Here is a 115,343-nt window from a genome sequence, read left to right on the forward strand (position 1 = left end):
TTATGGCTGGCGTGGCGGCGTTGAACAAAATGAGCAGGCTAGGTATGCCTGTTCGTCAGGCAGCTGGATAAACTGCTGAACAGCGCAGGGATACTTTGTTCCCTGTACTGAATTGATCAACAACGCCACTGCACGTCAATCAGGCGCAAGCAAAATATCGCGGCTTACCTTGAACAGGTTCTATCAGCAGGCTTCTCGCAGGATGAGAGCAAAAAGCAATCATTCACGCTCTTACCCTAGTTCTCACCAAAAGCGCTTACCATTAATGACAAACATCAAGTAGCGATTGTCTTTGATCTGTTGGTGAAGCAAATAGAGCAGGGTATAACTGCCGACGCACATAATCACAAATGAAACATGGGGGTTAGTTATACCCGCCGCCCGTAACAGGTAGGCGAAACCTAGTAACACCGAAAGATGGAAAAGATATATAGTGTAAGAGGAGTTAGAGATCTCCTTTAAACAGAGAGCTTGTTCAACAGACAACTCTCTAGAAAAGACCTGAAGCAACCCTAGAGTTACCGTCAATACCCAATAAAACCTCGCCACTTCCAAAGCGTATATAGCGTAGGAATTAACTGGAGTAAGCAGCTTCCATACAGCTAATAGAACGAGAAATATCAGCAGTGTAACCTTCCAGCAACCCAAATTAGCAATAAAGCTATCGCGTTTTAACCAGAAATAACCACCGAGCAAGTAAGAAGGAAAATAAATAATCAATTCATCGAGCACAAAAAAGCCCATCAGAGTAGGCTGACCTGCCAGCCTCCAGCCTGCATGTAGGAACAAAAATCCAACCAAACCGTACAGCGCCATCCCTATCCTCAAAGGGATACGGACAAGTTGAAACTTCACAAAAAAAACATAAAACATAGGTGCTAACAAGCTATATATAATTAAGTTTGCCAGGAACCAAAGGTGGACCAGCCAGCGGCCGGTTGAGAAGTAATCTGTACCTGGGAAATAAAACCGCTCCTTTATAAAGAAAAAGCTCAAATAGTTAATCACTCCACCAACAAGCAATAAAGGAACTCCTAAGCGTATTAGGCGGTCAACAATGAATGACTGAGTAGTATGCTTTTCCAGAATCATAAAAGAGAGAAAGCCAGAGAGAACATAAAACACATCCATACGAAAGCTGTGAATTAACTCTCTTAAGATCCAGTAAAATCCTGAGGCATCTGCGAATACCAAAAAAGGATTCGCTAAATCATCATCACGAAAGTAAGCTGCTGCATGAATGACTAATCCAAGCAACATCATCAGTGATCTCAGAGCATCCATATTATTGTATCTAACCTTAGTCATATCTAACTCTCCAAAAACCTTATGTTTAAACAGTCATTAATTACTTTTCGTAGAAGCCACTTACTAACATTGACCCGATTCGATCCGGATAATAGGTACTCCAAATTGAACACTGCTTTGCAAAGATGGAAGTGGGGGAATTGGCACTGATATGCAAAACACCCAATACAATTAAAGCTAGGTACGCCTTAAGGGCAATGACTAAGCCTATAACAACCATTCATTCTGTTATACAGAGAGTGTCTGATAATCATACACTCGCAACTGACATATTTCGGACATCTCATTAAACTGGAAAGCTAGAAATTAACAGAATACCTACAAGAATGACAAGGTCGTTTACCATTGTCTACACTTTTACCGTCACTCACAGTTCGGCCTGCCTATGACGTGCTCTAGGTACCATCAAGTCAGCTTGACTGACGCCCCCTACTCACACAACATCTCTCGTTGTATACGCCGGATGTTTATGCGCGGGGAAAACCGCGTGGCCGCGAGCTTTCAGTATCGCAGGCAATTGGTAAATCAGACTCAGCTCAAGCTGCCCTCAGTACTCGCCATTTATGTGTGCGCCGATGCGGTGATAAGTGACCATCACCAAGCGGTGTTACACATTAATAAACAGCTTGCCAGTCTGGTTGAGGGGCGTGGTCGGGAGTTTATCTATCACGGCGGCTTTGTCGCTTTTGTGGATGACGAGCAAACCTTTATTACCCGATTGGACTAAACCTGATCAGACAGAAGCTGTTGAGTAAGTTGAGTTCGACGAACTGTCCTGCTTGGCAAGAATGGGGAAAGACGGGGAGAAAAGATACTGAGCAACTAGCTAGGCCTTATCGACCCTTAATGCAGATGGCGACCGTGCGCCTTAAGATCAATTAAAGACAGACTCTCTCGAATAAAGAGAGCCTGTCTACAGCAGACTAGTTACAAGCCCTAACCTTGATAACAGGCGTAATCGGTAAACCCTCGCTCATCGCCACCGTACAGCGTCAAACGTGCATCTGGGTCGAACTCGGTCAGCGGCCAATCATTTTTCATTCGCTCCACCAAGTCGGGGTTGGTCACAAACGGCGTACCGAAGGCGGCGAAGTCGGCGTAGCCTTTGTCTAGCAGTGCGTTGGCGCTCTGCTTGGTCAGCTTGCCTGCCACCATAATCGGGTTAGCGTAAACCTCGCGCACTTGCTGGCGGAATGACTCTGGCACCTCTTCATGGCGAGAGATGTTCTCCGAGAAGTGCAGATAGGCCAGGTTAAAGCGCGACATCTTGGCAATCGCCTTAAGTGTTAGCTCGACAATCTCTGGGTCTGAGTCCTTAAAGCCTTCAATCACATGCGGCGACACGCGGATTGCCACTTTGTCGGCGCCAATCGCGTCCACCAGTGCTTCTACCACTTCCAGCATCAGGCGCATGCGGTTTTCCTGGCTGCCGCCGTATTGGTCGTCACGCTGGTTGCTGGCGATGCGCATAAACTGGTCGATCAGGTAGCCGTGGGCGGCGTGGATCTCAACGCCGTCGAAGCCTGCTTCCATCGCATTGTGGGCCGCTTGTACGAAATCACCAATGGTGGCTTGGATCTCTTCCACACTGAGCGCACGCGGGGTTTCGGTTTCGATCATCCCAAAGCCGCCCTCTGGTAAGGGGCCAAACACTTGGTCTGGGTCTTTCAGCGCCGAGGCCGATACTGGCTGCAGGCCAGTAATGCTTGAGTGGCTGCGACGCCCCACATGCCAGAGCTGGATAAAGGCCTTGCCGCCGCGCTGATGGATCGCCTCGGTGACCTGCTTCCAGCCCTCGATATGCTCGCGGGTATAGATCCCCTGAGTCATCGAGTAGCCGCGGGCTACCTGAGATATTGGCGCGCCTTCAGTCACAATCAGGCCGGCATCGGCGCGTTGTCCGTAATAGGTGGCCATCATCTGATTAGGCACATCGCCCGGCTGGTTGGTGCGCGAGCGGGTCATTGGGGCCATTGCGATACGATTGGCAGTGCTGAGCTCACCGAACTCAAAAGGTTTGAACAACATGGCTAACTCCTACTTAGTCTCAAAACAGGGGTAGTCGGTTAGTCCTTTTTCACCACCACCAAACAAGGTATTCGGGTCGTGTGCGGCCAGCGGGTGGCCGTTCTTGATGCGCTCGGGCAGATCGGGGTTGGCCACAAACGGGCGACCAAAACCAATCATATCCGCCAGGCCTTGGCTAATCGCCTGCTCGGCGCTTTCGGCGTTGTAGCGACCGGCGTAGATAAGCACGCCGTCAAAGGCCTCACGCAGCGCACGTTTGAACGACTCTGGGGTATCCGGCGCGTCGTCCCAATCCACCTCGGCGATGTGCAGATAAGCAATCTTATGCGTGCTCAGTAATGCCGCCGCGGCGGTGTAAGTCTCTTCAGGCTTGGCATCGACGGTACCATTCAAGGTGGTCAGCGGAGCTAGGCGCACGCCTACGCGCTCAGCGCCAATGGCATCGACCAAGGTGGCCACTACTTCGTCTAAGAAGCGCAGACGATTTTCCAGGCTACCGCCGTACTCATCGCTTCGGTTATTGGCTTCTGAGTCGATAAACTGATTCACCAGATAGCCGTTGGCGGCATGCAGTTCAATGCCATCAAAGCCCGCTTCCACGGCATTTAACGCCGCCTGATGATACTCGGCCAACACCTGCTTAATATCGTCGTGGGTCATCTCACGTGGCTCTACCACGTCAACAAAGCCCGGCTCGTCGCTGCCGTTATCGATAAACACTTTGACGTTCTCGGCCTTGAGCGCCGATGATGAAATAGGCTGCTCGCCGCCGATATTGTCGGGGTGGGTAACCCGGCCCACATGCCACAGTTGAGCGAAGATATGGCCGCCTTTGGCGTGCACTTGGTCGGTTACTTTTTTCCAGCCGGCGATCTGTGCTGGGCTGTAGATGCCCGGCGTCCAAGCGTAGCCTTGGCCCATGGGCGAGATTTGAGTGCCTTCGGCCACAATCAAACCGGCACTGGCGCGTTGACCGTAGTAAGTCGCCATCATCTCGTTGGCAAGGTTGCCCGGCTGACTAGCACGCGAGCGGGTCATTGGTGGCATCACGATGCGGTTAGACAATTGAAGATTGCCAAGTTGAATTGGCTGAAACAGGGAATTGGCCATAATCGGTCCTCCAAGAAAACTGCGGCAAGTCTAGCAGTGTTCGGAGCAACGATTTACTACAAAAATAGCAAAAGATATTTGCAAAAAACGGAACAATGCAGCTTATAAATCTAAGCGAGACTGAATATAGTCGATAAACGCACTGATACGCTTAGAAACGGTAGACGATTTATAGTACACCGCGTTGATGTTACGCCGCTCGGTATCGGCGATTTTCTCGCTCTCCAGCAGCGGCACTAGGCGCCCCGCTTCAATGTCCCGTTTGACCATAAAACCCGACAAACAAGCAATGCCATTACCGGCCAGCGCCAACTGGCGTACCGTTTCACCATTGCCCGACACCAGCGCACTGCTGCGCACCTCAAAGCCAGATAGCGGCCATTGATTGAGCACTTTGGGGCCGCTAAAGCCAATCAGGTCGTGGTCATCAAGCTCCCCGACTCGCTCGGGAAAGCCGCGCCGAGCCAAGTAATCCGGCGAGGCCACGATATACAGCAAGCTTTTGCCAAGCGGGCGAGCATGCAAGGTGGAGTCTACCAACTTGCCGATACGAATCGCCACATCGCAGCGCTTTTCCAAGAGATCGACAAAGCCCTCGTTGGAGCTCAGCTCCAGTTCGATATCCGGATAGGCCTGACGAAAGCCCTGCATCAAGGGCACTAGCTGATGCAGCACAAAGGGGCTGGCCGCATCCACCCGCAGTTTGCCTTTGGGCAGCAAGCCCCGCGAGGTGATATCTTCCTCGGCCTGCTGAATTTGCAGCAGACCGCCGCGAATAGAATCGACAAACTGCCGCCCTTCATCGGTCAGGGCAACCCGCCGGGTGGTGCGATTAAACAAGCTCAGCCCGAGCTGCTGCTCGAGCTTGGAAACAGCGCGGGATACCCGGGAGACCTGCACATCCAACACATCGGCAGCGGCAGAAAAGCCGCCACTGTCGACCACTGTGAGTAGAATTTCCAAATCATCAGAACGGGTTAGCATTACAGCGCCATCTTGTTAATTGCGAATAAGACAAATATACACGTCTATTAGTGCATTTTCTGAGATGTTTAGTCGGATTAGCTGATATGCTCGCGGTAGCGCTTCGGACTGGTGCCCGCTTTACGTTTGAATACTCTGGAAAAATACAGCGGGTCAGCAAAGCCCACTATCCTACCGACCTGACTTACCGAATAGTTGGTGGTCACCAGCAACTGCTTGGCCCGGCTGATCCGTTGGTCATCGCGCCACTGCGCAATGGTCATGCCCACTTCATCGCGAAACAGGTGCCCTAATCGCGAGGCTGATAAGCAAGTATGGGTGGCCAACTCCTCCACGGTGAAGTTCTTGTTGAGGTTTTGGGTCATGTAGTTCATCGCCTCGACGATGCGCGGTTCCAAGGGCTTGATCACCACATCGGGCTGAACCGACTTACAGCGGATCAGCAACTGCTCCAGCAGGTTAATCGCCAAATCATCCCGATAAGGCAGGTCCGACTTAGAGATGTATTCGATATCCACAAACAGCTTATCCAGCTGAGCCACGTTATCGGCGTCGAGCCCCTGCGTGAGATAGACCCCGTTGTACGAGCTTTGCCAGCTTAGCCAATCGTTCCAAAAGGCACGTGGGCGAAAATAGACCCAACGGTGAAACCAAGACGCACAATCGTGCTTACGGTGGTAATAGTGGGCGGCGCTGGGAGGGAACAGCAACAAGTCTCCCGCCTTAACATGGAAGGCTTGCTCGCCGCGAAAAACCGTGCCTTCCCCTTGGCTGGTCATATTGATGATGTAGCCCTTCATCCCGCTGGGGCGGTCAATGACAAAATCCAGCTCATCACCGTCGATGATAGGGGTTAAGCCTGCCACCAAGTGGGCATTGAAGTCGTAATCGGGCTTTAGGGGATCTTCGTTCTGCATCGTTATTTTTACGAGGTAATTACCTGAGTCAGCGAGGTATTCCCATTGGCACCAGTTTAAATTGCTGGCAAAAACTTACCTCGCCCTCTCTCACATTTCCAAGCTTATCGATAACTGGGCAGAGAATGCTTCGCGGAACAACGCCGACTTGGCACTGCGGCTCAAGCTCTCGCTAGGTAGCCCAATATGCTGATACTGGCACTGCACCTCGCCGTTTTTTGCCATAGTCGCCCCGTCGCCTTCAACCAGAGGAGACTCGCCAAACATCAGCCGATGGCGAATATGCATTCGCGTGGGCACCGTATTACGCGCCAAATACTCGATAACCAGGGCATCACCAGCAAAGTGATAGTTAATATTGATCGATAAGGTTTGGCTATGCTGCAGCTGGCACCACTGCTCTACTCGCCCCTCGCTATATCGAAAACGCCAGTCGATCTCGGCAACCGGGATAGCGCTACCGTTGTTGGTGATCACCAGCTCGCCAGTAATTGCCTTGGCACTTCCATTGACTAAGCTAAAGCCCGGCGACAAACCGGGGCTTAGCGAGAAGGTCCAGTCTTGGTATTGCATCGCCACCGTCTCAGGGGGACTTGTTAGTCGATTCACATCTACTCCAAGTGCTCCCAAGGGGAGCACTGTTTGCCTGCAGTTTAGAAGTAAACCGCGTTGTTGCGCAGCTCTTGTTTGAACTGGCGCAGCTGGGTTGCGCTGTCTATCACCACCATCTCCATGCCAAGAATCTCAGCGTAATCGCTTAGTGACTCTAGTGATACCGATTGGCTGTAGACCGAGTGATGAGCAGCACCCGCGTGGATCCAGGCCGCGGCCGCCACGCCCAGGTTTGGCTGCGGCTCCCACAGCGCGTGCGCCACGGGAAGATGAGGCAGCGCCTCCGGCGGGCTAACCGTATCCACTTGATTGACCACCATGCGATAGCGCGAGCCTAAGTCAATCACCGACACGTTCACAGCCGCGCCAGCCTGACCACTGAAGATCAAACGGGGAATATCACAGTTGCAGCCGATGGTGTGGCGGTGGATCTCGAGCCTCGGCTTGGCCGCCGCAATGCTCGGACAGACCTCGAGCATATGGGCGCCCAACACTTGATTGCGGGTGCCAAAGTGATAGGTGTAATCCTCCATAAACGAGGTTCCGCCCGCTTTACCCTGCCCCATCACCTTCATGATGCGCAGCATTGCGGCGGTCTTCCAATCCCCTTCGCCACCAAAGCCAAAGCCCTTTTCCATTAAGCGTTGGGTTGCCAAACCAGGCAGATTGCTCAGCCCGGTAAGATCCTCAAAGCTGTTGGTAAAAGCCTCGGCCCCCACCGACGTAAGAAAGCTCTCAATACCAGCTTCAAGGCGCGCTTCTCTCAGCAGGATGTTGCGCTGAGCGGGATCGCTAAGCATCTCTGGCGCCACCTGATAATGCGTCAGATATTCATCTATCAGTGCATCTATATCAGCATTGCTCACCGCATTTACCGCCTCGGTGAGCTCACCTAGGCTATAGCCATTCACCTCATAGCCGAACTGGATCTGCGCCGATACCTTATTACCTTCCGTCACCGCGACTTGGCGCATATTGTCGCCAAAGCGCGCCACCTTGAGTGTTCGTCCTGCAGCGACGCCTACGGCAGCTCGACACCATTGGTCCACCTCACGATGTACCCTCGCATCCTGCCAATGCCCCACCACCACCTTACGCTCAATGTTCATCCGCGAGCCGATAAAGCCAAACTCACGGCAGCCATGGGCGCTTTGATTGAGGTTCATAAAGTCCATATCGATGCTGTCCCATGGCAGGGCTGCATTGAACTGAGTATGCAGATGCAAGAAGGGCTTGTTCAGCTCGCCAAGGCCGGCAATCCACATCTTGGCAGGTGAGAAGGTGTGCATCCATAGCACTAAACCGACACAGGCTTTATCGTTGTTGGCAGCCCGGCACACCTCGAGGATCTCGGCGGCGGTGGTTACGGTGCCCTTGTCCACCAACGGTGTCGATAACTCGGTGGAGGCATTAAGCCCGACTACAATATGGGCGCTGTCTTTCGCCACTTGTTGTAACACTGCAGGTCCGTATAGGTGCTGGGAGCCGGTGACAAACCAGATTGTCTGCTGATTGAATATCTTCATGCTGCTTCCTTAATTCTTGTTCTGACCGTAATAGGCATTGGCGCCGTGCTTGCGCAGGTAGTGCTTGTCGAGTAGCGGCTGGCCGATGGTTGCCACATCGGGGCGCAGCTGCAACGTTTGCAGAGCCATGCCGGCCACCACTTCCATGACCACCGCATTGTGGACCGCCTGCTCGGGGTCACTTCCCCAGGAAAACGGCGCATGTTCACACACCAAGATCCCCGGGCGAGCCATTACGTCCTCGCGACCAATCGCTTCGACAATCACCCTGCCGGTGTTTAGCTCGTAATCCTTCGCGATCTCTTGCTCGTTCAAGGGACGGGTACAGGCGATCTCGCCGTAGAAGTAATCGGCATGGGTGGTGCCCAATGCTGGAATGGCGCGCCCGGCCTGTGCCCATGCGGTCGCCTGAGGGGAATGGGTATGCACCACGCCGCCGATTTGCGGATAGCGCCGATAGAGCTCTAAGTGAGTATCGGTGTCGGAAGAGGGTTTAAGATCGCCCTCTAGCACGTTGCCATGTAAATCCACCAGCACCATGTTGTCGGGGCTCAGTTCACTGTAGGCCACGCCACTGGGCTTAATCACCACCAGCCCCGATTCCCGGTCAATGCCCGAGACATTTCCCCAAGTAAAAGTCACCAGCTGATGACGCTGTAAGTCCATGTTGGCCTGCCACACTCGCTGACGCAGCGCTTGCATGCGCTCTGCCAGTTGCTCAACGCCGCTCTCAAAAGCCTGTTCACTCATTGCCCTTCTCCTTCGCCAGTTGATACTCGCTTAACTGCTCAACATGCTTGCCAAGCTCGCGGTATGAGCGATAGCGCTGTTGGTGCAAGGCCTTGCGAGATGGGTCTGGCAGGTAGGTATCGCGCACCGGACTTGCCATTAGCGCCTGCGCGCTGCGGGTGTCGGGGTGCACGCCGGCGGCAACTGCCGCGAAAATCGCCGCGCCCAAGGCGCAGCATTGCTCGGATTCCACCACCAGAATTTCTCGCCCAATCACATCAGCACATAGTTGCATGACGTAGGGTGATTTCTGGGCGATACCGCCGATGGCGATGACCCGCTCCACCGGCATGCCTTGCTGGGTAAAGCACTCAACAATGGCCTTGGCACCATGTGCTGTGGACTCCACCAAGGACGCAAACATCGCTGGGGCGTCACTGCCCAAGTTCAGCTCGCTGATGGCCCCTTTAAGGCGCTGGTTGGCATAGGGAGTGCGGCGACCATTGAGCCAGTCCACCGCCAGTGGCGTACTTTCGCTCACTGCTTGTTGCTGGGCGGCTGCGCTTAACATGGGTAACACCTGCTCGGATAATGCAGCAAGATGCGGGGCAGCGGCGGGATGTTGCTCGGCGAAGCGCTCAAGCGGCCACATCAGCACCCGTTTGAACCAAGCGTACAGATCGCCGAAGGCCGATTGACCCGCTTCCAAGGCTAACAACTCTGGCATAGCGCTGCCTGCCACTTGGCCACAGATCCCGTGAATGGTTCGGTCTGCAACGGTATCCTTATCCACCATCAGGATGTCGCAGGTGGAGGTGCCGATGACCTTCACCAAGTCGTTCGCCCCCGCCCCTGCGCCAACTGCGCCCATATGGCAGTCGAACTCGCCCACAGCGATCGCAATACCTTCTGACAGCCCAAGGGTTTGCGCCCACTCGCGACTAAGTCGCCCTGCTTGCTGATCTGCGGTAAAGACCTGCTGGAACATGCGCTCACGGATCCCATCCAAGGTAGGCGAGATTGCCGAGAGAAAATCTTGACTGGGCAGCCCTCCCCAGCTGTCGTGCCACATCGCCTTGTGGCCGGCTGCACAAACGCTGCGGCGCAGCCTGTCGGGGTGCTGGTTATCACTGAGGATGGCCGGGATCCAATCACATAACTCCACCCAGCTATGCGCCCGCGCCGCCACCTCGGAGTCTTGCTCTTGCACCCAAGCCGCCTTGGCCCAGAACCATTCCGACGAATACAGCCCGCCAATAAAGCGGGTGTAGTCGGTATAGTCCCCCGAATGGGCCAGTTGATTGATATGCTCGGCTTTGGCCACTGCGCTGTGGTCTTTCCACAACACAAACATCGCGTTGGGGTTGCTATCGAACTCCGGCAACAGCGCTAACACCCGCCCCTGCTCATCAACTGGAGCAGGGGTGGAGCCGGTCGTATCGACGCCAATACCTACCACTGCTTGCACAATCGACTGTGATTGCTCAGCCAAGGCTGCACGCACTGCCTTAGTCATTGCATCGATATAGTCTTGAGGGTGCTGACGAAACTGCGAACACTCTGGCAGGCAGTACCGGCCTTGCATCCACTGCGCATAGTGCGCCACCCCCGACGACAACTCTTCACCGGTCAATGCGTTAACCAGTAACGCCCGCACCGAGTCGGAACCGAAGTCCAATCCGATGACATATTGCGCAATATTGTTCACATCCATAAGCACTCCAGCTCACTTGCTATTTCGTCAAACTGTCTTTTGTTATAGCGATTAGCGAGGGGGAAACCCATTGAGCGATACGCTAAATTCATGGACAAATTCGTTGCCTGGAATTTTATGTGTCAGCTATAGCAAGTTTTGGAAAGTCAGCGATATAGCGGGCAGTTAGCGCCATTACTCGGTTTTATCAGGAACTTTTTAGAGGGTTTACTGGTGTTCTCAGAATTTTGAGATCCTAGTCATAGTCATCGCCGCTAAATACATGGACTTATTAGCTACATTTTTGACCTGTGATTTCGGTCACTAACAAGCCTGAAAAGTTCGACAACTATGAATACCGCACACACACCCTACAAGTGGATGGATAACAATGAAGCTACAAAAACTACTTTCAATAGCGGCATTAGCAGGGATGACGATGCTGAGCGCATCGGCTAACGCATTTTTTGGCTCGAAAGATGACAGCATCAAGCTGGGTTACTTGGTGAAGCAACCTGAAGAGCCATGGTTCCAGACCGAGTGGTCATTTGCCGAGAAGGCCGGCGAAGAGTATGGCTTTGAGGTGATCAAGATGGCAGTGCCAGACGGTGAGAAAACCCTTAACGCCATCGATACTCTAGCCGCCAGCGGCGCCAAAGGGTTCGTGATTTGCACGCCAGACCCCAAGCTTGGCCCGGCAATCATGGCCAAAGCCAAGAGCTACGATCTGAAAGTGGTCACCGTCGATGACCAGTTTCTCAATGCTAAAGGCGAACCGATGGTCGATGTGCCCTTGGTGATGATGGCTGCCAGCGAGATTGGCTACCGTCAGGGTAGCGAGTTATATAAAGAGATGACCGCCCGTGAATGGGATGCCGCTACCACCGGGGTGATGGCCATCACCGCCGATGAGTTAGACACCGCCCGTCGCCGGGTTGATGGCTCCATCAAAGCGCTGCAAGAGCTGGGCTTCCCACAAGAGCAAATCTATCGCGTCCCCACCAAGTCAAACGATATCCCCGGTGCCTTGGATGCAGCAAACTCCTTGCTGGTGCAGTACCCCAGCGTGACCCAATGGCTGGTCGTGGGCATGAACGACAACACGGTGCTGGGCGGTATTCGCGCCACCGAAGGTCAAGGCTTTGACGCGGCATCGGTTATCGGTATCGGCATCAACGGCGTAGATGCGGTGAATGAGCTAGCCAAATCCAGTGCCACCGGTTTTTATGGCTCGCTGCTACCTAGCCCAGATGTTCATGGCTTCAAGAGCATTGAATCGCTGTACAAATGGGTCAGCGAAGACGTCGAACCCGAGAAGTTTGTGGAAGTCACCGATGTGGTGCTGATTACCCGCGACAACTTCCGCGCAGAGCTCGAGAAGAAAGGTCTGTAAACCCAATGCGGTGGCCTCTGGTCACCGCATCTTCGGTATAGGAGAGGAGCATCATGGCAGGTTTTCCTAGCTATTTAGAGTTTCGAAACATCTCGAAGCATTTTCCTGGTGTTAAGGCCCTCAGCAACATCAGTTTTCGCGTTAACAAAGGCAGTATTCATGCGCTAATGGGGGAGAACGGTGCCGGTAAATCCACCCTATTGAAAACCCTAAGTGGCCTGCACAAACCCACCGAAGGTGAGCTCTGTATCGATGGCGAGCCACTAGCCTTTCATTCCGCCACCGACTCGCTCGAACAAGGCATTGCGATTATCTATCAAGAGCTGAACTTGGTCCCTGAGCTGAGCGTGGCAGAGAATATCTTCCTCGGTCAGTTACCCACTAAAAACGGCCGGGTCGACATCGACACCCTTAACCGCAATGCGCGTCAGCAGTTGCAACGTTTAGGCGAAGATTTCGACCCATCCCGCCCGCTCAAGGAGTTCTCCATTGGCCAGTGGCAGATGGTGGAGATAGCCAAGGCGCTCAGCCGTAACGCACAGATTATTGCCTTTGATGAGCCCACCAGCAGCCTCTCTCAGCGTGAGATCCAAAACCTGTTCAAGGTGATTCGCGAGCTGCGCGATGACGGCAAGATCATCTTGTACGTGTCCCATCGCATGGAGGAGATCTTCGATCTATGCGATGCCATCACCATCTTCAAAGACGGCTGCCATGTGCAAACCTTCGACGAGATGTCATCACTCAGCCATAGCCGCTTGGTCGAGCTGATGGTGGGACGGGAAATCAACGACATCTACAACTACCGCAGCCGTAGCTTGGGCGAAAGTGGCCTAAGGGTGGAACAGCTCGAAGGTAAAGGCCTCAGCCAGCCCATTTCTTTCGATATTCGTCAAGGCGAAGTGCTGGGCTTGTTCGGCTTGGTAGGCGCCGGAAGGACCGAGCTTACCCGACTGATTTTCGGTGCCGAGCGCGCCAAAAACGGCACCATCTCGGTGTCTGGCAAGCCGGTGAACATCAGCTCGCCCTGCGATGCCATTAATGCCGGGATTACCTTATGCCCAGAGGATCGCAAAGCCGATGGCATCGTGCCGATATTGTCGGTGGAAGAGAACATCAACATCAGTGCCCGCCCCAGACACCTCAACCTTCGCAGCCTGATCAACTTTGGCTGGGAGAAAACCAATGCTCAGGCGCAGCAGCAGTCGCTGAACATCAAAACAGCCTCGCTGCAGCAGGCGATTAACCAGCTCTCTGGCGGGAACCAGCAGAAGGTTATCTTGGGGCGTTGGTTGTCCACCGACATGCAAGTGATCTTGTTAGATGAGCCCACCCGCGGCATCGATGTCGGGGCTAAATCAGAGATCTACGAACTGATATTCGACCTGGCAGAGCGCGGGGTGACGGTGCTGGTTGTCTCCAGCGACCTACCAGAGGTGCTGGGTATCGCCGATCGCATCATGGTGATGAAAGATGGCGCGGTAACCGGCGAGCTTAAGCGAACAGAATTCAACGAACAAACAGCCCTGAGCCTGGCCATGCTAGGCAACGATCAAGCTGCGGCATAACGAGGACCCCTTATGTTAGTCACTAACCCTTCCAAAGTACTGGCGCCAAGCCAGAGCAAACACGCCATCAGCTTCTCCGGGATCTGGGAACGCTTTGGCATGCTTATCGTATTTGCAGTGCTGTTCTTGCTGTGCTGCTTGTTTGTCCCCTACTTCGCTACCTTTATCAACATGAAAGGGCTAGGGCTGGCGATCTCCATGAGCGGTATGGTCGCCTGTGCCATGCTATTTTGCCTGGCATGCGGCGATCTGGACCTGTCGGTGGCCTCAGTTATTGCCTGCTCCGGTGTAGTGACGGCCGTGGCAATCAACGCCACCAGCAGCGTAGTGCTGGGCATTGGCGCGGGCCTGCTCTCTGGGGTAGCTTTTGGCCTAATGAATGGCTTTGTCATCGCTAAGCTGCAAATCAATGCCTTAATCACCACTTTAGCGACTATGCAGATTGCGCGCGGCTTGGGCTACATCATCTCCGACGGTAAGGCGGTGGGCATCACCGAAGAGAGCTTTTTCGCATTGGGTAATTCATCGCTGCTTGGGATCCCAACCCCGGTGTGGCTGACCATCGCTACCTTCGCGGTGTTCTCCTTCCTCCTAAACCGCACCGTGTATGGCCGTAACACCCTCGCCATTGGTGGCAATGAGGAGGCGGCACGTTTAGCTGGGGTGAACGTGGTGCGCACCAAGCTCATCATCTTTACCGTATCGGGTTTTATCTCTGCACTAGCTGGAGTAATCTTGGCAGCGCGGATGACCAGTGGCCAACCGATGACCTCGGTGGGTTTTGAGCTGGTAGTGATTTCAGCCTGTGTGCTAGGCGGCGTATCGCTTAAAGGCGGTATCGGCAAGGTTTCCTACGTGGTTGCCGGGGTGTTGATCCTCGGCACCGTCGAGAACGCGATGAACCTGCTAAATATGTCGCCCTTTGCCCAGTACGTGGTGCGCGGTGCCATCTTGCTGGCAGCGGTAATCTTTGATCGCTACAAGCAGAAAGTCAGGGCATAGAAGTACTATTCTGTTGTGAGCAAAAGGCGGCTTCTAGCCGCCTTTTGCAGTTGCGATTGGCGGCAATTAGTTAGTTGTCGAACAATGCCTTCGGGATCTTCACAATCGCTTTGCGAATATTCTGTGGTTTGTCGACCGCGCACAGCGGGCGATGGGGTTGGTTGGGGAAGAACACCGCGAAATCACCCGCACCCAAGGTAACGAACTGCTCCGCGTCTACATCGCTATAGAACTTCACATCGTTTTCCAGATGCTGCAGCTCCAAGTCAGAAGGGTTGAGCTCGTTGGTGTAACCCAACTTCTCTTCGCCGCTTACCAGGATTTGTACATCGATGTATTGCTTGTGGATCTCAGCCTTGCGCACGGCGGTTGGCTCAGTGTCGGCGTGGGTGAGGATCAAGAACGCGTCTTGCTCCGACAACTCATATTTGCCATCGGCCTCGCTCTTGGCCAGTGCCCAGGCTTCGTTGATCAGTTTTTCCATGGTGGGCTGGATATACGCAACCAGTCCCAGTTTCTCTACGTTTCCAAATAGCATACCTATCCCTCTTAGTTTGAATGCACATAAATAAATAGATGTGACCCAGTAACGCACGCGCAAGCACAGGCAAGTAGCCCGCTGGCGATATGTCTCGGTATCGAAGAAAAGCGCTGTATGGTTATCTGGTTCGTCCTATCTACAGTAACGACTCTATCGGTGGTTTATCTTGCAGATGGGTAGCCAAACATAGCGGGGCCAGTATACGCCTGAACCAAGGATGATGCATCAAGCTTTTATAAGCTGTTGTTTATTATGTTTTTTTCAAATAATAAAAGTAAGGCCCCACTATCGCCAGATAGCTGGGGCCGTGTGTTGATTAAACCTTAAACTGATACACCAAGCTCTTCAGCGCCTCGGCTTTGCTGTCCAGCTCGCGCGCTGAGCTGGCGGCTTCGTAAGCTTTGGCATTGGCGCTTTTCGATACCTCAGATACCGACACCACGTGCTGACTGACCACCTGGCTGGCTTGGGATTGCTGCTCGGCGGCGGTGGCGATGCTGTCGATCATGCCGGCGACATCTTGGGCACCGCTGACAATCTCATCCAGGCTGCTGCCCGCTTGCTCGACCAAGGTCAGCCCCTCTTGCACGTGGGCGGTGCCCGACTCCATTTGATTCACCGCTTGGCGGGTTTCGGTTTGAATAAGCTCGATGGATTGGCCTATCTCTTGGGTCGCGCCGGTGGTGCGATCGGCCAGTGCGCGAACCTCGTCCGCAACCACTGCGAAGCCTCGGCCAGCTTCGCCTGCGCGGGCGGCTTCGATGGCGGCGTTAAGGGCCAATAGGTTGGTTTGCTCAGCGATATCGTTAATTACCCGGATAATGGTGCCGATCTGCTCGCTGCGTTTACCTAGCTCGCTAACACTTTCTGAAGAGGCCGATACCGCTTGGTTAATCGAGTTCATCCCATCGATGGTGTTGCGCACCACCTCACCGCCGCTTTGCGCTGTGACGCCTGCATGTTGGGCGCTGGAGGTAGCCTCGGCAGATTTATGGGCGACTTCCTGAATACTGGTGGCCATTTCGTCGATGGAGATAGAGATCTGACCAAACTGGTCGGCTTGTTGCTCCAGCTCCTTGGCCATGCTGTCATTGGCTTGGGAAATGGTCTTGGAGCTAAGTGCCACCTCGTCGGTGGTGCTGAGCACCTCACGCAGCGCATGGTTGGTTTTCTCAACCGCCTGATTGTAGCTCTCGGCCATGCGTCCCAGCTCATCTTGGGAGTTCACCTCGATGGTGGAGGTTAAATCGCCCTTAGCCATTGCCGACAGGCCTTTAGCCACCGCATTGACCGGAACAGTTATCGATTTAAGCACCATCCAAGAGATACCCAGGCCCAACAAAATAGCTATCACGGTGCCAAGGACCATGGCACGATTGCTGTTGGTCACCCCAGCCTCTGCAGTCGCTTGGCGCTGCACCATCAGTCCTTGCTCGATATCGATAAACTCGGCAATCTGCGCACGAAAGCTATCGAAATAGACCTTGCCGCGAGCCTCACCCACCAAGCTGGCCATATCGTTCATGGTTTTAGCATCACCTATCTCGGTGCGCAGCGCGATATTGGGCTCCACCACCTGTGATTGCCACTGGTTGATGGTCTGCTTGATCTCATCGAGCAATTGAACCTGTTGGGGGTTGTCAGACACGGTCTGTTTTTGCTGGGCCACCAGCGCTTCAAACCGCTCACTGCCCTGACGATAAGGGTCGAGAAAGGCGTCTTTGCCTGATAGCAGATAGCCACGCATCCCGGTTTCCATATCTACCGCGGCGGCCAGTATCTCTTGGGCTACGCCGATGACCTTGTAGGTGTGACTCACCCAGCCGCTGGCCTCACTCAGCGAGGCCATGTTTTCCCCTAGCGAGGTGATTTCGTAGTCAGAGATATTGCCGAAGGTCTCCACCGCTTTGAGGATTTCGATGCTGTTGTGGTAATACTCTTGGTTGCTTGAGTATCTGGACTCCAACAACGTTTGCTCACGCTGGATAAAGGTCGCTATCTGGCCACGGAAGGTATCGAAGAACACCTTGCCGCGCGCCTCGCCCACCATGTCGGCAATATCGTCCATGGTTTTGGCATCGCCAATCTCGCGGCGCAGCGCAATGGCAGGCTCGGTGACGTTGTTGACCCAATCGTTGATGGTTTTGTCGATCTCACCGAGGCGCTTAACCTGCGCAGGGTTATCGCTAACCGTTTGCTGTAGCTGGCGCACCTGTTGACCGAAACGCTGCCGACCACCATTGTAGGGCTCAAGGAACGCCTCTTTGCCTGCCAGCAGGTAGCCACGCATCCCGGTTTCCATATCCACCGCCGCGGCTTCGATTTGCAACGCTTGCTGAATGACCTTGTAGGTATGATCGACCATCTGATTGGATGCGACCTGACGGTTGGCACTGCTGATGGCAACGATGGACAGTACCAGTATCAGCAACAGGGGGATCCCTGTTCCCAAGCTCAATTTCAGTGCAATTGACAGTCTCGAAAACATACAACCTCCCTGTTGTATCTTGGCTGAAACCCTTACAACAGGGATTCGGCTCAGAATTTGATGTTTTGTTGATTACAAAACTAGTTATAGACCGATTTGATAATGAGAAGGAGGGAATTCACACATACTGTGAACATGCAAAGCATGTTTGCCTCGCATGGACGATTTAGTGTCAGATTTCTTTACAGGGAATGCTCTACACCCGAACAACCGACTGCTTATCCAGCCACGCGGGAACTTGCTTTTTCGGCCGCTTGGCTAAGGCCATCATCAGCTCAATCGAGGGAGTGACGTCGGGATAGGCTTGCTCGATCTGCTCTAGCATCGCTAGCCACACCTGTGCGGTCATCTGAGCATCGAACAAGGCGCGGTGATATTGGCCGTCGTGGTCGATGCCTAAGTAGTCCACCAAGGTGCCCAACTTGTGATTGGGGGCATCGGGTAGCAATCGACGTGCGGTTAGCAATGAGCATAACGCTGGCGAGTTGCAGCTTAGCCCAATACGCGCAAATTCACCGTTCAAGAACTTCATATCGAAGCTGGCGTTGTGTGCCAACAGCGGCGTATCGCCAATGAACTGGTAGAACTCTCCCATCACCTGCTCACAGGGCGCAGCACTACTGAGCATCTCATTGCTGATACCGGTGTAGCTCTCGATAAAGCTGTTTACCCGGCGGCCAGGATTCATCAAGGCCTGAAACTCGTCCACAACTTGGCCCCGTTGCAGTTTTACCGCCGCGATTTCGATGGCCCGGTCACCTTGGTCAGGCGACAGGCCAGTGGTTTCGAAGTCGAGAACAATCAGTGAATTTGCCGCAGTCATTACGCGCCTTTAGCTGGAGTTAATCGGCCGGCAATGCTATCACAAGCCGGAAGCAAAGCGCATTATCGTCACTTAGATGTACGAGCTCAGACCTTAAACTGATAGACCATTTCTTTGAGGGAAGCGGCCATATTGTCTAACTCTTTAGCAGCGCCTGCAGCCTGGTTAGCTTTGGCGTTGGCATTGCTGCACACGTGCGACACTTGCTCAATGTTTTGACTCACGACTTGGCTAGCTTGTGATTGTTCCTCCGCGGCAGTGGCAATGCTATCGATCATGCCCGCCACATCATGCGAGCCACTGACGATATCATTTAAGCTTCCCCCCGCTTGCTCAACCAGTACCAAGCCATTCTGGACATGGTCACTGCCGCAGGTCATTTGCTTCACCGCACAACGCGTCTGCTCTTGTATTTGCTCGATCGACAGGCTTATCTCTTGGGTTGCAGAGCTAGTACGATCGGCTAGCGCCCGCACTTCTTCCGCGACCACCGCAAAACCGCGTCCAGCCTCCCCCGCGCGCGCAGCTTCAATAGCGGCATTTAATGCCAGTAGGTTAGTCTGCTCAGCAATACCACTAATTACCTGTACAATATCGCCAATCTGCTCGCTGCGAGTAACTAACTCACTCACACTCTCTGATGATGCAGATACCGCCTGATTGATCTCGTTCATCCCCTCGATCGTGTCGCGCACAACACTCCCCCCGGTTTGCGCGGTTTCTCCGGCAGATTGGGCACTAGAGGTTGCTTCTGCTGATTTCAGCGCAACCTCTTGAATACTGGATGCCATCTGGTCGATGGATACGGAGATCTGACTGAATTGCTCGGTCTGCTGTTCTAACTCTTGCGCCATAGACTCATTCGCTTGGGATATGGACTTGGAGCCCTGCGCAACATTGTCGGTGGTGCGCAACACTTGGCGCATCGCTTGGTTGGTTTTGTTCACGGCTTGATTGTAACTGTCGGCCATTCGCCCCAACACATCACGTGATTTCACTTCAATGCTGGCGGTAAGATCTCCCTGCGCCATTGAGGCCAGTCCACTGGCAACAGCATTAACCGGCACGGTGATAGAGCGAAGTACCAAGTAAAAGGTGAGACAACCTAGCAAGATAGCCAACAACGAGCCCAATAGCATCGCGCGATTGCTGTTGGTTAGCTCTGCCTCGGCAACGGCTCTGCGCTGCTCCATCCGCACTTGCTCAGCAGCGATAAACTCACTACTTTGTTGGCGAAAGTGATCAAAATAGACTCGACCACGTGCCTCTCCCACCAGCCGCGCCATGTCATTCATCGATTTAGCATCGCCAATCTCAGAGCGCAGCAAAATGTTTGAGTCGACAACTTGCCGCTGCCATTGAACCAGTGATTGCTCCATTTCCTCTAAAAGCTGCAGCTGCTCGGGAGCATCAGCCATCACTTTCCGAAGGTATTCCAGCGATTCATCAAAGCTATCCTCCCCGTCGTAATAGGGCTCCAGAAAGTCACCATCGCCTGAGAGCATGTAGCCACGCATACCATTTTCCATGTTAAGCACCGCAACAAGTAGCGAGTCTGCCTCGGCAATCGACTGATAGGTATGCCAGACCTGCGCGCCTGCATCATTCAATGAATCAAGATTCTCGCTTAGCGCACCTATTTCGTAATCGGAGATGTCACCAAAGGCTATCACCGCCTCTAAGATCTGATTGCTGTTGTAATAGAACTCACTATTGGCCTGTTGACGCTGGCTCAGTGCTACTTTCTCGCGGCGTACAAACTCATCAAGTTTGCTGGTAATCGCATCGATAAACACTTTGCCATGAGCTTGTGCTATCACGTCAGCCACATCGTCCATAGTCTTCGCGTGATCAACGGCTCTGCGCAAGGTAATTGCTGGCTTGCTCTCCTCCTCCAACCAACGTTGGATAGCTCCCTCCATCTCGGCGAGACGCGCCAGTTGCTCGGGATCGTCACTGACCATCCCTGAAAGCGATTCTATTAAGTCAAAAAAAACTTCCAGGCCGTCGTTGTAGGGCTCCAGGAAACGCCTCTCCCCTGCCAGCAAATAGCCTCGCATGCCCGTTTCCATATTGATTGCTGCGGCTTCTAAACGCATAGCCTGCTCGACAACATGTTGGGCTTGTGCCACATGCTGGTTCGTGACCATTTGGTGATTGGCGCTATTGACCGATACCAACGACAATACCATCAGCAACAACAACGGTATTCCTGTACCTACAGCGAGCTTACTTGCAACCGATAACTTCTGAAACATCGCAATTTCCTCCATGAAATCTTCTACATCCGTTGCCGTTATTCGATAAACACCAGACAAGATGAACACTTTTTGCACACCCCTTATACAGGCTAGCTGCAACAGCTTGCATATTTAACAGTAAAGACTGTGATCAAGCTTGCTGTAGAGTCGCAACCCACCCATAAAACTGATAGGTAATTAACTTTAAATTCAGCTACTTAAATAACAATAAAATTGATATAAAAAGCTCAGAGGAACGACTGACATTGCCCTTGGTTATAACCAAATGGAACGATGGAGTACCTGAAATGAGAATGCGCTACCACCTTACACACACCGCGAAATCACTCAGCGGGTTTTACATGAAAGCAGGTGCGTTAACACTTGCTCAAATACTCACTGGTAGGATTAGTTAAACACACAAAATTAGTGTGTGTTTTTGTGAAGGCGGGTACAAGCTGGGCTGGACATTTCGTGTACTATTTTAGCAATAACTGTAGGCCTGTCTGACTAACGTAGTATCTGTGCTCAATGGCTTTTTCGGTACTGCTTGGAAGACGGGCGTTTGTCATTTGTTGTAAGCCATTAAACAGGCCGCGCATCGACTAAAACCGTCAAAGAATCGGTGTTTATGCGCATTCGCCAAGGAGAGTAGTACGCTATGCTAGAGACACATGCAAATACCGGATCCCCTGAACAGTCTTCCCAAAACGATAATCTCATTTCCTCTACCGACACCCCTAAGTACACTGGCACCGACACCGTAATCCACGGTAATGGCGCAGTTGCCCATGTGATGTCGCAGGTATGTGGCGGTGTAATTGGCTATCCCATCACCCCCTCCACCGAGATCTCCGAGCTCTACGAAGCCTTCCGCGCCCAAGGCGGCTGCAACGTGTGGGGCGAGCATCCGTTTTTCTTCGAGCCAGAGGGTGAACACTCGGCGCAAAGTGGTGCGCTTGGCGCGGTGTTAACCGGCGGCAAGTACATCTCCAATGCCTCCTCCAGCCAAGGGGTGCTGTACGGACTGGAATCGCACTACGTTACCGTGGGTAAGAAAGCCGCCGGCTTTGTGCTGCAAGTTGCCGCGCGCTCGGTTTCACGCCACTCTCTGAATGTGATGGCCGGGCACGACGATATCTACGCCCTGCTCTCAGCGGGCTACACCACCTTATTTGCCAGCAATGCCCAGCAAGCGGCCGACTTAGCCGCCATCTCTTACCGGGTCAGCGCGCTGTCGCTGATCCCAGTGGCCAACACCATGGATGGCTTTGCCACCAGCCATATTCAAAGCGAGGTGAAGCTACCCGAGCCTGCGTTGCTGCAAGAGTACTTGGGCGACCCGAGCTCGCGCATCCCCGCCCCCAGCGAAGCCCAGCGCATGCTCTACGGCGCCAAAGGTCGGGTATGGCAGCTGCAGCAGTTTATCGACAAGTACCGCGACCAGTTCTGGCCAGAGCAAGCCGCCAAGCTGGCGGCCTACCTCACCGAGCATGACGCGATTGAGCAAGACAGCCAAGCCGCGCTTATTGAGCCCACCTTGGCCTTTGTGCCTGAGCAGCTACATGCCCGCTGGCAGCGCGCCTGGAAGAACGCTTACGAGAAAGGCACGCGTCAGCTAGTGCCCGCGCTGGTCGACCCGCATAACCCGGGCCTAACCGGCGGGGTGCAAAACCAACCGGATTATCAAGCCGGTATCGTCGATCATCGCGCCCACTTCCAAAGCGATGTGCCGCGCTTTATCGAGCAAGCGATGGCTGAATATGGTGCCCTCACCGGCCGCCACTACAGCCCGGTAATGGACTATCGCTGCGACGATGCCGACTATGTGCTGATTGGCCTGGGCTCGGTCACCGACGACGCCGAAGCCGTGGCCGACTACCTGCGCGAGCAAGGCCAAAAGGTCGGGGTTATCTCCATCAAACAGCTACAGCCCTTCCCCGCCGCACAGCTGGTAGAAAAGCTGGCAGGCAAACGCGCCATCACGGTGCTGGAGCGCTGCGATGAAACCCGCCTGACCGCGCGAGTCTCCGGCGCACTGTTTAAGGCGCTGGAGAATAACAGCAACCCTCGCCACAAAGACATTCCAGCGCTGAGTGAGTTGCCGACTCTGAGCACCGGTGTATTCGGCCTGGGCGGACACGACCTGCAGCCGCGCCACCTGATTGCGGCCTTTAGCAACATGATGAGCGAGCAGGCCAAGCCGTTCTTCTATCTGGGCAGCCAGTTCTTTGATGAGCAAGCCCAAGGCCAGCTTAAACTGGTACAACAGCGCCTGCGTGAGGCCTACCCTGACACCGAGATGATGGCGCTGGAGACCGGCGACAACCCGAACCTACTGCCTGACGATGCCATGCGGGTGCGCTTCCACTCGGTGGGCGGCTACGGCACCATCGCCACCGGTAAGTTACTCACCGACATCCTCTCTGGCGCGCTGGGGCTGCACTCTAAATCCATGCCGAAATACGGCTCGGAGAAAAGCGGTGCACCGACCAACTTCTTTATCACCCTATCGCCCGAGCCAATCAAGCTGACCAACGCTGAGCTGTTGGATGTGGAAGTGGTGCTCTCTCCCGACCACAAGGTGTTTATGCACACCAACCCTCTGGCCGGGCTGCGCGACAACGGCACCTTTATCCTGCAAACCCACCACACCCCTGAGCAGGTATGGCAGGAGCTACCAGCCGCTGCGCGCGAGACCATCCGCAGCAAGAATATCGACTTCTTTATTGTTGATGCCTTCAAAGTAGCCAAGCAGCATGCTCCCTCACCGGATCTGGAGATCCGTATGATGGGTATCGCCTTTATTGGTGCGCTGTGTGGCCATGCCCGTCAGGTCACCCACGGCAGCGATGCCAGCCAGATGCTGGAGCGGATCAGCCAGCAGATTAACAAGAAGTTTGGCGCCAAAGGCGAGAAGGTGGTGGCCGGTAATATGGCGGTGATCCGCGACGGTATCGCCGCAACCATGAAGGTGGACTATCAGGCCTTTGCCGATGCTCCCACAGCGACCAACGGCTCTGTAACGCTAGCAGCCCAAGCCAAGAACAGCGCCAGCTGCGGCCTGTTCGACCAAGAGTACTTCGATAACATCGCCGGTCAGCGCTATGCCGATGGCTCTATTGGCGAAGCGCCAGTGCTACCGGGCGCGGGGATGTTTATGCCACCCGCCAGTGCGGTCACCAAAGACAAGGGCTTGTTCCGCCTCAATGTGCCCGCCTTCGACCCGGATAAATGTACCGGCTGTATGGAGTGCACCATCGCCTGTCCCGACGGCGCTATTCCCAACGCGGTCCACGAGCTACGCGATGTGCTGGGCTATGCCGCCCAGCAGTTGATTTTGCCGCCCGCGCAAAGCGAGCAGCTAAAAGCCCAGCTACCAAGCTTGGTAGACGCCGTACGCCACAGCTACCGCTCGGCAGCCAAAGACGAAGCCCTGCCGCTTAGCCAAGCGGTGCGTCGCGCCGGCGAGCAAACCAGCCTCGACCCACTGCTGCAGCAACAGCTGCCAACACTCAGTGGCATTGTCGATAGCCTGCCCATGGCCCGCACCAAGCCTTTCTTCGATGCCATGGAAGCGTCCATACCCGGTAGTGGCGGCTTGTTCTCGGTCAGTGTTGATCCGGCCAAGTGCAGCGGCTGTATGGAATGTGTCGATGTGTGCGGCCCCAATGCACTGAGCAAAGTGCGCCAAAGCAGCATCCTCAACGAGCAGATGAAGCAAAGCTTCCAGACGCTGAACAACCTCCCGGCCACCCCTGCCCGCTTTGTTGAGCCGGGGCTAAGTCAGCCGGCCGAGGCCAAGCGCCTGCTGCTAGATCGCGAGAACTACTACGCCATGAGCGCCGGGCACGGTGCCTGTCGCGGCTGTGGCGAGGTCACCGCCCTGCGCCTGGTCACCTCGGTCAATCGTGCCCTGCAACAGCAACGCTATCAGCACCACACCACGCAACTGGAGCAAACCTTAGAGCAGCTACAAAGCAAGCGTGAGCAATGCGCGGCTGATGCTAGCCGCCAGCAGCGCATCGATGACACCATCTCCCTGCTAGAGCAACGTCTATACCAGTTCGAGCATGGCCCCAGCGGCAATGGCCCGGCCAGCGCGCTGATTGCCAACGCCACCGGCTGTAGCAGCGTTTATGCCTCCACCTTCCCTTCAAACCCCTACCACGACCCATGGGTAAACAGCCTGTTCCAAGACACTCCGGCAGTGGCCAAGGGCCTGTTTGAAGGTGAAGCCGCCAACCAACTGGCGCAAATCAAGGCGCTTCGAGTGGCCAAGCTAGAGCTCGAAGACATGTACCAAAGCGAGGTGCACGACCGCCAGCTACGTTACCTGCAGTGGAACCAACTGTCGGAGCAAGAGCTAGCGCTGCTGCCAACGGTATTCAGTATTGGCGGCGATGGCGCCACCTACGATATCGGCTTTGGCGCGCTGTCGCGGCTGCTCACCACCTCTACCCCCATCAAGGTGGTGGTGCTGGATACCGGCAGCTACTCCAATACCGGCGGGCAGGCCTCCACCGCCAGCTTTACCGCGCAAGACTCTGATCTAAGCCGGGTCGGCGCAGCCCATAGCGGTAAGCAGGAGGCGCGTAAAGAGCTGGGCATTATCGCCAGCTTCCACCCGAAAGTGTTGGTGGTGCAAACCTCCACCGCCCTGCAGGGCCACTTTATGGGCAACCTGATGAACTACCTCAACTATCAGCAAGGCCCAGCGCTGTTCGATGTGTACACGCCGTGTATGGGCGAGCACGGTATCGCCGATGACGCCAGCACCCGCCACTCGCGCCTGGCAGTTGAGAGCCGGATGAATCCGGTGTTTGTCCACGACCCACGCCAAGGCAGCAGCCTGGCCGAACGACTGTCGCTGGACGGCAACCCCGAGCAAACCCAAGACTGGGCAAGCCACACCCTGAGCTACCTTGATGATGACGGGATGACCGAGCTGAAAACCGTGCCCTTTACCCCGGCCGATTTCGCGCTCTACGAAGGTCGCTTTAAAAAGCACTTCCGCCCCCTCAAGCAGGATGAGCAAGCTTGTGAGCTAGCCAGTTATCTCGCCCAAGATAGTGAGCAGCGCGGCAGCCAAACACCGTTTATCTGGGCGGTTAACAAGCAGCGCAAGCTCAGCCAATTAGCGGTATCGCCAAGCATTATCGCCCTGTGTGAAGAGCGCCTTCGCAACTGGCGGATGCTGCAATACCTCTCCGGCCAGTATCGCGCCCAGCTCGAGCAAGGCTTTAAAGCTGAAATCGCTCAGTGGCAGCAGCGCTACCAGCAAGCGGTTGATACCAACGAGCAAACCATCGAGTCGGTGGCCAATGGCCTGGCCGAGCTGGCTTTGACCAGTGGCTCGTCAGCGGCAATCCCCGTTACTCAGCTAGACGCCTCGCCAAGCGCGGCCCAGCCGGCCAGCGATGCGCCAGTAGTGGCGATTGCCGACGAACAGCAGGCCCAATGCACCGATTGCAAGACCTGCTATCAGCAGCTACCGCAGCTGTTTGAGAAGACCACCATTGTGGTCGATGGCGAGGCGAAAACCGTGAGCCGCGTGCTGCCTGCGGCCGAGAGCGTTGCGCTCAGCGATGAGCTGGCCTCTCAGCTCATCCGGGTGGCCGATGAGTGCGATGCTGAGATCATCAGCGTCAACCTGGTCCAAACTGCAGAGGAGAGCGCCTAATGACTATCGCTTTGTCGCCTGCTCAGCAGAGCCTGCTAGAACAGCAGATGGCGCAAAACCCACAGCGCTTCCAGCAGCTATTGCTCGATGAGAGCCAAGCACTTATTCGCAGCGCCATGAAACGCGGCCAGCTCAGTGGCGAGTTCACCCACAAGCTGTGGGAGCTGCTGCTCAAGGGAGATGCTCTGAGCACCGCCTTGCAGCGCTATATCTGGCGGATCCCGCTCAAGCAAAAGCGCCACTTTATCCAGGCGCTGGATAAGCACTTATCGGCGCGTTATCCGATGTTTAGCGGGCTGTCGCAAGGCTGGCCCGGCGCCAACAACATCCCACCCTACGTGCGCCCCGCCGCCGAGCGTAGCCGCGATTTCGACTTAGTCAGTCAAGGCTACTTGGGTTATATGGGGCTGGGCTACAGCCTGCGTGAGGTAGAGCTGTTTGTCTGGCTGGAGGTGCTGCGCGATCGCCAATGTGAAGACCGCCCCTGCGAGCTGGGGGTATCTCGCTGTGAGTCCGGCGATAAGCAAGACGCCGAGACCGAAGGCGGCTGCCCGGTGAAGATCCATATCCCGCAGGCGCTAAATCTGATGGGTGAAGGCCGCTTTAGCGAGGCCTTTGAGCTTATTCGCGATGCCAACCCGCTGCCCAATGTAACCGGCCGAGTGTGCCCGCAAGAGCTGCAATGCCAAGGCGTGTGCACCCATAACGAACGGCCGATTGAGATTGGCCAGTTGGAGTGGTTCCTGCCGCAACGCGAGCGTGAGCTGGCCAGTGCGAAAGGTGCAGCGGAGGCCTGCTGTGATGACTACCTCAATCCGTGGCAACGCGCCGACAACCCCCCGGTAGCAATTGTCGGCTCCGGCCCGTCGGGTCTGATTAACGCCTACCTGCTGGCCAAGGCCGGTTATCCGGTGACGGTGTTCGAGGCCTTCCATGTGCTCGGCGGGGTGCTGCGCTACGGCATCCCCGAGTTCCGCCTACCGAATCAACTGATTGATGATGTGGTGGAGAAGATCAAACAGCTCGGCGGACGCTTTGTCACCAACTACATCGTCGGCAAAACCGCCACCTTGCAAGACCTCAAGCAAGCGGGCTTTAGCCGCATCTTTGTCGGCACCGGCGCGGGGCTGCCGCGCTTTATGAATGTGCCCGGCGAGCATCTGCTCAACATTATGTCGGCCAACGAGTTCCTCACCCGCATCAACCTGATGCACGCCAACCTCGAGGAATTTGAAACGCCAATGCCCGAGATGCGCGATAAACAGGTAATGGTGATCGGTGGCGGCAATACCGCCATGGATGCCGCCCGTACCGCCCGCCGCTTGGGCGCCAACGTGACCATCGTTTATCGACGCACCGAGCAAGAGATGCCAGCGCGGGTCGAAGAGCTGCACCACGCCTTTGAAGAAGGCATTCAGCTCAAAGAGCTGCGCTCACCCTGTGAGTTCCATGGCGACAAACAGCATCTGCTCAGCAGCGCCACCTTAGAGGTGATGACCCTCGGAGAGCCGGATGCCTCGGGCCGCCGCCGCCCGCAAGCCAGTGGCGAGCAAGAGCTGATGAAGGTCGACTTCGCCATTATGGCGCTGGGTAACAGCTCCAACCCGATTGTGAAAGATGCCAACCCGGATCTAAACACCTCCAAGTGGGGCACGCTGGAGCTTAACCAAGGCTCCCAGCAGACCTCGGTGGCCGGCGTTTACAGTGGCGGCGACGCAGCGCGTGGCGGGGCTACCGCCATTAAAGCGGCCAGCGATGGTCAGGCGGCCGCCCATGAGATGATTGCCCTGCCCGCGTTTAACGCCAAGGAGTTGGCCGATCTGGTCACCCGCGCCAGCCACTACACCGAGCTGGGTCAAAGTAAACCCACCATCGTGGGCAGGCGTCAGCTCACCGAAGAGATCGTCGAGTTCACCATCAATGCCCCACTGATTGCCCAATCGGCCACGCCGGGACAGTTTGTGCGAGTACTGGCGAGTGAGAAAGGCGAGCTGATCCCGCTCACGCTAGCAGACTGGGACGCCAAGGTCGGGACCATTCAACTGGTGGTACAGGGCCTTGGCAGCAGCTCGAAAATCATCAACAAGCTGCAGCAAGGTGATGAGTTGGCAGCCGTCGCCGGCCCCTTGGGCCAAGCCAGTGCGGTGCATCCACAAGGCGATAAGCAGGTGGTGTTCTGCGCCGGTGGCGTTGGCCTGCCCGCCGCTCACCCCATCGTGCGTGCTCATCTGGCACTGGGTAACAAGGTCACCCTCATCAGCGGCTTCCGCGGCAAGGCCCAGCGTTTTTGGACCGAGCCGGGCGATAAAGTCGAGAACCTGCGCGAGGCCTTCCCCGGCCAGTTCAACGTTATCTACACCAGTAACGATGGCAGCTTTGGCACTAAAGGCTTTGTTACCACGCCGCTGGAAGAGATGCTCAAACAGCAAGCGAGTGGCAAAGGCGAGCCCATCGCCGAGGTGATCACCATCGGACCACCTCTAATGATGCGCGCGGTCAGCGATCTTACCAAGGACTACCAAGTGCCCTGTGTGGCCAGCCTTAACTCCATCATGGTGGATGCCACCGGCATGTGTGGTGCGTGTATGGTGCCAATCGTTGAGAACGGCAAGCTGGTGCGCAAACACGCCTGTATCGATGGGCCTGAGCTGGATAGCCACTTGATTGACTGGGATAAGTTCCTGCCGCGCTTTAACCAGTTCAAACCACAGGAGCGCGATAGCCAGATCAGCCATCGCTTTATTGAGGAGTAAACGGGGATAAGGAGCGGAAGTGGGAGAGCTCGGCTCTCCCGCTATAAAGCGTGTTAGTCTAAAGATCGACAACTGGAGCGAAGCAACATGCAACTCTCGCCAGCTTACTGGGACAAACTGCAACAGACACTCCAATCCGAGTTAGACCTTGATATCCCCAAACTCAGCGCTCAGCCAATTGCAGGTGGTGATATCCACACCGCCTTTCGGATATTCGGTGCCGATGAGCGCAGCTGGTTTATCAAGCTCAATCAAGATGACCATCTGGCGATGCTGCAAGCCGAGGTGGCGGGCCTACAAGCGCTCGACGCCGTTGCCGCGATCCGCGTTCCCAAGGTCGTTGGATGCGGCCGCTGTGAACGCTTAGCCTATTTGGTGATGGAGTATCTGTCGCTAAGCCATGCCGGCGATGAACAGCGCTTGGGCGAAGCGCTGGCTAACTTACATAAGGCGTCACTCAAGCACAGCGAGCTGCGCCGTAGTTTAGAGCTGGGCCGTGGTGTTGAGCTACGCTATGGCTTTGCGCAGGACAACTTTATCGGCCTCACAGCTCAAGCTAACCAACCTTCTAACAACTGGCAGCAATTTTGGCTGCAGCAGCGTCTGCTGCCACAGCTCGAGCTAGCCTACCGCAATGGCTTTGCCGATCCGCTGCGCGAGCACGCTAAACCCTTGATTCCCGCGGTTGAGCAGCTACTAGCTGAGCATCGTCCTGCCGGTGTGTTGTTGCATGGCGATCTGTGGAGTGGCAATAAAGGCTTTGTGGCAGTGGATGGCGACAAAGTGCCAGTGCTATTCGACCCGGCCTGCTATTACGGTGATCGGGAAACAGATTTGGCCATGACCGAGCTATTCGGCGGATTCTCGCCTGCCTTCTACCAAGGTTATCAAACGGTTTGGCCACTGGAGCCTGACTATCCACTGCGTAAACCCATCTATCAGCTCTATCATCTGCTTAATCACCTGAACCTGTTCGGTGGCGGATATCTGAATCAGGTTGTGAGTTGTATGGCGCAGATTAAGGCACAAAGCCCATCGCGATAGCGCCCACCGGACATTGGCTGCGACACTGCCCACAGCCATTACAGCGAGTGGTATCCAGCGTTGGCAGCTCGTCGCCTTCCACGCTGATGGCCGCCTGCGGGCAAGCGCTAACACAGCGCTGGCACTCGATACCGATGTAGTTATTGCAGATATTGGCGAAGTTCGGCGCAAGATTGATGTTTATCTCCACCGAGGGATGCAGGGCCTGACTGGGGCAAGCCTCAACGCAGTTGCCACACAGCGAACACTCGCCGTAATCGAGGTTAAGCTGAGCCCGCTGCTCACGTAGCTCAATAACCCGATTGGGACACACCGACTGGCATTCACCGCAACCATCACACAGCCGCTGAAACAATAGCTCGTCCACCGCACGCGGCGGCCTTGGGGCGCTGCGCGGTGTGGGTACGGGCGCCTCGCTGGCCGCTTTAACCGGTTTGCCGAGTTTGGAGAACAAGGCGCGGCGACTGGTGTTGATGGCTTCAGGCATCGCTGTAGATCCGGCGCTCAGCTATCTGCCACTGTTCGCTGGCACTTAACTGCTCTAACCAATGAGCAACATCAAAGGCCAACGCGGCATAGAAGGTATTTAGTGATTGGCTTTGCATCAGGGCCAGGTAATTAAATGCCCAAGGCAGAAAATGGGTTTCCATTAACTCCGATGCGGCCGAGGGGACATTGTTTTCTAATAAGTAAGCGTAGGCCAACAGCATTAAACCGAATTGATCTTCCGGCTCGCGCAGCCCGCTATCTAAGCTAAGCGCTTGCTCTTGTAAAAACTGCCGATACTCCAAGGTCGATGCGCCAAACACCACCCGCTCACGGTCTAAATATACCGAGCCCCACGGCGGCACTGGCATATCGCCAAGCCCTTCAAATAACAAGGAAAAGTCGTGTGTTAGCTGGGTTTCATCGTGAGCATAGAGGGCATCTAAGGTGGCGCGGCTCAGCACCTTATCATCGACCAAAGCCCCCACCATAAGCAGCAGCTGCGCCTTGCTGTGAGGCTTATAAAACAGGCTACCAATAATCTTGGCCGTATCGATAATCATTTACGATTCCGCCATTTGCCATTATCTGGAGAATATCTAAACCAGCCTAGCGCGTTGGCCCGCTAATTCTATGGGATGTTTCACACTTTGTTGCTTAGTTAATAATTTTAAAAAGCAGCTTGATGTTAATCAATTTGACTGGAGTTAAGCCCTGATGTCTTCCCAATAGCAACTAGCTTTAGATTACCTACGATTAATTTCGCAAGGCTCTTTATATGTCAAATAACACCGATAAAACGACTGGCGCAACACTGAGCCGTCGCAGCTTTATAAAATGCTCCTCCGCCGTTGGTGCAGCGGCCGCCATTGCCAGTGGCATTAGCCTGCCCTTTAAGAGCAAACCTGCCAACGCCGCCGAAGCTAGCACGCCAGCAGGACCTGAAAAGGTCGTCTGGAGCGCCTGTACGGTTAACTGCGGTTCGCGCTGCCCATTGCGCATGCACGTGCAGGACGGCGAGATCAAATACGTGGAAACCGACAACACCGGCAACGATGTATTTGGCGAGGATACCCAAGTACGCGCCTGCCTGCGTGGCCGCTCCATGCGTAAACGGGTCTACAATCCTGACCGCTTAAAGTATCCGATGAAGCGCACCGGCAAGCGCGGCGAGGGCAAATTCGAGCGGATCTCCTGGGAGCAAGCCTATGATGAGATCGCCGACACCATGAAGCGTCTGATTAAGGACTATGGCAACGACTCGATCTACCTCAACTACGGCACCGGCACCTTGGGCGGAACCGTCACCAAGTCGTGGCCACCGCACAATACCCTGATCGCCCGTTTGATGAGCCTATGTGGTGGCTACCTGAATCACTACGGCGACTACTCCACCGCACAGATCGCCAAGGGCCTGAGCTACACCTATGGCGGCTGGGCGCACAATAACTCCTTCTCCGACCTGGCCAACACCAAACTGAACATCCAGTTTGGCAACAACCCAGCGGAAACCCGTATGTCTGGCGGCGGACTGGTGCATCACTATGTGGCCAGTAAAAACCTCTCCAAGGCCAGAACCATTATTATCGACCCGCGCTACACCGACACCGCAGCCGGACGGGAAGACCAGTGGATCCCCATCCGCCCTTCCACCGATGCGGCGCTGGTTGCAGGCCTGGCCTATGTGATGATTACCGAAGACTTGGTCGACCAAGCGTTTCTCGATAAGTACTGCGTGGGCTATGACGAGAAGACCCTACCCGCCTCCGCCCCAGCCAACAGCGACTATAAGTCCTACATCCTGGGTAAGGGTGAAGACGGCATTGCCAAAACCCCAGAATGGGCTTCGAAGATCACCACCATCCCGGTGGATGTGATCGTGAAGTTAGCGCGGGAGATGGGCACCAACCGTCCCTGCGCCATCCACCAAGGCTGGGGGCTGCAGCGCACCGCCAATGGTGAAATGGCCTGTCGCGCGGTGGCCATGTTGGCCCTGCTCACCGGTTCGGTGGGCGTATCCGGCGGCTCCACCGGGGCGCGCGAGAGTGATATCAATATTCCCTTTGTGCGCTTCCCAACCGTGGACAACCCGGTGAGCACGTCTATCTCGATGTTCCTGTGGACCGATGCCATCTATCGCCATCAGGAGATGACCGACAAGACCGACGGCGTACGCGGGGCCGAGCGACTGAGCAACCCGATTAAGATGATCTGGAACTACGCTGGTAACTGCTTGATTAACCAGCACGCCGACATCAACCGCACCCACGACATCCTGCAAGATGACCAAGCCTGCGAGATGATTGTGGTGATCGATAACCATATGACCGCTTCGGCCAAGTATGCCGATATCATCCTGCCCGATCTCACCACCTCTGAACAGGATGATTGGGCAATGGATGGCAAGGCTTCCAACGCGCCCTACTTTATCTTCGCCCAGCAGGCCATCGAGCCGCAGTTTGAAGCGAAGGGGATCTATGAGGTCTGCAGCGAGCTGGCCAAACGCATGGGTGTGGAGGATGAGTTCACCGAAGGGCGCAGCCAGGCCGAATGGGTGGAGCATCTGTATGCCGAAACCCGCAAGCAAGACCCATCCTTGCCAAGCTTTGAGGAGATGAAGGAGCTGGGCATCTACAAGCGCCAGTATCAGCGCGACTTTATCGCCTATGAAGACTTCCGCAAGGACCCTGAGGCGAATCCGCTGAATACCCCAAGCGGCAAGATTGAGATCTACTCTGAAGCACTGGCCGAGATCGCCGCGACCTGGGAGCTTGATGATGACGAGGTGATCCACCCGCTGCCCATCTACGTGGATGTGTTCGAGGGCCACAACGACCCACTCACCGCCAAGTATCCACTGCAACTGACCGGCTTCCACTTTAAGTCGCGCTGCCACTCCACCTACGGCAACGTGGCAGAGCTTAAAGCGGCGGCCCGCCAAGAGCTGTGGATCAACCCCATCGATGCCGCCGAGCGCGGGATTAAACATGGCGATATGGTCAGCATCTTTAACGACCGCGGCGAGGTGCATATCACCGCGCAGGTCACGCCACGGATCCTACCGCGCGTAGTGGCGCTCGGCGAAGGTGCCTGGTATGCCCCGGACGGCCAGAAGGTTGACCACGGCGGCTCCATCAATGTGCTGACCACCCAGCGGCCGAGTCCTCTGGCCAAGGGCAACCCACAGCACACCAACCTGGTTCAGGTTAAAGCCATCAAGAAAGCGTAAGGTAGGTCGACATGAAACAATTAGGCTTTTACATAGATTCGAGTAAATGCACGGGTTGTAAGACTTGCCAGCTTGCTTGCAAAGACTATCGCGACCTCGATGTAAAACGCAGCTACCGGCGGATCTACGAGTACACCGGTGGCGGCTTTGTGCAGGATGGCGACACCTGGATCCAAAACGATGTGTTCGCCTACTACTTGTCCATCGCCTGCAACCATTGCACCCACCCCGCCTGCGTGCAGGCCTGCCCTTCCGGGGCCATGCATAAGCGCGATGACAATGGCTTGGTGCTGGTCGATGAAGACATCTGCATCGGTTGTCAGCATTGCGCCAACGCCTGCCCCTACGGCGCGCCGCAGTTTGATAAAACCCGCGGGATTATGACCAAGTGCGACGGCTGCATCCAGCGGCTATCCGAAGGAAAACAACCGATGTGCGTGGAATCTTGCCCGCTGCGGGCACTGGAGTTTGGCGATATGAGCGAGCTGCGTGAGAAATACGGCTTAACCGCCGATGTAGCACCGCTGCCACCGTCGAGCCAGACCCTGCCCAACATCGTTATCAAGCTGAACAAAAACTCCAAGCCCACCGGCGATACCACGGGCTTCTTAGTCAACCCGAAGGAGGTGTAGCATGATCTTTCACGAATGGTCTCTGATCTTCTTTACGGTGCTGGCGCAGACAGCGGTGGGCGGCTACCTGCTGGTCAGTGCCAACGCGCTGATAAGCCGCCACGATGAAGAGAAGATAAACAGCTACAAGATCCCGATGTTCGTGCTGTGGGCACTGATGGGCATTGGCTTTATGTTCTCGACCCTGCATCTTGGCTCGCCGCTGCGGGCCTTTAACGCCTTTAATCGCTTAGGGGCCGCCTGGCTCTCTAACGAGGTGTTCTTCGGTGCGGCCTTCTTTGCGGTGGGCGGTTTGCAGTGGCTGCTGTCGGTGTTAAACAAGGGCGGGCTGATGGCTCAGAAAGTCCTGACCATCGTGGCTATGCTGCTGGGTGCAATCTTTATGTACGCCATGATCAAGGTCTACATGATCAACACCGTACCCACTTGGTTTAACGTCTACACCCCGCTTAGCTTCCTGATGACCATGGTGGTGGCCGGGCTGCTGCTCTATCAGTGGATTAAGGTCTCTGCCGACGACGACAATGCCGCGCTGCATCGCTATATCGTGCTGATTGCCATCGTTGCAGTGGCCATCAGCGTGGTGGTCACTCTGGGCAAAGCCAACCTGATGGGCGAGATCCAAACCTCCATCACCAGCGCATCCGCCTTGGTGGATGGTTTGGCCAACTACCTGCTACTGCAAGTGGCGCTGTTGATGCTGGGGCTGTTCATCTGGGCGCAGCCACTGATTAGCGGCAAGGCGGTCAAGCCATTGAACTTAGCGCTGGCCTTGGTGCTGGTATTGACCTCGGAGCTGATAGGCCGCGGCCTGTTCTACAGCCTGCACATGACCTCGGGGCTGCCCAAGTTCTAGCGACGTTGCCTAACAGCTATTGCCTATAAACAGTTGCCTATAAACAAGTGCCGACCAAGCAAGACAAAGGCTTAACAGTTCACGCTGTTAAGCCTTTTCCCTATGCTCGCTAGAGCAACTAGTTATTCACCACTATAGGCACGACAATCTTTTGGATTGGCTTTGAAGAAATAGGCGCGCGAGCTTTTGCTGCCCTGACGGTAGGCGTCTTGCTCAGATTTTGCGGCCCTGACGGCGTCCATATCCATCGAGAGCATTACAAACAGCTCGCCCAGTTGGTCCAGCGGGCGCACCTTGTAGTCACTCTCTCGCTGGTAAAAGCGGTGGGTTACCGCTATCCAATAGCGCTGCGAGCGATCGCCCCAAAAGTTGCGATACATCTCTTTGGTATGTAAATCATAGTGATAATCGTGTTTGCCGCGACTCAGCGCTTGGTAGGGATAGAAATATTGTCTATCAAAGGTAAAGGGCTGCGGCTCTTTGGTAAAGCGCCCAGAGGCATCGGCCAGCGGCGTATCGGCCATCATGGCTTTTTCCGGCAGGTCATGGATATAGCGATAGAAACGCGCCGAGGTCTCGCCCACTACCTTGCGCCAGCTCTCGCGGATAACAGGGTCGTATTGCAGATGGGTTGCCAGCTCCGGCACATCGCTGATGCGAATACACACAAAGTAATCGCGGTAGGGAAACTCCTTGAACTCCAGCATTTGATTGCTGTTGAGGTCGATATGATCGAACGTGGGAATACTGGCACGGCTAGGTGCCGAAGCCAACAACGCAACTATCAAACAGCTACGCCAAATCAGGCTCGCCAGACTTGCATTCACAATCCCTTGCACTGCACTCTCCTGTTGATCGCTCAATGAGTAACATCAAGAGCTTTGATAGCTCCTTACCCTTTGTTAAAAAACCATAACATTCAGAGGCTTGTTAGTATACCCGAACAAGCTCAATATGCTTGTTCGGGTATCAAGTGCAGTGCTCGGAAACTATGTTCGAAAGCTATGCTCGAAAGCTAAGCTCGGAAACTACGATTGGCGGGTGCTTTTGGGCGTAGCTGTTTTAGTTCTCCCTTAGATTAGAGCGCGCGGATCGCCGCCTCTATCTTACGTGCCACCTTACGAAATCCCGCCGGATTAGGGTGGATCTCGTTGAGCCACTCATCGTCGGCCACCGTGCCATGGGTATCCACCACGGTTAGGTTGTCGTGACGACTCGCCACATGCTGCACACGCTTTTTAAACTCAGTGAGCAGATGTGTGATCACCGCCTTTTGCTCATCCTCATCGTCAAAGCCTTTGGCCTTCATATGCGGCCATACCCACGACTCCATCACCTCAACCGCCCGAAACAGCTTAAAGCCCACTGGCGATGGCGGACAGATATCGTAGGTGTGGGTAACAATCTGCGTTTCCGGGTTACGTGAGTATTGCGCGACCATCAGCGCCAGCAGCTCATAGGCCAGCTCGATTTGGGTTAACTTCAGCTCAATCCGATGGTGCTCCAAGCAGTCTTGCCAGTTCTCGCCCGAGCTACGCTCCTTGAGAATAAAGTCGAAGTCGAACTTACCGACGATGTCGTTGCCACCACCGGAGAACAGCAATACATCGAAGTGCTGACGCGACAGCCGTTTCATCAGGCTCAGCTTGGCCTCGCCAGAGACCATCGCCACCGCCTCATCGCCGTTAGACGAGGTATTAAACAGCAGAAAATCATCGTTCTCTGCCAGCACGTTAATCACATTTGAGCGGGTTCCCACCCCGCCCCACAGCCCGGGGTAGGCAAACCACGAATCCCCTTCTGCCAAAATAACCTTGTCAAAGTCGTTCTCTTCAAGCATCACATCAAACTTACGCACACTGTTTGTTGCAGGCATGGTGCCTCCTCCTATGAGTGAGTTGTTGGGTAAGTCAGTTCGTGTTTAAGGCTCTATCTGCCCAATGGAATACAGCACCAGTTCTGCCGGGTTTTCGCCCTCGCCCAAACTTTGGATATCTTCGCCTTCACGCCTTAGCTCATCGATAACGGCCAGCGCCTTATCCTGCTCAACCTCGATAATCATCGGCATCTCAGCAGCCGACACGCCAAAGCGCGTGACGATTAGCAGTTCTCTCACTTTGTCTTTATCTGAATGGGGCATGGCAATTCACCGAGCAGAGCTGGAGACCTAAGCATAGCCAAGATCAGGATTTCCCCCATCACAAGGCGCTGGGTGCTATACTCCGCGCACTTTAGCTATTCGTTCACCGGCCTACCTGCCCATCTGCGCGCGCCAGCACGGTAAAGAGAGAAAATATGAACCTTAAAAAAGAAGTCCAGGACATCAACAACAAACTGGAGCAATCACGCCGTAAACTGGCCGCTGCGATTCAACGTGGCGACGACCCGATTATCGACCAGTTCAACAAGCAAATCACCGCTCTGGAAAAGCAACTAGCCAGCGTTAAAGGCCAGCAAAAGAAAGTTAACAGCAAGAAGTCTGAAGCGATCCGCAACCTTGCCTTTAACCGCCCACTCACCAAGAAAGAGCAAGCCGATATGGGTAAGCTGAAAAAGTCAGTCCGAGGGTTAGTTGTGGTTCACCCAATGACGGCGCTGGGACGTGAAATGGGCGTTGATAAAGTGACTGGGTTTGCGCCTAAAGAGTTTTAAGTACTCTAGTGGAGTGTTGAACCTCCTACTTTTTACTCGTTAATACTCCCGTAGTGAGTACGGGAAGCCTTTACTGATTGCAAACACAGTAATAGTTGCTAGATTGACAGTATCTCCTTGTTACTGATGATGAGCATGCCCAAATCTCTGCTGGCGCTAATTGCAATCCTTACAGGCCTAACACTTGCGGCGGCAGCGCTGTTGCCGCCACATACACCTAGTGAAAAGTCAGCCTATAGCTTGGTGCAATCAACCCTTAAGGCGCCGCTGCCTGCGACCAGCTTACAGCTAACCAGCCAGACATTGGCGGATAGCCAGTTCGCTGTGCAGCTTGGGCTTTATCCCGACCTTCAACAAGCAACCACCACCGCCCAGCAACTCTCGCTGCCATCGGTGCCCAGCATCTTTGCCACTGAGCAAAACGCCCACCTTTGGTACACCCTGCTGCTCGGCCCTTATCCTGATATGGAGCAGGCGCAGAGTGCGCAATCGCAGTTGGCCACCAAGGGCATTGCAGCCACGAACTTGGTGGTTTGGCCTGCCGATGGCGCATCATCAAAGCAGTCTGCGTCATCCAAGTCGCAGGCATCCCCCAACACGCAGGAGCAAGGTAGCTGATGCCAGTTCATGTACCGCCGCCTCAACGCGGATATCGACAGTTAGTTAGGGTGGTCAAAGACAAAAGCGCGACCAGTCACTACCAGTTGGCTAACGCCTATGGCGAAGGCCCGCGTGTGGCGCACACCGATCTGCGCATGCGCACCCTCGAAGAGTTAGGACTGCCTTCGGTCAGCCCGCGTCGCCCAGCGCCGACAGTGAGTGGCGGCAACTTCTCTCGGCGTGACTCCACCATTATGTTCCATCAGTTAAACCCGCAAACCCGCGGCTATTTCAGTGGCGTGAGCCCGCTAGTGGTGAGTCGTAGCGACACCTCGCCGGGCACTAAAATGCGCACTGGCGTGGGCGTTGATAGCTTTAGTACCAAGATTGAAGCGAGCATCGGCTCATCAATGGGTATAACCACCTCCCACGGTGGCCCGAACAGCCAAGACAAAGATAAGCAAAACGGCTCCCAGCCTAATCATGCAACCGGGTTCTCCGCTTTTAACTGATGGGCTAACTTAAGATCATCACCTTCACCTGACAGGGGCTAAGCGTCACTCCAGGAATATTGGCCAGCGGCCCATTCTGCCCGGTTATCGACAGCATCTTGGTGGCGGGCATCACCGATTTGAACACCTTAAAGCTCCCCAGAATATGCATGCACGAGCCCATAATCAGGTTCGATACCAGTCCCAACAGCAGGCCCGCTTCATCGCCATTGCTAAGCACCACCGTGGTTAACAGGTTGTGGTCAGGCATCGCTTCGGTGTACTGGTTATACACCGTTGGCACCGCCATGCTGGTGGTGGCGATATTCGGGTAAGGCAGTGGCACCGTGGCCACGCCAACTAAGGTTTTACACACATCGGGAAAGGCCAGATTGATAGCGGTCATTTGCGTATTGGCAAACATGGCTCACCCCATATTGATGCGTTCGCCATCGATGCGAACGTCTTGCTCTGCGGTAATTACCTGCTGGCGGCCGGACAGGCGCAGCAGACCTTTTGCGGTCACCATCAACTGATTGACCTGCTTGACCATATGCTCGGCGCAGCTGACCAAGGTGCCACTTACCGATACCACCCCATGTTGACCAGTGAGCGAGAAGCGGTTTAGCGATACCAAATCCAGCTGCTTATCGGCGCTCAGCGTTAACTCGGGGGCATGCACGGCAATCGGCGTCGCGCTGCGTAGCTGCAGGGTTTGCGGGCTTTTTCGCTTGAGGATGTGCAGCACAAAGCAGCCGCTTTCATCGCCAAGATAGGCCACCCGATCGCCGAGCTGCGGCTCTACCAAGGCGCTGAGTGCCAGCTCGGCGTGAACATGCTGGTCGATAAGATAGTTAGCGCTGCCATCATCCGGCAGCGCAGTGATGACGCCAGTACAATAAGCGACAGGCTGCTGAGCACCGGATGACTGGCCCGGCGATATCGCAGATTCAGCAATTTGCTCTTGAGGGCACTCACGAGCGTGGTCATAGGCGATATAAGGCTTCATAGGACGACTCCTAACTGGCTGAGTTTCTCTTCAATTTGGCTAAGATCCGGGTCGGTATCCAACACCGCATCGCCACTGGTATTCGGCCAATCGCTGTTGTTGAGCGTCATCTGGTGGATGTTAGTGCGATTGAGCGTAACGCCTTTTAGCTGGCACTCGTTCAAGCTAGCGTGGGCAAAATTCACGTAACTGAGGTCACAGCCGTTGAGCTTGCACTGCTTAAGCGATGCCTGCTTAAACCAGCCTTCTTTGAGCATACATTCTGTGAAATCGACCTCATCAATCTGGGCTTGCTGAAAGTTACAGGCTTGCATCACCGCCTTGCCGAACTGGCTTTGTTTGATAGTGGCTTCGATAAACAAGGCCCGCTGCAGCTGAGCGCCTGTGAAATCGGCCTTCTCAATCTTACATTTGGAGAAGTTGGAGCCTTGCAATTGCGCACCTGCCAGCTTGGTGCCCACCAGCTTGCTCTCGGAGCAGGTGCAGTTTTGCAAGGGCATTGCGGATAGATCCAAGCCACTAAGGTCGGCCTCTAACAGCAATACCTGATTAAGCTGACATTGGCTTAACGTGGTTTTAGTGAGATTGGCCTTGAGCCAGGCAACATTACTAAACATGCAGCTATCGAACTGCGCGCCCTCGAAGCTCAGTTGATTTAGCGCGGTGGTCTTAAAGCTGCAGTTGGTCGCGCTGATCTTGTCGAACTTACAGTCGCTGAAGGTGGTTGCCTCAAGGCTTAAGCTATCAAAGCTCGCCCCGCTTAGATCGCTCTCAGCGAAGGTGGCACCATGGCACTCGCCGTGCCACTGGGTGTCTTCGGCCGTGCTTTGCAGCAGGTTGCTTTGGTTCCAGCGGAGTTTGTTGAACTGGGTCTTGGCAAACTGACAGCGAATAAACACACAGCGCTGCCATTGGCACTCGTCCAGCGTCATATTGCTGAAATCGCACTCGATAAAGGTCAGCCCTGCTATGGCGACCTGTCGCCAGCGCTGGCCACTAAAATTGGCGTTCATCACCGGCTTACCGGTGGCGGCATAGTCTTGTAGTTGCTCAGGATGCATGGTGTCCTGCCTGTTGGTGAGGAATGGCGTGCTTCGGTGGTGGAGTTTGGCTTAGCCCGGTTACCCGGCACTGGATAAAGCTGCCGTGATCGGTGTCGACCTCGCGCAGCTCGCAGTCACGCCAGTCCACCTGTTGGGCTTGAGTTTTGCGCAGGTTGGTTTGATGCAGCAGGCTGTCCCGCCAATCCAGCTCGGCCAGTTGGCTGTCGCCCATCAGGCTGCGATGGAAGGAGGAGCCACGTAGTGTCGATTGCCGCCACTGGCTGGCGCAAAAATCGCATTCGACAAACAGCGCGCCACTGGCCGGGCAATTCACCAAGGTTAGCTCGCGTAGGCCGCACTTCGACCAGCGAACCTCGCGAAGATCAACCTCGTCCCAGTGCCCACCTGGGCCAAACTGCACCAGCTCAGCGGTACTGCCTTGCCAGCGGCTCTGGCTACACTGCGCGCCGACTAGCACACAGCGCTTAAGTGATGCTTCCCGCCAATCACTAGCGCGGCAATCCGCTTCATACATCACCAGCGCCTCAACCTTGGCGCTGTGCCAGCACGACGCACCAAGGTCGCTTTGCACAAACTGGCTATCGCTCACCATTGCACTGTTGAACACCGCACCCTGCAAGCTGGCCCGAGTGGCATTCACCTTGGTCAGCGTGGCGTGGCTAAAATCCGGAGCACTAAGATTCGCCTCCAGCAGCTGAGTGTTATCCATCGTGGCATGCGTAAAGCTGCAGTCTCGCCCTGTGAGCAGTGAGAGGTTGGCGCTGTTTAGCATGGCGCCAGCAAAGTCAACGTTATCCACCTGACTGCCGGTTAACACCGCATCAGCCAGCTGACTGCCCGCAAAAGCGCAGCCACTGAGGTTCGCCCCCTCCAGCATCACGCCCCGACAATCTTGCCCGGAGAAATCCAGACCACTGAGATCGGCCCCCGCCAGATCTCGCCCGGCGATACTCTCCCCTTCAGCTAGCCATTGCTCGACAAGCTGGCGCAGCAATATAGCCTGCCGCTCGGGTAGAGGCAGGTAATCTTGAGTTAGCTGCGGGGTTAGTTGCCGCAGAGAAATATGCGACTGAGTTTGCAATTGCTCAGCCTGCGCCAAGGATTGCTGGTTTGTAGAAGGCGCAGGATTAGTAGCTTGCATCGCTCGTTTGATCAGCTCGTCATCGCTGATGCAGCTGGTAGCAGTTTGCGGGCTTGTCGTGCGTTTTAGCGGCTGCGCAGGCGCTTTAGCCAGCGCCTTTTTGCTCACTTCCGCCACCTTGGCCATCACCGGGCTTAAATCAAAATCGAACTCCTCGATAAGCTCAGGCGGGATCACCAAGTCATCATCAACATCCTTGCCAAGCTCTGCGTTGCCCAAGGCTGAGTGCTCAGTTTGCAACGCTTGGGTTTGCGCCTTGATGCGCTGCTGTTGTTGCTGTTTGGCCTTTGCCAATAGTTGGCGGCGGCGCGCTTGTTGTTCTGGACTTTTCTCTGGCAGCAGTGGCGCTTCATTTAGCAGGCTGTTAATCGCAGAGCTGGGATCGGCGCGCTCGGCCAGTTGCTGGGCGTAGTGGGCCATCGGCCGCGGGATATCATCGGCGCTTTCGCAGGCCAGTAGCAGCTGCTTGATATCCAGCCCGTCAACATCGCTGATGGGCACCACACCACGGTGGATGGCCACGCCAAACAGCTGGTCGGGGAACAGCCAGACGGTGTCAATATGATTGTCGACCTCAAAGTAGTGCAGCTCGCCCGCTATCTGCTGGCGCACCACGATGCGCACCCGCAGATTTGGCAATGTGCCGTTTATCTGGGCCAGCTCAGGGTGCAGACCGCTCAGCTGGTAGCGGGTGCCTGGCGCGATATAGCTGGCAAGGCGCTGATCCTCCGCTGCCGCTAAGAACAGCCTAAGATCGGCATCTTCAGGAAAGCCCGGATGGCGGGTTTTCAGCCAGCGCTCATCGTAGGTGCCTTGATACTGGCTGCGTTGCGGCCAGGTGATATCCAACTGCCCCAGCCCCGCCGGTGCTTTAGGCCGTTTGCCGAGCCCAAACTTTTCGCCCGGATAAAAGAAGTTCGCCAATGCAATAGCTTTATCGCCGCCCAGCGCATCTACGCGCTCCAACTGACTGCCCTTTCCGCCCGCACCAAGCGGGTTATTGGCCACGCTGGGGCCACCGTAGGCGCGCTGATAACTTAGCGGTATCTTGGTGAAGAGCTGAGGGGCACTCACCCGTTTTAGCCACCCTTGGCGCCGCCAACGATCGCCGACCACCTTGAGGATTTTATCCACCTCGCCAAAGCGCAGCCCTACTTCGCTCTCGCTAGTCGGTTTGCTTAATGGAGCATAGGCGCTTCCAGCCACCAGCACCTCGCCGCAAGGCTTAGCGAAGCCCATATCCAGCACTTGGCTTTTACCCAAGGCCTCATTAATAAGCGGCCACAGTTTGTTCTCCAGCAGCAGCTTGCGGCGCTCCCCAAGCGCAAAAAAGCTTAGCGCGCCAATCGCCATCTGCCATTGATCAGCGCCAGAGGGGCCAAAGCGATAAGGTCGGGTGATAAGCCCCAGGCTGCGGGGTTTGAGTAGTTGCATGCTCATAGGTTTATCTGCATTACCAGCATGTTGATTTGCGGGCCGGAGTCGATTTCTATCTCCACCGATGGCTTGGTCGGTTTAAGAGACACAGGTGCAGTCTTCATATCAATATGTACCGACGTGTCCGTCTCGCTGCGAATAGTGATACCTGCCGTCGTCGAAAACGACGCGTTCACGCCCAAGAAGGTAGAGCTGTCGATCTTCGCCCCCATAAAGGTGGACGAGCTGATATCAGCTGCCATCGACACTGATGAGGAGATGCTGCTGCCCATCCGAATATTGCTATCCACGGTGGCAGACAGCGCGGTCGAGGTAGAGTTTTTAGCGCCGATAAAAGTCTCGGTGTTGTTAAACGCGCCGATGGTGGTCGACACGTTATTGCTGGCACTAATATTGGTGGTCACGCTGTTGGATGCGCCGATATTGGTTGCCACCGAGTTACTGGCCGAGATCTTGGTTGCCACGTCGTTGCTGGTGCTGATATGGGTACTCACGCTATTGCTGGCACCAATGCTGGTATCGACGGTATTGCTCGATGAGATGCTGGTGTTGATGGTATTGGTGGCCGCCAGCTGGGTGGAGATGGTGTTCTTCATCCCCAGGTAGGTATCGATATGGTTAGTCATCCCCAAGAAGGTCGACAGATTGTTCACCGCCGCCAAGGTGGTCGAGATATCGGTGCGGGTGCCCATAAAGGTGTTCAGCCCCACGGTATTGCCAATCTGGGTCGAGATCGCCGCGCTATTGCCGATGGTGGTATTGATGTTGTCGCTGTTGCCGATGGTGGTACTGATGGCATCGCTGTTGCCAATATGGGTGCTGGTGTTGCTGGCGTTACCAAGGTGGGTGGATTTATTGACCGTGTCACCGCTCACCGCACTGTCGGAATAGACGATGGCGCTGCTGCCGCCAAAGCTCGGTGGCGAGGTGCCCTGCCCACTTAGTGAGATGCTGCGACCTTTGGCATGGTGCTCGCTGTAGCTGTCGCCCTCACTTAAGCTGTCGGCGATATCGATAATGCTCTGCTCTGGCACCTTACCATCGATAAAGCTGGGGTTGGCTAAGTCCACCGTGCCGTCGTACTCGCCCACCACCGAGCGACTGACCGATTTGCCTACCTTGGAATAGCTCTGAGAGGTGCCGGTATCGCTGTAGCCGTAACTGATTAGGGCATGGCTTTCGTTGTAGCTGCTACCCGCCGATACGCTGGCTCCGCTGACCCCGGCGGCGTCTTGGTTGCTGACTGAGATGCTATAGCCACCGCCACGGGAAAAGCTGGCGTTATCATAGCTGTGGCCGAGCATATCCGGCTGGTCATAGGCGCGCTCCACCACCGCCTTTTCTTGTTCGAAGTTAACCGCCGAGCTGTAGCCATAGCGCAGGCTGATGCCATCGCCATAACTACAGGAATAGCTGGAGCCCCAGCTGGTATTGGCAGTCCACGACTGGTTACGCCGATCCGGCGGCTGGACGGTCTTGGAGCCGTGAGACGCCACCACATTCAGCTCCGGCAGCTCGCTATCGTTCTGTGCCCGCGACACCATCACCATCGCCCCCACTTCCGGCGCCGAGGTGCTGCTGGAGCTCAAACGCACCCAAAACTGCTCGCTGCTATCGAGCGCGGTGGCAAACTGCACCAGACAGCCCTTCTCCTTTTCATCGCTGCCATCGAAGGTGTTTTGCGACTGCTCCACCTGATAGTTGTTCTTCTCGCGATAGCGCCAACCGCGCGGCACTGCGGTTTCAATCACCTTGGCGAGCACGCTACCTTGCTGGGTGCTGTCCATGGAGAACGGGGTGAGCAAGGTGCCGTTATTGCTGTCGGTTTCAACGTTCACCTCAGTGGCCTGTAGCTGGCCGCTGTATGGCTTATCGTCGCTAGCCTTGTGCTGAATGCTGGTCACCACAAAGGTCTTGCCGCTGAATTGCTGGCGCATCAGCCGTGAAACGTTGCTGCTGGCAGCGCTCGGCTGGCTGAGCTGGAAGGTATAACCGGGACTCAGCAGCGGCGAGGTGGCCGAGCCTGTGAGCGTTTCTTGGTCGGTGGCAATCTCCTGTTTGAGCTTTTTAAGCTGCCCCTCCGCCTCGCTGCGATTGGTGCCATAGGCATAGCGATGATGACGCAGGTACTGAGGGCTCTGTTGTTCTTCCGGGTCGCCGTTGTAGCTGGTAAAGCCCGCCACATCGTTCTCTTCCCACTGCGCCTGCTCGCGGGTCAATACCGCATCCACTGACTCGGTCACCAGCTTCACCTGATAACCCATATCGCACAGCAGGTCGTCTTGCTGCAGGCCAAGCTTCTCCGCGCTGGAGTAGCTGTAGCGCAAGGTCAGCGGCTGGCTGTTGCAATTGGGAATATCCACTTCCTGCAAGGCGGTGGGGCGATTGGAAAACACCAGCGTGAGGCCGCTGGCCTTGTGGATAAAGTAAAAATGCACCGCTGCGTGGCCAGCAACCCGCTGCAGGAAAGCCATATCGGTCTCGCCCGCTTGCAGCCAATCTTGCACCCGGCTTACCGTGAGGCTGCTATCGAAGCGAAACTCGAGGGTGAGCCGGCCTGATTGCGTCTCCCGCTGCAGCAGCTTGCTAAACAGCGCCTGCACGTCCATGCCGTGGTAGATATGGTAGCGATTGCGCAGGGTAAGAAAGTGTAGCGGCGAGCCCAGCACCATTTGATAACTGCCCGGCGCTTGCAAGGTCATACTGGTCACCACCCCTTGGAAGAAACGCGAGGGGGTCGACTCTTCCCAACTCGGCAGATCATCATCGGGGCTATGGGCGAAACGGTCGCTACTCCAAGGGCGAGATAGGCGCACACTGGCCCATAGACCAACCACATCGGCGGTATCAAAACTGGCCAGCTGCTCTACCTGGGTGCGATCCAGCTGCTCAACATCGTCGGCGCGCAACTCGAGGGTAAACTGAAACGGTTGGGAGATCCCCTCCTGCCCCTGCAACGAAGACAAGCGCAGGAAATCATCGGTCATGGCATTAAGCGCAGAGATCCCATCCACCCGCAGCTGCAAAGGCCGGGTAAGCCGCCGTTCACTGGCAATGGTAACGTCGGTTAACGCCATAGGAAGTCCTGTTCCACCCTATTCAATTACTCGCTCAAAGCGAGCCTGTACAGGGTTATAGCAGGTTGAATGCCAGTTTTAACCGATTGATTTATTAAGAAAAAATTGTAAAGCCACAGCGCGCGGGTAATTTTTCACCCAGTCGTTCGATTGCTAAGGCTTGAACGAACGGCAAGTGAAAGCCAAGTCGGGAGAAAGACCAATTATTCTCATATGGATGTCTCGATATTGTCTCATAGAAAAAACTACAAGCGAAGGCTTCGCCGAGGCAGATAAAAGTGCATTTTGTAGATGCTTCCATTCGTGTATGAATGTTTCAGACAGTGAAAACTCGTTTAACTCTGGCAGTTACACAGAATTATTTACAGGGTCGTAATCAGGATCAGTATCCATATCTCCGCCATGATTCAGGTGCTTCCTGAATACATCACTAGGGTTACCTAAAGCTTCAGCGACTCTGGGGAAGGCCATGTATACAAGCCGGCCCCCTCGTTCAGCCAGTTCATCTCGCATGGTCGTATGATCAGCTTCTCCATTTGGTAAAGCGCGAAACCCCGGATAGTGAGCGTCATTACTATCACCATGTCTATTTGCTTCCTCCTGTGCAGCTACCCCACTATCATAAGCACCAACATCCAGTAAGCCCCTCAGGTTGCGCTCAGCCTTCTGGCGGTCAATATTCTGTCCATTATTGAGCCTGTCTTCTTGGCGTTTTAAGCTGTTTAGCCTATGACCTTCTCCATGACCAACACCGCCAAAACGAACGGCGCTTATTGGGTTTTGTTGTTCAAATGCTTCTGCTGCTTGTAGAAACTTAAATTTCCTCTCCGCTCTCGGTCCTAGTCGCAATCCTCGCCGGCTAGGTAAAGCTCGCGTAGCAGCTTGAAGTCGACGTTCACATCGATTACGACCACTGTGCCCCGGCATTGCCCTTAACAAATTTGCAACCCCTTCTGCCGCCTCTCTCAGGGACTGCCCTTGACCTAAGCGACTATGCAATTCTGTCGAGATTGCTCGCCGTACCAAGCAATGGGCTAAAATATGGTCCCCTTGATCTCCACCACCGCCACTCTGAAAAAGGCCCTTCTGCCGACCATAATTTCTTCGACCTGTCATAATGTTTCCTTACTATTTTCTTGCAATAGTCTTTCTAAAAGAAAGTGTAGTACTCGACACCCGCTCAAATCCCTATTCCTTGTAAGAAGGATCCCGGCGACGCATTTGGGCACGTAGGTGCGGGTCGTGACCGATATCGGTAGCAACGCCCTGGCGTTTTTGCACACTGCCACCCATAACAATTTTCTTGACCGGCTCAGAACCTTGCCCGGTGGGCCCCATGTATCCAGCAACGCGGTTTTTGCGGCCGAAGAACGAGCGCAGCTTAGTTTGCAGGGCGCCCGCAAAGGTTTGACTCCAGTTACCTGCGTGGTGAAATTCCATGGTTTGCTGTTTAAAGTGTTGGTAGATGTCCGGCATCGTCTCGTTTAGCTTATGCTGCGTGCCACTGAAACAGGAGTTGGCACGCACCTCACTGTTCTCAGGAAGGCCCATGGTATGTAGCATCTGCCCTACCTTATTCGCAGAGGCCACTTCGTTAGTATTGCTGTAGATATTGGTGTCACCGTATTCTCCATGTCCTTGGGTGTAGACAATGGGCGCGCCGCGCTTTTTGTTGATGCTGCTAAAGTCGGTCATCGCGCTGTCAACCGAAGACCAGGTCTTCAACTGGTTTAACGCCGCCAATCGGTGTTGGTCTTTTTCGGTGCTCAGCGCTGTATTTACCTGGGTGGCGAAGGCCTCACGCTGTTTCTGGTCTTTGAAGACAGGCCGAATGGCTTTCATGCCTTGTTCGATGCCAAAGGCACTCATTCCGACCGTGTTAGCGAACAAGTTACCTACATCGTTGTGCGGTGACACGATATAGCGCTGCTGAAATTTCTCTACGGGTTTGAGCTTCGATTTGGCATCACGCATTTGCTTGAGAATCGAAGGCTCAGGAGCGGGGGGCTTCGGCTGAGCGGAAACACTTCGCAAATGTTGCTTAACATGGCTGTAGAGGCCGCCGCCCGACTTTCCTTGCTGGCCAGCGACTAGCTGACGTTTCCTTGTCTTTTCGTCCACAGTTGTCTCCTTACAATACGTTACAATTACCTATTCGAGACTGATTTCGGGCTCTAACGTCTGCGCCCCACAAAGCTTGGAATATGCGCCGCATTTATCTCATCTTCAGTAGCTCCTCGGCCACTCCATGCATCATGTCCGTTCAAGTGAGCATGAGAGCGCCCCCCCATAAGAAAGCGGCCATCCTGACTTCTTTGAATTCGTACCACTGCATTGCTGTGGGCGTTTCTAGTCTTGTCGAGGATCGTATTGTCGTTAGTGTGAATTCTTACAGTAAAGTGCTGCCCAGGGTGCTCACTATCAGGAACTTCGAAGTTTCTGCCAGTCCGGATTTGATGCCTTCCTCCTCCAAAGTTGGGATGCCATGTTTTCTGCTGAGAAGGATGCAAAAAGCTAAGTAAATGTGTGGCGCTTATGTCCCCCCGCTTTCGTCTCATTTGCTCTAAATCACTAGAAGTGAAACCCAACGGCTCTGATTCACGATTTCTCAGAGTTGCATTGTGAATAGTATCTGCCTGACTAATTGAATTCCTTCTGGCGCGTCCATTGTTTTTGACCTTCAGAAAGTCTAAAGCCGCCCGATGTTCGCCTGTCGGCATATCTTCTCCTTACCTACCAGTCCATTTAGATAACTTCGATTTCGATCGCACGAAACCACAAAAATAGTCTCTACTCATTACCCACTTCCAAGCCCATCACCTCAAAGATATTCAGCTGCCCGCCCTGCTGCAGAAACAGCTGCTGATAGAGATCGGGCGCGCTCATCTCACCCCAGCTGCAGGCGGTGTAGACCAAGTACGGCACTGGGCTGTGGGGATCGTCTTCCATCAAAAACTCGGCGGCGCGGCGCAGTAGCACAAAGGCATCGGCGCGGTCACGTAGCTCGCCATTACTAGGGCCTCCTCCCCCGCCGCCCGCTGACGATGGCGGCGCTTCACCGTCGGGCTGGTCATCGCTTGGCGCATCACTACTGTCGTTTTTACCAGCCAGAGCAACGCCACGGCGTTGCAGCTCGCTGCAGATCATCTCGTTGACGTTATTGACCAACTTGCGCAGGTCGTTGAGGCTGGGGCTATCTTGCTCGCAGGTGTTATCAAACCACTGCTGCAGGGCATCGATGGCGCGCTTGGCATCATCGAGGTCTTGGTGAAGGGCTTGTAGCCACGCGGGCGCAGTTGCCGCTAAACGCTGCTTGAACAGCCGTGGGGTTGGGCCGTCCCATTCGCCGCTGAACTTGTTTTGCGACTGCAGCAGCTGATAGCGCAGCGCGTTTTCCCACTCATCCCAGCAGTACTCCTCGCCATCGAGCAGGGTGTCGGTGATTTTTACCAGTCGCAGCTGTAGGGTGAGCTTCTCATTGATCCAGTTGATGGGGTTGGTGCGATACTCCAGATCGCCATCTTCCATCTGCGGGTGCATGCTGTCCCAGTACTTCTCACATAGCTGCAGAATCAACATCATCGCCGGCGCGATACCGGCATAGCCATGCAGGTGAATGTTCGACTCCAGCAGCCATACCCCTAACTGCAGGTCCTTACATTTTTCACTCAGGGCATCGAGGGCAATCTTCTGCACTTCGTGCCAGTCGGCCACTTTTAGCTCGTGGCTCCACACCCCCAACGGCAGGCTGGGATCATCGGCTTTGCGGGCATTCTTGATATTGAAGTACACCCCATTGTGGCGCACCGACTCGCCCACCTGATTGTCTCCCACTGGCGCAATCAAGCGCTCTAGCGGCACACCAAAGTGATGCTGGATATAATCATCTACCGGCTGGTTATCGTTGGGTAATCGCATACTGTTGTCCTTATACCAATCTAAATAAGTAACTGATAACTCTTGCTGGTTAAAATCATTGATGACCGCGTCAACGCTTTTGTAATTAGTCCACTAGTTACGGCAAGCGCCTCCTTGTCCTCAATGATTTTCCCTGCGCAATACCTGATCATTAACTTATCCAGATTGGTATTAGTCATCACTAAAGCCCGGTGCCTGAGTCGGCAGGTTGATGGGCCAGCTGATCGCCTTACGTGCGCCGCTGCCATCCACTACTTGCCCCGACAAGGCCACGCCCGGCTGGCTTACGTAGGCAATCTTCTGTGCTTGCGGTTGCTCGCTTTTAAACGACACCGGCACATGGAACACCAGGTTCTGGCTATCGCCGGTGGCGCTTTGCCCGGCGATCCGGCCGCTGCCGTAGCGGCTGAGCCACTCGAACACGCCCCATGCTCCAGCGGCTTCAAAGCGCACGCTGGGTTGGTTGGGTACAAACACCGCATAGGGCACTGGCGCTTGGGTGTAGGGTTGGTAGGCCGAGCTTTCCGCCCAGGTCAGCTGCAGCGCCAATGGATCGCCCACCTGCCACTGTAGCTGTTCGCCATTGTTGGGCGAGCCGATAAGCTGTTGGTTACTGGTTAGCTCCCAGCGCACGATCTGATCGCTTCCCTTACCGCCGCCTGCCTGCGAGTTAAACTCCACCAGCAACTCCCCTGCCCACGCGCTGTGCTGCTTGTTGATACCGCTGTCGAGCCATTGTTTAAACAGGTCCAGCTGATTGAGGAAGTTCTTCCAGCCGCCGGGGATCTTGGCCGGATACGCCTTGGCCATGGCATCGAGCTGGGCCGTCAGCAATTTGGGGTCGTTAGCCGGGTCTTCAAAGAAACGAATAGCACGGTTAAGCGGCAGGTCATTCTTGCCCGCTTGGCTGATATCAGAGAAGGGATAGAGCCCGGCAAGCTCGCTATCAAAGCGCCTAGCCATGGCCAGGAAGCTGTCAATGGCGCGCGCCTGAGTGGATTTTTTGCAGTGCGCCCATACCTGCAGGTCGATGCGCTGCATCTTCTCGCCAAACCAGCTGCCGCCCACTGAGCGCTTATCCAGCCCCTCGCATTGGATCATCGACATTTGCGGCAGCTCGGCGGTAATTAGCGACTCTAGCAGGCTCAAGTCGTTATCGGTCTGTTTGCGCTGGTAGGCGCTAAGCACATTCAGGGTGGCCAGCCAGCGCTGTGAGCTGCCACCGAGCTGCTCGACACCGCCGCTGTTGAGCAAGTAATCCACCAGCGGTTGGGCGTAGGCTTGCGCCAAAAAGCTCAAGCGCTGGCGCTGGGCAATGGCGTACTGATCCAACTGCCGATCGGTTTGCCGGCCAAACAGGGCTTGGGCAAAGTTAAGCTGCTGCCAATCCGGGTTCTTCTGCGGCACATACAGCTTGTCGGCTTTGACCAAAGCATCGGTCTGCTCCAGCAAGTTGCGGGCGAAGTTACGCGCCGATTGCTTGAGCCAGATCCGGTTGCGGCTATCTCCCAATTGAGCCAGCAGTTGATCGAGGGTGAACAGCGCTTGTTGCACGTTGGCGAAGTTATCGACGCTTGCCGCCAACTGCGCCTCTACATCCACCGTTGCCCCCGCGGCAACCTCGGCTGGATAACGTGACATCGCTTTGTTTAGCTCGGCGCTAACCACGTTGCTAAGCTGCTGCTTAAGTGCCTGCTCATAGAACGGCAAGCCATCCTTCCAATAGCTGGCGGTAAACTGCTGATACTCGCGAATCGCTTGAATCGCTTCGGCCAAATTGCCGAATCGCCAACTATACACCTCGCTGTTTGGCAGCGCCTTCATGGCATCCACCCGCTGCTGAGCAAAGCTAAGTTGCTCCAAGGCCTCGATTTGCAGCAGCAGCGGGACCAAGTCCTCGTTGAGTACCAGCAACTGACTGTCGCGCACGTAGGCCAGGCCATACTTAGGCAAGGAAAACTTCAGTAGCTGATCCTGAACCTTGGTGTAACATTGCGACTCGCTAAACAAATTAGCAACGTGGTCCAAGGCTTCGCTGGAGTGATCGCCAGAGCGGCGCAAGGCGTTAATGTCGCGATCCAAACGCTTGCTGGCTTTACCACACGGACTGGCGCTGTAGGGGACGGTCCACTGTAGATTAGTGGTTGTCAGCCAATCACCCAATCGATCCAACTTGGCCAGCAGGGTTTGCGACGCGCTATCCCCCGCCATGCTTAGACCGTTAACGATATCGGGGCTAACGTCGCGAATAAAGGCATCACGCAGCATTTCCGCGTGTTTGGTCAAGTGCTGTAAATCCCCGCGCTCATGGGTAAGGTGATGCTTCGCTCCCTGCCAGTGCACGTCATATTTCATCACCTGCACACCGCCGGTAACCAACGGAGTGCTTGGTCGGGAGGCATCGGGCACTGGCACCTGATACAGATAGTCCAACAAGTTACTCAACCTAGACTCAACATGTAGGTCGTCCCCCAAAGGGCCAGCCAGATAGGTCAGCTCGTCTACACCGGTATGGAATTTGGCCAACATATTGGCGAAGCTAAACAGCTGGTCGCTAAGAGTATGGGTATCCAAGTCTGCGGAGAAATTATGAGGAGCAACAGGGTTTCGCTCATCGTTTAGCTCGTCAGCCTTATCCCGGATTCGGCACTCCAAGCTGGTAAACAGTCGCTTAGCAAGCAACTCATTACCAACAAACTCCTGATTGCGGTACATCTGGGTATCGAACCAGGCGGCGGGCATCGACCAGTAATCGGGGTTGCGGCCAATTTCGCCCAAATGCGCTAGCAAGCGATAGCTGTTTTGCCCAAGCGGCTGGCAATTATCAAGGTCGTCACTGGGTTCGCTAAGTACCTGCCCCACCACCCGCTCAAAGTCTTGGTTGTAGCCGACCATGCGCATGCTGTCGATGCACAGCCACACCACCAGTAACGCACCCAGCCCGATGGTGGAGAGCTGAAAACGCTGCAGCACCTTTTCCGAGGAGAGCAGCCGCCGCTCCAGCGGCGTCGCCAGATTCACTTCAGCAAAGATTTTCTTATTAAACAGTTGGTCACAGAACGCGACCCGCTGCTCAAGCCCGCCACAGAAGTAGATGCCTCGCAGCGGCAGTGGCGCCTGAAAGCGGCTGCGACTAAAGGCGCCGTCGACCACCTCTTTAAGTGGAGCGCGTAAGCTTTGAAAATAGCGATGGAACAGCATAAAGCTGTCGATATCGGCAATCTCGCGATTCGATGCGGCCACATCCAACTGTGCCTGCTGCAGCCCTTCCACCACCTGTTCAAAGGCGTGGTCTACCCAGTCGGCATCAAATGCACTCTCCAACTGCAGCGGATTCGACCAGCCGATCATCTCGCGCAGATGCTGCTCGCCCTGCGCCTGCCAGTAGGCTTCAAAGCCGGGCACCGCCTCACAGCGGGTTACCACCAGATATACCGGCAGCACAAAATTACTTTTCTTTTGCACCAGCCAGAGCTGCTTAAACAGCCGCTCACTCAGCGCCTGGCGGGCATAGATGTCTTTGGCTTCCAGCAGCGACTGGGCCGACAGCGCCACCACCAGGCCATCTAAGGGGCGCTCCGGCCGATAGCGGTGGATAAGCTCCAACAGGCGGCTAAGCTTGGGCATGGCGCAGCTGCCTTGCGCCCCTTCTTGTAGCACCGCGTCACTGCAGCGGATCACCACGCCATTGTCGAAGAAGTGCCATTTGCTGCCAGCCGCCTTGAGCGCTTTTTCTTTGTGCAGTAAAGCAGCTCGCTTACCGAGGCGAATACCCGCCAGCAAGGACTCGGGTTCGGCCCCCTCTTCGCCCAGCAGCAGGTACCACGGCGTACTGTAGCGCCACTCTCGACTGGTGCTTAGGTACTTTAAGACGCCTGTAATGCGGCGCATTCTGCGGCGCAGCATTAAGCGTTGGCGCGCATAACGTTTGTGTACAGCGAAGCGCTGGCTCAGCCAGCTAGCTAGCCGTTTCAGCGGCGCAAACAGCAGAACGAGCAAGCGCTTGGCGAAGTCCACGATGAACTTGAGCAAGCCGACAATCCCCGACCAGCCGGCTCTGGCCAGCCAGAACAGTGCCAGCACTGCCAGCACTAATCCCACAATCAAGATCAGCGCTCGCCACAGCGGGTCATTCCAATAGGGGCTGGCTAGCACCGCCAGTGGTGACAGGCGCTGCTCTAATGCAGCGATGGGCGCGGCTATCCACTGTTGGGACCAATCCAGTAGGTCCGCGACAAGGTCGTTTAGCTGGCTACTCATAAGCCACTCCCCGCGAGCGCTATCTGTTTGGCAATCCAGCTATTGAGCTGCCAGTTAATCAGCCCCCAGATCAGCGTGCTCACCACCAAGTAACCAAGGGCTGCCAGTCCGACCTTGCGATACCAGCGGCCGATCGGCGCCATCCGTTGCTGCTGGCGTGACACCAGTTGATGCTGGTAGGCGTCGGCACAAATCGGCCGCTTGCCCTCGTCTTCGCTCATATTCACCAAGCGGTAGAGTTGGCGACGATAATGGTTGAGCGCCTCGGGCTCATTGCGGTAGCGCCCCGAGAAGCCCAAACGCAGTGCTAACAGATAGACCGCGGCCAGTTGCCGCTCGGTATCGTTGTGGCTGCGCGCGGCAATCAGCCGATCCATCAGCTCAAATAAGCTGGTGCCCGCCCGGCAGCTTTTGAACAAGGCCTCTTCGAGCAGCACATCCTGCCAATATGGCTGGCCAACCCACTCCACCTCAAACAGCATCAGCTCATCGGCCAAGGCTGCCATGGTGTAGATAGCGCTGTTCATCCAGGCGTTCTCCCGGGCGGTATTGCGCTCTTTATAGCTTTGCCGAGTGGTCTCGAGCCAGCGGCGCAAGCGCGCCTGAGCGGCATAGGCGATCTCTTCCGGTTTGGGCGCTTCATCCAGCGCCATCTCACGGCGGATAACATCGTCCAACACCCCTTGGCGGATCTGTGTTTTTAGGGTGGCAATTAATTCGTAGAACTGCACCGACAGGGATAGCAGGTCCAGCGGCTTATTCGTTTCGGCCATAGTCCCCCCTCTCCTCATGCGGCACATGCAAGGTAATTCGTTTCGGTTGATGGGCCTTAAGTTGGCCGCTGGTGCAGATCACCACCAGCTGCTGACCCGGCAAGATAAACTTCTCGTCGCACTGAATGCTGAATAGCACCCGGCCGGGGCCAGCGGCGATGCCGGTCTGCTCATCCACGGTGACCTGTTTGACCTTGGCGCCGAGCATGCGGTGCTTGGAGAGCGAATCGTGCATCCGCGCTGAGGCAATCCGACATGCCTTAAACCACTCGCTCAGTTCTTCACTGCTGCCGCCCTCAAAGGCCGATAGCTCCACCAGCAGCTCCCGGCCAGCCCAGGCTTTGTCGTACTGCAGGGTAAACACGCCCTTGCGCTTGTGTTCAAAGTGGATGCTGGTAAAGCGCATGTTGACCGTGGCCAACTGGCTATTCAGGTAATCAAGGGCCACGTTGAAGCCCGCCAGCATATCGCTGTGGTTGTACGCTGGCAGCTTGGGCGGAATGCCAATCGCATCGAATTCGCTAAAGCCGCCCATCATCCGCGCCAACATCTGATAGAGGGTGTGAGGATGGGTGCGCCAATCATCGCAGGCCAGCTCAAACTCCGGCAAGTGACGGCCGAGCGCACGTATCCAGCGACGATGCAGCTCACCGATACGGTGGCCAAGCCGGTCTTCACTTTGTTCGGAATAGCCAGCCAGTTGCCGGGCTTTGTTGCGAATGGCCAGCGCCAACTCGCGGCTGCGCTGTTGCAGGCTTTTGCGCGCCCCCGAGGCATCGTCGTCGTGGGCAAAGCTCTCCGCTGCCATATGCAGCATGGGGGGGTAATACTCACCCAGACAGAAGTTGCCCGCATCGGGCTGACACACTTCAAACAGCGGAATACTGGCGTACTTGCTGCTCACCCGCTCGGTGGCTTGCAGTGCCAGCTTGGGGCTGAGCCGCTGGGTGATCAGCTCGCCCTCGCCGGTGTTATCATCCACCGTCGGCGGCCCATCCACCGCTTCATAGCGTTGAATGGTGGCGCTGTCGCTCACGCAGCCGGGGGTGCGGATCGGCGCTACCAGGTGGATGCGGATCCGTTGCTGCTGCTCAATGTCTTCCAGCTCGGTGATATCGAGCTGCAGCAGGTTGTCGTCTTGCTCTTGGTAGTCCACCACCAGACCATCGGGCAGCACTGCGCTAACCCGCTTCACCACGATCTCGCCTTGCAGCAGGCGGCCATGGTCAATCTCCAGATGGCTCAATCCCCAATGGTGGGGAGAGCCCAGCTTTCGAAGTACATGTAGCTGCCCTTCCCAGTACAGGTGGTTCTGCTGGAAGTGCTGCGGGGAGAGCATCATCCCCTCAGACCAGCAGATAGCTTGCGGCAGTGATTCCCAGTATGCGTCTTTCATTATTTGTCACCTGCCTTAATCTGGTATTTGCTCGCCTCAAAGCTGATGGCTACGCTCTTGTAGCCTTGTAAGGCCGCTGCAACCTGACCGGGCGCAGCAAGGTAGTTGGCGAACAGTAGTACAGCGACGGCATCGCGCGACTTCTTCGGCAAGCTCAGCTCGGTGGCCGAGGTGAGCGGTACAATGTCGTGACTGACGGTGGTGATTTTGGGGCCAAGGCTTAGCTGCAGTGATTGCTTGTCACGAAACCACTGCGGACCACTTAAGCTGCTGAGCGAGCTCGCCGCGCCCGCATCGAACACAAACACCAGGTCATACTCCACCGGGCTGTGGCTATTGCAGTCTTGCGAGCAGCTAACCGAGATATGCTTAAGGTTGTTGGCATGGCTAAGGCCTAAGTACTTCTTGACGCTACAACCACTTAAGCTCAGCGTGATTGCGCATAACACGGTGATAGCCAGCAGGTTTGAGCGCTGATAAAAGCTCATAAGGCCGCCCCCGCAAGCTTGACCATAAAGGTGACAGTTTCTGCCCCTTCCCGTTGCCCCAAGCGGCTTAGTCGGCCCAGCTGATTGTGCTGGCTATCCAAGCTGGCGGGCTCAGACACGCCCAGCTCGCTCTCCAAGGTGATCTGGCAGTCGCATTTTCGATCGGTCACCCAGCACAGCAGTTGGTGCAGTTGCGGGTACTCATCCCCCTCTGGCAGCAGCGCTTTGAGCCTGGCCGCAGGCAAGGGCCCGAGGACGATGCCGATGGCCGCTTGCTGATCCCACACCCGACGCCCGAGGGTCGCCTCGCCTCCTAGTCTGTTGTTGCGCTGACCGAGGCGAATATGATCTTCTGGTTCCACATCCAGCCAGCGGCCAATAAAGTTGCTCAGGCGTTTAAGCGGCAATTGCGCCACCGAGGCAAACAACTGCTGCACCATCGGCACACTCATCCGCCGATTGGCCAAGCCTCCGGCCTGGCCGATAAAACGGTCGGCGGATTGCTGATAGAGCTGGCGATGCAGCGCCAACAGGTTACCGCTCAGTGCCAGCGCCATCTGGCCCTGTTCGGATTGCTCGCAAGGTAGGTGAGTCAGGCTGGCATCGCTTAGGCTACGGAACAGATAACGCAGGCTTTGTAGGCGATGGTTAAACAAGTCGAGAAAGTGCGGCAACACCCCATCGCGCTGTTTCAGATCGTTAATGACCCACTCGTTCAGGCCGTCCGGCAGAGGGCCGCTGATACCGCTGATATGGTTGCCAAGACAGGCGATGTGGTAGTTATCAGGCTGAGGTTCATCGGCGGTGTCATCGTTGGCCGCCTGCTTAATCGCTCGCACCTCACCGGCCGGAAAATCGCCTTGATGGATGGCCTTGAAGAAGAAGCGTCGCTCTAGCTGCTCGGCTAGCTGCGCTTCCACGGCGCCTACTTCTTGCTTGTCCACCTCTTGCTTGTCAGCCTCAGTTGCAGAAGCGTCAACGGTTAACGCTGCCTGCTCGGACAGCAGCAAACGCACCAGCTGATAGAAGGACCAGCCAGCGTCAGGAGTTTGATAAAGGTCAGCTACAGTAAAACCTGTTCGCCAATGCGCGGTGGCCATTGCTTCCATACTCCTTCACGTTGATGACTAACAAGCTGCAGTTGCACGAAGTGGTTCAAGGTGGTGTACAGACCCAAGAAATAGCTGAGCACCTGCCCCAGCAGCAGCGCGTTGGCATCGCCAAAGTAGTGTTCATCCACCTTCATGGTGATGCGAGTGCCCCGGCAGTGGCCGCGCCAGGCTTGCCGCCCTAGCCGCTTCACCACACTCTCGCCTTGCCAGCTCATCAGCCCCTCGATTTGCCGCATCTGGGAGGAGGCAAAGCTGTCGGCATACAGGGTCAGCACCTGCTTAAGCAGTGCCAAGCGGTTCTGGCCATCGCCAAGGGCGAAGTGGTTGAGGCTGAGCTGAGAGAGCAGCTTGACGTTATTGCCCGGCTGCAAGCGTGCGCCTTTAAAACGGGTTGGCTGCTCCAGCACCGTGGCGCTCATCATTGGCGCACTCCCCACTGGCTTTAAGGCATCGCCAATGCGCAGGTACTCCGGCAGACGGCGGTTGTTGCACCAGCCCTTTACCGTGAGGGTTTGGTCGATCGGATTACCGGGGTTGAACTGGGTGTCGTAGAGCGATAACAGCGTATCGCAGCCACTGTGGCCGGGTTTGAGCAAGGAGCCCAAGCGAGTCACATAGTACTGATGGGCCTTATTATCACGCTTCACCCCCAGCCAAGGCTCCACCGACTTAGCCACCCCATCAAAGCCAATGCTGCGCACCTCGGTGATGTCGTAAACCTCGGCCAGCAGATACTGATTCTCGTCAGCAATCAGCCGGTATTCGTGGTGGTTTTGAGTCAGTTGTACCGGCTTAAAGCTACGTGGATAGAGGTTGATGGCCGGGAAACAGTTGAGCGACAGGCTGTTGCGTTCCACCTGAATGGCACTTTTCGCCTCATCGAGCAGGAACAGCAGCTCGAACTCGTCGACACAGCCATCGAGCGGTAGGCCACTTACCTCAAAGAAGTAGAACTTGTCGGGAAAGGCGAAGTACTCCTGCAACAAACGGTAGGCCTGCTGGCTGCCATCGCCATCTGGCAACACGCTCTCGTCTTGGGCATAGCCTAGCCAGTTGAGCAGGGGCGTGTTCGCCGCCGGCTTAATCACCCGGATATCGTCGCCCACCTTCACCGCCACGGCGCTGAGCTTGTCGTTGAGCAGTTGATACAGCCCCGGGCGCTGGCTGTTGTTGTTGATGTAAAAACGCAGGCTGTCGAGGGGATACTCGTAGACGTTGTCCATGCCGCGACTTTGGATGGTCACCGACAACACCGCCTGGGTGTCGCGCCGCTGGTCGATCTGGCTGTAGTAGTTCTTGGGCAAGATCTTCAGGGAGCTGATCTCAAACGGCCACAGCGGGGTGTTGTAGCAACACTGCAGCGAGCAATCGTAGGCTTTGTCGCTGTGATTAGAGCGAGCGCGAGTCACAAACTGGCGGCCCTTCTCCAGGGTGTAACCATTGAGAAAGTTGGTGCCATCGGTGTCCACATCGGCTTGTAGCACGGTCATACATGGCTGGGAGCGCACCAAGCTCGGATAAAGGGTTTGCAGCATCTGGTTGGGGATCTCGCCACGCTGCTCGGCCATATCGGCGCGCAGCTTGCCGGTGAGATAGGCAAAGGATTGCAGCAGCTGCTCCACATGCGGATCGGCAGAGCGACCGGCACTAAGCTTCAGCTCGGCGGCCACCGCCGGATAGGCCTGGCCGAAGTCCTCCACTGAATCGCGGAGAAACTGTAGTTCCTGCTGAAAGCTGTCAAAGTGGTCCATAGCATCAATCCCTTAATGGCCCGCCACTAGAAGCGAAACTCTTCGATGATTTCGAGCTCATGCAACTGCAGTTGCAGCTCGCAAGCCCCGGCGCCTGCCGCCTGCACATCAAGGCGCTTAACCCGCACCCCACTCACCCTTGGTTCAAAACGCAAGATCAGCGCCTCAATGCGTTGCTGGTAGCTGCCCAGCTCGCTGCCGTTCTCCATGCTTTGATCCACCAAGGCAGGCATTTGGCTGACTGCGGCCGACGCCGCGTCGCCATCCAGTAATTGCTGCGAATCGAAGATGGCTTGGATGTTGCGCCGAACCGAGTCCACCAAGGAGATGGGCTCCCCGGGAAGGGTCAGTCGCTCAAACAAGGTTTTCGCCACCATGTCATGCTCCTTTTGACTCTGCTCGACTATCCAAGTCGTTGTTTACAGTTAGCTTAAGCCTGTAGGCTAATCAGCACGGGCAAGCCAACAGCGAATGGCCTTGCCCGGCTAAGCCGCTCACTAGCTGGTAAGCGCACCGATCGGACGGTTCTTGGCGATACTCCAGCCTGCCGCCATGGTGCCCTTGTTCTGCATACCCGGACCTTGCAGTTGGTGGTGCCAGGTAATTTCGGTGAAGTTGAGCTTGAACTGCTCGGTGGCCATGTCGTTGGGGTGCGACTGGAACTGGATCTCGCTGATCAGCGCCAGACGCAATTCAAAACGCATAATGATGTTGAGCTGGTCACCGGAGTTGCGCAGCACAAAGATCATGGTTGGGCTGCCCGAATCGCTATCCAACGGCTTGGCGCGCAAGCAGTAGTCGTACATCTTGGGCGAGGCAACATCGACGTACTTCACGCAGGTAAAGTCGCTGATAATTGGCCGCCCGGAGGTACGGGCACTGTTGCTGACATCGGTGGTCACCTGCTGCTGCAGGCCTTGGTTAATCGACACCAGCTCGACGCATTTTTTCGGGTCGAAGCCAGAGCCGCCAGCGTTGGCGGTCAGCGCAGTCCAGCTATCGCCGAAGTCCGCACCGTCGATCAGCGAGCCGCCGGAGGGATCAAGCAGCCCACTCCCGGCCGGGTCTTGGGGCTTGGTAAAGCTGTCGTCGCCGAATTGAAGTAGTATTAAGTCCATAATTTATCTCTCTTTATCCTTAATTCCTGTATTGTCCTGGGCAAAGACGCCTTAGGTATGACCTAAGGCAGTTCGGCGACCAACCTGATCGAGGTAGATAGCTCTTCAAGCTGGAAGTGCGGACGCAGGAACACGGTCGCCCGATACTTACCCGGCGAGCCCGGCACGTCGGTGACATCGATGCGCGCATCACGTAAGGGATAACGGGCCTTCATCTCCTGCGGCGCGGCATCGTCCACCAGCACGTAGGCGGCAATCCAGTTATTCAGGAAGTCAGAGGCGTTATCTTTGGTCAGGAAGCTACCCACCTTGTCGCGCATGATCACCTTGATGTAGTGAGCGAAGCGCGAGGCGTTTAGTACATAGGGCAGCATGCTGGAGATGCGGGCATTGGCATTGGCCGCGTCGGTGTTGTACTTCTTCGGCAAGTTGGCGGTCTGGCCACCGAAGAAGGCCGCTTTGTCCGAGCCCTTGCGATGCAAGATTGCCATAAAGCCCAGGTCGTTCAGCTCCTTCTCGCGACGGTCGCTGATGGTGACCTGAGTGGGACAAGTTAGCTGGATATCGCCCGACGGCGTTTTGAAGGTGTGGGTCGGTAGCCCTTCCACCAAACCGCCGCCTTCAACCCCGCGGATCGCCGCCAGCCAGCCATATTTGGCGTAGGCATTGGTCACCCGCTGCGCCAACACGTAGGCGGCATTGCCCCACAGATAGCGCGAGGCATCGCGGCCATCGACATCTTCTTTAAAGTCGAAGCCTTCCACGGTGACCGTGTCTGGACCATAGGGCAGACGCAGCAGTACCTTGGGCAGGGTGAGGGTTACATAGCGCGAGTCTTCGCTCTCGCGGAAGCTGCGCCATTTGATTAGCTCGGCACTCTCGAAGATCTTGCTCAGATCGCGCGGCTGCGCCAGTGAGAAGAAGTCTTTGAGGTCGAACAATTTAGCGTAAGCGGCGGTCACAAACGGCGCATGCGCGGCCGCGGCGACACCGGCGATCTTCTCTAACAGCTCGATATCTTCTGGGTGACGGCCAAACTCGTAGTCGCCCAGCATAAAGCTGTAGGGGTCGCCGCCGTAAGTGCCAAACTCCTGCTCGTAGACCTTCTTGAACAGCGCACTTTGGTCGAACTCCACCGCTTTTTGCAGGTCTTTCAGCAGGTCAGCTTTGGATACGTTAAGGATCTTCAGCTTAAGCTGGGTGCTGGTTTCGGTGTTCATCACCAAAAAGTGCAGGCCGCGCCAGGTCGATTCGAGCGCCTGGAACTTGGGATGCTGCAGCACCAGGTTAATCTGGCGGGTTAGCAGGTTGTCGACATGGGAGATCCGGTCGTTGATCAGATCGCCAGCGAAGGCCGGTAGCGCCGGGTCGAAGCTCTTCAGCACGTCCACGGTGAACTGACCAATCAGCTTCAGGGCATAGGCCACTTGCGACTCATCCAGCGCCATGCGCCCTTCGCTAAGCAAGCGCTTAGCGAAATCGCCCGGCTCTACCGCTGAGAAATCCTCGGCGCTGCCAAAGGAGCCAATCAGCTCATCGCGCAGAGCTTGGTCGCTAAGTAGCTGCTCTAGCAAGTCATCCAGCGCGTCGTTGCCGTCGAGCTTGCCCAAGAAGTCGCGCAGATGGCAACGGCCTTGGTAGAGATCGGCGGTGGGCTGGATGTTATTCACCAGATTCATCGGCGAGAAGTCATCGATGGTGTTAAACGCTAAGATGAACACCTTCTTTTTCTTCTCAGGGGCGGCAGCGGCTTTCTTCTTGCCTTTTGCCTTGCCCTCTTCCGCCTCGGCGTCTGCATCTCCCTCTGGGGCGGCTTCTGCCGTCTCAGCAGGCGCAGTGCCATCATCGGATAGTACATCGTCAACATCGACCTTCAAGCGAACCTGACAGCCCGCCATCACTTCGTTGAAGTTATCGCGGTCAATCTCGACAAAGTCGCGCTCTTTTAGCACCGGCAGTGGCGTTAATGCCGGATCGTTGGGGGCCAGTGATGGCAGATCCCCTGATAAATCCGACAAGATCGCTACCATCAACGGCAGTTCTCGCTGCTCGATTGCATCGCCAATCTCCACGTCATAAGTGATATGAACCCGTGGAGAGCGAATGCGTGATAGTTTCTTTTGTAAACTTTCCAAAACTTCACTCCTTATCTGCTTGGTTGGTCAAAAACTCCCTATGACCGCTCGCCAAAACACTGTGACAGGCTTTCGCCCTTTGATTACGCGTTTGCATTGAGTTTGTAGTAAGCAACACCATTGCGGCTGGTCATCAGCAAGACATCGTCGCCAACCAGCTGGCGTAGTGCATGTTCCACGTCGACCCGGGAATCATTAAACCGCTGCCGCCTGACCCACCAATCGGTGATGCCATCGAGCGAATCTTCCGCACCGGGATGTTGCTGTAGATATCGCAGGATCACCGTCATAATGTCTGCGGCTTGAATGTCGTCCGTCATGATTACCCTCGTGGTTAAGGACGTACTAAGCCTTTGAGCAAGACCAGTGCCAAGCTATTTGATTAATTTATTGTGGCTGTTTTTCAATAACTTAAGTGAGATTCACTGAATCATTAGTGAGTTATCAGCTCGCGATGAGCGCGTAAAAAAATACCCGGCGGGTAGACAATCGCCCGGTAAAAAAGGCGCGTTTTCGCCCATGTCGATGTCGACTAGAAAGGGCGTGTTTATATATGGAAAGCGTTGCAATTTCGGGCAGTAATTAACGCTGCATTAGGGCATCTCGATCGTTACGAGGGTTCGCACTTGGCGGAGATAATTAGTCAGCCTTACTTCATCCAGAATCGGATGAAGTAAGACTACATAACCGTGGCTAATTAGTGGATGGGGAATAGTACGGACGATTAACAGGTCAAACCGAGGTCGGGATAGTCTTTGTTGATGTTGTACTTCTTGACCAACTTGCCAAAGGCGCGCCGCTCTTTTCCGCAAAGCGAGGCTGCTTGAGTGACATTGCCGTTGGTTTTGACCAAGGCTTGGGCGACAAAAGTTTGCTCGAAGGCCTCCACCGCTTGACGCTTAGCCTCGGCAAACGAAGCCTCGCCAACAGTGAGATCAAGGCCGGAAGGTGTCGCTGGTGGCGACGCTTCACTTTGTGAGGTAGCAGGCATGGCCGATGCAGCGGGTGTAAGTTGCTCGGAGGCGAACAATAGCGCCTCGACATTATCAATCACGGAGCCACTCGCGGTGAGGTAGAGTCGGTGCACGGTGTTTTCTAACTCACGTACATTGCCCGGCCAATGATACTGGCACAGCTGCCGCATAATCCGCTCGCTGGCCTTATCCCGCCCCAGTTGATACTGAGCATTCAGTTTGGCGATAAAGTGGCGAACCAGCAGCGGGATATCGCTAGGGCGCTCACGCAGCGCAGGCATATGGATGGTGAGGATCAACAGGCGATAGTAAAGATCTTCGCGAAAGCGGCCATCGCTTATCACCTCGGATAGGCTCTGGTTGGTAGCGGTTACCAGCCGCACATTGGCTTTGCGGGTGACATTGCTGCCCACCGGGCGATACTCGCTTTCCTGCAAAAATCGCAATAATGCCGCCTGAGATTTTAGCGACAGACTGTCGATTTCATCGAGAAACAGGGTGCCGCCATCGGCCGCTGCCAGCAAACCACTGCGGTCTGTCTTGGCATCGGTGAAGGCGCCTTTTTTGTGGCCATATAGCTCGCTGGCAAACAACTCATCGGTGAAGGTGGAGCAATTGACCGCGATAAAAGGCTTGTCGGCGCAGTGACTACAGTAGTGTAAACCGCGGGCCGCTAACTCTTTGCCGGTGCCCGTTTCACCGGTAATGATCACCGGCGTAGGAAACGGTGCCTGACAACGGATAGCATCCACCACCTGTTGGATCACCCGTGACTGACCAATGATGTTTTGCTCGAGAATCTGCCTCAAGGTTTATGCTTCCTTATCCACCTGCACTGCTCAGACCACTGGCTTGGCCTGCTAGCGCTCCCTATCTGTTTATTTACAAAAAACTAATTAATCCACGCTGTCAAATGATATTTTTATCATTATGTATACTTATGCCTCCTCTAACCCCTTATTTAGTAGGATGTGAAGACGATTCACATCAATAACATCTCGTCAGAAAAACCTTCAAAGTTAGGCATAGATCAACCAGCGGATCCCTTCAGATAGCATCGAAGATTTACCTCAGCAAAGGGAAAGATCACCCATTCACATCCGCATTCAAATTGGGACAAGCAACTGCTATACCACCGAGGGTACTCACTTAGAGCGAGCGGACTCAGAGAAGGGCATTTACTTGGTTGTGGGATGTTACTGGGTCAAAAAATTGCAGAAAATGGGTGGAACTAGACCCACCCAACTGCGTTACAAGCGCAACGCTGCATGGTGAGAAACTCAAGTGTTCGCTCAGCGGTGACAAGCCATATTATTGCTATTTTAACAACAATATTCCTTCTGAGTAGATGCCGCTACGTTGCGCCTTTGAACGCACCAAAGGCAGCAAAACAGGAGTTCTTATGCAGCAGCTCTACGCGCTTAAAGCCAACCTTACGCAGCAGCTCTAGCTGGTAGGTCACCGGTCTCGGCGAGTCTTCAATATCAATGTATTCAAACACCTTATCGCGATACGTTTGCCCGCCCAGTTCGCTGAGGTACTCACCATAGCGCTGCCACATCATGCTATGGACCGCACTTGACTCATGCGACACCAAATCGCTTATCCAAACGCTGCCACCCGGCGCGGTTAAACGATAGATCTTGCGAAAGGCCTGCTCCCAGTCGGAATCGTCACGCAGATGGTGGAGCACCGCCGCAGCCAAAATGACATCGTAGGACTGCTCGGGTAACGCGATGCCGCGAAAGTCCCCTTGAAAGACCTCGACGCTTGGCACACCAGCAGCAATTACCCGCTGTTTGGCTCTATCTAACATCGCTTGGCTTAAATCCAGTAAATCGCAATGAAAGCCCGAGCTACATTGTGCCAACTTCAAGCTGTTGTTCCCCGCACCACAGCCAATATCGAGCACGCGCTTGATAGAGGGCGTAGCGGCTACCGCCGCTTGGGTAATCAACTCCATCGCAAGCGGCGCGTCAATGGTTGCGGCTTGTCCGGTTTGCAAATTGGAGAAGCGTTCTACATCGTTGTCGAAGCGCTCGCGAATAGTATCGGTGGACGATTTTTGATTAAGTGGAATTGCCATCACTCCTCCCTTCTAAGCCAACATACCAATACCCAAGGTGACGCAGGGCTTGTCACCCTCAACAGCAGCGGTCAGCAAGCGCTGAGCGCCGTCTATCGTCGATAAAGATCCAACTACTCGCTGAGTCGGCAATACGTTTTACCGCGATATCGGGAGTGCTTGTACTGGTTAAGTTATCACTATCACCTAGGGCTATCCATCATAGAACCCTGTTCATGAAGCACTGCACCTTGTTTTCAACTGACAGCACGACACCATGCCGCGCCTTTGGCGAGAACAATTACGCCCTTCACTCACCTTGATAACAATATGAAATCATCAAAATAACAATTGATAATTTCTAATGATAACCAACCCTCCCTATACTCCTCCCCATCAAAGCCGTTCACTTAACAGACAACAGAGTTTGGAGCAGATTATGAAAATGAATCACGTAGGCATTATGGTTGGCGACATGGACCAAGCGGTTGAGTTTTACACCAACGCGCTGGGTCTAAAAGTGGTTATGGGCAATACCAAAGTCATCGAAGAGCGTGAAACCGCCATTGGCAGAATGTGCATTGCAGTATTCGGTGAAGGCTTCAAAGGCTTCAACATCGCCCACTTGGTCACTAGCGACGGCATCGGCGTAGAACTGTTCGAGATGAAACAGCGCCAAGAGCGCCACGAAGTGGACTTCTCGCGCCTAGGCATCTTCCATTTCTGCCTGCAAACCGACGACTTCGCTGGTGTGATGGAAAAAGTAGAGAAGTTCGGCGGTAAAGTACGTATGGACATCATGCGTTACCACCCAGAAGACGACAACAAACCTGCCCAAATGGTCTACCTGGAAGACCCGTTCGGCAACTTGTTTGAGCTGTACTCGCATACCTATGAAGAGACCTATGCCTCTGATTACGAGTAAATCACTCTTCAGAGCTTATTAATTAATGAGAACCGGTAGCACAGAGGCTACCGGTTTATGCGAGACTGTAGATAAAACTGTGTAATTGGCGAGGGCAGCCTCCCAACCACCATCCGCATAGCTGACTATTTTAGATCCCACGCCTTCACCGCTTCTAAATAGCGATCAATGTCGTGATCTTCCACGCCATCAAAGCCTTTCTCTTTTAGCGCGCTCATCGCGCCATCGAAGTAATCGACAAACTTGAACCAAAATCCTACCTCTTGATGGATCTCCTTTTCTTCGGTGATATACAGATAGCTACCCACATGGCTATAGCCCATTATTCTGGCCGGTACTCGGGTAACGATGTCGTTGTTGTTATGGAACCGAAAGAAGCGAGACTTGCACTCCACATTGAAGAACTGAGCGGTGTCGCGGGTCAGCGCCCGAGGCTGGCCGAAGGTGTAAACGCTGGTAAAAGGCTTGTCTTCGTGCACCAGCTTGGCCGCGGCAATGGTTGCCATGGCCCCACCCAGGCTATGCCCGGTAATAAACAATGGGCGCTTGCGCTGGGCGAGTAGCCGTTGGTACTTATCAAAGATTGGCTGCCACACATCCTCCACCGAGTGCCAAAAACCGCGATGAAATTCGCCGAACAGCTGCTTGGTAGCAAAGGCATTGAGGTTATCCAACCAGTCGAGGGTTTCATCGGTGCCGCGAAACGCCATACACAGGTAGTCTTCATGCTCGACCAGCGCCGCTTGGGCACTGTTTTTATCCACCCCAAACACACTGCAAAACTTGGGGTCATCGGCCTTAAGAGAGGCCAAGATTTTATCTTCATCGGGAATGGCGTTGCCCTCAGAGACCTTGCGATACACCTCCTTGGACAAGCGCGCCATCCAATAGGCGTTTCCCTCGTCCAAACCGGTTTTATAGGGTGAAACCTGCACTTTTTTCATGAACGTCCTCCGTAGTTACCTTGTGCGCAATTGCACGTGTGAACTTCCGCTCGGGTCCGCTCACGGATCGTGTTCTGGCGGAAAAGCGGAAAGCTCATCCCCTAAAACTACTGGGCTGGTTTGGGAGACCAACTCAACGACAGCGACTCAAAACATATCGTGCTTGCTGTCGCGGCAGGCACTTCGCCAGCGCGACAGCTCAATCAAGTATTAACTTGTTAGAACGTTTTAGATAGGCGCTACAACGTTAGCGACTCAACTCGCTTGGTGAAAGTGTGTTTACAGCAAGGCGCATCGACGTTCTGTTTCATCGTGGTCCTCACAGACTTGGCGGATCGAAAAGAGACGTTGAATCGCCTTTAGCTAGTGTTACGCGCCATGACTTGAACAAACTGTAGTTTCATGTGCCAATGATAGCTGTGATCCAGCCATTTACAGGGCCGAGATGAACTAACAAGGCGTAACTGTGCTAACTTGAAGTTTGTTGTTTTGCACAGTTTGCCCAGCAACTCATCGACAGTTCGCGCTTTACCGCAACACAGCGCCTGCTGTTTGCGTTCTACCAACACGGAAGGAAGCCCAATGGTGATTCCAGATAGCTGTTGCATCGTCATTTTCGGTGCATCAGGCGACCTTACATACCGCAAACTTATCCCAGCCTTTTTCAATCTCTACCTCTACCAACAGCTCCCTAGCGAGTTCAGCATTCTCGGTGTTGGCCGCAGCGAGTACAGCGATCAGAGTTATCGCGAAAAGCTCCGACTCGCCTTGCTCGAGGAAAAGGTGGAAGACCCCAGCCAGCTGGAACGCTTCTTAGACCATGTGTTCTATCAGGCGATGGATACCGCCGGTGTTGCGGACTATGCCAAGCTAAAACAACGATTGGATGAGCTGCATGCAAGCCTGCCCACGGCACTGCGTAACACCCTTTATTATCTGGCAACCCCACCGAGTTTGTATCGCGTAATCCCGGCGAACCTGGCGGCCCATGGCTTGAACCGCGAAGACGATGGCTGGAAGCGCCTGATCATCGAAAAACCCTATGGCTATGATTTAGCAAGCAGCCGTGAACTAGATAAAGAAACCCATCTGCACTTTCAAGAACAACAGCTCTATCGTATCGACCATTACCTGGGCAAAGAGACGGTACAGAACCTGCTGGTGTTCCGCTTCTCCAATGGCATGTTCGAGCCCTTGTGGAACCGTAATTTTATCGACTACGTGGAAATCACTGGCGCAGAATTCCTCGGCGTCGAGCAACGCGGCGGCTACTACGACGGCGCAGGTGCAGTGCGCGATATGCTGCAAAACCACCTGCTTCAAGTACTCGCCATGGTCACCATGGAGCCGCCCGCCACCATTGATGCCGACTCCACCCGCGATGAAGTTGCCAAGGTGCTGCATAGCCTGCAGCCACTGAGCGACAGCGATCTGGCCAAGCACCTCGTACTGGGCCAGTACACCGCCTCCAGCTTTCAAGGGCAGCAGCTACCGGGCTATCGCGAAGAGCCGGGCGTGGCAGATGAGTCACGCACCGAGACCTATGTCGGCCTGAAAATGTTTGTAAATAACTGGCGCTGGAGCGAAGTGCCGTTTTATGTGCGTACCGGTAAACGCCTGCCCACCCGCGTCTCGGAGGTAGTGATCCACTTCAAGCGCACACCGCACCCGGTGTTCGGCCAAAACGCCCCTGAAAACAAGCTGATAATTCGTATTCAACCGGATGAGGGGATCCTGATAAGCTTTGGGCTCAAAGAGCCGGGGGCCGGGTTTAATGCCAAGCAGGTATCCATGGACTTTCGCTACGGCGAGATGGAGGAAACTCGTATGCTAAGCGCCTATGAGCGACTGCTGTTAGATGCGCTAAACGGCGACGCTACCCTGTTTGCCCGCAGCGATGCGGTCGAGGCCTGCTGGAAGTTCGTCCAGCCCATCCTCGATTTTAAACAACAAGAAGGCGCACTCTATGGCTATGCCTGTGGCACTTGGGGACCGAAAGAAGCCGATGAACTGCTATTTAACGACAACCGTCAGTGGCGCTTCCCCTGTAAAAACCTCACCAATACGGAGTATTGCGAGCTATGAGCCTCACGCCCACCGTTTACCGCGACGCCCAAGCCTTGATCAGCGACTTAGTCGCGCAGTTTGCCGTACTCAGCCAACGCGGCCAGCCGGTGCATATCTCCCTGTCCGGCGGTAGCACCCCGGCCCAGCTTTTTAAGGCGTTGGCCGAACCGGGCAATGCCGCACAGATAAACTGGACAAACCTGCACTTTTGGTGGGGTGATGAGCGCTGTGTGGCGCCCGACTCACCCGAGAGTAACTTTGGTGTCACCAAGGCCTTGCTGTTTGACAAGGTTGCCATCCCCGCAGAGAACCTGCACCGCATCCGCGGCGAAGCCCCGCCCGAGCAGGAAGCTGAGCGCTTCGCTGAGGAGATGGCGGCCCAACTACCACTGGAAAACGACACGCCGGTGTTTGATTGGATTCTGCTGGGAATAGGTGGCGATGGCCACACCGCCTCGCTGTTCCCCAGCCACACTCATTATGATGAACCCGCCTTAGCGATTGTCGCCAGCCACCCCGAAAGCGGCCAGTTGCGGGTCTCCAAAAGCGCCCGGGTGCTCAATGCCGCCAGCCGCATCAGCTATTTGGCCCTCGGCGCTGGCAAGGCTGAGATTATCCAAGAGATCATGACCCAACCCGCAGCAACCCTGCCCTACCCGGCAGCCCATATCCGCTCCTTAGCGGGCACAACCGAATACCTTGTTGATGCAGTCGCCGCATCACTGACTCCCATGGAGAAGCAATAATGAATGCAGATATCGCCGTTATCGGCCTGGCAGTAATGGGCCAAAACCTGATTCTGAATATGAACGACAATGGCTTTAAGGTGGTGGCCTACAACCGCACCCAAGAGAAAGTCAGCACATTTCTAGATGGCCCCGCCAAAGGCACCAACATCATCGGGGCAACTAGCTTGCGGGATATGGTTGATAAACTGGCAACGCCGCGCAAAGTGATGCTAATGGTGCGCGCCGGCGCCGTGGTCGATGACTTTATTCAGCAGCTACTACCACTGCTGGAGGCTGGCGATATCATCATCGACGGCGGCAACTCCAACTACCCCGACACCAACCGCCGAGTGGTTGAGCTTAAAGCACATGGCATCCGCTATGTGGGCGCGGGCGTGTCGGGCGGTGAGGAAGGCGCGCGCTTTGGCCCATCGATTATGCCTGGTGGCGACGCGCAAGCCTGGCCCCATGTTAAACCCATTTTCCAAGGGATTGCCGCCAAGACCGACTCTGGCGAGGCCTGCTGTGACTGGGTCGGCGCAGACGGCGCAGGCCACTTTGTGAAGATGGTGCACAACGGCATCGAGTACGGCGACATGCAGCTTATCAGCGAAGCCTACCACTTTATGAAGGTCGGTCTGGGCATGGACCACCAGCATATGCAGCAAACCTTCGCGCAGTGGAACAGCACTGAGCTCGACAGCTACTTGGTGGAGATCACCGCCGATATTTTAGGCTATCTCGAAGAGGACGGCTCGCCACTGCTGGAGAAGATCCTCGACAGTGCCGGACAGAAAGGCACCGGGAAATGGACCGGCATTAACGCGCTGGACATGGGGATCCCGCTCACCTTGATCACCGAATCAGTGTTCAGCCGCTGCCTATCGGCGCTTAAAGACGAGCGCGAAGCCGCCGCAGAGCTGTTCCAGAACACGCCTAAAGCGGTCGATGGTGATGTCGCCGAATGGGTCGATGCCCTGCGCCAAGCGCTACTGGCCTCCAAGATCATCTCCTACGCCCAAGGCTTTATGCTGATGCGCCAAGCCTCCGATGAGAGCAACTGGGACTTAAACTACGGCAATGTCGCGCTGATGTGGCGTGGTGGCTGTATCATCCGCAGCGCCTTCCTCGGTAATATCCGCGACGCCTATGCCAATGACCCAGAGCTGCGCTTCCTCGGCTCCGATCCTTACTTTAAGGACATCCTCGACAATTGCCAAAGCGCCTGGCGCAAAGTGGCCGCCAAGGCCATCGAAGTGGGCATCCCCATGCCGTGCATGAATGCCGCCATCACCTTCCTCGATGGCTACACCACCGCTCGTCTGCCCGCCAATATGCTGCAGGCGCAACGCGACTACTTCGGCGCCCACACCTATGAGCGCATCGACCGCGAGCGCGGAGAGTTTTTCCACACCAATTGGACCGGAACGGGCGGGGATACGGCGTCGACGACTTATGATGTGTAAACGGTAGTAGGATGGCTGCTGGTTGAGGGGTGGGATCGCTCGTGATCAAAAGGAGTATGCTGGCAGCCTGTTTTTATTCAAGCCCTTACCCACTGCCTTGAGTACGATAGCCGTGCGCTTCAAGGAGAAGCGATGCTGGTGCTTACGCAACAATGCAAACCGGTTCACTTTTGATTCTTCGCGAAGTAGCTGGCCGCCTTTTAGAATGGCGAGGTCCTCTGCTTGTTCAGCCAACTGGCTTTTGGACTTTGATGTCATTGTTCACCACGCTTAACGATTTTAATCGCTTAGCGTGGTGAACAAAACTACCTGAGCAGTTTAACATGCAGACGTACTAGAGAGCTTTACCTTACCCACTCTAAAAACTCTTACTCTGATAAACTCAACCACTCATTTTGCGCGGCCTTTAGATCCGTCACAAACTGCTCGCTGCTTAATTGTGCTTCAGCCACTGCCTCTGCAACAAGGATCCCAGCCTGAACATCGCTTGGGTAGTGCACGTTGCACACGGTTCTTGAACGCCCATAGTCTTCACCGCGAGCGATCAGTTCAGTCGAATAATCAGGGGCTATTTGAGCAATGACTAACGAAATACCATACCCTGTAGCTGTGTGACCTGATGGGTAGCTCCCATCTGCGCGCAAATAGTCCTCTGCATACGGCGTGCAAGTCTGTAACTCATACGCGGCGAACGGGCGTGTGCGAGCATAGTGCTGTTTAGCGTCCGATGTTGCCAATCCGTAATCGGCAATAGAGCGCGCGATGACCGTGTAAATCGCCGGCGTGCTTTCAAAGCTAATCTCAACGCCAATCACTTCGCCATATATTTTTGCAAAGTAGTCGGGAGAGATCCGCGCATCCTGAGTGGCTTGCGCAACACGCGCAGCCGGCCATTCGTAAAGCATTGCTTGCTTGTCCGCCTCATACGCTTCAGAGCCACTGATTGGCGGCGCCGCTACCACTTCCAGAGATTTGACAGCCTGCTCCATGTAGGGGGTGTAGAGGGTATATGCCCCTCGCTTAATCGGCTTCATCTGAGAAAGGTCGGTGGGGGTTGCGCTCACGATGGTTGGTAGGCAGCTGAATGATAAAAATGCGACCGCTGATATAGTTCTTTTCATTGCGTTGTTACCTGTAGCTAATGGTGTGTAAAGCAATTCTATTTTTTGCCACCAAGGGCAACAACATACCTAGCCCTATAGCATTCATTTCGATAGTGAATAGTTGGCCTGCATTACCAGAGAGCTAGCACAGAACACCAGATCGGCGGAGCAATGCCTTGCCTGAGGGCCTGGCTTATCTCGCTGAACAAGCGCTTTGAGGTTGTTCGGGTGTAAAACTGTAATCTAGATTAATGAGTGCTCATCTCATAGAACGGAACGTTGTTAGACTCCAACTCGAGTTGCAACGCTCGTTGGGCGGCTTCTCTTTCTCTGTTATCTAGCGCTTTTCGATCATTCTCGCGGGTGCTGGTTGTCCAACACCGAACCTCAGTTACAGGCCCCTCCGCTTTATCGATGAAAAAATCGGCCATAACTTGCGGCGGATAGACTGCTACGGAATTAATGGCAATCGGAGATTCCTGATTGTAAGCGACACAGCGCACTTTCACCGCCGTTGCCGATGTAATCGTTACCGCGTAATGGTTCACAGCGCGCTGTTTTATAAAGGACTGGTCGTATGTTTGCGCAGCCTCACTGCTTACCGGCTGCGCTATCGCCAACAGCGCGATACAGCAAACCGCCAGCATACGTAGAGTGTTAGGTATATTCATCGAATGTATTCTCCCCGCGCTAAGCACAGTTTGGGTTGTTAGTTGAGAGGCCGTAGGTCAAAGCGTTTAACAAAGTTGCTGTAGGCCATTTGCAAGCAACCTATTAGTAAGCTGTAACGTTTGAGTTTAATTCCCGAAGGTCTCGGGTAAATGCTTGAGCGAATTACCGATGGGAGTTCATCTAGTTGCAGGTAACCATGCTGCCTCCCCCATTTATAGAATGCGCTTTCCAGGCGCTTTGGCGATCCAAACAAAGTGCAGATAAGTAGCCGAAAATGCCGCTGATAAGCCTGCCTGGTTGCCAAAATCAGTCGAGAAATCGTCGCCCGTAGCCACTGCCCAAGTAATGGCATAAACCAGCCAATACCACAGGCGCTAAGCGCAATGCCTAGCAGCGTAAATCGATAATCGCGCCACAATGCCTGCAGCTGAGAGGCTAATTGCATCCATAGTACTTCAATGCGTTCCCGCAATGGCAGCGCAGGAGCGGGCTGCACCTCAATATCAGCGCCCTGGATTGTTGTAGTACGTTCGATACTCGACTTACTGTCCCACCAAGTCACATTCAGATCAGGGATCTCCGCCGCCCCCGACGTATCAAAGCGATAGTGAAGCTGTAGCGTTTTTTCGCCGCTTAGCTGGCCTCGCGAATAATGGGTGCGACTACTTACCCGCCCCGGTTGTAGAGTGAAATGCGTATTCTCTTCACCTGTATAAGGCTCTGGGATTAAGTAGCCGGGTAAGTCTGTCGCACTTAAGGTGATGGTCCGGCTGATAACACCGCCAGCAACCGTGCTTTGCTGAGAGAAATGTTGAGTGGCTTTTAGCTGTGTCATTGCAAAGCGCCCGGTTGCCTGCTGCGCTTGGGGATCAACCTTGATGTCGGTTGCTGGTACAATCACCGTGTATTGCTGGCCTTGATATGCAACATCAAGCGAAAGCGCTGGCATCGTGATGCTGGGCCCTGTCAGCGCAAATACCTCAAACCGGAACTGTTGGCCGGGCACGCTCGCTGTGGGCGTGCTTAGCTGAACGAAATTCGGAAACTCATCTCGTTCGTAGTAGAAGTTTACAACTTCAAGCGTTGGTACCTCGATGGCGGCATTTAAGCTTTGCTCTGGATTGCCCTCAAGCCAAATACTCAACCTGACGGTGGCTCGTTGACCAGCGACTATTGGTTGCGTTGGCGTGTCCCAGCGAGCCTGCCATTGAAGTGGCATATCCATGCTCGGCTCAGCCAACGCCTTCGCCCCCAAAAGTGCAAGCATAGCAATGAGTAGGCTGATTAATTGTGTTTTCATTTCGAGGCCTCCGCAGTACTGAGAGGCGATTGCACACTATGGCTGTTAATCTCAGCATTTAACTGGAGTGCAAACTTGTTTCTTAGAAACACTTCTGGGTTAGTCTTAACCTGTTCCATCCAGATCTTAGTAAGGTGCTCTTCTGCAATAATATCGGCGCTATTTACGACCTCTATCTTATCTTCGGGCTCCTCGATTCCCATGTCTTCAGCTAAAGCATCGATTACATCGGCGGTCATATCTTCGCCGGCCGTTCCCTGCCCCTGTGCACGCAAGGCCATTAGGTCAAAGATCTCCTCGAGCACAGTTAAGTTGTGCAATGCCTGAGGGTGCGTGGGGTTAGATTCAAGCACGCGCATGAAATGTGTTTCTGCACTGCGAAACCTCTGCAGGTGCGTATAGGCAACACCAAAGTTGAACTCTCTAAAGCTGCGTTGCTCTGCAGTGTCTTGCGGAAGAGTCGCCAACATCATCAGTGCCCACTCCCACTGCTGATTACGCATCAGGGCAATAATTTTCCACTGCGGATCGCTGAACGCCTGCGCAGCACAAGCCCAGTTCTCTCGCTCATAATGCCAACGCCCTTGTTGATCAGCACTCATAAACCAACGCATTAACAGATTGTCACATGCATCGGGGGCAGAGAACGGTCGTTCTGTCACCGCTGGTAGTGCTGGCTCGTGGGCCAAGGCACTGTTTGAATACCCAGCAACAGTAGTCGACAAAATGCACACAGCCACCCAACTAAGTGACCACCCTTTTCTGAACCAGAGGGCCACGACCACCAATAAAGCAAACACCAGATAATAACCAGACTCTTGCCACTCGATGGCAGAGTCGTGCGGATCGAAGTAGCGATAACTGCCTAAACGTTTATCAATACGCACAACATCGCTGTCATCTGCGCTGGCTGTAACTAACTGTACCGTCGCAGGTAAACTCATTGACGAGTCATAACCAAACTTCCAAACAATGAACTGTGCAGCAGCACTATCAACGTAACGTTGGATCGCTTGCTGACCTGCACTATCCACACTATCGGTGACCAGCACGATCGAGCCAGGCTGATTATTGGCGGCAGAAAGGTGAAGCGACAGAAGCTTTTCCATGGCCGAATCAAGATTCTTACCCTGCAAAGGCATCAATGCGCTGGTTAAGCTTTCCAAGTAATGACGGACTACGGCGAAGTCTTTAGTGGGAGGAAGAACTTGGTGCGCACTGCCTGCAAAGACCCAAATGCTGATAAGACCGTCCTCTTGAGTATCAAGTAGTTGGCTGATTTTTAGCTTGGCGTTCTCAAGGCGGTTCGGCGTTAGATCACTGCTGTTCATCGACGAAGAGAGATCTAGCAACAAGGTCGTGACGGCCTTATTCTCTACCTGATCCGCATTTGCGGGCTGCCAGGTTGGCCCAGCGCACACCACGATAACCGCAGTCAACACCCACGGCAGCAAACTCAGCGGTGACAAGCCGGGTCTCGCGCGCTCTGCTGACAGCACGGCAGAGCGCAAATGGTCCGCGATATAGGGAGCATGATGATCGGCAGCCTTTATCCTCGCTAGACGATAGGTCAATGCCAACAAAGGAATTAACGTAAGCAACCACCATGGGCGCAGAAAATGAAAAGCGTTCATAAGGCCCCCTCGGCTAAACGACGTGATCTAAACGCCATCCACAGCAACACGATAAGCACGCAGCTCAATGACACACACAAAGGCAGGTAGTAAAGCTCGATACGTTGACGACTCGTTATCGTGTTAAATAGTGACGGTTCAATCTGGTTAATCTGCTGGTATACCTCGGTCAGCTCACCACTGTTTAGCGCGACAAACACCTGCCCGCCAGTGATATCAGCGATTCGCTCAAGCGATTTAAGGTCAATAGCTTGCTCACCTAGGGTTGTCGGATCGCCGATGGCTATAGGATGAATCACAATGCCTCGCTCGGCAGCTTGAAACGCCGCATCCAAAGGCGGAAACGCGCTGTTGGTATCTCGACCATCGGTTAAAAGCAACAAGGTGTGCTGCTCGGTTTCCGCATACTTAAAGTGCTCTATAGCAACACCTATTGCATCACCAATGGCGGTTCCGGGCCCCGCCATTCGCACATCCATCTCCTCCAATAGCTGCACGATGGAATCTTTGTCTTCGGTAAACGGGGCTTGCAGATAGGCGTTATCGCCGAAGGCGATAAGACCGACCCGATCGTTTTCTCGTTCGCTTAGAAACTCGCCAAGCAGTCGCTTGACCACGTCGAGTCGCCGCTGAAAGTGTCCGTTTTCGTCGGCAAAGTCGCGCGCCTCCATCGACCCCGATAAATCAACGGCGACCATCAGCTCACGGCCATAGAGCTCGGTCACTTGAGGAGAAGCCAGCATGACCGGCCTCATCGCGGCCAGCACCAAAGAAAGGTAAAGCAGCACTAAACAAGCCCGCTGCCAGAACATTCGGTGCAACACTACCGAACCTTTACCTGGCTCAACGCCAGCCAACGCGACCAAATCATCAAACCGGCTATGTTTGACTGCGCGCCATGTCGTTAGATGGGGCGGTAACCGCAGGGCCACCAATGGCAGCACTAATGCCAACGCTGCCCACTGCGCTTCAAAGATAAATGTCATAACTGCTCCATCCATATCAGTATCTGTTCAAGATGTTGCGACTCAAGTGCCGCATCGCTTTGATAGGCCAGCTCGAAGATCAGTGTTATCGACGCAAGATCAATAGCTGCAGTGCCCTGCTTTTCAGTCAGGAAGTGATGAAACTGAGCGGCATTCATCGTGGCAATTCGACGTTCGCCCCAGTGCTGTATGGCCACACGCTTAGTAATTGCAGCGATCTGTTGCAAGTCATGGTTGTGTATAGCGAGTTCAACCAATCCATACCCTTGTCGCAGATAGGTGCGCTGCAGCCAGCGATAGTGTTTCCAGCCTCGCCACAGCAACAGTGCCACAATTACCATCCCGAACAGCAATGCCCAAGCGGGTGTCGCGGGCACAAATGAAATGGCATCAGGCTCTTCTATCCACTGAAGCTGCTTAATCAAATGTGTAGCAAATTGGGTAACGCTCCCTTGGTGAACTGACTCGGGCATTAGTGACCTCCTGAATATACTGCCGATATTGCATGCATATGCTCGACCTGTTGCCACGTGTCCCGATGAGTGGTGAAGCACAGTAGTGGCTGGCGGATCTCCGAGAATGCGCCTTCAAGCGATGAGGCACGTTGCGACGCTTGCTCAGTAAAACGCCGATGTAGAGAGGTGTCAGTTGCTGAAATACTCAGCTGGCGCGCTTCGTCACCCACCACCATGGAGTGCTCGGGAAGTTTAGCTTCCAAAGGGTCGCTGATATGAAAACCATAGATGTTATTGAAGCGCGCTAGTTCGCGTAGATAACCTATGCCCAGCTTCATATCGAAGCCATAGAAATCACTAAAAATAAACAACTGTTGATAGCGTACTTGCCGGTCAACCAGGTCTTTGAGTTGGTCCGTTACGCCTGAGTGACGCCCCCTCGGCAACGGCAGACTCGCACTTATATCTGCAAGTAGGGCTATCAACTCGGGCAACACTCGACGCCCGCGTCCTAGTGCATGAGTGTAGATCTGCGGGTCGGTAATAAGGTTCAAATGAACATGACACCCCTCTTCGATCATTCGACCTGCTACCACAGTACTCAACTCCGCAGCGATGACCGACTTTAAGCTGCCATCACTTGCGAAATACATGCGGTTGGTCTGGTCTACGATAAGTCGGCAGACCTTTTCCCGCTCTTCAGTGTAAGTGCGCACATAAGCTTGGCCGGTCCGCTGGGTAACCTTCCAGTCGATGCGCCTTACATCGTCGCCCATTTGGTAGCGCCGCAATTCGGCAAAGTCGAGCCCTTGGCCTAATCGATTGGCACGATTATCCCCCGACAACAGCGAAAACCGGCCGAATGGAGGCTGCCAACTCAAGCGACTTCCCAACGACGCGAGTCGTGTCAGCCGACTAGAGTGAGTAACCAGGCGATGGTCGCCATATGCAGGTGCTGATGTCATCACTCAACCTCACACCCAAGCAACAACATCTAGCAAACGGCCTACCACGTCTTTACTGGTTATCCGATCGCCACTGGCCTCAAAACTTAACGCTAAACGATGCCCAAGTACCGGATAAGCAACCGCTCTCACATCTTCAGGTAGCACATAGTGACGCTGATTCAACCAAGCATGGGCACGGGCACACTTGTCCAAGGCTATTGACGCTCTCGGACTGGCGCCAACAAAAATCCAATTCGCTAATTGCTGATCGAGCATACTGGCATCGCGAGTGGCATGCACTAAGTCAACAATGTACTGATCAACCGCCTCACTCACCGTGACTTCATTTACCGCCTTACGAGCATTGAGTACATCCGACACCGATAAGATAGGGGTTATTAGCGAACCATCACTGTTTGCCTCGTTACGTAGCATCCCAAGCATGCTTAACTCGGCAGCTTTATCGGGATACTCCACCTCAATCCGCATCATAAAGCGGTCTAGCTGAGCCTCTGGCAACGGATACGTGCCCTCTTGCTCTACCGGGTTTTGCGTGGCTAATACCATGAACAGCTCAGGCAACTGGTAGGTTTTACCGACTACAGTGACCTGACCTTCAGCCATCGCTTCAAGTAGCGCCGCCTGCACTTTGGCGGGGGCTCGATTGATTTCATCAGCCAGCAACAACTGACTAAAAACCGGGCCTTGTTGAAAGGTAAGTGATTGAGTATGGCTATGATAGATCTCGCTACCCGTCACATCGCTGGGTAGCATGTCTGGAGTGAACTGAATACGGTTAAGGTCACTATCCAGTCGCTGTGCCATACAGCTCACCGCACGGGTTTTGGCCAAACCAGGTAAGCCCTGCAGTAGTACGTGCCCCTCTGCTAACAAAGCGATATTCAGTTGCTGAATGACCCTCTGCTGACCGATGACAGCGTTATTAACTTCTTCAACTAAGCGGTGAAACTTGTCTTGCAAGCCGTGCTGTGACATATCAACCTCAAGTGGTGGGTAAATAAGGGGGCACAGCCCCCTTTTAGGGTGAGCGGTTTAAACACTGCGGGTTCTCGTTTGCCTAGTTAATCGCCTCGCGGTAAGGCAATTGCGTCATGACCCGCTCTAAGTTAAATCCGGTCGGAGGCTGGCGCAGAGGGAACTCTTCAAAAGTTTGTAGCAACTCTGCGACCTTAACCTGCACTGGGATGAAGTAGAACATGCGATCGCCAAACCACTTCAGGTACATCATTGAATGCTCAGGGGCTTCTTCAAACGGGTCAGTGCGCAAGTCAACTAACTGTGGCCAGGTTGAAGCAAGACGGGGGGCAAACCACGACTCTTCGGTAGGTTGAATAAAGGTAACCTTGGTCTTTCCGATGCGCACCGCCTCTAGGCTGCCGGTCTCAGCAAAGTAGAAGATCTCATCGCGCTGAGTGTCTTCATTGTTAAACCATGCGTTGCTATGGTCATAGCCGTCGATGAAAACATCGTGCTTAGTCTTAAAGCTCTCTTGCACATTTTCTTCACCGGCTATGGTTGCCAAGGTGGTAAAGATATCCTCATGAGATTGAATGCCGTTGTTGATTGAACCGGCCGGGATGTTCTCTGGCCACATCACCATAAATGGCACACGCACACCACCTTCAGAGGTCATCCCCTTCTCACCATGGAATGGAGTGTTACCACCATCTGGCCAAGACATTTTCTCCGCACCATTATCGGTGGTGAAAATCACGATGGTGTTGTCTTTCTGTCCAGTTTCTTCCAAGGTATCAAGGAGTTCGCCAACGTAGTGGTCAAGCTCTGCCATACCATCGGCGTAGAGACCATAACCCGTCTTACCGGCCCATTCTTCACTTAAATGGGTCCACACGTGCATTCGTGATGGGTTGTACCACAGAAAGAACGGATCCTCTGTAGCGGCCTGTTCCTGAATGTAGTCAACAGCCATATCGGTCAACTCTCGGTCGATGGTTTCCATACGCTTGCGGGTTAGCGGGCCGTCGTTGCCGGTTGGGCCATCAGCAGTACCGGTTACGATCCCTCGCGGACCAAAGCGCTCGCGGAAGGCCGGATCCTTTGGGTAGTCTTCATTCTCGGGCTCTTCTTCAGCATTTAGGTGATAAAGGTTGCCATAGAAGTTATCGAAACCACGTCGGTGAGGGAGCATATGCTCTTGGTCGCCCAAGTGGTTCTTGCCAAGTTGGTTGGTCATATAGCCTTGAGCTTTTAGCACCTCTGCCAATGTTGGATCGTCGGGGTGCAAGCCAATAGGCGAACCTGGCAGGCCAACGTTTAGCAGGCCTGTACGAATAGGCATTTGCCCGGTTAGGAATGCGGCTCGACCTGCGGTCGAGCTAGGCTGGCCATAGTGGTCGGTGAACAGCATGCCCTCTTTGGCAATACGATCGATGTTAGGGGTTTTGTAACCCATCATCCCCATGTTGTATGCGGAGGTATTAAACCAACCGATATCATCGGCCATGATAACTACAATATTGGGCTTCGTTGCCTCAGCCATCGCAGGCGCGGCAACAGAGGCCAGCACGGCTGTGCTCAACATGCTTTTGGTGAATTTTGTCATAACAGTAACCTAGTTAGGGGGCTATTTTCTCCTCAGATAACTGCACCGGATTTCGATAGCAACCTGAGTGAGCGCTGATTTCAAAAGGGCATGTTAGAGATGTTGTGGATGCCGAAGAAGCAAGCTAGGATGGTTTGTAATATTTACTTTGTGAATGTATCTGATGCCCCAGAATCGCCACTTTGACTTGAACTTATTGCGTGTGTTTGACGCAGTTTATCGAACCGGCTCATTTACCATGGCAGCCGAAGAGCTCGACTTAACTCAATCATCAGTTAGCAATGCAATCAACCGCTTAAAATCGGAGCTAGGCGTAAGTTTATTCGTTCGCGCAGGTCGTGGAATCCAACCCACACTCTCCGCAGAGCAGCTATTTAGTCAGATAGATCGCCCTTTGATTGACATCGAACAAGCTATTCAAGGCTTCAATAGTTTCGATCCCTCCACCCATCAGTATCAGTTCAATGTTTATGCCTTGGAGGTCATGATTCAACTGCTGATCGGTTCGGTTTATAAGCAAATAGACGAGAGCAAAACTGAAGTCACCTTTCGCCAAAGCCCAGCCTCCCAAGAGCAAGCCGTTCAAGCGCTTTATTATGACCAAGCCGACTTGCTACTTGATATTTGCCCACCCGACTCAAGCATGGTGGAAGCAGAAAAGCTGATAAGCTTTGGCCTTAAGGTGGTGGTGCGCAAAGGCCATCCACGCATTAAGGAAAGCATTACTAAAGAGCAGTTTTATCAAGAAAAGCATGTCTTTATTAACATTGAGCGGCAGCAAACCTCAGCGTTTGACACGGTCGCCGTTGAGGGCCGTGGTAAACGTCAGCTATTTTGCGAGCAAACGTCCATGTTGAGTATGCTTAGTACCGTGAGTAGTAGCAATGCCATTGCCAGCTCGCTTGATCATTTTGCAGATGAATTTGCTCCTTTGTTCAACTTAAATACCTTAGCCATGCCTATTGAAGTCAATCCCTTTGATATCTATATGATATGGCATAAAAAACATACACATAACCCAGCCCACCAGTGGCTAAGAAGCTTGATAAGAGAGTCGCTACCAGCCACTTCTCATTCACAAGATAAATAACTGATATTACCTCCGCTTCATTGTTGCCGACCTCAGTGGTGGCTACGATTCACTCCGATTTAAACCAGCTATTCGCCACCGCCGGAGAGAACCTATGACCACTCAGTCCCCTCACCCTTTCCACCTGATTGTTAAACCAGTAGGAGCAAAGTGTAATCTGGACTGCAAGTATTGTTACTACCTGCGTAAGCAAGAGCGCTATGAGGCGGATGCAAGCATGCAGATGTCAGAAGCATTGTTGGAACACTATATCCGCAGCCATATAGATGCACAGCCAGCCACGGCCAAACATATTGAATTTAGCTGGCAGGGTGGCGAGCCCGCACTTCGGGGACTGGCATTCTATGAAAAAGCGATTGAACTTCAGCGCCAATACATGCGCGAAGGTATCAGCTACACCAATAACTTTCAAACCAATGGTACGCTTATAAACGACCGCTGGGCCGCATTCTTTAAGAAACACAATTTCTTAGTCGGTATTAGCATTGATGGTGATAAGCGCAACCATGGCCCAACTCGCCCTAATCTGAAATCAGAGAGCAGCTTTAACCAGACACTACGCGGATTGGAAGCACTCAAACGCCACGAGGTAAGGTTCAACACCCTCTCAGTTGTCCACAGCGACAATGCGCACCTTGGAAAACACACCTACAACTACCTCAAATCACTGGGCGCTACCGTTATCCAATTTCAGCCTTGTATGGAGGATCCTCGAGATCGCCGAACAGAAAAGGACTGGTCACTCACCCCCGAGCAGTGGGGTCAGTTCTTATGTGAGGTATTTGACGAATGGAAGACCAGTGATGTTGGCGATGTATTTGTGCAGTTTTTTGAAAACACGCTCGGTATACTTGCGGGCCAACCGAGCCAAATGTGTTTTTATGGTGAAGTCTGCGGGCAGCAGATGATGCTAGAGCATGATGGATCCGTGTATAGCTGCGATCACTTTAGCTACAATGAGTATCGAGTGGGGCAATTAAAAGCTCTGGACCCACTGTCCATTCCGGTTAACGAAGTACCTTCATCCAACGACACTGACTTGGGCAAAATTGCAGGTAGTACCAAACAGCTGAGCTTTGGGACAAACAAATGGCTCAATCTCCCCAAACAATGTATTGAGTGTGACTTCCGACCGCTGTGCAACGGCGGTTGCCCAAAGGACCGTATTGCGACTAACGATAGTCAATCTGGCGTAAACGCATTGTGTGCGGGTTACAAACAGTTTTTCTTGCATTCACTACCGACATACGGCGCGATTCTCGATGCGCTCAAGCATGGGCACCCTGCAGCAACTTATCCGCTATTTTTATCGTGACACCTCACTGAGCCTCACCATAACTGCTATAAGTTGCTATCGACTAGTAAAGATGTTTCGGCAATCACTAACACTCATTATGGTATTTGGTGCTTGCTGAGCTATCTAAGCGCCGTTAAACGACAGCACTCCCCTAGCCGCCAAACGGGTAGTTCCTGCCCTACGATGTGAACGTCAGCGTGTCTCGGCTTTGCAGCGCCTTCGCTGCGGTGATAGCGGTATCGAGCCGTTCCTTGTGCAGCACTGTGCAGTTGTGAAAAGCGCTTGGTATACGATGCGATGCAAGTACACTCCGTCAAGTTCTTGTCTCTGCGGGTCTGGCTTGCAACCACATATCTTCTGTCACAATGGCCTTTCGACCGCGCCATGATGTAATCCTTAGGTCTTAGCAATATCCCCCAAGGTCGCGCCGGTGTACTCTGCCAGCAGTGCAGCATCGACTTCGATGCTATGGTCGCGGCGACCTGAGCCACAGATTAGGGCACCACTGCATTCAGCATCCAGCACTAAGGGGATGTTTTCACCGCAAAGAAACGGGCTAACCGCCCCTAGCTCAACGCCAAAATGTTCCAGAACTTGCTGCTCAGAGCTTTGCCGCAAGGAAGAGCGCGAAACCCCAAGTGCATTGGCTAAGCTACGATAGTCAATCCGTCGATGCCCCGTCAAAGCAGCCAGTGCGAGGCCTTTGCCTTTTATCTCAAACACGATGGTTTTGAGGATCTGCTCGACCACAAAATGAAGGTTGTCTTGTGCGTCTTGGATGGTCGTGGTGGCGTGGTGCTGATGGTATCGTACATCCAGCTGTGCCTGATCAAGGCGACCCTTTATTTGACTGAACACTGAATCGCTCATTGTAACTCCTTGGTTAGTTTTGGCTCTGTACAGTTGCAGGCAAAAACAACAAGGTCCCACCCCAAGCGGTGAGACCTCATAATAGCTCCCGCAGGCGAGCATATCATTGACCCGCTCGCCCTCACAGCGTTTTACCGCTAGGCAACATCGGCATAAGGCAATGTACCTAGCACCTCACCACCGAACTCCGCCATCGCATCAACTAAGGACTCCCAAAGGTATTGGGCGCTTGCCTGACTACACAGAATGTAGAGAAACTGTTGCCCATCCAACACCGTTTTCACTACGCTAGCATTCACCTTGGCCACCGAGGTTTGCGCGATGCTACCCGACGGGAAGGCAGCATCGCGCAGATCCACACCACAGACTTTGGCCATGCAGGTAATAGCATCGCCGCCTGCCAGTGCGAACAAGGCATCGCTGTCCTGACAAGGTAAGGGGTAATCTAAGTTGATCATTGCGACTAGCAAGGCACCGGCCGACGCCCGAGTATTCGGGTTATTCACGGCAACCGGACGAGCACAGCCATGCGACCATGGTTTTTGCTAATTGGTTACTACCTGAGTTGTGGGAGTCGACAATCATGAAGCACTGCGGCGCATCAGTTGCGACATATTAGCGCCACGGATATTTGCGAAACAGGCGAATACGGGGGTATTAGTTTAGGAGATGAGGCAAAACCAAGTCTTTAAGGTGCTGATACTTATGCATATTTTAATTGAACTGATCAAACGGAATAACGACTTTTCTACGTATTACTTCGGGGCAAAGTGAAAAAGTGAAAGCGAAGGCGCTGCTACTTAAGCAAACGACTCCCACTAGGCCATGTAACTTGCCCTACTCCAGTAATGGTATCGGTAACAAACGGCACGACCCAAAGCTTAAGCTGGTCGTCAAAACCAAAATAGTGGGTTATGGGCTCTCGAAATTGCTCATGCGCAGGGTAAATCAGAAATAGCTCACCCACCCCACCGAGGTACTTTTGGCCGTAGGCAAGCATTTGGTAAAAGTCATTTTGTAACAAACCATATTTGTCCCGGCTGTTATTGTTACGGCTATCGATGACCTTCCATTTGGTATCGAGCACAGCAACGGCCCCACTTTCCTCATGTTCAATGAGCAAATCGGGGCACAAACGAAACCAATCTTGCCCTTGGTGGCTAACTAAGCATCGGTTCGACGCCTGAGCGCTAAGTCGCAAATCAGTGGGTAGCTGTTTAGCCAGCATGGCCGCAACATAGCTTTCAAACACCGTCTCCATGGGAAATAGCAAGCTGATTGCCTTAGCACTGCCCTGCATCGCCAGTGGCGACAAACCGTTTAGGATTAATCGTGCCCAATCAATCGCGCTTTGGTAATACCCCATCCCACGATCAATACGCAATTTAGTAAAATCACCCGCAACATCACGGCTAACCGGAATGTCGGCGAAAGCGAAACTTAGCTCACGTAGTAAACGCTGGTTGCTCAACGACCGACTATAGTGCGCAACCACTTCAAGCGCGGCATGAATCAAACGATTGGCCGGGCGGTTGTATTGATACTCATCGAACTCAACATAGAAGCGATGCTGATTGACCAAGTTGTGCCTTAGTTGCTTTGCCAGCTGAAGCCTACCTTTTAGGTAGAACAAGTTGTCTTGCTCACGTAAGTAGTCTGCCCGCAGCCCACGTTTAACGATTAGACTTACAGCCTCCAAAAACTGGGTAATAAACACCTCAAGTAAGGGCATACGAATGGTATCAACGTCGCCGATGGTGCTGCTTAGGTGGCGAAACTCACCGAGATACTGGAGCATTACAAGCAGTTGCTTGCGTGCTTGCTGCCTTGCCATAACCGCGGACTCGCCCTGCGCAACGCGGCCATGTTTCGGCAAAATTTCGACCTGTTCGCCGTGAGGCGTGCATATTACGCCCACATAGTTACGTACCTGGATCACTTCTTGGCTGTAGTGGCTTTTTAGCGTGAGAAAAGGCAGGGCCTGGTCACCTGCCTCGCCCAAGCAGATATCGCGCAAATACCTGAAGGTATCGCCACTAACCCGTGAATACCCACGCAGCTGGGATACCTCGTCATTAGCGCACAAATAACCATATTCAAACACCGTGCTATGCATCGGCATCCTCAATCTGACGCTCTGGTTGCGGCTCGGAAGCTAAAGCGGAAACAGTAGACTCCACTGCACCAATATCATAGATACCGCAATAAACCCGCGCATCGTCCCAGCGAACATCGTTTTCTGCCACAAGGCTAAAACGCATGGCGGCCTGACCATAACGATTAGGCTGGTAGCTTGATCCAAATAGCTCTTTAAGTCGCTTATCGTCGAGCTCGTCGCTGTTAACCAAACGCAGCTCTGGGGGCTTTTGATTATCGCTCAGTACTAATGCAATTTTCTGCCAGTCATCGTAAAAGTACTCTTGTAGCAATGGCACAATCTTGTGCTTAAACGCCGTAACCACTGAGTCAAACGCTCGTTTGTGCTCGCCTTGGTTGGCCAAGTTAGCGGCCTCGATAAAAAAGGCGTGGCCTAGGGTATGCTCACGGTCAAACAGCACCTCAATACGCTGGTTGAGGGTGTCGAGCAAACATGCCAAATCGATGTCAACATGTCCGACTTTAACTACCGCTCCTTTGAATTCACGGCTGTCGGGCATCATTTCGGTAAAAGTAAAGCGCCGGCGCAACGCGGTATCGATGAGGGCCAACGAGCGATCAGCTGTGTTCATAGTGCCGATCAGGTACAAGTTATCTGGCACAGAGAACTTTTTGCCCGAATAGGATAGGTTCACACTCAACGCGTCTTGCTGCCCTTGCCGTTTTGAGGGCTCAATCAGGGTGATCAGCTCGCCAAAGATCTTGGAAATGTTGCCGCGATTAATCTCGTCGATGATCAATACATAGTTGTCTTTAACCGCTTCTAGAGCAGAGTTGCCAAGCAGAACTCCCACAGAAGCCAAGTGATTCACTAACTCCGTAGCTGAAATACGTGAGAGTTTGTAACAGGTTTTTAAGGTAAGACGCTTATTAGCATTGAGCTGCAAAATATTTACATTCAGCCCTGTTGCTAGCCAATTAATAGGTAAAACATGACGGTAGCCTTTATGCCCACAAACGCCCTGCTCCCAGTACTCATAGTCACCGGAAACCACCCCTACTGCTTGAATCGTATGCTGCCCACTAACACATAAAACCACATCACCAAGCTCCATCCCGTCGGTAAAGTCAGACACTGCAGATAGAGCATTACTCTTTAATGAGTCAGCATACGCTTGTTCCGCTGCACTCTTTTCATCGGACGATTGATCGCCCATCTCGCCCCAACCAATAGTGCCGATATTGTGCTCGAAACAGTAATCTCGAATTCTACTGGGTTTGGTTCCATCTAAAGAGAGCTTCCATACGTTGCTATCAACAGATAAGCCTAATTCACCGGCAGACACTCGCTTGTCAGCACTTGCATAATCGCAGATCTTCTTAAAGATCCCGGGTTCAATGTCGTAGCTGATCTGCCCTTTATCACTATTGGCCCGCAGCCCTTCAACAAATTCTTCATAGCCATAGCTTTGGTGAAAGGTGACAAAAGCGATCCGCTTATCGTTAACCAGCTGTTCGTAGCGCTCCTGTAACTCTTCTCGCGTCCCCCTTTCGGCTTTCCAGCGTTGATAAAACGGGAAGTCGGCGGCCTTCACTGCTGCTGTAACCGTGTGGTAGGTTTTACCCGTACCGGGAGGGCCATATAGGATCTGGTTTAGCGGAGAGGTGGTCATGGGTTGTTCTCCTTGCTCATTCTCGTTTACTTGCCTGCCTTGCCAATCACAAGGCCACACGTCGTGCCCAACGATGCCCTCACTACCGCGCTGAAAACGATCGATTTCTACCCACTCATTTAGCACTTCGGCATTCTTCTCAACATCATCGGTGAGTGGAATCTGAACTGTCAGGTCACTTTCAACGTCGGTGTAAGCCAGCGACAATTGTCCAGCCGTCACCACAAAGAAACCGGATAAACGGGTGGTACTGGCAGCATGCTCGCGAGCACCGAATCGCAAGCACGACTCCGCCGGTGTCGTCACTATCCAAAAGTCATAATCAGCGCCACTTTGCGCGAGGGTCGCCAGCGCAGACTCCAGCACCGGATGGTGCCCTTCCAACTGCTCTAAAAAACGCTCAAACACCGCTAAATAACGCCCACTTGCCCGACAGCGTGACAGATAGGAAGTCGGCGAGTTGGCCTGTGATTGTGCGTCCACCAGCTCACGATTGCGTTGCCAGCAGTCTCTCACAAAACTCAACAGGTCTTGCTCGCCCTGCTGGGCCAGCAGCTTTCGGTTAAGCTCTGACATGGGAAGGTTGGCATCAGTTGCCAACAATCGCTTGAACATTGCTGCGCTAAAAATATTGGCGATCACTGGCTCGCTGCGCGGTTGATACAAAAACGCCAACTTCCACTTCACCATAGGGGAAAAATCAATCTCATCGATGGCCTTTACATCGCTGCGCTGGGCTGCAGCAACTATCGCTAGCAAGATTTGCTTAACACTCTCGAATGCTTGCTGCTCACTATCACCAAATCGGGTATACCATGAGTGCTCGTCACCATATTGCACATTACGCACTACCTCTCCCCGCTTATGGTTTGGGTCGCTACGTTGATAAATACCAAACTTAATGGCGTTGTTGCCCTGTATCGAGCCGAGCGGTCGGGTTTTGGTTTCCAGCCAATAGCAAAAGGTATCCTTGTTACCCACACCGGTATAATCAGACAGGCTTAGCTCAGTAAGTGCTTCAGCTGACCAGCGAGCTAAGAAGCTATCCCAAAGGGTTTTCAGTTCAGATGTACTGCTCATATCAAATACTTCACCACCAATAAGCGCCTCTCCCCACTCAAGGGACTGGCCAGCGGATGATTCCTTTTCGAGTGTTTAGTTAATACTTTCTTTTATTGCTTTGCTAAGACTTGCTGTGAATCAAGTGGCGGGCATTTAGTAGGAGCTAATTAGGGAACTGTGCGAACAATGAACGTGTTGAGGTGCAGCTATATGTTGTTGCACCTCATACTGTAGCTAATTCGGTAAGAGAAGCTTGGCGCGCTCCTTTAAAGAACAGTCATTTACCTTGGAATACTACAGGTTCATACAACTAATCGGCAATTTTAACTATTTAACAGTGGCTTATGTATGATTTTTCTTGCAGTGGCTGTAGGGAATAAACTGCTCATTCTCTGTTTCACAGAGCGAATCCAGAGTCACCTCAACTTCCATGTGTTCAACCTCGGTCCAGCCGCCATGGCCTCGTATGTAGATCTCTGTGGTTGAGCGTTTTTGGTGAGTTAGCAGTTTCTGAGGGCTGACACCTGTTTGCTCATGGAGCTTTGCAGATAGTGCGCGGATTTCATGAAAACTGGGGCGCTCTCTGGCTGGAAGCTCAGCATAGAGCCCTAGCTCGTCTCTAACCGCAGAGAAAGCCTTCGACAGATATTCAGGATTCACCTGTGTGGGATGCTCTACGTTTTGCGACACTTTATTGCTTGAGGTACCCGTAGGACGATGCACTACATAGGGTGAATCAACATCATCAACACTGCGATCAATGATTGCCTTTAAGCGCCCACCAAGCGGGATAGCTACCCAAGAGGCCTCGTTATTCTCGGTTTTCTGCCGATGGATGAATAATTTTCCATACACCCCATTTTGCGGCCGTTTGTACCACATACATCCGCAAACGCCTTTTTGGGGTCTCTCAAGGTTGTAACTGATACGGACGGTCTCTAAGCGCGCAGTACCTGTCTGCAACGACAGATCCATTGCAACCTGTAGCCAGGGCTCAGCAGAGTCATAGATAGCAAGAAAATCTTCTTCAGTAAGGCGCCGTCGCATTTTGGGGGCTTTCTTGGGAAATTTCATTTTCTGGGAGGCAGGGTTGTCGCGCATGATCCCAGCATCACAGGCATAACCAAATAGTTTTTCTAGCCAAGCGATTTTCCGGTTGTAGACGTTAGCCGAAGCCCCCTTATGAAACTCACTAAGATAGTCATTCACATGAGTCAGTTCGATGTCTAAAGGGGCTACGTTATCAAAGAACGTGACCGCTCGTTTCGCATCGCTTTCTAAAGTTGATCGCTTCGAGGATTTAGGCTCTTCACGTGCAAGTATCTTTGCTAGTAACTCAGGAACGTAATCGCCAAAACTACGCAACTTCTCAGAACCAGAAAGCGCCACAAGGTCTTCCAAACCGTAACGGGAGCTTCCGCGCATCCGATGATTATACTCAAGGGCAATAGCAATGGCCTCTTGCCGGCTATGGCCAAGAGATACTCGTCGACCATTTACCAGCGTAAAGCGGAATCCCTTTTTGACATCGTGGTAGAGATGCTCTGGCAACGCCCGAGTTTGGCGAGAGCGCGGTCTGCCCATGGTCAGCTCAGCTTGACCAGTTCATCCACAACTTGCGCAGTCTTCACTGATAGCACGAAACTCTGATCCTCCTCGATGTATGAGATGTCCTCAATCACCGTGCCGCGAACAACCCCAGTTTCAATCCAGCGCCTAAGTGTTCTCGACGTTGGAACCGACCCTTCCGAAAACTCCCTCTGTGCCCACTTGGTGGCGCGCATCAATTTGCCCATAGTGCCTAGCTCCCTAAATAGTGATTTGCACATCTCTAGGGAAACAATCAGACGCAAATGATCGCTGATTTTGCAGAAAACGATATAATTCTCAGCATCGCCACTTTGGCAAACACAAACACGTCAACAAACACCAACCTCCACATTTAGAACCACAAAAACCCTTAAATGTAGGGCTCAAAATCACACTTCCTTTGCTTGCGGCAGCGCCTCCCTACCCATCTTGTATCCCTCTACTGGTTTAAGCCTTGTCCTCAAAGTAGGGACAGATATGGCGCTGTTTTAGCGACCGAGTTTTACCACCGTTTTACCACAGTTTTACCACCGCCTTTTTCCACCCTCTGAATCGCAGACACAAAAAAGCCCGTAACTCAATGAGTTACGGGCTTGATATGGTCGGAACGAGAGGATTTGAACCTCCGACCCCTGACACCCCATGACAGTGCGCTACCAGGCTGCGCTACGTTCCGAAAGACTAGTTGTGCTTAGCGCGTCACAACGCAGGCTAATTTATCCGAGGCTTTAAAAAACTGCAACAGTTGGGATACGTTTTTTCGGAATGAGTGGTTTAACCGTGCATTAATTCGCCTAAATGGGCTTAGATCCAACAACTTGCAATGGAAAGCCAGCATAATGAGGCTTTTGATAACATCGAAAGGACGCTGGTTATGATGTGGCTATTGCTCGGTATGGTGTTGTTCTTAACGCCGCATATTCTCACCCATACTCACTATCGCGCGCTACTGGTTGAGCGCATGGGCAAGCACTACCAAGGCGTGTATGCCCTTGTCGCGTTGGCGGGGCTGCTGCTGCTGTTTTGGGGGCATGGGCAGGCGGAGTATCAGCATCTTTATGTGTTGAGCTGGCACTATGGCGCGCGGCATCTGTGTTATGGCTTAGTGCTGAGCTTCTTTGTGTTGCTGGCGGCAATGTTTATCCCGTGTAACCTGCGCCGCCGAGTACATCACCCGATGCTGACTGGGTTTGTGCTGTGGGCGGTTGGTCATTTGCTGGTAAATGGCGATTTGGCCTCGGTGCTACTGTTTGCCACCATTGGGCTGTATGCGCTGGTATCTCTGGTGCTGCTGCTCAGAAAAGGCAAGCTGTGTGAGCTGCCCGCTCAGCCTTGGTGGAAGGATTTACTGGTATTTGGCCTTGGGGTGGTTTTGTACGTTGTCTTTGTCAGCTTACATGGACCGCTATTTGGAATTGCTCTTCGCTAGAAAAGTCATTCAAATTCATATACTTTAGAGTGACGTGAGTTTTTTCTAACGGCTTTATCAACCAAATAGCAGTTGGAACCGTAAGATTCAGGGATGTTGCTCGACCATGCTTAGGCTTCTGCCACCCTCCGCTCTACTTGGGCTTGCGCTGCTAACCAGCAGTCTGCAAGCCCTCGCCACTGTATACTCCGCAGCCGTCTCCAACAAGCCGGGTCGCTTAAGCGAGTTGATGCTGGATGCTTTTGCGATTGAGCTGGAGCAACAGTTGGATGTTGAACTGAGTGTTATGCCCCTGCCGTTTGCAAGGCGCTTACGCAATTTGGAAATGGGGGAGCTCGATATCAGCGCAGGGCTGCTCAAAACCGCTGAACGAGAAGAATCTATTTACTTTATGGAGCCAGCCTATATCGATGGCTTTAGTCATCATTTTATTTTGCGCACCGAGGAGCCGAGAGAGCTTGAGCGCTACGAGGACCTGTATCGCTTTGTAATTGGGGTGAACAATGATGCCCGCTACTTTGAGCGTTTCGATAAAGACAAGATGCTGCATAAGCAAAACATCGCTGCCAGCACGACTTGCGCCCAGATGCTCTACCGAAAGCGAGTAGATGTGTGCATTGAGCGGCGCTTTAACGATCCAAGGCTACAAGCCAGCGCACATCGCTCACCCGCCTTTAAAACAGCGGGCTATTCTCACAGCACCACCCGCCCAGCTTACTTTGTACTCTCGCGCAACTCGCCGTTGTTTGAGCGGCGCACAGAACTGGAGTCACTGCTGGCACAGATGAAATCCCAGGGAAGGTTTACTGAGGTAATCCGCCGCTACAACCAGCAGATGTTAGAGTAATCAAGCGCGGATCGCTTGCTCGCCCTGCTCACGCAGCGCTTCTAATCGAGTTAGCAGGTACTGTTTAAACTGCTGGCAGCGCTCAGGCATGGGATGACGCGGCCGGTAATACATCCGCACATCGAAGGTCACCCACATATATTGATCCATCACGCTGATCAGATCACCACGCGCCAGATGATCAACCACCAGCGAGTGTGGCAGGTAGGCAATGCCGGCGCCATGCAAGGCGAAATCGAGCAGCATGGCGCTGTTATCGCACTGCAAGGCGTCGCTGATATCCACCATGGTGGCCTCGCCATCGCGCTCAAAACACCAACGATTTCCGCCCACTAGCGTGTGCGCATACAGGCAGCGATGCTGGGCTAGCTGTTCCGGGCTCTGCGGCGTACCGTTTGCTTGCAGGTAGTCGGGGGCGGCACACAAATAAAGCGGCTCACTGAGTAAGTGGCGACTTACCAACAAAGAGTCCTGCTCGCTCTGCCCGCGGTAGCTAGCCTTGGCGCGAAAGGCGAAATCCACCTTTAATGGGTCGAAATCTCCCGCCTCAATAAACAGCTTAAAGTCGACCTTGGGGTGGTGCTGCATGTACTCAGAGACAATGGTTGAGAGGTATTGCTGCGCAAACAGCGGGGTTGAGCTTAACCTGATCTCGCCGCGCTGCTGCTGCGACAGGTTCTCCACCTCGGCGCAGATCGCGTCGATCTCCGGCAGCAACTTGCTAAAGCGCTGGTAGAGCAGCTCGCCAGCTTGAGTGGTGAGCATGGTGCGGGTACTGCGTTTGATAAGCTCGGTGCCCAAGTGCTGCTCCAGCTCTTTCACCCAGCGACTGCCTGCCGCGGCCGATACGCCCTGCTGCTTGGCGGCCTCACGGAACGAGCCGCTTTCGATCACCGCACAGAAAAAGATGATCTTGTCGACGATCGGCGTGCGCGAGCTAAGGTAGCGAGAAGCCATTACACCAAGCCCCGTTCAATGGCCGCTTTTACCAGCCCGGCAGTGGAGTTCACGCCCAGTTTACGCTTGATACGCAGGCGGTGAGTTTCCACAGTGCGCACCGAGATATGCAGCTTGTCGGCGATCGCCTTGTTGCAATCGCCGTTGGCCAGCGCGGCCAGTACATCGTTCTCGCGCGGCGACAGGCTCTCCTCTTCCTCTTCGCTGGCATTGGGTTGCAGGTGCTGCACCAGCTTTTGTGAAACCTGAGCACAGAAGTAGCTGCCGCCATCGGCCACTTGATTGATGGCCATCACCAGCTCGTCGGAGCTGACGTCTTTGAGTACATAGCCCTTCGCGCCTAGTGCGATGGCCTGCATGATGTAATCGCGCGAATCGTGCATCGATAAGATCACCACAGCCAACTCCGATTGCAGCTGCTTGAGCTGCTCCAGCACTTCCAGGCCACTCATACCTGGCATATTAATGTCGAGTAGCAGTACGTCGGCATTTAACTCAAGCGCGGCATTGAGCGCCTCTTCACCATTGCTGACACAGGCGCTGATGCGGATATTGGGCTCAAGCTCCAACCGCGACTTCAACCCGTCCTGCATCAGGCGGTGATCATCGGCCAGTATCACTGAAATCATAAGCCCTCCGTGGCGAGCCCTTGCTCGCGTAAACTCTCTGCGGGCAGCTCGATGCGCACCTGCGTGCCGGTGCCCGGCTCGCTCTCCACCCAAAACAGACCGGCGATGGCAGCGATACGTTCGCGCATGTTGTTAAGCCCCATATGTTCGGTTAGGCGGCGCTTACCGCCCACCTCAAAGCCCACGCCGTCATCGCTGATAGTGAGCAGCAACTTGTCGCCTTCGCGTTGCAGTACCACATCGGCACCGCTGGCTTGGCTGTGCTTCTCTACGTTGCGCAGCGCCTCTTGGGTGACCCGATAAAGCGTCGTTTCGACCTGCGAAGATAGTTCCAAGCCGTTGATATCGTGTTCAAATATCAGCTCCATCTGGCAGCGCTCCTGCATTGTGCTGATGTGGCTTTGCAGCGCCGCTACCAGCCCTAAGTCGTCTAGCTGCGAGGGGCGCAGATCGCGGGAGATCCGTCTGATCTCGACAATCGCCTGGTCCATCACCTCTTGGCTGGCCTGCCATTGCTCTAGTTGCCGGGCGGTCATCGTGCCGGAGCGCAGATTGTCGAGACGGTACTTGGCAGCCACCAACAGCTGGTTAATGCCATCGTGTAACTCTTTAGACACGCGGCTGCGCTCTTTCTCCTGAGATTCGATAATTCTCTGATTTAACTTACTAAGTTGGCTATTGGCCATTCGTCGAACACTGAAGTTCATCGACGCCCCCAAACCCGCCACCAGCGATACCGCAATAAACACCACCAAGAACAGCGCGGCGGCACTTTTGCCGACCCGACCATCAAAGCCGTTCTCCACATGGGCCACCTGCAGCTCGATATCGTCGAGGTACACGCCGGTGCCAATCATCCACTGCCATTTATCCAGCCCCACCGCGTAGCTCAGCTTGGGCAGCGGCTCAGACTTAGACGGCTTATGCCATTGGTACTCCACAAAACCGCCGCCATGCTGGGCGGCATAGATAAGCTCTTGGAGCAGCTTTTTGCCGGTGACATCTTCCACTTCCCACCAGTTCTTACCGATGCGGTCCTGTTGGTAGGGCAGCACCAAGGACACGCCTTGATAGTCGTAGACAAAGAAGTAGCCATCTTGGCCATAGGTTAAGGTGCTGAGGTGATCGATCACCAGTTGCTGGGCGTGTAGATCGTCGGCGGCAGCCTCTTCATAGATCGGCATCACCGCTTTCAGGGCCAATTCGACGTATTGCTGCAGCTCCTGCTTTTTGAGGTTGATCAGGTTGCTGCGGATTAAGGTGACCTCATCATCGACTAATTGTTTGGCTTGCGAAAATAACAAGGTTGCAACAATTGTGGTCACCGCGACCAGTGGTACCACCGACAGCATCACAATGCTCAAACTCAACCTATTGCGGTTCACCAACTCCATCTGGCTACTCCTGAGCGACAATTTAGACCAAAGTCGTACGTAGTTTTGCGTAATTGGCTTGCGTATTCTCCGCAGTAAATTTGCGCATTAATACCCATAGCTGCGCAATCTCGCGCTTCCTACACTGCAATGGCAGCACCCAACTTGGGCAACATCTTATTTACATATCCAGCTTAATTACATAACCAAATAGTACACGGAACTGAATAGAACATCTCAAGGAGCATACGATGAACTTCAAAACTCTGGCCATTGCCTGCAGTCTTGCCCTCACCCTCGGCACCACCAGTACCGCCAGCCTCGCCGCTGGCAAAGTCCTGTTAAAAACCCCGATTGCCTTTGGCACCCACCTGCCCGCCCTAGGCTCGCCCATTAAGTGGTTCTCGGAGCATATTCCTATCACCTCCGGCGGCACCATTAAAATGAAGGTGTATGAGCCTGGCAAGCTGGTGAACCCAGCGGAGATCCTCGATGCGGTATCCACCGGCAAGGTTAACTCTGGTTACTCCACCGCCGGTTACTGGCAAGGCTCAATGCCTGCTGCCGCGCTGTTCTCAGCGGTACCGTTTGGCCCTGAAGCCGGTGAGTACATGGCGTGGCTGTACTTCGGCAATGGCCTGGAGCTCTATCAAGGCATGTACGACGAAGCGGGCTACAACGTGAAGGTGTTGCCGTGCGCGATTATCTCGCCTGAGACCTCGGGCTGGTTTAAAAAACCGATTGAGTCACCGGAGGATTTGAAGGGCTTGAACATGCGCTTCTTTGGTTTGGGCGCTTCGGTGATGGAAAAACTCGGTGTGGGCACAGTGCAGATCCCCGGCGGTGAGATCTTCGGAGCACTAGAGAAAGGCGCCATCGATGCCTCGGAGTTCTCCCAGCCCGCTATCGACCAACGTTTAGGCTTCCACAAAGTGGCCAAGTACAACTACTTCCCGGGCTGGCACCAACAGAGCACCGTGTTTGAGCTGCTGGTGAATAAAGACACCTGGAACGAGATGGACGACAACCAGCAGAAAGCCATCGAAACCACCTGTATGGCTACCATGACCTACTCGATTGCCGAAGGCGAAGCGATGCAATACTCCGCCATGCAGACCGCTCAAGAGAATGGCGTGCAAATCCGCTACTGGAACGAAGAGATGCTCGATCTGTTCGAGTACACCTGGCTAGAAGTGGTAGAAGAGAAGAAGGAAGCCGACCCCTACTTCGCCAAAGTGTGGGCCGACCTAAGCCAATTCCGTGAAGGCTACGCGCTGTGGGAGCAAAACGGCTTCCTGCCTCGCGACTAGTTCCCCTCGTATAACTCAAGTGGGTCGGGGTGTGGCCTATAACAACATCACACGCCCTGACCGCTTGCTTCGCTTTTCGAAGGACGTAACAACCATGAATATTCCATTAGCGAGCATCCCCAAAACGATAGAACAGGCGGTTCGCTCAATATCGCGCTTCTTCGCCTGGGCAAACCTGCTCCTTATCGGCGTGATTATCTTGCAAGTGATCTTGCGTAAGGTGTTCTCCAACGGCCAAATCGCGCTAGAAGAGCTGCAATGGCACCTCTATGCCACCGCCGTCATGTTCGGCACCGCCTATGCCCAAATCACCAATCAACATGTACGAGTCGACTTGTTCTATCAACGCTTTTCTGCCAAGACAAAAGCGCTGGTAGAAGTGCTCGGCTTAGGCCTACTGGCAGTACCCTTTGTAATTATCGTTATCCTGCATTCCTATGATTTCGCCTATGAAGCCTGGCGAGTAAATGAAAGTTCCAGCGCGCCCTCAGGGCTGCCGTTTCGCTGGATCATTAAAGGGGTTATCCCGGTGAGTTTTAGCTTGTTGCTGCTGTCGCTAGTGGCGCAAATCCTTCGTCAAATCGCAGTATTGGGAGGCTCGCATGGAAGCGAATGAAGTCTTAGTTATTGGCATGTTCGCCACCTTTATCGCGCTGCTGTTTACCGGTATTCCGGTGGCCTACGTGCTGGGCGGTGTGGGCGTGCTGTTTGCCGCAGTGGGCTACTTTGCTGATATCTACCTCGATACCTTCACCGGGCTGGATTATCTAACGCTGGGGTTGGTGGTAAATCGCATCTTTAAGATCATGGATAACTGGATCCTGGTCGCCCTGCCGATGTTTATCTTTATGGGCAACATGCTGGATAAATCCGGGATTGCCGAAAAGCTAATGGGCTCGATGCAGCAGCTATTTGGCCGCGTACATGGCGGCTTGGCGATTACCGTGATGGCGATTGGTATCATTTTGGCGGCGTCCACCGGGATTATCGGCGCATCGGTGGTATTACTCACCGTGATGTCGTTGCCAACTATGATGCGCCAGGGCTATCACCTGCCGCTGGCACTGGGCACTGTGGCCTCAGCCGGTACCCTGGGGATCTTGCTGCCGCCATCGATTATGTTGGTGATTATGGCCGACCAGTTGGGGCTGTCGGTGGGCGACCTGTTTATGGGCGCGATTATCCCCGGCCTGCTGCTGGGCGGTTTGTATATCGCCTATATCTTGATAGTTGGCCTATTAAGCCCCAGCTCTGCGCCGGTACCCGCCGATGTGCAAAAGGTGGAGTGGCGCTTGGTGGCGCGGGTGCTGAAAGACATCTTTCCCACCGTGGTGCTGATTATTGTGGTGCTCGGCTCCATCTTCGCCGGTATTGCCACCCCCACCGAGGCCTCGGGCATTGGCGCATTGGGCGCAACGATGCTGGCGGCATTCAACCGCAAGCTCTCGTTTAAGGTGATTAAAGAGGTGCTAATGAGCACCTATGGCACCACTGCCTACATCTTTATGATCTTCCTCGGTGCCACCTGCTTTGCACTGGTGCTGCGCGAACTCGGTGGTGATGAGCTGATTGAATCCTTCCTAAGCGGCCTACCTTTTGGCCCTTATGGGATCATCGCCTTTATCTTGGGGATTATCTTCTTGCTAGGCTTCTTCCTCGATTGGATTGAGATCACCCTAATTGCCCTGCCGTTGCTGGCGCCGGTGGTTTCCAGCCTTGGAATTGAGATCGACGGTCACGGCGTGGTGGATAACCCAAGCCTGGTGTGGTTTGTGATGTTGGTGGCCATGGCGCTGCAGACCAGCTTCCTCACCCCGCCGGTCGGCTTTGCGCTGTTCTACCTAAAAGGCGTGTGCCCGCCAGAGGTAGAGCTCAAGCAGATCTACCGCGGCGTGATCCCCTTTATCATCATCCAGCTGGTCGCTTTGGTGTGCTTGGTGGTTTGGCCGCAGCTGGTGTTGTGGTTCCCGAGTGTCGCCTATGGCTAGGTGCGAATAATCAAAGTTAATCCTGCCTAGATACGACAAACCCGAGCATTGCTCGGGTTTGTTTTATGGCTGCTAAAAACTCGTCAGCTTAGAAGTGAACGTTGAACAGCTCGTAGCCATCCTCATCTTTCTGGTTCAGCGGAGTAATTTGCGGGTGCTCAGCTTCGTATTGCAGCGCGATTGGCGATGAAGTCAGACGAACATCAGCAGGTGCGTAGCCAGTATCACCCAAGGTCAGCGCCCAGTTGTCGTGTTGCAGCTCAAAGCGGATGATGCCATCGCCAGCTTGTGCTTCTTCGCCTAGGAACTCCAGGTAGCTTTGGATGTGGTTACGGGTCTCTTCTGGGTCTTCGTACACGATAACCTCCGCGCCAACACCCGGGAAGCTACCGCCACCGCTTGCACGGTAGTTGTTGGTCACAATCAGGAACTCTTGCGCCAGATCCAGTGGCTCACCTTGGTAGGTGACGTTAACAATACGCTTGCTATCTGGGTTAATCGGCTCAGCGTTGTCGTACTCGTAGCGAGGTGCAGCGCTGATGTCGATTTCGTATTTGATACCAAAGAACACATCGAAGTTAAAGGTCTGGAAGTCTGGGTTGTCCAGCGCTTGCTCTTTGTTGGTATCTTCGATGGTGTTGAACATACCCGCCGACATTTCCAGCCACTCAACTACTTGAGCACCGGTCATCTTCACAACTTGTAGCGTGTTCGGGTAGATGTACAGGTCAGCAACGTTACTCAGGGTAATTGGGCCCGCCGGTACGTAGGTGAAGTCACTTACGCCGTTACGACCACCGCGGAATGGCGCAGCTACCGCCAGCATCGGCAAGTGGTTGTCATCGCCAAACATACCGTCAGCTCGTAGCTGTTCACCACGCCACAGCTGAGTTTCGTTTACCAGCTGCACAGACAGATCTGGGCCGGCCAGTGAGAAGAAGCTGTAGATAGGCTGGTCACTCTCACCGATCTCGGTGGCCATGTACTCAACGGTACCTTCGTGCTCGTCGGCAACTTCAGCAACGATGCGCGGATCTTCGTTGTGCTCACCTTCGGTGGCATCAATATCCATCAGCTTCACTTTTGCACTTAGCAAATCAGTGATCACGCCTTTGCGCATATCTTCATGCTGTTCTTTCGCCAACACCTTGTAGGTCAGGTCGATCACGCCCAGCTTGTTACCCCAGAAACCTGGCATAACGGTAGGTACGCCATATAGAGTGCCACGCTTAACGTTGGCGCCCGGCAGGTCAGAGAATGCAGCGCTTGGAAAGTCAACGTGGTCGTGACCAAACATTAGTGCATCGATACCTTGAACCTGGGCCAGCAGGCCTGAGGCGTTTTCTTCGTAGTCGTAATCGTAGTCAGGCAGCGCACCGGTATCGCTCAGACCTGAGTGAGGAACGGCAACAACGATCTCAGCGCCAGCTTCAATCATCTTCGGTACGTAGTACTCTGCGGCTTTAACCATATCAGCCACTTGTACCTGACACTCCAGATGGCTCTTATCCCAACCCATGATTTGTGGCGGAACAAAACCAATAACGCCCACGGTTACGTCGATTTCGCGACCTTCGCTTGAGATAAAGGTCTTCTCAACCAAGGTAAACGGCGCGTAGTAAGGCGTTTCATTTTCGAAGAACTCGGCGTAGTTGCCGTTGTAGTGATCTTCGATGGCGGTCAGACAGTTTCCGTCTTGGTCAACTTCAGCATCGGGGAAGTGGAACACGTTGGCACTAACGTATGGGAATTCAGCGCCTTTTATCGACTCATCCAAAAACTCCAGACCGAAGTTGAACTCGTGGTTACCCATGTTCGCCGCATCGTAGCCCACTTGGTTCATAGCGCGGTAGATTGGGTGGGTGTTGCCCTGCCCCAACCAGCCAGTACCCAGCTGCTTGGCTACGTAGTCACCAAAAGGAGAGCCTTGAATAAGGTCGCCGTTATCAACCAAGAAGTTGTTAGGCTGTTCTTCGCGGGCTTTCTCAATCACCAAAGCGGTGCGTGAGAAGCCGTAGCTGGCATCTTCTGCGCCGGTGAAGTAGTTAAAGCTACGCATGTTCGCATGCAGGTCGGTGGTTTCCATCAGGCGGATGGTCACAGTCTCGCCGTCATAGCCAGAATCAGAGTTAGAGCTAGAGCCGCCACAGGCAGCTAAAAGTGAACAAGCAACGGCTGTAGCGCTAAGGCGCAGCAGCGACTTGCCAGAAAAGGTATTTTTCATGGGATTTCGTTATTCAGTAAATGCTTGGATATTAGTGCGCGCGGAATATGACACAAAAAACAGCATAATAAAACTGATTTATTGCTATATAAAAAATATTTATACCACCTGTAAAAATATAAGCGGGATTATTGACCAAATAGCGAGAATTAAAGGACTTGAAGGCTACTCAAGGGCAAGGGTTGTGAGAGGCTCGACTGCCCAAAAGGCTCAAGTGAATATAAAAAAACCGATGCGCTGGCGCATCGGTTTTTATATTTAGATAAAAGCCTGACTCAGTGCTTAAAACTGAATACGAAAGATCTCGTAGCCCTCTGCGTTTTGCTCATTGAGCGCTTCGATGTGGCTGTGCGCATCGACATAGTTCAAGGCAATCGGCGATGAGGTCAAGCGAACGTTGCTTGGTGCCAGACCACTGTCGCCTAGGGTGAGTGTCCAGTTCTCCTGCAGCTCGAAGCGGATAATGCCATCATCACCAGCATTGGCTCCGCGGTATTCCAGGTAGTTCTGGATGTGGTTGCGAGTCTCTTCCGGATCTTCGTAAACGATGATGTCAGCGCTTACGCCCGGGAAGTTACCGCCACCGCTGGCGCGGTAGTTGTTGGTGACAATCAGGAACTCTTGTGCAAGGTCTAGCGGTGCGCCTTGGTACATGATGTTCAAGATACGGTTGGTATCGCGCGCTGGCTCAGACTGGTAGGCGTCGTAACGCGCATCAACACTGAGGTCGATATCGTAGTCCAGACCATAGAACACATCGAAGTTGTAGGTGGGGAAACCAGCGCTATCGAGCGCTTGCTCCTCATCGCCACCTTTGATGGTATTAAACTGAGCCGCCGACATCTCAAGCCACTCAATCACTTGGGCACCGGTCATCTTCACCACTTGCAAGGTATTGGGGTAGATGTACAAGTCGGCCACGTTGCTCAGGGTAATTGGTCCTGCGGGCACATAGGTAAAGTCGCTGGTACCGTTACGGCCACCACGGAATGGGGCGGCAACCGCTAACAGCGGCAGGTCATTGTCGGCGCCAAAGGCTCCATCAGCTTTAAGCTGCTCGCCACGCCACATCTGCGCTTCGTTCACCAACTGTACCGACAGGTCGGGACCGGCCAGCGAGAAGAAGCTGTAGATGGGCTGATCACTCTCACCAATCTCGGTGGCCATGTACTCTACGGTTCCGTCATGCTCTGCCGCTACTTCGGCAACAATGCGCGGGTCTTCGTTTTGCTCACCTTGGGTTTCATCGATGTCCATCAGGGCAACGTCTGCACCGGTAATCGCGTAACGGACCACTTGATCGCCATCAAGGGTAAGCTGCAAGCTTAGGTCAATCACCCCAAGCTTGTTGCCCCAAAACCCGGGCATTACCGCAGGTACGCCGTGAATGGTGCCAGCCTCAACATCTGAGCCCGGGAAGCCAGCAAACTTATCACTTGGGAAGTCCAAGTGATCGTGGCCAAACATGATGGCGTCGATACCCTGAACCTGCGCCAGCAGCGCCGAGGTGTTTTCCAGGTAATCGTACTCGTAGTCAGGCAAATCGATGCCCTCGCTGCCGCTTAGGCCAGAGTGTGGTACCGCGACAACAATATCTGCGCCAGCAGCTTGCATCTTGGGTACGTAGTATTCTGCGGCCTTCACGATATCAGCAACTTGTACCTGACACTCAAGGTGGGATTTATCCCAGCCCATGATCTTGGGGGGCACAAAACCAATCACCCCGACCTGCATCTCAACCTCACGCCCTTGGTCTGTGGTGTAGGTTTTGGAAACGATTACATATGGGTCGTAATAAGGGGTTTCGTTTTCGAAAAACTCGGCGTAGTTGCCGTTGTAGTGATCGTCGATGGCGGTCAGGCAGTTACCGTCAGCGTCCACCTCTGCGTCTTCGAAGTGGAAAACGTTCGCGCTAACATAGGGGAACTCAGCACCAGAGATAGAAGCATCAAGGAAAGGTAGACCGAAGTTGAACTCATGGTTACCCATGTTCGCTGCATCATAGCCCACCAAGTTCATCGCTCGATAGATTGGATGGGTGTTGCTGGCCAGCCAGTCAGTGCCCAACTGCTTGGCAACATAATCGCCAAACGGCGCGCCTTGGATCAGATCCCCGTTGTCCACCAGAAAGTGATTGGGCTGCTGCTCGCGAGCCTGCTCGATAACCAAGGCAGTTCGAGAGAAACCAAATTTAGGATCTTCTTCCGCGGTGAAGTAGTTAAAGCTACGCATGTTAGCGTGCAGATCAGTGGTTTCCATCAGACGCAAGGTCATGGTCTCGGTGGTGAAATCAGAGTTACTGCTACCACATGCCACCGCCAAAGCGGATGCCACAGCTACTGCGCTCATGCGCAGCAAGTATTTGGTTTGATTGTTAATTTCCATATTACCTAAGGTTTAGTTAATAAAAAGGCAGTAACAATCTATTGGTCAATTGTGACAATAACTTTTAATTAATATGAAACTTAATTCCAGCGAGGAACGCAAAGACAGGACTTATCACTACCGAACAACCACAAAGACCGCGCGAGACACCACAAATTTCACGAAAGCAGTGATTTAGACTACCAACAAGTTATTTTTTGACCAGCTGGTAGAATTATGTTTTCAAGAAAATTACCAGCAACTCGTAAGGCAACGCGAAAGCTGGAACAGGTTTTTGAAGACATAGAAACGAAGAACACAGTACGTATCGACTGGCGTTTAGCCGCGTGTTCTAGCAAGTTTTTTTGGGGGCCGGCGAAACTAAAAAGGCTGCTCAATTGCCGAGCAGCCTTAGTGTTATTTAATCACCCGGCATCTGCACGGGCTCGCTATCGCAGTGTTCTAAAAGCGTACTTTTAGCAGCTCAAAGCCATCGGCATCTTGCTCATTCAGCGCTTCAATTTGCGGGCGTGCATCCACAAACTCTAGGGCTAAGGGCGAAGATTTCAGCTGTACGTTGCCCGGCTTGATGCCACTCTCACCCAAGGTCAGCTTCCAGTTCTCTTGCAGCTTAAAGCGGATGATGCCGTCGCTCGCTTGCGCCTGCTCACCTAGCGACTCCAAATAACCTTGTACATGGTTACGGGTCTCTTCTGGGTCTTCGTAAACAATCACGTCGCTGGTGATGCCAGGGAAGTGGCCGCCACCGCTTGCGCGGTAGTTATTGGTCACAATCAGGAATTCTTGTTCCAGCGGCATCGGCTTACCTTGATAGCGCACGTTTTGGATACGGCGGGTATCACGGGCTGGCTCGGCTTGATCGGCGTTGTAACGCGGCTCTACGCTTAGGTCGATTTCATAATCGATGCCAAAGAACACATCGTAGTTGTAGGTCGGGAAGCCTTCGCTCACCAAAGACTGCTCGGCGTCGCCATCAACGATGGTGTTGAACTGCGCAGCCGACATCTCCAGCCACTCGATAACCTGCGCACCGTTCATCTTCACCACTTGCAGGGTGTTCGGGTAGATGTACAAGTCCGCCACGTTACTCAGGGTAATCGCGCCAGCCGGTACATAGGTGAAATCACCCGGGCCGTTACGACCACCGCGGAATGGTGCAGCTACGGCCAGCAGTGGCAGGTCGTTGTCTGCGCCAAATGCGCCGTCGGCAACCAACTGCTCGCCACGCCACATCTGCGCTTCGTTAACTAGCTGTACCGACAGGTCGGGGCCGGCCAGTGAGAAGAAGCTGTAGATTGGCTGATCGCTCTGGCCGATTTCGGTGGCCATATAATCAACAGTGCCTTGGTGGGCCTCTTCTACCTGCTCGATGATTTCGGCAGATTCGTGCTCTACACCTGCGGTATCGTCGATATCCATCAGGTGCACATCGGCGGCAGCAATCTCAAAGCTGGCTTCACCACCTTGGATGGTTACGTTCAGGCTTAGGTCAATCACGCCCAGTTTGTTACCCCAAAAGCCAGGCATAACCGATGGCGTACCATGCAGGGTACCGGCTTCAATGTCGGCGCCCGGGTAGCCTTCGAAGCCAGCACTTGGGAAGTCGAGGTGGTCGTGGCCGAACATGATCGCGTCGATGCCGTCTACCTGCGCCAACAGGCCAGAGGCGTTTTCGATGTAGTCGTAGCTGTACTCTTCAAAGCTCAAGTGGGCGCTGCCACTAAGACCTGAGTGCGGCACGGCGATAACGATATCGGCGCCGTTAGCGCGCATCTCAGGAACGAAGTGCTCAGCGGATTTCACGATATCAGCAACTTGTACCTGACACTCAAGGTGAGTCTTGTCCCAGCCCATGATCATCGGCGGCACAAAACCAATCACGCCCACGTTCATGGTGACTTCAACACCGCCATCGGTGGTGTAGGTTTTTGGCACAATTACGTAAGGCTGGTAGTACGGCGTTTCGTTCTCGAAGAAGGCGTCGTAGTTGCCGTTGTAGTGATCATCCAGTGCGGTTTGGCAGTTGCCGTTTTCGTCTACTTCAGCACCTTCAAACTGGAACACGTTGGCGCTGATGTAAGGGAACTCAGCCCCTTCGATGGAGGCATCGAGAAACTCCAGGCCGAAGTTAAACTCGTGGTTACCCATGTTGCCCACATCATAGCCGACCAGGTTCATCGCCTTGTAAATCGGGTGAGTGTTCTTAGCCAGCCACTCGGTACCGAGTTGCTTGGCCACGTAGTCACCAAATGGCGCACCCTGGATAAGGTCGCCGTTATCCACCAAGAAGTGGTTGGCTTGCTCGGCGCGGGCTTGCTCAATCACCAAGGCGGTGCGCGAGAAACCAAAACGAGGGTTTTCCTGACCGGTGAAGTAGTTGAAGCTGCGCATATTGGCATGGATGTCGGTTGTTTCCATCAATCGCAGAGTCATGGTATCGCTTTGTGGAGCGTCCTCTTGTTGGGCACAGGCTGCCAACAAGCCACCGGATACCAGCACGGCACTTACGCGCAGGCCGTTAATCAAGGAAGTCTGTTTAGTCATAGCTTCTTATTTGAGTTGAGGTGAAGGTTGAAAAAGTATGGCAGCAGCTTTCAACCTTCGCGAAGCTACTACCATAGAATCTAAGATGTAACGTGCGCCCTACTCGATACCGACGATCTTGTGCATCTGCATGCTGAGACGCCACTGCGGATGAGTCAGGCAATACTGCAAGGTGGCTTGCAGGTTCTGATTGGCCACTCCGCCTAATACGGTTTCATCTTTGGCTTGCAGGTAGAAGTTATCGAAGTCCATATTTGCGAAATCTTGTGGGTCGTTCTCGGCTTGCGGGTAGATAAGCTTAAGTTCATGGCCGCTGCGCTGTTTAAGCTCGCAGCCCGCCTTGGGGCTCACGCATAGCCAATCGATACCGGCGGGCGCTTCTAAAGTGCCGTTGGTCTCGACTGCCACTTCAAAGCCACGTTCATGAAAGGCCGCGATTAGTGCGTCATCGAGCTGCATCAATGGCTCACCGCCGGTGCATACTACATAAGGCTTGCCAGGGTTCCCAGCTGGCCACAGTGCTGCCACGGCATCCGCCACCTCAGCGGCGTGGCGGAACTTGCCGCCATTATTGCCATCGGTGCCGACAAAGTCGGTATCGCAGAAGCTGCACTGGGCATTGGCCCGGCCACTCTCTTTGCCGTTCCACAGATTGCAGCCACTAAAGCGGCAGAACACGCTGGGGCGTCCGGCTTGTGCGCCCTCCCCTTGCAGGGAGTAGAACATCTCTTTGACCAGATACATTAGGCGCTCTCGTACTCAAGCGGATCGGTGAGACCAAGGGTGGCAAAGGCTTCCAGCCGCTCGTTACAGGAGCCGCACTTGCCGCAGGCTTTTTCGCGGCCGTTGTAGCAGGTCCAGGTTTTGCCATAGTCGAGGTTCATGGCCACACCGGCGCGCAGAATGGCGATCTTATCTTGATACAGGAAGGGGCTGTATACCTTAACCGGCTCGTAGTTGGCGATTTGGCTTACCGCGTTCATCGCTTCGACAAACTCCGGACGGCAGTCTGGGTAGATCTCGTGGTCGCCAGAGTGGGCGCCGTAGTAGACCGAGTCGGCGCCAATCGATACCGCATAGCCAATCGCCAGCGACAGCAATATCATATTGCGATTCGGCACCACGGTGGATTTCATATTCTCAGAGGCGTAATGGCCTTCAGCCACCTCGATATCGTCGCTGGTTAGCGAAGAGCCTTGCAGCAACTGGTTGATGGCACTGATATCGTTGATCAGATGCGGAATACCCAGCTCTTTGCACACCGCTTTGGCGTACTCTAGCTCTTTGGAATGGCGTTGCCCGTAGTTAAAACTCAAGGCATGCACGTCTTTGCCATCTTGTATCGCCTGATGCAATACAGTAAATGAGTCCATTCCACCGGAATAAACTACGACTGCTTTTTCTGCCATTCCACTCTCTCGCTCTCGTCAATTTCGGGCGGGTAATTTACACCAAGTTGCAGGCGACCCCAAGTGATATTGCTGTCGTCGCAGCTGTTGGCGCTGAAGCTAAGCGCTAAAAGTGTAGCCAAGCGAATACTCAGCGCTTAAGCCTGCAAAGGAACACGAGTACTTAAACAACTTTAGCTATTTGGTGAGATAGTAAAATCCGAACGCTGTTTGAGTAAGCTCAGTCTGAAGCGAGAGAAACACCGGGTTGAGCCACCAATATCTCAGCTATGGGGTCCCATTCAATATGTGAAAAGTTGTCCCCATCCTCATTACTATCATCAAGTCGAGCATGAAAGAATAGAGCAAACCAGTCTGTACTCTTAGCTTGTATGTAGTAGGTCATCGAAATGTCGAGATCTTCGCTTGGCCCAATATCACCTGTGCCATCGTATCCTATGAACTGTGGCGAGTATCGCTCTCTAGCTTCGCTAAGATATTTGTCGCGAAAGGAATCGAGGATATTGAACGTTCGCTCATGAGCCTTCCAACTAATAAACTGATCATGTGTTTGACCAAAGTCAGGTTGAAACACGTTAGGGGCTGAAATTTTCTCTAATGATCCCATTTTCGAAAGATCAACCCTGCCAGTATATGGCTGTAATAAGTTGTATGTGACCGAAATATTCCTCTTCGATCTGTTTACTAAGGTCATTCTGTAATCAATCAGGTAAATGTTTGATCCATCATCTACTTCTTTTACAAGATAAGCTCTAAGGCCCGCTTCCTGCTGGAGGTTTCTGCGTTTAGCTAACTCGATTTCGAGATCAGAGAGTTCGATTTCATTTTCAATTCGCTTCTTTTCCACTTCCATTTGAAGCAGTTGATCATTTAGCTGCTTGTTGACGAGGTCCTGATGCTCACGCTTGAAAGATGCATACTCATACAATGACCAGAGTCCAATTGCGAGTATACTAATGGTAGGAAGGATTTTTGCCGCAGTATCAAGCCAAGTCTCGCGTCCTTTTACTAACGAAACCACCTCATTAAATTGTCGCTCATCAAGCTTCATAGCTACGGCTCCAGAATAGCATCAGCATTATTAACATAATAGATAATAAAGACTATAGATTATGTAAGAGTGTTAGGTGCATCGACCAAGTCCCTAAGCAAAAAAAGCCCGGTAAAAACCGGGCTAAGCTGCTCACAGCAAACACAACATAGGAAATTTGAGATGATTAACTAGCTAAGCGCTCTGCTTACCAAACACCAAGGCATCCAGTGACCAACGGCCCGCGCCGGTAATCAGCAGTTGCAGGGAAGCCACCAAGATCAACAACTGGAACTCCATGCCCTTAAAGCCCTGCCCTAGGTGCACACTGACGATGGCCACCAGCATAATCACCGCGCAGTTGAGCGCCGCCAATCGGGTTGCCAGACCTGCAGCAATCAAGATCCCGCCAATCACCTCGCCATAGGCCGCCAAATAGGCGAGCAAGGTGGCGGGCTCAAGGCCAATCTTTTGGAAAAAGCCAATGGTGCCTTCAATGCCGGTGACTTTACCCCAGCCATGGAATACGAAGATGGCGCCCAGCATCAGGCGGATAAGCAGGTCAACCGACCAAGATGAGTTAGCCGCAAATAGGCGGCGGATGCTTGCATTCACGTGTTGTCCTCCTTTACACGAATGCAATCATAGTAAGTGGCGAACAGTTTGCGCTCAAGTTACCATATTGTAAATTAATGTAATCTTATCAATAAATTACATTAACAATATATGCAAGAGAGGTTTTGTTGATAGCGCCCAGAGCGGGCGCTATTGTCGGATACTGCGCGTCGTTTTAACGCAGCTTGATTTGGTAAAGCGGCCCTTAGTGTAGGCGAGACAATACCACAGCGTTGTCCAGTTGCTCGCTCCAAGGCTGGTAGTCCAGGCCCTGATCGAAGATATACTCAGTAATCAAAGTACGCGCGGTGGCGAGCAGTACATCGGCTTTCCATGGCTTCTCGAAGTAGCTTTCGATACGCGCGCGGTTGATTGCGGCAATGGTGTCCTGATGAGTCGCTTGACCCGTTAGCAGGATCTTCTTGGTCTTGGCGAAGCGGTTGTCGTCGGAGATCTCGGTGAGTAGCTCCACACCGGTTTTACCCGGCATTACGTGGTCTGAGATAACCAGAGCGATGTGCTGACCTTCGGCATCCAGCTCGTCCATCAGCTCCAGTGCCTCATCGGCTGACTCGCACTCTTCGATCTGAAACAGATCAGACAGCGCTGACAAGTCTTTAGATACCGCGCTTAAGACTTCCCGTTGATCATCCACGCAAATAATGTTGATTTTTTCCATAACCATACCTCAAGCGATTGGTAGTTTAATTCTGAATTTGGTCTTCTCGGCATCACTTTTCAGTGCAATCGAACCGCCGTAGCTATGCACGATGCGCTGCACAATCGACAGCCCGAGACCCAAACCAAAAGAGAGTCCACCTTTCTTGGTGGTGAAATTCGGTTGAAAGACCTTGCGGCGGGTCTGCTCATCAATGGCAGGCCCGTTGTTGGAGATAGAGACGACCAAGCGGTTTTTATAGTAGCTGGTGACAATCTCCAGCTGCGGCTCGGCCACGTGCTCCATCGCATCGCAGGCATTTTTAATAATGTTTACCCAAACCTGCACTAACTCGGTAGCGCTGGCATTGATCTTGGGCAAGACCGCTGGACGTAGCACCACATTCACCCGCCGCAGGTTGCTTTGCAGCAAGGCCAGCGACTTATGGATGGTGTCGTTGACATCCAGATCGGGCTGCTTGGCCTGATCGCCGCCGCCCAGTTGCTTAACCGAGCGAACAATCGATGCCGCATGCTTGGAGGCCAGGCGCATATCATGCAGATCGCGCCCCATCTCCCAAAAGTGTAGCGACTGCTCGATGTCGTTAAACCACTCGCGACTCACCTCGCCTTCCGGCACCGCCTTGGCCAGTTGCTTGGCGGTATCGCGATCTAGCTTGTAGCTCTCAAGCAGCTGCTTGGCACGCTTACGCACCTCAGACGAGGAGCTAGATTGGCCCACCGCAACGCCCAGCTCTAAAAAGCCATTGGCCTCTGGGTGACTTTCATCCACCAACTGACGCAGCGCCTCAGCGAGGGTCTCGGTCTTACTGCTCAGCACGCCCACCGCGTTATTCAGCTCGTGGGCGATACCGGCCGCCAGCTGACCCAAGGTGGTCATCTGCTCAGCAGCATGCAGTTTTTGCAGGGCGCGCTCTTTTTCCAGCGCCTGCAGCCCAGTGCGCATCTGGCGCTGAGCCAGCTCGTGCACCACCACCGGGGTGAACTGTTCGCTGAGCGAGCCATAAACATTAGGCTCGACCGCTTGAGTGGTTTTATTCACCCAAGCCAGCTCACTGTCGGAGTCAGCGATAATGGTGGTGGACGACTCCCAGGTCTTGGCGAAGTAACTGTGTACGCCGAAAAATGCGCCTTCGTGTACCTCGAAGACCTTGGCGGTCAGGTTGCTTTCAGGGTTATGCAAAAACCCTGAAAGCCGGCCTTTTTTCACCAGAAACAGGCAATCGTTGTATTCGCCTTGCTGCAGCACCGTTTCTCCCGCCTTAACCGTGCGGGTTCGCTCCGCAGTGCTAAAGTAGATTTCTTTAATTCGCTGCAGCTGTTGCTGGTGCATGATGTCGTTGTCCATAGAGCGTGTTAGATGAAGTTCACTAGGTTAAGGATCCACACCATAATAAAGCTCATCAGCACACCGACAACACCAATAATCACACCCACCTTGGCCATTTGGCTACTTTCCACGTTGCCAGTGGCATGGGCCAGCGCGTTTGGTGGCGTAGAGATTGGCAAAGACATACCCAGTGATGCAGCGAAGGTCACTACCAAAATCAGGGTAACGCCGCCACCGAATGGCACCAGGGAGCTCATCGACATACCTAGCGCTGCCATAATTGGCATCAGCAAGTTAGCGGTAGCCGTGTGCGACATAAAGTTAGCCATCAACAGACACAGCGCAGCCGCACCGCCCAGTACCACAAACGGCGAGAAGTTATCGAACGGAATGCTGTTCACCATGAGCTTAGCCAGACCGGTTTGATCCAGAGCCAGACCCAGTGCGATACCACCCGATACCAACCACAGTACTTCCCAAGAGATCTTCTTCAGGTCTTCTTTGTTGATGATGCCGGTGGCTGAGAACACCGCTACCGGAATCATCGCTACAACGTAGGAGTTCATACCGTGGCTTGAGCCCATCAACCACAGCAAGATGGTGGCCGCAAAGGTCACATACACGATGATCGCTTTTGGCGTTTTCAAGAACTTGCCTTTAATGCTCAGCTCAATCTTGTCTTGCTTGGCCGGGAACATGGCACACATCAGCACCCAGGCAAACACCAGCAGGATAGCCACAAACGGCACGCCGAAGGCCATCCACTCACCAAAGCCGATGGCGTTCTCCCCCACCAGGTATTTCAGCGCAATCGCGTTGGGCGGGGTGCCGATGGGGGTACCGATACCACCGATGTTGGCGGCAACCGGGATACTCAGAGCAAATGCCGTTTTACCCGGGTCATCCTTACCAAACAGCACGATAACCGGCGCCAGAATCGACAGCATCATCGCGGTGGTTGCGGTATTCGACATAAACATCGAGAAGATGGCGGTAATCAGCATCAGACCGAACATCACATACTTGGGGTTGCTGCCAAAAGGCTTGAGCAGTACCCGCGCCAAGTTGACGTCCAAACGATACTTGGTGGCGGCCATGGCTAGGAAGAATCCGCCCAAGAACAGCATGATGATCGGGCTGGCGAAGGTCGCCATAATCGAGCTAGAGGACAGCAGCTCACCAAACTCAGGGCTTCCTGCCCCACTTCGGAATAGCGCAATACCTTTGTCAGAGAGCAGTAACAGCTCTAGCACGATGATAACCACCGAGGTGGCATAGATTGGAATAGGCTCCAGTACCCAGCACAGAGCCGCTAGCAAAAACAGAGCAATAACCCGCTGCTGCAGGATGGTCAAACCTTCAACTGGAAACGCCGACGCTGGCAACAACAACACCACGAGCGGAATCACTATAGGAAGGAGGTATTTAAAATATTCGCGCATGTTAACTATATTCCCTTAAACCAAAATTCTGTCAGGCTTTGCCATATCAGCAGATTGCACTGAAAGGCTTGCTGTGTCTGGCTCAAGCCGGTGAGCCAAGAGAGGAGATTCTGGCTGTAATTATGCAACGATCACTGTAAGAAGATTACGGTTTAGATCAATAAAGTTGTGATATTAATCACTTTAAATTCGAGCTTTTACTTAGTTAAAGATGAGAATCGTTCAGGAGTGTTGATTTTTGCGGGTTTACGTTAGACAAAAAGGGCTGAATAGCCCCTTTAAATTACCGTTTATCCTAATCCACTGCGCAGCCCGTTGATAAACAACAGCAGCGCCACCACCATCAGCAAGACGGTGGTTGAGGCAAATTGATACACCAGATAGATCAGCCCCAACAGCGATGGAATGATTATTTTTGTCATTGGAAAGTCCTTGAACAGTACTGCTAGCCCAAGATGGAGAGGGTTCACGCGGTTTACCCAATCAATCCCGGTATTCCCTGCAAGGGCTTTACTGTAGGTAAAAAGCGCGGTTTGTTCATCCGTTTGACTGCGGAT

At 53.8% G+C, this 115,343-nt stretch carries 93 protein-coding genes, 1 tRNA gene and 2 pseudogenes (1 of these 96 running past the window's edge); 25 read left to right on the forward strand and 71 right to left on the reverse strand.

Going from position 1 to position 115,343, the window contains the following annotated elements; translation table 11 throughout:
• Window positions 1-243: 243 nt before the first annotated feature.
• Window positions 244-1,308 (reverse strand): acyltransferase family protein, encoded by a 1,065-nt coding sequence (locus tag G461_RS0108860; RefSeq protein WP_026971563.1) that lies wholly within the window; start codon window positions 1,306-1,308, stop codon window positions 244-246.
• A gap of 622 nt (window positions 1,309-1,930) precedes the next feature.
• Between G461_RS0108860 and G461_RS25855 the strand changes: the two are divergent.
• A pseudogene (locus G461_RS25855) lies at window positions 1,931-2,035 on the forward strand (cytosolic protein); the annotation flags it as partial.
• Window positions 2,036-2,244: 209 nt separating this feature from the next.
• On the opposite strand, the gene G461_RS0108870 reads toward G461_RS25855, so the two are convergent.
• The 8 genes from G461_RS0108870 to G461_RS0108905 form a co-directional block, all read right to left on the reverse strand.
• Window positions 2,245-3,336, reverse strand: a complete 1,092-nt coding sequence (locus tag G461_RS0108870; protein WP_035479889.1) for an alkene reductase — start codon at window positions 3,334-3,336, stop codon at window positions 2,245-2,247.
• Between the two features lie 9 nt (window positions 3,337-3,345).
• Complete coding sequence (locus G461_RS0108875; RefSeq protein WP_026971565.1) at window positions 3,346-4,446, reverse strand: alkene reductase; 1,101 nt, start codon at window positions 4,444-4,446, stop codon at window positions 3,346-3,348.
• A 102-nt stretch (window positions 4,447-4,548) separates the two neighbouring features.
• Entirely contained in the window at window positions 4,549-5,430 is an 882-nt protein-coding gene (locus G461_RS0108880; RefSeq protein WP_026971566.1) for a LysR family transcriptional regulator, read from the reverse strand.
• Between the two features lie 77 nt (window positions 5,431-5,507).
• Entirely contained in the window at window positions 5,508-6,347 is an 840-nt protein-coding gene (araC, locus tag G461_RS0108885; protein ID WP_026971567.1) for an arabinose operon transcriptional regulator AraC, read from the reverse strand.
• A gap of 90 nt (window positions 6,348-6,437) precedes the next feature.
• Window positions 6,438-6,956 carry a hypothetical protein gene (locus tag G461_RS0108890; protein WP_157360267.1) on the reverse strand — a complete coding sequence of 173 codons (519 nt, stop codon included), beginning with the start codon at window positions 6,954-6,956 and terminating at the stop codon, window positions 6,438-6,440.
• 44 nt (window positions 6,957-7,000) lie between these two features.
• The gene (gene araA / locus G461_RS0108895; protein ID WP_026971569.1) at window positions 7,001-8,485 is read right to left on the reverse strand and encodes an L-arabinose isomerase; all 1,485 of its coding nucleotides are present in this window, start codon (window positions 8,483-8,485) and stop codon (window positions 7,001-7,003) included.
• A gap of 9 nt (window positions 8,486-8,494) precedes the next feature.
• Window positions 8,495-9,235 carry an L-ribulose-5-phosphate 4-epimerase gene (locus tag G461_RS0108900; RefSeq protein WP_026971570.1) on the reverse strand — a complete coding sequence of 247 codons (741 nt, stop codon included), beginning with the start codon at window positions 9,233-9,235 and terminating at the stop codon, window positions 8,495-8,497.
• Window positions 9,228-10,928, reverse strand: coding sequence for a ribulokinase (locus G461_RS0108905; RefSeq protein WP_026971571.1), 1,701 nt, complete (start codon window positions 10,926-10,928; stop codon window positions 9,228-9,230). The genes G461_RS0108900 and G461_RS0108905 overlap by 8 nt, the downstream gene beginning before the upstream one ends.
• Window positions 10,929-11,298: 370 nt before the next feature.
• Here G461_RS0108905 and G461_RS0108910 point away from each other — a divergent pair, with 370 nt between their 5' ends.
• From G461_RS0108910 to araH, 3 genes are read left to right on the forward strand one after another with little or no spacing between them, the layout of a single operon-like run.
• Window positions 11,299-12,300, forward strand: coding sequence for a substrate-binding domain-containing protein (locus tag G461_RS0108910; RefSeq protein WP_026971572.1), 1,002 nt, complete (start codon window positions 11,299-11,301; stop codon window positions 12,298-12,300).
• Between the two features lie 53 nt (window positions 12,301-12,353).
• Window positions 12,354-13,868 carry an L-arabinose ABC transporter ATP-binding protein AraG gene (gene araG, locus G461_RS0108915; RefSeq protein ID WP_026971573.1) on the forward strand — a complete coding sequence of 505 codons (1,515 nt, stop codon included), beginning with the start codon at window positions 12,354-12,356 and terminating at the stop codon, window positions 13,866-13,868.
• Window positions 13,869-13,880: 12 nt separating this feature from the next.
• Window positions 13,881-14,870 carry an L-arabinose ABC transporter permease AraH gene (araH, locus tag G461_RS0108920; RefSeq protein WP_026971574.1) on the forward strand — a complete coding sequence of 330 codons (990 nt, stop codon included), beginning with the start codon at window positions 13,881-13,883 and terminating at the stop codon, window positions 14,868-14,870.
• Window positions 14,871-14,940: 70 nt separating this feature from the next.
• Here the strand turns inward: araH and G461_RS0108925 are convergent, their stop codons facing one another.
• From G461_RS0108925 to G461_RS0108940, 4 genes are all read right to left on the reverse strand, one after another.
• Window positions 14,941-15,408, reverse strand: a complete 468-nt coding sequence (locus tag G461_RS0108925) for a NanQ anomerase/TabA/YiaL family protein (protein WP_026971575.1) — start codon at window positions 15,406-15,408, stop codon at window positions 14,941-14,943.
• Window positions 15,409-15,727: 319 nt separating this feature from the next.
• On the reverse strand, window positions 15,728-17,899 hold the full coding sequence (locus tag G461_RS0108930) for a CHASE3 domain-containing protein (protein ID WP_035479894.1): 2,172 nt from the start codon (window positions 17,897-17,899) through the stop codon (window positions 15,728-15,730).
• A gap of 196 nt (window positions 17,900-18,095) precedes the next feature.
• Window positions 18,096-18,722, reverse strand: a complete 627-nt coding sequence (locus G461_RS0108935) for a 3'-5' exonuclease (protein ID WP_026971577.1) — start codon at window positions 18,720-18,722, stop codon at window positions 18,096-18,098.
• A gap of 86 nt (window positions 18,723-18,808) precedes the next feature.
• Entirely contained in the window at window positions 18,809-20,980 is a 2,172-nt protein-coding gene (locus G461_RS0108940; RefSeq protein ID WP_035479895.1) for a CHASE3 domain-containing protein, read from the reverse strand.
• 643 nt (window positions 20,981-21,623) lie between these two features.
• Here G461_RS0108940 and G461_RS0108945 point away from each other — a divergent pair.
• The 3 genes from G461_RS0108945 to G461_RS0108955 all read left to right on the forward strand — a co-directional run bounded on the left by G461_RS0108945 (window position 21,624) and on the right by G461_RS0108955 (window position 30,442).
• Window positions 21,624-26,645 (forward strand): 2-oxoacid:acceptor oxidoreductase family protein, encoded by a 5,022-nt coding sequence (locus G461_RS0108945; protein WP_245587166.1) that lies wholly within the window; start codon window positions 21,624-21,626, stop codon window positions 26,643-26,645.
• Window positions 26,645-29,398: a sulfide/dihydroorotate dehydrogenase-like FAD/NAD-binding protein gene (locus G461_RS0108950; RefSeq protein WP_026971580.1), complete on the forward strand. Its 2,754-nt coding sequence runs from the start codon at window positions 26,645-26,647 to the stop codon at window positions 29,396-29,398. Before G461_RS0108945 ends, G461_RS0108950 begins: the two co-directional genes overlap by 1 nt.
• Window positions 29,399-29,485: 87 nt before the next feature.
• Complete coding sequence (locus G461_RS0108955; protein ID WP_026971581.1) at window positions 29,486-30,442, forward strand: fructosamine kinase family protein; 957 nt, start codon at window positions 29,486-29,488, stop codon at window positions 30,440-30,442.
• Here G461_RS0108955 and napF read toward each other — a convergent pair.
• The gene (napF, locus tag G461_RS0108960; protein ID WP_026971582.1) at window positions 30,417-30,929 is read right to left on the reverse strand and encodes a ferredoxin-type protein NapF; all 513 of its coding nucleotides are present in this window, start codon (window positions 30,927-30,929) and stop codon (window positions 30,417-30,419) included. The genes G461_RS0108955 and napF overlap by 26 nt on opposite strands.
• Window positions 30,922-31,491, reverse strand: a complete 570-nt coding sequence (locus G461_RS0108965) for a molecular chaperone TorD family protein (protein ID WP_026971583.1) — start codon at window positions 31,489-31,491, stop codon at window positions 30,922-30,924. Before G461_RS0108965 ends, napF begins: the two co-directional genes overlap by 8 nt.
• Before the next feature lie 215 nt (window positions 31,492-31,706).
• Here G461_RS0108965 and G461_RS0108970 point away from each other — a divergent pair, with 215 nt between their 5' ends.
• From G461_RS0108970 to G461_RS0108980, 3 genes are read left to right on the forward strand one after another with little or no spacing between them, the layout of a single operon-like run.
• A complete protein-coding gene (locus G461_RS0108970; RefSeq protein ID WP_026971584.1) occupies window positions 31,707-34,157 on the forward strand; it encodes a DmsA/YnfE/YnfF family dimethyl sulfoxide reductase in 2,451 nt (816 codons plus the stop codon).
• A gap of 11 nt (window positions 34,158-34,168) precedes the next feature.
• Window positions 34,169-34,789, forward strand: coding sequence for a DMSO/selenate family reductase complex B subunit (locus tag G461_RS0108975; protein ID WP_026971585.1), 621 nt, complete (start codon window positions 34,169-34,171; stop codon window positions 34,787-34,789).
• Between the two features lies 1 nt (window position 34,790).
• A complete protein-coding gene (locus G461_RS0108980) occupies window positions 34,791-35,645 on the forward strand; it encodes a dimethyl sulfoxide reductase anchor subunit family protein (protein ID WP_026971586.1) in 855 nt (284 codons plus the stop codon).
• A gap of 122 nt (window positions 35,646-35,767) precedes the next feature.
• Here G461_RS0108980 and G461_RS0108985 read toward each other — a convergent pair whose 3' ends face one another.
• From G461_RS0108985 to G461_RS0108995, 3 genes are all read right to left on the reverse strand, one after another.
• Complete coding sequence (locus tag G461_RS0108985) at window positions 35,768-36,484, reverse strand: hypothetical protein (protein WP_157360268.1); 717 nt, start codon at window positions 36,482-36,484, stop codon at window positions 35,768-35,770.
• 239 nt (window positions 36,485-36,723) lie between these two features.
• Entirely contained in the window at window positions 36,724-37,521 is a 798-nt protein-coding gene (locus G461_RS0108990) for an SGNH/GDSL hydrolase family protein (RefSeq protein WP_026971588.1), read from the reverse strand.
• A 45-nt stretch (window positions 37,522-37,566) separates the two neighbouring features.
• Entirely contained in the window at window positions 37,567-37,785 is a 219-nt protein-coding gene (locus G461_RS0108995) for a hypothetical protein (RefSeq protein WP_026971589.1), read from the reverse strand.
• Window positions 37,786-37,940: 155 nt separating this feature from the next.
• Here G461_RS0108995 and G461_RS0109000 point away from each other — a divergent pair, with 155 nt between their 5' ends.
• From G461_RS0109000 to G461_RS0109010, 3 genes are all read left to right on the forward strand, one after another.
• Window positions 37,941-38,297 carry a YibL family ribosome-associated protein gene (locus G461_RS0109000; RefSeq protein WP_026971590.1) on the forward strand — a complete coding sequence of 119 codons (357 nt, stop codon included), beginning with the start codon at window positions 37,941-37,943 and terminating at the stop codon, window positions 38,295-38,297.
• A gap of 135 nt (window positions 38,298-38,432) precedes the next feature.
• Window positions 38,433-38,915: an SPOR domain-containing protein gene (locus tag G461_RS0109005; RefSeq protein WP_026971591.1), complete on the forward strand. Its 483-nt coding sequence runs from the start codon at window positions 38,433-38,435 to the stop codon at window positions 38,913-38,915.
• Window positions 38,915-39,409 (forward strand): hypothetical protein, encoded by a 495-nt coding sequence (locus tag G461_RS0109010; RefSeq protein WP_026971592.1) that lies wholly within the window; start codon window positions 38,915-38,917, stop codon window positions 39,407-39,409. The genes G461_RS0109005 and G461_RS0109010 overlap by 1 nt, the downstream gene beginning before the upstream one ends.
• Window positions 39,410-39,413: 4 nt before the next feature.
• Here the strand turns inward: G461_RS0109010 and G461_RS0109015 are convergent, their stop codons facing one another.
• The 21 genes from G461_RS0109015 to G461_RS0109115 all read right to left on the reverse strand — a co-directional run bounded on the left by G461_RS0109015 (window position 39,414) and on the right by G461_RS0109115 (window position 67,127).
• The gene (locus G461_RS0109015) at window positions 39,414-39,812 is read right to left on the reverse strand and encodes a DUF4150 domain-containing protein (protein WP_026971593.1); all 399 of its coding nucleotides are present in this window, start codon (window positions 39,810-39,812) and stop codon (window positions 39,414-39,416) included.
• A 3-nt stretch (window positions 39,813-39,815) separates the two neighbouring features.
• Window positions 39,816-40,397: a DUF3540 domain-containing protein gene (locus G461_RS0109020; RefSeq protein ID WP_026971594.1), complete on the reverse strand. Its 582-nt coding sequence runs from the start codon at window positions 40,395-40,397 to the stop codon at window positions 39,816-39,818.
• Entirely contained in the window at window positions 40,394-41,458 is a 1,065-nt protein-coding gene (locus G461_RS0109025; protein ID WP_026971595.1) for a pentapeptide repeat-containing protein, read from the reverse strand. Before G461_RS0109025 ends, G461_RS0109020 begins: the two co-directional genes overlap by 4 nt.
• Window positions 41,448-44,042 carry a DUF2169 family type VI secretion system accessory protein gene (locus tag G461_RS0109030; protein ID WP_026971596.1) on the reverse strand — a complete coding sequence of 865 codons (2,595 nt, stop codon included), beginning with the start codon at window positions 44,040-44,042 and terminating at the stop codon, window positions 41,448-41,450. The genes G461_RS0109025 and G461_RS0109030 overlap by 11 nt, the downstream gene beginning before the upstream one ends.
• Window positions 44,039-47,116 carry a contractile injection system protein, VgrG/Pvc8 family gene (locus G461_RS0109035; protein ID WP_026971597.1) on the reverse strand — a complete coding sequence of 1,026 codons (3,078 nt, stop codon included), beginning with the start codon at window positions 47,114-47,116 and terminating at the stop codon, window positions 44,039-44,041. Before G461_RS0109035 ends, G461_RS0109030 begins: the two co-directional genes overlap by 4 nt.
• A gap of 348 nt (window positions 47,117-47,464) precedes the next feature.
• Complete coding sequence (locus G461_RS0109040; RefSeq protein ID WP_026971598.1) at window positions 47,465-48,232, reverse strand: hypothetical protein; 768 nt, start codon at window positions 48,230-48,232, stop codon at window positions 47,465-47,467.
• 72 nt (window positions 48,233-48,304) lie between these two features.
• The gene (locus G461_RS0109045) at window positions 48,305-49,237 is read right to left on the reverse strand and encodes a hypothetical protein (RefSeq protein WP_157360269.1); all 933 of its coding nucleotides are present in this window, start codon (window positions 49,235-49,237) and stop codon (window positions 48,305-48,307) included.
• A gap of 53 nt (window positions 49,238-49,290) precedes the next feature.
• Window positions 49,291-49,836 carry a hypothetical protein gene (locus G461_RS0109050; RefSeq protein WP_026971600.1) on the reverse strand — a complete coding sequence of 182 codons (546 nt, stop codon included), beginning with the start codon at window positions 49,834-49,836 and terminating at the stop codon, window positions 49,291-49,293.
• A gap of 70 nt (window positions 49,837-49,906) precedes the next feature.
• A complete protein-coding gene (gene tssA, locus G461_RS0109055) occupies window positions 49,907-51,034 on the reverse strand; it encodes a type VI secretion system protein TssA (RefSeq protein WP_026971601.1) in 1,128 nt (375 codons plus the stop codon).
• A gap of 171 nt (window positions 51,035-51,205) precedes the next feature.
• Window positions 51,206-55,294 carry a type VI secretion protein IcmF/TssM N-terminal domain-containing protein gene (locus tag G461_RS0109060; protein ID WP_026971602.1) on the reverse strand — a complete coding sequence of 1,363 codons (4,089 nt, stop codon included), beginning with the start codon at window positions 55,292-55,294 and terminating at the stop codon, window positions 51,206-51,208.
• A complete protein-coding gene (locus G461_RS25470) occupies window positions 55,291-56,067 on the reverse strand; it encodes a DotU family type IV/VI secretion system protein (RefSeq protein WP_051333465.1) in 777 nt (258 codons plus the stop codon). Before G461_RS25470 ends, G461_RS0109060 begins: the two co-directional genes overlap by 4 nt.
• On the reverse strand, window positions 56,051-57,463 hold the full coding sequence (tssK, locus tag G461_RS0109070) for a type VI secretion system baseplate subunit TssK (protein ID WP_026971603.1): 1,413 nt from the start codon (window positions 57,461-57,463) through the stop codon (window positions 56,051-56,053). Before tssK ends, G461_RS25470 begins: the two co-directional genes overlap by 17 nt.
• Window positions 57,463-57,951 carry a hypothetical protein gene (locus G461_RS25475; RefSeq protein ID WP_051333466.1) on the reverse strand — a complete coding sequence of 163 codons (489 nt, stop codon included), beginning with the start codon at window positions 57,949-57,951 and terminating at the stop codon, window positions 57,463-57,465. Before G461_RS25475 ends, tssK begins: the two co-directional genes overlap by 1 nt.
• Window positions 57,948-59,051: a type VI secretion system baseplate subunit TssG gene (gene tssG, locus G461_RS0109080; RefSeq protein ID WP_026971604.1), complete on the reverse strand. Its 1,104-nt coding sequence runs from the start codon at window positions 59,049-59,051 to the stop codon at window positions 57,948-57,950. The genes G461_RS25475 and tssG overlap by 4 nt, the downstream gene beginning before the upstream one ends.
• The gene (tssF, locus tag G461_RS0109085) at window positions 59,015-60,814 is read right to left on the reverse strand and encodes a type VI secretion system baseplate subunit TssF (protein WP_026971605.1); all 1,800 of its coding nucleotides are present in this window, start codon (window positions 60,812-60,814) and stop codon (window positions 59,015-59,017) included. Before tssF ends, tssG begins: the two co-directional genes overlap by 37 nt.
• 26 nt (window positions 60,815-60,840) lie before the next feature.
• Window positions 60,841-61,191: a GPW/gp25 family protein gene (locus G461_RS0109090; protein ID WP_026971606.1), complete on the reverse strand. Its 351-nt coding sequence runs from the start codon at window positions 61,189-61,191 to the stop codon at window positions 60,841-60,843.
• A gap of 120 nt (window positions 61,192-61,311) precedes the next feature.
• On the reverse strand, window positions 61,312-61,932 hold the full coding sequence (locus tag G461_RS0109095) for a type VI secretion system tube protein Hcp (RefSeq protein WP_026971607.1): 621 nt from the start codon (window positions 61,930-61,932) through the stop codon (window positions 61,312-61,314).
• A gap of 62 nt (window positions 61,933-61,994) precedes the next feature.
• Entirely contained in the window at window positions 61,995-64,067 is a 2,073-nt protein-coding gene (gene tssC, locus G461_RS0109100) for a type VI secretion system contractile sheath large subunit (RefSeq protein WP_035479904.1), read from the reverse strand.
• A gap of 83 nt (window positions 64,068-64,150) precedes the next feature.
• Window positions 64,151-64,387, reverse strand: a complete 237-nt coding sequence (locus G461_RS23805) for a hypothetical protein (protein WP_051333467.1) — start codon at window positions 64,385-64,387, stop codon at window positions 64,151-64,153.
• A gap of 404 nt (window positions 64,388-64,791) precedes the next feature.
• Window positions 64,792-65,850 carry a sigma-54 interaction domain-containing protein gene (locus G461_RS0109110; RefSeq protein ID WP_026971609.1) on the reverse strand — a complete coding sequence of 353 codons (1,059 nt, stop codon included), beginning with the start codon at window positions 65,848-65,850 and terminating at the stop codon, window positions 64,792-64,794.
• 545 nt (window positions 65,851-66,395) lie between these two features.
• Window positions 66,396-67,127 (reverse strand): class I SAM-dependent methyltransferase, encoded by a 732-nt coding sequence (locus tag G461_RS0109115; protein ID WP_026971610.1) that lies wholly within the window; start codon window positions 67,125-67,127, stop codon window positions 66,396-66,398.
• Between the two features lie 418 nt (window positions 67,128-67,545).
• Here G461_RS0109115 and G461_RS0109120 point away from each other — a divergent pair, with 418 nt between their 5' ends.
• Window positions 67,546-68,031, forward strand: a complete 486-nt coding sequence (locus G461_RS0109120; protein WP_026971611.1) for a VOC family protein — start codon at window positions 67,546-67,548, stop codon at window positions 68,029-68,031.
• A gap of 125 nt (window positions 68,032-68,156) precedes the next feature.
• On the opposite strand, the gene G461_RS0109125 is transcribed toward G461_RS0109120, so the two are convergent.
• Window positions 68,157-68,975: a lipase family protein gene (locus G461_RS0109125; RefSeq protein WP_026971612.1), complete on the reverse strand. Its 819-nt coding sequence runs from the start codon at window positions 68,973-68,975 to the stop codon at window positions 68,157-68,159.
• A gap of 582 nt (window positions 68,976-69,557) precedes the next feature.
• Between G461_RS0109125 and zwf the strand changes: the two genes are divergently transcribed.
• The 3 genes from zwf to gnd are packed head-to-tail and all read left to right on the forward strand — an operon-like array spanning window position 69,558 to window position 73,236.
• Window positions 69,558-71,060 carry a glucose-6-phosphate dehydrogenase gene (gene zwf / locus G461_RS0109130; RefSeq protein ID WP_026971613.1) on the forward strand — a complete coding sequence of 501 codons (1,503 nt, stop codon included), beginning with the start codon at window positions 69,558-69,560 and terminating at the stop codon, window positions 71,058-71,060.
• Window positions 71,057-71,788 (forward strand): 6-phosphogluconolactonase, encoded by a 732-nt coding sequence (pgl, locus tag G461_RS0109135; RefSeq protein WP_035479907.1) that lies wholly within the window; start codon window positions 71,057-71,059, stop codon window positions 71,786-71,788. The genes zwf and pgl overlap by 4 nt, the downstream gene beginning before the upstream one ends.
• On the forward strand, window positions 71,788-73,236 hold the full coding sequence (gene gnd / locus G461_RS0109140; RefSeq protein ID WP_026971615.1) for a decarboxylating NADP(+)-dependent phosphogluconate dehydrogenase: 1,449 nt from the start codon (window positions 71,788-71,790) through the stop codon (window positions 73,234-73,236). Before pgl ends, gnd begins: the two co-directional genes overlap by 1 nt.
• Window positions 73,237-73,317: 81 nt before the next feature.
• Here the strand turns inward: gnd and G461_RS0109145 are convergent.
• From G461_RS0109145 to G461_RS0109190, 10 genes and pseudogenes are all read right to left on the reverse strand, one after another.
• Window positions 73,318-73,488: pseudogene (locus G461_RS0109145) on the reverse strand (IS3 family transposase); the annotation flags it as partial.
• Between the two features lie 116 nt (window positions 73,489-73,604).
• Entirely contained in the window at window positions 73,605-74,357 is a 753-nt protein-coding gene (locus tag G461_RS0109150; RefSeq protein ID WP_026971617.1) for an acid phosphatase, read from the reverse strand.
• A 230-nt stretch (window positions 74,358-74,587) separates the two neighbouring features.
• Window positions 74,588-75,010, reverse strand: coding sequence for a hypothetical protein (locus tag G461_RS25480; RefSeq protein WP_026971618.1), 423 nt, complete (start codon window positions 75,008-75,010; stop codon window positions 74,588-74,590).
• Between the two features lie 38 nt (window positions 75,011-75,048).
• Entirely contained in the window at window positions 75,049-76,311 is a 1,263-nt protein-coding gene (locus tag G461_RS0109160) for a BatD family protein (RefSeq protein ID WP_026971619.1), read from the reverse strand.
• Window positions 76,308-77,945 carry a VWA domain-containing protein gene (locus G461_RS23815; protein ID WP_084429121.1) on the reverse strand — a complete coding sequence of 546 codons (1,638 nt, stop codon included), beginning with the start codon at window positions 77,943-77,945 and terminating at the stop codon, window positions 76,308-76,310. The genes G461_RS0109160 and G461_RS23815 overlap by 4 nt, the downstream gene beginning before the upstream one ends.
• The gene (locus G461_RS0109170) at window positions 77,942-78,931 is read right to left on the reverse strand and encodes a VWA domain-containing protein (RefSeq protein WP_035479908.1); all 990 of its coding nucleotides are present in this window, start codon (window positions 78,929-78,931) and stop codon (window positions 77,942-77,944) included. The genes G461_RS23815 and G461_RS0109170 overlap by 4 nt, the downstream gene beginning before the upstream one ends.
• The gene (locus G461_RS0109175) at window positions 78,928-79,404 is read right to left on the reverse strand and encodes a DUF4381 family protein (RefSeq protein ID WP_026971621.1); all 477 of its coding nucleotides are present in this window, start codon (window positions 79,402-79,404) and stop codon (window positions 78,928-78,930) included. The genes G461_RS0109170 and G461_RS0109175 overlap by 4 nt, the downstream gene beginning before the upstream one ends.
• Entirely contained in the window at window positions 79,404-80,267 is an 864-nt protein-coding gene (locus G461_RS25485) for a DUF58 domain-containing protein (RefSeq protein ID WP_026971622.1), read from the reverse strand. The genes G461_RS0109175 and G461_RS25485 overlap by 1 nt, the downstream gene beginning before the upstream one ends.
• Window positions 80,268-80,360: 93 nt before the next feature.
• Window positions 80,361-81,329, reverse strand: a complete 969-nt coding sequence (locus G461_RS0109185; protein ID WP_035479910.1) for an AAA family ATPase — start codon at window positions 81,327-81,329, stop codon at window positions 80,361-80,363.
• A gap of 82 nt (window positions 81,330-81,411) precedes the next feature.
• Complete coding sequence (locus G461_RS0109190) at window positions 81,412-82,917, reverse strand: arylsulfatase (protein ID WP_026971624.1); 1,506 nt, start codon at window positions 82,915-82,917, stop codon at window positions 81,412-81,414.
• Between the two features lie 163 nt (window positions 82,918-83,080).
• Here G461_RS0109190 and G461_RS0109195 point away from each other — a divergent pair, with 163 nt between their 5' ends.
• Together G461_RS0109195 and G461_RS0109200 are read left to right on the forward strand one after the other, a co-directional pair.
• A complete protein-coding gene (locus G461_RS0109195; protein WP_026971625.1) occupies window positions 83,081-84,007 on the forward strand; it encodes a LysR family transcriptional regulator in 927 nt (308 codons plus the stop codon).
• A gap of 94 nt (window positions 84,008-84,101) precedes the next feature.
• Window positions 84,102-85,322: an anaerobic sulfatase maturase gene (locus G461_RS0109200; RefSeq protein WP_026971626.1), complete on the forward strand. Its 1,221-nt coding sequence runs from the start codon at window positions 84,102-84,104 to the stop codon at window positions 85,320-85,322.
• Between the two features lie 378 nt (window positions 85,323-85,700).
• On the opposite strand, the gene G461_RS23825 is transcribed toward G461_RS0109200, so the two are convergent.
• From G461_RS23825 to G461_RS0109240, 7 genes are all read right to left on the reverse strand, one after another.
• Complete coding sequence (locus tag G461_RS23825) at window positions 85,701-86,174, reverse strand: aminoacyl-tRNA deacylase (RefSeq protein WP_051333469.1); 474 nt, start codon at window positions 86,172-86,174, stop codon at window positions 85,701-85,703.
• A gap of 137 nt (window positions 86,175-86,311) precedes the next feature.
• Complete coding sequence (locus G461_RS23830) at window positions 86,312-86,632, reverse strand: aminomethyltransferase family protein (protein WP_051333470.1); 321 nt, start codon at window positions 86,630-86,632, stop codon at window positions 86,312-86,314.
• Window positions 86,633-86,970: 338 nt separating this feature from the next.
• Window positions 86,971-88,290: an McrC family protein gene (locus G461_RS0109220; protein WP_026971627.1), complete on the reverse strand. Its 1,320-nt coding sequence runs from the start codon at window positions 88,288-88,290 to the stop codon at window positions 86,971-86,973.
• Complete coding sequence (locus G461_RS26370) at window positions 88,283-91,024, reverse strand: AAA family ATPase (RefSeq protein ID WP_051333471.1); 2,742 nt, start codon at window positions 91,022-91,024, stop codon at window positions 88,283-88,285. The genes G461_RS0109220 and G461_RS26370 overlap by 8 nt, the downstream gene beginning before the upstream one ends.
• Window positions 91,025-91,348: 324 nt before the next feature.
• The gene (locus G461_RS23840) at window positions 91,349-92,590 is read right to left on the reverse strand and encodes a site-specific integrase (protein WP_051333472.1); all 1,242 of its coding nucleotides are present in this window, start codon (window positions 92,588-92,590) and stop codon (window positions 91,349-91,351) included.
• A 2-nt stretch (window positions 92,591-92,592) separates the two neighbouring features.
• Window positions 92,593-92,802, reverse strand: coding sequence for a hypothetical protein (locus tag G461_RS0109235; RefSeq protein WP_026971628.1), 210 nt, complete (start codon window positions 92,800-92,802; stop codon window positions 92,593-92,595).
• Between the two features lie 393 nt (window positions 92,803-93,195).
• Window positions 93,196-93,272: transfer RNA gene (locus tag G461_RS0109240), tRNA-Pro, on the reverse strand.
• Window positions 93,273-93,470: 198 nt separating this feature from the next.
• Between G461_RS0109240 and G461_RS0109245 the strand changes: the two genes are divergently transcribed.
• Window positions 93,471-94,025 (forward strand): NnrU family protein, encoded by a 555-nt coding sequence (locus G461_RS0109245; protein WP_026971629.1) that lies wholly within the window; start codon window positions 93,471-93,473, stop codon window positions 94,023-94,025.
• A 106-nt stretch (window positions 94,026-94,131) separates the two neighbouring features.
• On the forward strand, window positions 94,132-94,872 hold the full coding sequence (locus G461_RS0109250) for a substrate-binding periplasmic protein (protein WP_026971630.1): 741 nt from the start codon (window positions 94,132-94,134) through the stop codon (window positions 94,870-94,872).
• Here the strand turns inward: G461_RS0109250 and G461_RS0109255 are convergent, their stop codons facing one another.
• The 3 genes from G461_RS0109255 to G461_RS0109265 are packed head-to-tail and all read right to left on the reverse strand — an operon-like array spanning window position 94,873 to window position 97,852.
• Window positions 94,873-95,829 carry a LysR family transcriptional regulator gene (locus G461_RS0109255; protein WP_026971631.1) on the reverse strand — a complete coding sequence of 319 codons (957 nt, stop codon included), beginning with the start codon at window positions 95,827-95,829 and terminating at the stop codon, window positions 94,873-94,875.
• Window positions 95,829-96,458: a response regulator gene (locus G461_RS0109260; protein ID WP_026971632.1), complete on the reverse strand. Its 630-nt coding sequence runs from the start codon at window positions 96,456-96,458 to the stop codon at window positions 95,829-95,831. The genes G461_RS0109255 and G461_RS0109260 overlap by 1 nt, the downstream gene beginning before the upstream one ends.
• The gene (locus tag G461_RS0109265) at window positions 96,455-97,852 is read right to left on the reverse strand and encodes a cache domain-containing protein (RefSeq protein WP_026971633.1); all 1,398 of its coding nucleotides are present in this window, start codon (window positions 97,850-97,852) and stop codon (window positions 96,455-96,457) included. Before G461_RS0109265 ends, G461_RS0109260 begins: the two co-directional genes overlap by 4 nt.
• 230 nt (window positions 97,853-98,082) lie before the next feature.
• Between G461_RS0109265 and G461_RS0109270 the strand changes: the two genes are divergently transcribed.
• From G461_RS0109270 to G461_RS0109280, 3 genes are all read left to right on the forward strand, one after another.
• Complete coding sequence (locus tag G461_RS0109270) at window positions 98,083-99,141, forward strand: TRAP transporter substrate-binding protein (protein ID WP_026971634.1); 1,059 nt, start codon at window positions 98,083-98,085, stop codon at window positions 99,139-99,141.
• A gap of 94 nt (window positions 99,142-99,235) precedes the next feature.
• Window positions 99,236-99,757, forward strand: a complete 522-nt coding sequence (locus tag G461_RS0109275; protein WP_026971635.1) for a TRAP transporter small permease subunit — start codon at window positions 99,236-99,238, stop codon at window positions 99,755-99,757.
• Window positions 99,744-101,129 (forward strand): TRAP transporter large permease, encoded by a 1,386-nt coding sequence (locus G461_RS0109280; protein ID WP_026971636.1) that lies wholly within the window; start codon window positions 99,744-99,746, stop codon window positions 101,127-101,129. Before G461_RS0109275 ends, G461_RS0109280 begins: the two co-directional genes overlap by 14 nt.
• An 88-nt stretch (window positions 101,130-101,217) precedes the next feature.
• Here the strand turns inward: G461_RS0109280 and G461_RS23845 are convergent, their stop codons facing one another.
• Complete coding sequence (locus G461_RS23845) at window positions 101,218-103,353, reverse strand: bifunctional 2',3'-cyclic-nucleotide 2'-phosphodiesterase/3'-nucleotidase (RefSeq protein ID WP_051333474.1); 2,136 nt, start codon at window positions 103,351-103,353, stop codon at window positions 101,218-101,220.
• Between G461_RS23845 and G461_RS0109290 the strand changes: the two genes are divergently transcribed.
• Window positions 103,352-103,615: a hypothetical protein gene (locus G461_RS0109290; RefSeq protein ID WP_026971637.1), complete on the forward strand. Its 264-nt coding sequence runs from the start codon at window positions 103,352-103,354 to the stop codon at window positions 103,613-103,615. The genes G461_RS23845 and G461_RS0109290 overlap by 2 nt on opposite strands.
• 20 nt (window positions 103,616-103,635) lie before the next feature.
• Here the strand turns inward: G461_RS0109290 and G461_RS0109295 are convergent, their stop codons facing one another.
• The 10 genes from G461_RS0109295 to G461_RS0109340 form a co-directional block, all read right to left on the reverse strand.
• Window positions 103,636-105,738 carry a bifunctional 2',3'-cyclic-nucleotide 2'-phosphodiesterase/3'-nucleotidase gene (locus tag G461_RS0109295; protein WP_051333475.1) on the reverse strand — a complete coding sequence of 701 codons (2,103 nt, stop codon included), beginning with the start codon at window positions 105,736-105,738 and terminating at the stop codon, window positions 103,636-103,638.
• A gap of 441 nt (window positions 105,739-106,179) precedes the next feature.
• Window positions 106,180-108,282 (reverse strand): bifunctional 2',3'-cyclic-nucleotide 2'-phosphodiesterase/3'-nucleotidase, encoded by a 2,103-nt coding sequence (locus G461_RS0109300; protein WP_026971639.1) that lies wholly within the window; start codon window positions 108,280-108,282, stop codon window positions 106,180-106,182.
• A gap of 99 nt (window positions 108,283-108,381) precedes the next feature.
• Complete coding sequence (queE, locus tag G461_RS0109305; RefSeq protein ID WP_026971640.1) at window positions 108,382-109,026, reverse strand: 7-carboxy-7-deazaguanine synthase; 645 nt, start codon at window positions 109,024-109,026, stop codon at window positions 108,382-108,384.
• A complete protein-coding gene (gene queC, locus G461_RS0109310) occupies window positions 109,026-109,691 on the reverse strand; it encodes a 7-cyano-7-deazaguanine synthase QueC (protein ID WP_026971641.1) in 666 nt (221 codons plus the stop codon). The genes queE and queC overlap by 1 nt, the downstream gene beginning before the upstream one ends.
• A 220-nt stretch (window positions 109,692-109,911) precedes the next feature.
• Window positions 109,912-110,742 (reverse strand): hypothetical protein, encoded by an 831-nt coding sequence (locus G461_RS0109315; protein WP_026971642.1) that lies wholly within the window; start codon window positions 110,740-110,742, stop codon window positions 109,912-109,914.
• A gap of 174 nt (window positions 110,743-110,916) precedes the next feature.
• Window positions 110,917-111,336 carry a DoxX family protein gene (locus G461_RS0109320; protein WP_026971643.1) on the reverse strand — a complete coding sequence of 140 codons (420 nt, stop codon included), beginning with the start codon at window positions 111,334-111,336 and terminating at the stop codon, window positions 110,917-110,919.
• 205 nt (window positions 111,337-111,541) lie between these two features.
• Entirely contained in the window at window positions 111,542-112,015 is a 474-nt protein-coding gene (locus tag G461_RS0109325) for a response regulator (RefSeq protein WP_026957186.1), read from the reverse strand.
• Between the two features lie 9 nt (window positions 112,016-112,024).
• Complete coding sequence (locus tag G461_RS0109330) at window positions 112,025-113,362, reverse strand: ATP-binding protein (RefSeq protein WP_245587167.1); 1,338 nt, start codon at window positions 113,360-113,362, stop codon at window positions 112,025-112,027.
• A gap of 8 nt (window positions 113,363-113,370) precedes the next feature.
• A complete protein-coding gene (locus G461_RS0109335) occupies window positions 113,371-114,786 on the reverse strand; it encodes an SLC13 family permease (RefSeq protein WP_026971645.1) in 1,416 nt (471 codons plus the stop codon).
• A gap of 290 nt (window positions 114,787-115,076) precedes the next feature.
• Window positions 115,077-115,343, reverse strand: partial view of a hypothetical protein gene (locus G461_RS0109340; protein WP_026971646.1) — the 3' portion only. The gene runs 9 nt beyond the window's last position; the window shows 267 of its 276 coding nt (coding positions 10-276); its start codon lies off the right edge, out of view; its stop codon occupies window positions 115,077-115,079.

It is taken from the genome of Aliagarivorans marinus DSM 23064, from assembly GCF_000429485.1.
GTDB classification, from domain to species: Bacteria; Pseudomonadota; Gammaproteobacteria; order Enterobacterales; family Celerinatantimonadaceae; genus Aliagarivorans; species Aliagarivorans marinus.

Coding starts and splice junctions, on each gene's coding strand:
- G461_RS0109025 (WP_026971595.1), bottom strand. CDS start 41,458: ATGCATCCTGAGCAACTACAAGACTATGCCGCCACCGGTAAGCCGGTG.
- G461_RS0108870 (WP_035479889.1), bottom strand. CDS start 3,336: ATGTTGTTCAAACCTTTTGAGTTCGGTGAGCTCAGCACTGCCAATCGT.
- G461_RS0108990 (WP_026971588.1), bottom strand. CDS start 37,521: ATGCCTGCAACAAACAGTGTGCGTAAGTTTGATGTGATGCTTGAAGAG.
- G461_RS26370 (WP_051333471.1), bottom strand. CDS start 91,024: ATGAGCAGTACATCTGAACTGAAAACCCTTTGGGATAGCTTCTTAGCT.
- G461_RS0109035 (WP_026971597.1), bottom strand. CDS start 47,116: ATGGCGTTAACCGACGTTACCATTGCCAGTGAACGGCGGCTTACCCGG.
- G461_RS25475 (WP_051333466.1), bottom strand. CDS start 57,951: ATGAGCTTTTATCAGCGCTCAAACCTGCTGGCTATCACCGTGTTATGC.
- G461_RS0109010 (WP_026971592.1), top strand. CDS start 38,915: ATGCCAGTTCATGTACCGCCGCCTCAACGCGGATATCGACAGTTAGTT.
- G461_RS23845 (WP_051333474.1), bottom strand. CDS start 103,353: ATGAAAAATACCTTTTCTGGCAAGTCGCTGCTGCGCCTTAGCGCTACA.
- G461_RS0109335 (WP_026971645.1), bottom strand. CDS start 114,786: ATGCGCGAATATTTTAAATACCTCCTTCCTATAGTGATTCCGCTCGTG.
- G461_RS0109120 (WP_026971611.1), top strand. CDS start 67,546: ATGAAAATGAATCACGTAGGCATTATGGTTGGCGACATGGACCAAGCG.
- G461_RS0109245 (WP_026971629.1), top strand. CDS start 93,471: ATGATGTGGCTATTGCTCGGTATGGTGTTGTTCTTAACGCCGCATATT.
- queC (WP_026971641.1), bottom strand. CDS start 109,691: ATGGCAGAAAAAGCAGTCGTAGTTTATTCCGGTGGAATGGACTCATTT.
- G461_RS0109270 (WP_026971634.1), top strand. CDS start 98,083: ATGAACTTCAAAACTCTGGCCATTGCCTGCAGTCTTGCCCTCACCCTC.
- G461_RS0109325 (WP_026957186.1), bottom strand. CDS start 112,015: ATGGAAAAAATCAACATTATTTGCGTGGATGATCAACGGGAAGTCTTA.
- G461_RS0108860 (WP_026971563.1), bottom strand. CDS start 1,308: ATGACTAAGGTTAGATACAATAATATGGATGCTCTGAGATCACTGATG.
- G461_RS0109150 (WP_026971617.1), bottom strand. CDS start 74,357: ATGAAAAGAACTATATCAGCGGTCGCATTTTTATCATTCAGCTGCCTA.
- G461_RS0109290 (WP_026971637.1), top strand. CDS start 103,352: ATGGGATTTCGTTATTCAGTAAATGCTTGGATATTAGTGCGCGCGGAA.
- G461_RS0108980 (WP_026971586.1), top strand. CDS start 34,791: ATGATCTTTCACGAATGGTCTCTGATCTTCTTTACGGTGCTGGCGCAG.
- G461_RS0109090 (WP_026971606.1), bottom strand. CDS start 61,191: ATGGTGGCGAAAACCTTGTTTGAGCGACTGACCCTTCCCGGGGAGCCC.
- G461_RS0109200 (WP_026971626.1), top strand. CDS start 84,102: ATGACCACTCAGTCCCCTCACCCTTTCCACCTGATTGTTAAACCAGTA.
- G461_RS0108970 (WP_026971584.1), top strand. CDS start 31,707: ATGTCAAATAACACCGATAAAACGACTGGCGCAACACTGAGCCGTCGC.
- G461_RS0108930 (WP_035479894.1), bottom strand. CDS start 17,899: ATGTTTTCGAGACTGTCAATTGCACTGAAATTGAGCTTGGGAACAGGG.
- tssG (WP_026971604.1), bottom strand. CDS start 59,051: ATGGCCACCGCGCATTGGCGAACAGGTTTTACTGTAGCTGACCTTTAT.
- G461_RS0109030 (WP_026971596.1), bottom strand. CDS start 44,042: ATGAGCATGCAACTACTCAAACCCCGCAGCCTGGGGCTTATCACCCGA.
- G461_RS0109125 (WP_026971612.1), bottom strand. CDS start 68,975: ATGAAAAAAGTGCAGGTTTCACCCTATAAAACCGGTTTGGACGAGGGA.
- G461_RS0108945 (WP_245587166.1), top strand. CDS start 21,624: ATGCTAGAGACACATGCAAATACCGGATCCCCTGAACAGTCTTCCCAA.
- gnd (WP_026971615.1), top strand. CDS start 71,788: ATGAATGCAGATATCGCCGTTATCGGCCTGGCAGTAATGGGCCAAAAC.
- G461_RS25480 (WP_026971618.1), bottom strand. CDS start 75,010: ATGAATATACCTAACACTCTACGTATGCTGGCGGTTTGCTGTATCGCG.
- G461_RS0109095 (WP_026971607.1), bottom strand. CDS start 61,932: ATGGACTTAATACTACTTCAATTCGGCGACGACAGCTTTACCAAGCCC.
- G461_RS0108950 (WP_026971580.1), top strand. CDS start 26,645: ATGACTATCGCTTTGTCGCCTGCTCAGCAGAGCCTGCTAGAACAGCAG.
- G461_RS23815 (WP_084429121.1), bottom strand. CDS start 77,945: ATGAACGCTTTTCATTTTCTGCGCCCATGGTGGTTGCTTACGTTAATT.
- G461_RS0109295 (WP_051333475.1), bottom strand. CDS start 105,738: ATGGAAATTAACAATCAAACCAAATACTTGCTGCGCATGAGCGCAGTA.
- G461_RS0109115 (WP_026971610.1), bottom strand. CDS start 67,127: ATGGCAATTCCACTTAATCAAAAATCGTCCACCGATACTATTCGCGAG.
- G461_RS0109190 (WP_026971624.1), bottom strand. CDS start 82,917: ATGACAAAATTCACCAAAAGCATGTTGAGCACAGCCGTGCTGGCCTCT.
- G461_RS0109260 (WP_026971632.1), bottom strand. CDS start 96,458: ATGATTTCAGTGATACTGGCCGATGATCACCGCCTGATGCAGGACGGG.
- G461_RS0109315 (WP_026971642.1), bottom strand. CDS start 110,742: ATGAAGCTTGATGAGCGACAATTTAATGAGGTGGTTTCGTTAGTAAAA.
- G461_RS0109255 (WP_026971631.1), bottom strand. CDS start 95,829: ATGGCTTCTCGCTACCTTAGCTCGCGCACGCCGATCGTCGACAAGATC.
- G461_RS0109160 (WP_026971619.1), bottom strand. CDS start 76,311: ATGAAAACACAATTAATCAGCCTACTCATTGCTATGCTTGCACTTTTG.
- G461_RS0109330 (WP_245587167.1), bottom strand. CDS start 113,362: ATGGACAACGACATCATGCACCAGCAACAGCTGCAGCGAATTAAAGAA.
- G461_RS0109020 (WP_026971594.1), bottom strand. CDS start 40,397: ATGAAGCCTTATATCGCCTATGACCACGCTCGTGAGTGCCCTCAAGAG.
- G461_RS0108955 (WP_026971581.1), top strand. CDS start 29,486: ATGCAACTCTCGCCAGCTTACTGGGACAAACTGCAACAGACACTCCAA.
- G461_RS0109015 (WP_026971593.1), bottom strand. CDS start 39,812: ATGTTTGCCAATACGCAAATGACCGCTATCAATCTGGCCTTTCCCGAT.
- G461_RS0109220 (WP_026971627.1), bottom strand. CDS start 88,290: ATGCATAGCACGGTGTTTGAATATGGTTATTTGTGCGCTAATGACGAG.
- tssK (WP_026971603.1), bottom strand. CDS start 57,463: ATGAAAGACGCATACTGGGAATCACTGCCGCAAGCTATCTGCTGGTCT.
- G461_RS0109040 (WP_026971598.1), bottom strand. CDS start 48,232: ATGACAGGTCGAAGAAATTATGGTCGGCAGAAGGGCCTTTTTCAGAGT.
- G461_RS0108900 (WP_026971570.1), bottom strand. CDS start 9,235: ATGAGTGAACAGGCTTTTGAGAGCGGCGTTGAGCAACTGGCAGAGCGC.
- G461_RS0109170 (WP_035479908.1), bottom strand. CDS start 78,931: ATGACATTTATCTTTGAAGCGCAGTGGGCAGCGTTGGCATTAGTGCTG.
- G461_RS0108875 (WP_026971565.1), bottom strand. CDS start 4,446: ATGGCCAATTCCCTGTTTCAGCCAATTCAACTTGGCAATCTTCAATTG.
- araA (WP_026971569.1), bottom strand. CDS start 8,485: ATGAAGATATTCAATCAGCAGACAATCTGGTTTGTCACCGGCTCCCAG.
- G461_RS0108910 (WP_026971572.1), top strand. CDS start 11,299: ATGAAGCTACAAAAACTACTTTCAATAGCGGCATTAGCAGGGATGACG.
- G461_RS0109050 (WP_026971600.1), bottom strand. CDS start 49,836: ATGCCGACAGGCGAACATCGGGCGGCTTTAGACTTTCTGAAGGTCAAA.
- araH (WP_026971574.1), top strand. CDS start 13,881: ATGTTAGTCACTAACCCTTCCAAAGTACTGGCGCCAAGCCAGAGCAAA.
- G461_RS0109175 (WP_026971621.1), bottom strand. CDS start 79,404: ATGCCCGAGTCAGTTCACCAAGGGAGCGTTACCCAATTTGCTACACAT.
- G461_RS23825 (WP_051333469.1), bottom strand. CDS start 86,174: ATGAGCGATTCAGTGTTCAGTCAAATAAAGGGTCGCCTTGATCAGGCA.
- queE (WP_026971640.1), bottom strand. CDS start 109,026: ATGTATCTGGTCAAAGAGATGTTCTACTCCCTGCAAGGGGAGGGCGCA.
- G461_RS0108995 (WP_026971589.1), bottom strand. CDS start 37,785: ATGCCCCATTCAGATAAAGACAAAGTGAGAGAACTGCTAATCGTCACG.
- G461_RS0109185 (WP_035479910.1), bottom strand. CDS start 81,329: ATGTCACAGCACGGCTTGCAAGACAAGTTTCACCGCTTAGTTGAAGAA.
- G461_RS0108965 (WP_026971583.1), bottom strand. CDS start 31,491: ATGATTATCGATACGGCCAAGATTATTGGTAGCCTGTTTTATAAGCCT.
- G461_RS23830 (WP_051333470.1), bottom strand. CDS start 86,632: ATGATCAACTTAGATTACCCCTTACCTTGTCAGGACAGCGATGCCTTG.
- G461_RS0109275 (WP_026971635.1), top strand. CDS start 99,236: ATGAATATTCCATTAGCGAGCATCCCCAAAACGATAGAACAGGCGGTT.
- G461_RS0109280 (WP_026971636.1), top strand. CDS start 99,744: ATGGAAGCGAATGAAGTCTTAGTTATTGGCATGTTCGCCACCTTTATC.
- G461_RS0109265 (WP_026971633.1), bottom strand. CDS start 97,852: ATGGAGTTGGTGAACCGCAATAGGTTGAGTTTGAGCATTGTGATGCTG.
- G461_RS25470 (WP_051333465.1), bottom strand. CDS start 56,067: ATGGCCGAAACGAATAAGCCGCTGGACCTGCTATCCCTGTCGGTGCAG.
- G461_RS0108880 (WP_026971566.1), bottom strand. CDS start 5,430: ATGCTAACCCGTTCTGATGATTTGGAAATTCTACTCACAGTGGTCGAC.
- G461_RS0109005 (WP_026971591.1), top strand. CDS start 38,433: ATGCCCAAATCTCTGCTGGCGCTAATTGCAATCCTTACAGGCCTAACA.
- G461_RS23840 (WP_051333472.1), bottom strand. CDS start 92,590: ATGGGCAGACCGCGCTCTCGCCAAACTCGGGCGTTGCCAGAGCATCTC.
- tssA (WP_026971601.1), bottom strand. CDS start 51,034: ATGCGATTACCCAACGATAACCAGCCGGTAGATGATTATATCCAGCAT.
- araC (WP_026971567.1), bottom strand. CDS start 6,347: ATGCAGAACGAAGATCCCCTAAAGCCCGATTACGACTTCAATGCCCAC.
- G461_RS0108975 (WP_026971585.1), top strand. CDS start 34,169: ATGAAACAATTAGGCTTTTACATAGATTCGAGTAAATGCACGGGTTGT.
- G461_RS0109060 (WP_026971602.1), bottom strand. CDS start 55,294: ATGAGTAGCCAGCTAAACGACCTTGTCGCGGACCTACTGGATTGGTCC.
- G461_RS0108940 (WP_035479895.1), bottom strand. CDS start 20,980: ATGTTTCAGAAGTTATCGGTTGCAAGTAAGCTCGCTGTAGGTACAGGA.
- zwf (WP_026971613.1), top strand. CDS start 69,558: ATGGTGATTCCAGATAGCTGTTGCATCGTCATTTTCGGTGCATCAGGC.
- G461_RS0109195 (WP_026971625.1), top strand. CDS start 83,081: ATGCCCCAGAATCGCCACTTTGACTTGAACTTATTGCGTGTGTTTGAC.
- G461_RS23805 (WP_051333467.1), bottom strand. CDS start 64,387: ATGACGGACGACATTCAAGCCGCAGACATTATGACGGTGATCCTGCGA.
- tssF (WP_026971605.1), bottom strand. CDS start 60,814: ATGGACCACTTTGACAGCTTTCAGCAGGAACTACAGTTTCTCCGCGAT.
- G461_RS0108935 (WP_026971577.1), bottom strand. CDS start 18,722: ATGACTGCGGCAAATTCACTGATTGTTCTCGACTTCGAAACCACTGGC.
- pgl (WP_035479907.1), top strand. CDS start 71,057: ATGAGCCTCACGCCCACCGTTTACCGCGACGCCCAAGCCTTGATCAGC.
- G461_RS0108905 (WP_026971571.1), bottom strand. CDS start 10,928: ATGGATGTGAACAATATTGCGCAATATGTCATCGGATTGGACTTCGGT.
- G461_RS0109250 (WP_026971630.1), top strand. CDS start 94,132: ATGCTTAGGCTTCTGCCACCCTCCGCTCTACTTGGGCTTGCGCTGCTA.
- napF (WP_026971582.1), bottom strand. CDS start 30,929: ATGCCTGAAGCCATCAACACCAGTCGCCGCGCCTTGTTCTCCAAACTC.
- araG (WP_026971573.1), top strand. CDS start 12,354: ATGGCAGGTTTTCCTAGCTATTTAGAGTTTCGAAACATCTCGAAGCAT.
- G461_RS0108925 (WP_026971575.1), bottom strand. CDS start 15,408: ATGCTATTTGGAAACGTAGAGAAACTGGGACTGGTTGCGTATATCCAG.
- G461_RS0109000 (WP_026971590.1), top strand. CDS start 37,941: ATGAACCTTAAAAAAGAAGTCCAGGACATCAACAACAAACTGGAGCAA.
- G461_RS0109235 (WP_026971628.1), bottom strand. CDS start 92,802: ATGGGCAAATTGATGCGCGCCACCAAGTGGGCACAGAGGGAGTTTTCG.
- G461_RS0109300 (WP_026971639.1), bottom strand. CDS start 108,282: ATGACTAAACAGACTTCCTTGATTAACGGCCTGCGCGTAAGTGCCGTG.